This is a genomic window from Thermococcus waiotapuensis, from assembly GCF_055384795.1.
In genome coordinates this window covers 57672-168337 of record NZ_AP042429.1, presented here as the reverse complement: position 1 = coordinate 168337, position 110666 = coordinate 57672, and the positions used below count along the sequence as shown (strand labels likewise).

The 110666-nt window shown below is 53.5% G+C and carries 114 protein-coding genes, 3 tRNA genes and 1 pseudogene (2 of these 118 cut by a window edge); 52 read left to right on the top strand and 66 right to left on the bottom strand.

Going from position 1 to position 110666, the window contains the following annotated elements; all coding sequences use genetic code 11:
- The 6 genes in view from ACZ47M_RS00895 to ACZ47M_RS00870 are tightly spaced (at most 4 nt apart) and all read left to right on the top strand, a layout consistent with a single transcriptional unit that may run on beyond the window.
- Positions 1–146: the 3' portion of an Ig-like domain-containing protein gene (locus tag ACZ47M_RS00895; protein ID WP_315343285.1), read on the top strand. The gene continues 1648 nt to the left of window position 1, outside the view; only the last 146 of its 1794 coding nucleotides appear in the window; its start codon lies off the left edge, out of view; it ends in the stop codon at positions 144–146.
- Positions 143–1132 carry a DUF4350 domain-containing protein gene (locus ACZ47M_RS00890; protein WP_315343284.1) on the top strand — a complete coding sequence of 330 codons (990 nt, stop codon included), beginning with the start codon at positions 143–145 and terminating at the stop codon, positions 1130–1132. The genes ACZ47M_RS00895 and ACZ47M_RS00890 overlap by 4 nt, the downstream gene beginning before the upstream one ends.
- A 2-nt stretch (positions 1133–1134) precedes the next feature.
- Positions 1135–2055, top strand: coding sequence for an AAA family ATPase (locus tag ACZ47M_RS00885; protein WP_315343282.1), 921 nt, complete (start codon positions 1135–1137; stop codon positions 2053–2055).
- A complete protein-coding gene (locus ACZ47M_RS00880; RefSeq protein WP_315343279.1) occupies positions 2052–3332 on the top strand; it encodes a DUF58 domain-containing protein in 1281 nt (426 codons plus the stop codon). Before ACZ47M_RS00885 ends, ACZ47M_RS00880 begins: the two co-directional genes overlap by 4 nt.
- A complete protein-coding gene (locus ACZ47M_RS00875) occupies positions 3329–3871 on the top strand; it encodes a hypothetical protein (protein ID WP_315343278.1) in 543 nt (180 codons plus the stop codon). Before ACZ47M_RS00880 ends, ACZ47M_RS00875 begins: the two co-directional genes overlap by 4 nt.
- A 4-nt stretch (positions 3872–3875) precedes the next feature.
- Positions 3876–4697, top strand: a complete 822-nt coding sequence (locus tag ACZ47M_RS00870) for an exosortase/archaeosortase family protein (RefSeq protein ID WP_315343276.1) — start codon at positions 3876–3878, stop codon at positions 4695–4697.
- Here ACZ47M_RS00870 and ACZ47M_RS00865 read toward each other — a convergent pair.
- Positions 4684–8349, bottom strand: a complete 3666-nt coding sequence (locus tag ACZ47M_RS00865; RefSeq protein WP_315343274.1) for a carbohydrate-binding protein — start codon at positions 8347–8349, stop codon at positions 4684–4686. The genes ACZ47M_RS00870 and ACZ47M_RS00865 overlap by 14 nt on opposite strands.
- Positions 8350–8439: 90 nt before the next feature.
- Positions 8440–9327 (bottom strand): DOMON domain-containing protein, encoded by an 888-nt coding sequence (locus tag ACZ47M_RS00860; protein WP_315343271.1) that lies wholly within the window; start codon positions 9325–9327, stop codon positions 8440–8442.
- Between the two features lie 164 nt (positions 9328–9491).
- Here ACZ47M_RS00860 and ACZ47M_RS00855 point away from each other — a divergent pair, with 164 nt between their 5' ends.
- The 4 genes from ACZ47M_RS00855 (at position 9492) to ACZ47M_RS00840 (ending at position 12972) form a co-directional block, all read left to right on the top strand.
- The gene (locus ACZ47M_RS00855) at positions 9492–10493 is read left to right on the top strand and encodes a DUF1616 domain-containing protein (RefSeq protein WP_315343268.1); all 1002 of its coding nucleotides are present in this window, start codon (positions 9492–9494) and stop codon (positions 10491–10493) included.
- Positions 10494–10565: 72 nt separating this feature from the next.
- Complete coding sequence (locus ACZ47M_RS00850; protein ID WP_315343327.1) at positions 10566–11729, top strand: site-2 protease family protein; 1164 nt, start codon at positions 10566–10568, stop codon at positions 11727–11729.
- 49 nt (positions 11730–11778) lie between these two features.
- Positions 11779–12756 carry a TIGR00269 family protein gene (locus ACZ47M_RS00845; protein WP_315343266.1) on the top strand — a complete coding sequence of 326 codons (978 nt, stop codon included), beginning with the start codon at positions 11779–11781 and terminating at the stop codon, positions 12754–12756.
- 18 nt (positions 12757–12774) lie between these two features.
- On the top strand, positions 12775–12972 hold the full coding sequence (locus ACZ47M_RS00840) for a TIGR04140 family protein (RefSeq protein WP_315343264.1): 198 nt from the start codon (positions 12775–12777) through the stop codon (positions 12970–12972).
- Here ACZ47M_RS00840 and ACZ47M_RS00835 read toward each other — a convergent pair whose 3' ends face one another.
- Together ACZ47M_RS00835 and ACZ47M_RS00830 are read right to left on the bottom strand one after the other, a co-directional pair.
- Positions 12973–13389: a hypothetical protein gene (locus tag ACZ47M_RS00835; protein WP_315343261.1), complete on the bottom strand. Its 417-nt coding sequence runs from the start codon at positions 13387–13389 to the stop codon at positions 12973–12975. It abuts the gene before it with no gap.
- Entirely contained in the window at positions 13305–13715 is a 411-nt protein-coding gene (locus ACZ47M_RS00830; protein ID WP_315343259.1) for an RAD55 family ATPase, read from the bottom strand. Before ACZ47M_RS00830 ends, ACZ47M_RS00835 begins: the two co-directional genes overlap by 85 nt.
- A gap of 211 nt (positions 13716–13926) precedes the next feature.
- Between ACZ47M_RS00830 and ACZ47M_RS00825 the strand changes: the two genes are divergently transcribed.
- The 3 genes from ACZ47M_RS00825 to ACZ47M_RS00815 all read left to right on the top strand — a co-directional run bounded on the left by ACZ47M_RS00825 (position 13927) and on the right by ACZ47M_RS00815 (position 15083).
- Positions 13927–14136, top strand: coding sequence for a hypothetical protein (locus tag ACZ47M_RS00825; RefSeq protein ID WP_315343257.1), 210 nt, complete (start codon positions 13927–13929; stop codon positions 14134–14136).
- A 176-nt stretch (positions 14137–14312) separates the two neighbouring features.
- Positions 14313–14516: a hypothetical protein gene (locus ACZ47M_RS00820; protein WP_315343254.1), complete on the top strand. Its 204-nt coding sequence runs from the start codon at positions 14313–14315 to the stop codon at positions 14514–14516.
- Between the two features lie 306 nt (positions 14517–14822).
- A complete protein-coding gene (locus ACZ47M_RS00815) occupies positions 14823–15083 on the top strand; it encodes a hypothetical protein (RefSeq protein ID WP_315343251.1) in 261 nt (86 codons plus the stop codon).
- Positions 15084–15100: 17 nt separating this feature from the next.
- Here the strand turns inward: ACZ47M_RS00815 and ACZ47M_RS00810 are convergent, their stop codons facing one another.
- Positions 15101–15547: a hypothetical protein gene (locus tag ACZ47M_RS00810; protein WP_315343248.1), complete on the bottom strand. Its 447-nt coding sequence runs from the start codon at positions 15545–15547 to the stop codon at positions 15101–15103.
- Positions 15548–15560: 13 nt separating this feature from the next.
- Entirely contained in the window at positions 15561–16253 is a 693-nt protein-coding gene (locus tag ACZ47M_RS00805; protein ID WP_315343246.1) for an RAD55 family ATPase, read from the bottom strand.
- 84 nt (positions 16254–16337) lie between these two features.
- On the opposite strand from ACZ47M_RS00805, the gene ACZ47M_RS00800 reads away from it, so the two are divergent.
- Positions 16338–17192 (top strand): class I SAM-dependent methyltransferase, encoded by an 855-nt coding sequence (locus ACZ47M_RS00800; protein WP_315343244.1) that lies wholly within the window; start codon positions 16338–16340, stop codon positions 17190–17192.
- Here the strand turns inward: ACZ47M_RS00800 and ACZ47M_RS00795 are convergent.
- From ACZ47M_RS00795 to ACZ47M_RS00785, 3 genes are read right to left on the bottom strand one after another with little or no spacing between them, the layout of a single operon-like run.
- The gene (locus ACZ47M_RS00795; RefSeq protein ID WP_315343241.1) at positions 17189–18589 is read right to left on the bottom strand and encodes a metal-dependent hydrolase; all 1401 of its coding nucleotides are present in this window, start codon (positions 18587–18589) and stop codon (positions 17189–17191) included. The two genes, ACZ47M_RS00800 and ACZ47M_RS00795, sit on opposite strands and share 4 nt — an antisense overlap.
- A gap of 5 nt (positions 18590–18594) precedes the next feature.
- On the bottom strand, positions 18595–19917 hold the full coding sequence (locus ACZ47M_RS00790; RefSeq protein WP_315343325.1) for a tripartite tricarboxylate transporter permease: 1323 nt from the start codon (positions 19915–19917) through the stop codon (positions 18595–18597).
- Between the two features lie 5 nt (positions 19918–19922).
- Complete coding sequence (locus ACZ47M_RS00785) at positions 19923–20732, bottom strand: OB-fold nucleic acid binding domain-containing protein (RefSeq protein ID WP_315343238.1); 810 nt, start codon at positions 20730–20732, stop codon at positions 19923–19925.
- A 190-nt stretch (positions 20733–20922) separates the two neighbouring features.
- On the opposite strand from ACZ47M_RS00785, the gene ACZ47M_RS00780 reads away from it, so the two are divergent.
- Positions 20923–21249, top strand: a complete 327-nt coding sequence (locus ACZ47M_RS00780) for a hypothetical protein (protein ID WP_315343236.1) — start codon at positions 20923–20925, stop codon at positions 21247–21249.
- On the opposite strand, the gene ACZ47M_RS00775 is transcribed toward ACZ47M_RS00780, so the two are convergent.
- Positions 21217–21864, bottom strand: coding sequence for a serine/threonine protein kinase (locus tag ACZ47M_RS00775; protein WP_315343234.1), 648 nt, complete (start codon positions 21862–21864; stop codon positions 21217–21219). The genes ACZ47M_RS00780 and ACZ47M_RS00775 overlap by 33 nt on opposite strands.
- 53 nt (positions 21865–21917) lie before the next feature.
- Here ACZ47M_RS00775 and ACZ47M_RS00770 point away from each other — a divergent pair, with 53 nt between their 5' ends.
- Complete coding sequence (locus ACZ47M_RS00770) at positions 21918–22145, top strand: Lrp/AsnC family transcriptional regulator (protein WP_315343324.1); 228 nt, start codon at positions 21918–21920, stop codon at positions 22143–22145.
- A 54-nt stretch (positions 22146–22199) separates the two neighbouring features.
- Here the strand turns inward: ACZ47M_RS00770 and ACZ47M_RS00765 are convergent, their stop codons facing one another.
- The 4 genes from ACZ47M_RS00765 to ACZ47M_RS00750 form a co-directional block, all read right to left on the bottom strand.
- The gene (locus tag ACZ47M_RS00765) at positions 22200–22883 is read right to left on the bottom strand and encodes a TIGR00153 family protein (RefSeq protein ID WP_315343232.1); all 684 of its coding nucleotides are present in this window, start codon (positions 22881–22883) and stop codon (positions 22200–22202) included.
- 4 nt (positions 22884–22887) lie between these two features.
- Complete coding sequence (locus ACZ47M_RS00760) at positions 22888–24108, bottom strand: inorganic phosphate transporter (RefSeq protein WP_315343230.1); 1221 nt, start codon at positions 24106–24108, stop codon at positions 22888–22890.
- A 92-nt stretch (positions 24109–24200) separates the two neighbouring features.
- Entirely contained in the window at positions 24201–25148 is a 948-nt protein-coding gene (gene arcC / locus ACZ47M_RS00755) for a carbamate kinase (RefSeq protein WP_315343228.1), read from the bottom strand.
- 119 nt (positions 25149–25267) lie between these two features.
- Entirely contained in the window at positions 25268–26530 is a 1263-nt protein-coding gene (locus ACZ47M_RS00750; RefSeq protein WP_315343226.1) for a phytoene desaturase family protein, read from the bottom strand.
- A 337-nt stretch (positions 26531–26867) separates the two neighbouring features.
- On the opposite strand from ACZ47M_RS00750, the gene ACZ47M_RS00745 reads away from it, so the two are divergent.
- Positions 26868–27179, top strand: coding sequence for a hypothetical protein (locus ACZ47M_RS00745; protein ID WP_315343225.1), 312 nt, complete (start codon positions 26868–26870; stop codon positions 27177–27179).
- A 128-nt stretch (positions 27180–27307) separates the two neighbouring features.
- Complete coding sequence (locus ACZ47M_RS00740; RefSeq protein ID WP_315343224.1) at positions 27308–27778, top strand: hypothetical protein; 471 nt, start codon at positions 27308–27310, stop codon at positions 27776–27778.
- Between the two features lie 12 nt (positions 27779–27790).
- Here the strand turns inward: ACZ47M_RS00740 and gor are convergent, their stop codons facing one another.
- The 3 genes from gor to ACZ47M_RS00725 all read right to left on the bottom strand — a co-directional run bounded on the left by gor (position 27791) and on the right by ACZ47M_RS00725 (position 31363).
- The gene (gene gor / locus ACZ47M_RS00735) at positions 27791–29749 is read right to left on the bottom strand and encodes a glyceraldehyde-3-phosphate:ferredoxin oxidoreductase (protein ID WP_315343222.1); all 1959 of its coding nucleotides are present in this window, start codon (positions 29747–29749) and stop codon (positions 27791–27793) included.
- Between the two features lie 139 nt (positions 29750–29888).
- Positions 29889–31016, bottom strand: coding sequence for a fructose-1,6-bisphosphate aldolase/phosphatase (gene fbp, locus ACZ47M_RS00730; protein ID WP_315343322.1), 1128 nt, complete (start codon positions 31014–31016; stop codon positions 29889–29891).
- Positions 31017–31126: 110 nt separating this feature from the next.
- Positions 31127–31363 carry a hypothetical protein gene (locus tag ACZ47M_RS00725; protein WP_315343320.1) on the bottom strand — a complete coding sequence of 79 codons (237 nt, stop codon included), beginning with the start codon at positions 31361–31363 and terminating at the stop codon, positions 31127–31129.
- Between the two features lie 91 nt (positions 31364–31454).
- Between ACZ47M_RS00725 and ACZ47M_RS00720 the strand changes: the two genes are divergently transcribed.
- From ACZ47M_RS00720 to ACZ47M_RS00705, 4 genes are all read left to right on the top strand, one after another.
- Positions 31455–31594: transfer RNA gene (locus tag ACZ47M_RS00720), tRNA-Trp, on the top strand.
- A 62-nt stretch (positions 31595–31656) separates the two neighbouring features.
- Positions 31657–31732, top strand: a tRNA-Gln gene (locus ACZ47M_RS00715).
- 199 nt (positions 31733–31931) lie between these two features.
- The gene (locus tag ACZ47M_RS00710; RefSeq protein ID WP_315343219.1) at positions 31932–32702 is read left to right on the top strand and encodes a type IV toxin-antitoxin system AbiEi family antitoxin domain-containing protein; all 771 of its coding nucleotides are present in this window, start codon (positions 31932–31934) and stop codon (positions 32700–32702) included.
- Positions 32699–33523: a nucleotidyl transferase AbiEii/AbiGii toxin family protein gene (locus tag ACZ47M_RS00705; RefSeq protein WP_315343216.1), complete on the top strand. Its 825-nt coding sequence runs from the start codon at positions 32699–32701 to the stop codon at positions 33521–33523. Before ACZ47M_RS00710 ends, ACZ47M_RS00705 begins: the two co-directional genes overlap by 4 nt.
- Before the next feature lie 201 nt (positions 33524–33724).
- Here ACZ47M_RS00705 and ACZ47M_RS00700 read toward each other — a convergent pair whose 3' ends face one another.
- The 6 genes from ACZ47M_RS00700 to ACZ47M_RS00675 form a co-directional block, all read right to left on the bottom strand.
- Positions 33725–33889, bottom strand: coding sequence for an ADP-ribosylglycohydrolase family protein (locus ACZ47M_RS00700; RefSeq protein ID WP_315343213.1), 165 nt, complete (start codon positions 33887–33889; stop codon positions 33725–33727).
- The gene (locus ACZ47M_RS00695) at positions 33867–34028 is read right to left on the bottom strand and encodes an ADP-ribosylglycohydrolase family protein (RefSeq protein ID WP_315343210.1); all 162 of its coding nucleotides are present in this window, start codon (positions 34026–34028) and stop codon (positions 33867–33869) included. The genes ACZ47M_RS00700 and ACZ47M_RS00695 overlap by 23 nt, the downstream gene beginning before the upstream one ends.
- Complete coding sequence (locus ACZ47M_RS00690) at positions 34003–34176, bottom strand: ADP-ribosylglycohydrolase family protein (protein WP_315343208.1); 174 nt, start codon at positions 34174–34176, stop codon at positions 34003–34005. The genes ACZ47M_RS00695 and ACZ47M_RS00690 overlap by 26 nt, the downstream gene beginning before the upstream one ends.
- A 23-nt stretch (positions 34177–34199) precedes the next feature.
- Positions 34200–34406 carry an ADP-ribosylglycohydrolase family protein gene (locus ACZ47M_RS00685; RefSeq protein WP_315343318.1) on the bottom strand — a complete coding sequence of 69 codons (207 nt, stop codon included), beginning with the start codon at positions 34404–34406 and terminating at the stop codon, positions 34200–34202.
- Positions 34407–34643: 237 nt separating this feature from the next.
- Complete coding sequence (locus ACZ47M_RS00680) at positions 34644–35015, bottom strand: hypothetical protein (RefSeq protein ID WP_315343206.1); 372 nt, start codon at positions 35013–35015, stop codon at positions 34644–34646.
- Between the two features lie 86 nt (positions 35016–35101).
- Positions 35102–35392, bottom strand: a complete 291-nt coding sequence (locus ACZ47M_RS00675) for an ADP-ribosylglycohydrolase family protein (RefSeq protein WP_315343205.1) — start codon at positions 35390–35392, stop codon at positions 35102–35104.
- A gap of 274 nt (positions 35393–35666) precedes the next feature.
- Here ACZ47M_RS00675 and ACZ47M_RS00670 point away from each other — a divergent pair, with 274 nt between their 5' ends.
- Positions 35667–36416: a lipoate--protein ligase family protein gene (locus ACZ47M_RS00670; protein ID WP_315343203.1), complete on the top strand. Its 750-nt coding sequence runs from the start codon at positions 35667–35669 to the stop codon at positions 36414–36416.
- Here the strand turns inward: ACZ47M_RS00670 and taw3 (ACZ47M_RS00665) are convergent.
- The gene (gene taw3, locus ACZ47M_RS00665; RefSeq protein WP_315343201.1) at positions 36413–37048 is read right to left on the bottom strand and encodes a tRNA(Phe) 7-((3-amino-3-carboxypropyl)-4-demethylwyosine(37)-N(4))-methyltransferase Taw3; all 636 of its coding nucleotides are present in this window, start codon (positions 37046–37048) and stop codon (positions 36413–36415) included. The genes ACZ47M_RS00670 and taw3 (ACZ47M_RS00665) overlap by 4 nt on opposite strands.
- Positions 37049–37189: 141 nt before the next feature.
- On the opposite strand from taw3 (ACZ47M_RS00665), the gene ACZ47M_RS00660 reads away from it, so the two are divergent.
- Positions 37190–37267, top strand: a tRNA-His gene (locus ACZ47M_RS00660).
- Positions 37268–37340: 73 nt separating this feature from the next.
- Here the strand turns inward: ACZ47M_RS00660 and ACZ47M_RS00655 are convergent.
- From ACZ47M_RS00655 to ACZ47M_RS00610, 10 genes are all read right to left on the bottom strand, one after another.
- Positions 37341–37772 (bottom strand): EVE domain-containing protein, encoded by a 432-nt coding sequence (locus ACZ47M_RS00655; protein ID WP_315343199.1) that lies wholly within the window; start codon positions 37770–37772, stop codon positions 37341–37343.
- A gap of 75 nt (positions 37773–37847) precedes the next feature.
- Entirely contained in the window at positions 37848–40826 is a 2979-nt protein-coding gene (locus tag ACZ47M_RS00650; protein ID WP_315343197.1) for a helicase-related protein, read from the bottom strand.
- The gene (locus ACZ47M_RS00645) at positions 40823–41353 is read right to left on the bottom strand and encodes a hypothetical protein (RefSeq protein WP_315343195.1); all 531 of its coding nucleotides are present in this window, start codon (positions 41351–41353) and stop codon (positions 40823–40825) included. Before ACZ47M_RS00645 ends, ACZ47M_RS00650 begins: the two co-directional genes overlap by 4 nt.
- Position 41354: 1 nt before the next feature.
- The gene (locus tag ACZ47M_RS00640) at positions 41355–44738 is read right to left on the bottom strand and encodes an ATP-binding protein (protein WP_315343193.1); all 3384 of its coding nucleotides are present in this window, start codon (positions 44736–44738) and stop codon (positions 41355–41357) included.
- Positions 44735–47788: a DUF1156 domain-containing protein gene (locus ACZ47M_RS00635; protein WP_315343191.1), complete on the bottom strand. Its 3054-nt coding sequence runs from the start codon at positions 47786–47788 to the stop codon at positions 44735–44737. Before ACZ47M_RS00635 ends, ACZ47M_RS00640 begins: the two co-directional genes overlap by 4 nt.
- Before the next feature lie 347 nt (positions 47789–48135).
- The gene (locus ACZ47M_RS00630; RefSeq protein WP_315343190.1) at positions 48136–48822 is read right to left on the bottom strand and encodes a hypothetical protein; all 687 of its coding nucleotides are present in this window, start codon (positions 48820–48822) and stop codon (positions 48136–48138) included.
- A gap of 65 nt (positions 48823–48887) precedes the next feature.
- A complete protein-coding gene (locus ACZ47M_RS00625) occupies positions 48888–53297 on the bottom strand; it encodes a DNA-directed DNA polymerase II large subunit (RefSeq protein ID WP_315343188.1) in 4410 nt (1469 codons plus the stop codon).
- Positions 53298–53461: 164 nt separating this feature from the next.
- Positions 53462–54547: a DUF8203 domain-containing protein gene (locus ACZ47M_RS00620; protein WP_315343186.1), complete on the bottom strand. Its 1086-nt coding sequence runs from the start codon at positions 54545–54547 to the stop codon at positions 53462–53464.
- Between the two features lie 2 nt (positions 54548–54549).
- A complete protein-coding gene (locus tag ACZ47M_RS00615) occupies positions 54550–56622 on the bottom strand; it encodes a DNA-directed DNA polymerase II small subunit (protein WP_315343185.1) in 2073 nt (690 codons plus the stop codon).
- Positions 56619–57863, bottom strand: a complete 1245-nt coding sequence (locus tag ACZ47M_RS00610) for an ORC1-type DNA replication protein (RefSeq protein ID WP_315343316.1) — start codon at positions 57861–57863, stop codon at positions 56619–56621. Before ACZ47M_RS00610 ends, ACZ47M_RS00615 begins: the two co-directional genes overlap by 4 nt.
- A gap of 930 nt (positions 57864–58793) precedes the next feature.
- Here ACZ47M_RS00610 and ACZ47M_RS00605 point away from each other — a divergent pair.
- The 5 genes from ACZ47M_RS00605 (at position 58794) to nucS (ending at position 65021) form a co-directional block, all read left to right on the top strand.
- A complete protein-coding gene (locus tag ACZ47M_RS00605; RefSeq protein WP_315343183.1) occupies positions 58794–59798 on the top strand; it encodes a potassium channel family protein in 1005 nt (334 codons plus the stop codon).
- A gap of 102 nt (positions 59799–59900) precedes the next feature.
- Entirely contained in the window at positions 59901–62405 is a 2505-nt protein-coding gene (radA, locus tag ACZ47M_RS00600) for a DNA repair and recombination protein RadA (protein WP_315343314.1), read from the top strand.
- A 212-nt stretch (positions 62406–62617) separates the two neighbouring features.
- Positions 62618–63604, top strand: a complete 987-nt coding sequence (locus ACZ47M_RS00595; RefSeq protein WP_315343182.1) for a hypothetical protein — start codon at positions 62618–62620, stop codon at positions 63602–63604.
- 426 nt (positions 63605–64030) lie between these two features.
- Positions 64031–64213, top strand: a complete 183-nt coding sequence (locus ACZ47M_RS00590; protein ID WP_315343180.1) for a hypothetical protein — start codon at positions 64031–64033, stop codon at positions 64211–64213.
- Positions 64214–64271: 58 nt separating this feature from the next.
- Positions 64272–65021, top strand: coding sequence for an endonuclease NucS (nucS, locus tag ACZ47M_RS00585; RefSeq protein WP_315343177.1), 750 nt, complete (start codon positions 64272–64274; stop codon positions 65019–65021).
- Here nucS and ACZ47M_RS00580 read toward each other — a convergent pair.
- Together ACZ47M_RS00580 and ACZ47M_RS00575 are read right to left on the bottom strand one after the other, a co-directional pair.
- Positions 65018–65401, bottom strand: a complete 384-nt coding sequence (locus tag ACZ47M_RS00580; RefSeq protein ID WP_315343175.1) for a DUF473 domain-containing protein — start codon at positions 65399–65401, stop codon at positions 65018–65020. The genes nucS and ACZ47M_RS00580 overlap by 4 nt on opposite strands.
- Positions 65402–65410: 9 nt before the next feature.
- Complete coding sequence (locus ACZ47M_RS00575; RefSeq protein WP_315343174.1) at positions 65411–66139, bottom strand: proteasome assembly chaperone family protein; 729 nt, start codon at positions 66137–66139, stop codon at positions 65411–65413.
- Between the two features lie 115 nt (positions 66140–66254).
- Here ACZ47M_RS00575 and ACZ47M_RS00570 point away from each other — a divergent pair, with 115 nt between their 5' ends.
- The 5 genes from ACZ47M_RS00570 (at position 66255) to ACZ47M_RS00550 (ending at position 70427) form a co-directional block, all read left to right on the top strand.
- Entirely contained in the window at positions 66255–67028 is a 774-nt protein-coding gene (locus tag ACZ47M_RS00570; protein WP_315343312.1) for an S-methyl-5'-thioadenosine phosphorylase, read from the top strand.
- A 167-nt stretch (positions 67029–67195) separates the two neighbouring features.
- Positions 67196–67990 carry a hypothetical protein gene (locus ACZ47M_RS00565; protein ID WP_315343172.1) on the top strand — a complete coding sequence of 265 codons (795 nt, stop codon included), beginning with the start codon at positions 67196–67198 and terminating at the stop codon, positions 67988–67990.
- Positions 67991–67995: 5 nt separating this feature from the next.
- Positions 67996–68343, top strand: coding sequence for a hypothetical protein (locus ACZ47M_RS00560; protein ID WP_315343169.1), 348 nt, complete (start codon positions 67996–67998; stop codon positions 68341–68343).
- Positions 68340–68867, top strand: coding sequence for a LolA family protein (locus tag ACZ47M_RS00555; protein ID WP_315343167.1), 528 nt, complete (start codon positions 68340–68342; stop codon positions 68865–68867). The genes ACZ47M_RS00560 and ACZ47M_RS00555 overlap by 4 nt, the downstream gene beginning before the upstream one ends.
- A 285-nt stretch (positions 68868–69152) precedes the next feature.
- Positions 69153–70427: an amidohydrolase family protein gene (locus ACZ47M_RS00550; RefSeq protein ID WP_315343166.1), complete on the top strand. Its 1275-nt coding sequence runs from the start codon at positions 69153–69155 to the stop codon at positions 70425–70427.
- Here ACZ47M_RS00550 and ACZ47M_RS00545 read toward each other — a convergent pair whose 3' ends face one another.
- Positions 70428–70715, bottom strand: a complete 288-nt coding sequence (locus ACZ47M_RS00545; protein ID WP_315343165.1) for a hypothetical protein — start codon at positions 70713–70715, stop codon at positions 70428–70430. It lies immediately after the preceding gene.
- Positions 70716–70768: 53 nt separating this feature from the next.
- Positions 70769–71662 carry an ADP-dependent ribose-1-phosphate kinase gene (locus ACZ47M_RS00540; RefSeq protein WP_315343164.1) on the bottom strand — a complete coding sequence of 298 codons (894 nt, stop codon included), beginning with the start codon at positions 71660–71662 and terminating at the stop codon, positions 70769–70771.
- A gap of 130 nt (positions 71663–71792) precedes the next feature.
- On the opposite strand from ACZ47M_RS00540, the gene ACZ47M_RS00535 reads away from it, so the two are divergent.
- Genes ACZ47M_RS00535 through ACZ47M_RS00490 form a run of 10 tightly spaced genes read left to right on the top strand, consistent with a single transcriptional unit; the run spans position 71793 to position 81781 of the window.
- The gene (locus tag ACZ47M_RS00535; protein ID WP_315343163.1) at positions 71793–72104 is read left to right on the top strand and encodes a V-type ATP synthase subunit H; all 312 of its coding nucleotides are present in this window, start codon (positions 71793–71795) and stop codon (positions 72102–72104) included.
- A gap of 2 nt (positions 72105–72106) precedes the next feature.
- Positions 72107–74113 carry a V-type ATP synthase subunit I gene (locus ACZ47M_RS00530; RefSeq protein WP_315343162.1) on the top strand — a complete coding sequence of 669 codons (2007 nt, stop codon included), beginning with the start codon at positions 72107–72109 and terminating at the stop codon, positions 74111–74113.
- 20 nt (positions 74114–74133) lie between these two features.
- Positions 74134–74622 (top strand): V-type ATP synthase subunit K, encoded by a 489-nt coding sequence (locus ACZ47M_RS00525; protein WP_315343160.1) that lies wholly within the window; start codon positions 74134–74136, stop codon positions 74620–74622.
- 37 nt (positions 74623–74659) lie between these two features.
- A complete protein-coding gene (locus tag ACZ47M_RS00520; RefSeq protein WP_315343158.1) occupies positions 74660–75253 on the top strand; it encodes a V-type ATP synthase subunit E in 594 nt (197 codons plus the stop codon).
- Positions 75254–75258: 5 nt separating this feature from the next.
- Entirely contained in the window at positions 75259–76365 is a 1107-nt protein-coding gene (locus ACZ47M_RS00515; RefSeq protein WP_315343155.1) for a V-type ATP synthase subunit C, read from the top strand.
- Complete coding sequence (locus ACZ47M_RS00510) at positions 76362–76670, top strand: V-type ATP synthase subunit F (protein WP_315343152.1); 309 nt, start codon at positions 76362–76364, stop codon at positions 76668–76670. The genes ACZ47M_RS00515 and ACZ47M_RS00510 overlap by 4 nt, the downstream gene beginning before the upstream one ends.
- Positions 76671–76676: 6 nt before the next feature.
- Complete coding sequence (locus ACZ47M_RS00505) at positions 76677–78434, top strand: ATP synthase subunit A (RefSeq protein WP_315343151.1); 1758 nt, start codon at positions 76677–76679, stop codon at positions 78432–78434.
- 5 nt (positions 78435–78439) lie between these two features.
- Positions 78440–79828 (top strand): ATP synthase subunit B, encoded by a 1389-nt coding sequence (locus ACZ47M_RS00500; RefSeq protein WP_315343149.1) that lies wholly within the window; start codon positions 78440–78442, stop codon positions 79826–79828.
- Between the two features lie 27 nt (positions 79829–79855).
- Positions 79856–80503, top strand: coding sequence for a V-type ATP synthase subunit D (locus tag ACZ47M_RS00495; RefSeq protein WP_315343146.1), 648 nt, complete (start codon positions 79856–79858; stop codon positions 80501–80503).
- Positions 80504–80551: 48 nt separating this feature from the next.
- The gene (locus ACZ47M_RS00490) at positions 80552–81781 is read left to right on the top strand and encodes an alanyl-tRNA editing protein (RefSeq protein ID WP_315343310.1); all 1230 of its coding nucleotides are present in this window, start codon (positions 80552–80554) and stop codon (positions 81779–81781) included.
- On the opposite strand, the gene ACZ47M_RS00485 is transcribed toward ACZ47M_RS00490, so the two are convergent.
- The gene (locus ACZ47M_RS00485) at positions 81750–82571 is read right to left on the bottom strand and encodes a 7-cyano-7-deazaguanine synthase (RefSeq protein ID WP_315343144.1); all 822 of its coding nucleotides are present in this window, start codon (positions 82569–82571) and stop codon (positions 81750–81752) included. The genes ACZ47M_RS00490 and ACZ47M_RS00485 overlap by 32 nt on opposite strands.
- 45 nt (positions 82572–82616) lie before the next feature.
- Complete coding sequence (locus ACZ47M_RS00480; RefSeq protein WP_315343141.1) at positions 82617–83534, bottom strand: radical SAM protein; 918 nt, start codon at positions 83532–83534, stop codon at positions 82617–82619.
- Positions 83535–83602: 68 nt separating this feature from the next.
- Here ACZ47M_RS00480 and taw3 (ACZ47M_RS00475) point away from each other — a divergent pair, with 68 nt between their 5' ends.
- Entirely contained in the window at positions 83603–84220 is a 618-nt protein-coding gene (gene taw3 / locus ACZ47M_RS00475; protein WP_315343139.1) for a tRNA(Phe) 7-((3-amino-3-carboxypropyl)-4-demethylwyosine(37)-N(4))-methyltransferase Taw3, read from the top strand.
- Here taw3 (ACZ47M_RS00475) and ACZ47M_RS00470 read toward each other — a convergent pair.
- The 6 genes from ACZ47M_RS00470 to ACZ47M_RS00445 form a co-directional block, all read right to left on the bottom strand.
- The gene (locus tag ACZ47M_RS00470) at positions 84198–85265 is read right to left on the bottom strand and encodes a DUF1464 family protein (RefSeq protein ID WP_315343307.1); all 1068 of its coding nucleotides are present in this window, start codon (positions 85263–85265) and stop codon (positions 84198–84200) included. The genes taw3 (ACZ47M_RS00475) and ACZ47M_RS00470 overlap by 23 nt on opposite strands.
- A gap of 92 nt (positions 85266–85357) precedes the next feature.
- The gene (locus ACZ47M_RS00465; protein WP_315343135.1) at positions 85358–85645 is read right to left on the bottom strand and encodes a PIN domain-containing protein; all 288 of its coding nucleotides are present in this window, start codon (positions 85643–85645) and stop codon (positions 85358–85360) included.
- A gap of 138 nt (positions 85646–85783) precedes the next feature.
- Positions 85784–85987 carry an antitoxin family protein gene (locus tag ACZ47M_RS00460; protein WP_315343133.1) on the bottom strand — a complete coding sequence of 68 codons (204 nt, stop codon included), beginning with the start codon at positions 85985–85987 and terminating at the stop codon, positions 85784–85786.
- Between the two features lie 118 nt (positions 85988–86105).
- Complete coding sequence (gene thsB, locus ACZ47M_RS00455) at positions 86106–87752, bottom strand: thermosome subunit beta (protein ID WP_464883402.1); 1647 nt, start codon at positions 87750–87752, stop codon at positions 86106–86108.
- Between the two features lie 130 nt (positions 87753–87882).
- On the bottom strand, positions 87883–88626 hold the full coding sequence (locus tag ACZ47M_RS00450; protein WP_315341127.1) for an anaerobic ribonucleoside-triphosphate reductase activating protein: 744 nt from the start codon (positions 88624–88626) through the stop codon (positions 87883–87885).
- A 19-nt stretch (positions 88627–88645) separates the two neighbouring features.
- Positions 88646–90484: an anaerobic ribonucleoside triphosphate reductase gene (locus ACZ47M_RS00445; RefSeq protein WP_315341130.1), complete on the bottom strand. Its 1839-nt coding sequence runs from the start codon at positions 90482–90484 to the stop codon at positions 88646–88648.
- Positions 90485–90803: 319 nt separating this feature from the next.
- Between ACZ47M_RS00445 and ACZ47M_RS00440 the strand changes: the two genes are divergently transcribed.
- Positions 90804–91820, top strand: a complete 1017-nt coding sequence (locus ACZ47M_RS00440) for a tetratricopeptide repeat protein (RefSeq protein WP_315341133.1) — start codon at positions 90804–90806, stop codon at positions 91818–91820.
- Here ACZ47M_RS00440 and ACZ47M_RS00435 read toward each other — a convergent pair.
- The 8 genes and pseudogenes from ACZ47M_RS00435 to ACZ47M_RS00400 all read right to left on the bottom strand — a co-directional run bounded on the left by ACZ47M_RS00435 (position 91817) and on the right by ACZ47M_RS00400 (position 96676).
- Positions 91817–92638, bottom strand: a complete 822-nt coding sequence (locus ACZ47M_RS00435; protein WP_315341135.1) for an ABC transporter permease — start codon at positions 92636–92638, stop codon at positions 91817–91819. The genes ACZ47M_RS00440 and ACZ47M_RS00435 overlap by 4 nt on opposite strands.
- A pseudogene (locus tag ACZ47M_RS00430) lies at positions 92625–93428 on the bottom strand (ABC transporter permease). Before ACZ47M_RS00430 ends, ACZ47M_RS00435 begins: the two are co-directional and overlap by 14 nt.
- Before the next feature lies 1 nt (position 93429).
- A complete protein-coding gene (locus tag ACZ47M_RS00425; RefSeq protein ID WP_315341138.1) occupies positions 93430–94404 on the bottom strand; it encodes an ABC transporter ATP-binding protein in 975 nt (324 codons plus the stop codon).
- Between the two features lie 51 nt (positions 94405–94455).
- Positions 94456–94731: an elongation factor 1-beta gene (locus ACZ47M_RS00420; protein ID WP_315341141.1), complete on the bottom strand. Its 276-nt coding sequence runs from the start codon at positions 94729–94731 to the stop codon at positions 94456–94458.
- Positions 94732–94751: 20 nt separating this feature from the next.
- Positions 94752–94925: a zinc finger domain-containing protein gene (locus tag ACZ47M_RS00415; protein ID WP_315342108.1), complete on the bottom strand. Its 174-nt coding sequence runs from the start codon at positions 94923–94925 to the stop codon at positions 94752–94754.
- A 146-nt stretch (positions 94926–95071) separates the two neighbouring features.
- Positions 95072–95524, bottom strand: coding sequence for an Lrp/AsnC family transcriptional regulator (locus tag ACZ47M_RS00410; protein ID WP_010479479.1), 453 nt, complete (start codon positions 95522–95524; stop codon positions 95072–95074).
- 62 nt (positions 95525–95586) lie between these two features.
- Positions 95587–96141 carry an XTP/dITP diphosphatase gene (locus ACZ47M_RS00405; protein ID WP_315341145.1) on the bottom strand — a complete coding sequence of 185 codons (555 nt, stop codon included), beginning with the start codon at positions 96139–96141 and terminating at the stop codon, positions 95587–95589.
- Between the two features lie 46 nt (positions 96142–96187).
- Complete coding sequence (locus tag ACZ47M_RS00400) at positions 96188–96676, bottom strand: adenosine-specific kinase (protein ID WP_315342110.1); 489 nt, start codon at positions 96674–96676, stop codon at positions 96188–96190.
- A gap of 55 nt (positions 96677–96731) precedes the next feature.
- On the opposite strand from ACZ47M_RS00400, the gene ACZ47M_RS00395 reads away from it, so the two are divergent.
- Positions 96732–97658 carry an Lrp/AsnC family transcriptional regulator gene (locus ACZ47M_RS00395; protein ID WP_315341148.1) on the top strand — a complete coding sequence of 309 codons (927 nt, stop codon included), beginning with the start codon at positions 96732–96734 and terminating at the stop codon, positions 97656–97658.
- On the opposite strand, the gene ACZ47M_RS00390 is transcribed toward ACZ47M_RS00395, so the two are convergent.
- From ACZ47M_RS00390 to ACZ47M_RS00380, 3 genes are all read right to left on the bottom strand, one after another.
- Positions 97659–98603, bottom strand: coding sequence for an SPASM domain-containing protein (locus ACZ47M_RS00390; RefSeq protein ID WP_315342115.1), 945 nt, complete (start codon positions 98601–98603; stop codon positions 97659–97661). It lies immediately after the preceding gene.
- Between the two features lie 94 nt (positions 98604–98697).
- Positions 98698–99150, bottom strand: a complete 453-nt coding sequence (locus ACZ47M_RS00385; RefSeq protein WP_315342117.1) for a molybdenum cofactor biosynthesis protein MoaE — start codon at positions 99148–99150, stop codon at positions 98698–98700.
- Positions 99151–99183: 33 nt separating this feature from the next.
- On the bottom strand, positions 99184–99903 hold the full coding sequence (locus ACZ47M_RS00380; RefSeq protein ID WP_315341151.1) for a ThiF family adenylyltransferase: 720 nt from the start codon (positions 99901–99903) through the stop codon (positions 99184–99186).
- An 81-nt stretch (positions 99904–99984) separates the two neighbouring features.
- On the opposite strand from ACZ47M_RS00380, the gene ACZ47M_RS00375 reads away from it, so the two are divergent.
- From ACZ47M_RS00375 to ACZ47M_RS00365, 3 genes are read left to right on the top strand one after another with little or no spacing between them, the layout of a single operon-like run.
- Positions 99985–100314, top strand: a complete 330-nt coding sequence (locus ACZ47M_RS00375; protein WP_315341154.1) for a hypothetical protein — start codon at positions 99985–99987, stop codon at positions 100312–100314.
- 48 nt (positions 100315–100362) lie between these two features.
- Entirely contained in the window at positions 100363–101031 is a 669-nt protein-coding gene (deoC, locus tag ACZ47M_RS00370) for a deoxyribose-phosphate aldolase (RefSeq protein WP_315341157.1), read from the top strand.
- On the top strand, positions 101021–101308 hold the full coding sequence (locus ACZ47M_RS00365; protein ID WP_010479498.1) for a family 4B encapsulin nanocompartment shell protein: 288 nt from the start codon (positions 101021–101023) through the stop codon (positions 101306–101308). Before deoC ends, ACZ47M_RS00365 begins: the two co-directional genes overlap by 11 nt.
- Here the strand turns inward: ACZ47M_RS00365 and ACZ47M_RS00360 are convergent, their stop codons facing one another.
- The 5 genes from ACZ47M_RS00360 to ACZ47M_RS00340 all read right to left on the bottom strand — a co-directional run bounded on the left by ACZ47M_RS00360 (position 101309) and on the right by ACZ47M_RS00340 (position 106305).
- Positions 101309–101914: a hypothetical protein gene (locus ACZ47M_RS00360; RefSeq protein WP_315341160.1), complete on the bottom strand. Its 606-nt coding sequence runs from the start codon at positions 101912–101914 to the stop codon at positions 101309–101311.
- A gap of 66 nt (positions 101915–101980) precedes the next feature.
- Complete coding sequence (locus tag ACZ47M_RS00355) at positions 101981–103342, bottom strand: acetyl ornithine aminotransferase family protein (RefSeq protein WP_394356302.1); 1362 nt, start codon at positions 103340–103342, stop codon at positions 101981–101983.
- Positions 103343–103492: 150 nt separating this feature from the next.
- The gene (gene trxB, locus ACZ47M_RS00350) at positions 103493–104485 is read right to left on the bottom strand and encodes a thioredoxin-disulfide reductase (protein WP_315341163.1); all 993 of its coding nucleotides are present in this window, start codon (positions 104483–104485) and stop codon (positions 103493–103495) included.
- A 75-nt stretch (positions 104486–104560) separates the two neighbouring features.
- Positions 104561–105094 (bottom strand): metal-dependent hydrolase, encoded by a 534-nt coding sequence (locus ACZ47M_RS00345; protein ID WP_315341166.1) that lies wholly within the window; start codon positions 105092–105094, stop codon positions 104561–104563.
- Between the two features lie 5 nt (positions 105095–105099).
- A complete protein-coding gene (locus ACZ47M_RS00340) occupies positions 105100–106305 on the bottom strand; it encodes an AAA family ATPase (protein WP_315341168.1) in 1206 nt (401 codons plus the stop codon).
- A gap of 61 nt (positions 106306–106366) precedes the next feature.
- Here ACZ47M_RS00340 and ACZ47M_RS00335 point away from each other — a divergent pair, with 61 nt between their 5' ends.
- The gene (locus tag ACZ47M_RS00335) at positions 106367–106852 is read left to right on the top strand and encodes a THUMP domain-containing protein (protein ID WP_315341171.1); all 486 of its coding nucleotides are present in this window, start codon (positions 106367–106369) and stop codon (positions 106850–106852) included.
- On the opposite strand, the gene ACZ47M_RS00330 is transcribed toward ACZ47M_RS00335, so the two are convergent.
- Both ACZ47M_RS00330 and ACZ47M_RS00325 read right to left on the bottom strand, forming a co-directional pair.
- Positions 106849–107130, bottom strand: a complete 282-nt coding sequence (locus ACZ47M_RS00330) for a type II toxin-antitoxin system VapC family toxin (protein ID WP_464883401.1) — start codon at positions 107128–107130, stop codon at positions 106849–106851. The two genes, ACZ47M_RS00335 and ACZ47M_RS00330, sit on opposite strands and share 4 nt — an antisense overlap.
- Before the next feature lie 163 nt (positions 107131–107293).
- Positions 107294–108790: a carboxypeptidase M32 gene (locus tag ACZ47M_RS00325; protein WP_315342121.1), complete on the bottom strand. Its 1497-nt coding sequence runs from the start codon at positions 108788–108790 to the stop codon at positions 107294–107296.
- 140 nt (positions 108791–108930) lie between these two features.
- Between ACZ47M_RS00325 and ACZ47M_RS00320 the strand changes: the two genes are divergently transcribed.
- Entirely contained in the window at positions 108931–109764 is an 834-nt protein-coding gene (locus ACZ47M_RS00320; protein ID WP_315342124.1) for a carbohydrate kinase family protein, read from the top strand.
- Here the strand turns inward: ACZ47M_RS00320 and ACZ47M_RS00315 are convergent.
- Complete coding sequence (locus ACZ47M_RS00315) at positions 109761–110177, bottom strand: hypothetical protein (protein WP_315341176.1); 417 nt, start codon at positions 110175–110177, stop codon at positions 109761–109763. The genes ACZ47M_RS00320 and ACZ47M_RS00315 overlap by 4 nt on opposite strands.
- A protein-coding gene (locus ACZ47M_RS00310; protein WP_315341178.1) for a DUF58 domain-containing protein crosses the window boundary here: on the bottom strand, positions 110174–110666 show its 3' end. 740 nt of this gene lie beyond the right edge of the window; 493 of the gene's 1233 nt are visible here — the last part of the coding sequence; its start codon lies beyond the right edge, outside the window; the stop codon is at positions 110174–110176. The genes ACZ47M_RS00315 and ACZ47M_RS00310 overlap by 4 nt, the downstream gene beginning before the upstream one ends.

Here is a 110666-nt window from a genome sequence, read left to right as displayed (position 1 = left end):
GATGGGAAGGGTACGAAAGCCTGAAAACCCTGACTTCCATACACGAAAAAGCCGTCTACAAAAAAGAAAACCTCACCGAAGCCGAGCTTCAGGCCTTTAAGAAGGCTGCCGAGGCAGTGATAACTGCCCTAGGTGAGGCGGGATGAGGAAGACAGTAAAGTACGCCCTGCTTGTGACGGGAGTTTTCATACTCTTCACCATGCCGCTGACGGTTCCCTACTTCAAGAGCTCCGCCCAGTACAGCATGTTCAACCCGAACTGGAACGGGATATCAAAGTTTGCGGGACTCCTTTACGGGGAAGGAAAGGAGCCAGTGCCCCTGCTGGGCCCCCTGGACTCCTACGATCTCTCCGGAGGAACACTCATGATAGTCGGGCCCGACTTAGACTACACCGCCGGGGAGATAGAGGCAATAAAGAGGTTTGTAGGGGATGGAAACACGCTCTTCATCGCGGACGACTTTGGGACGGCCAATGAAGTACTCAGGGGCCTCAACGTGCCAATGGGCATTTCCGAGTACCCCTTGAGGGACTTTTTCTACGAGATAGACGACCGCTTTCTGATAACGGTAAGGATAACCGATCCGGTGCTCGGTCTGGGCGTTGATAAAGTTATAACCAACGACCCCTCCGCGATAATAGTAACCAGAGAGGGCGAAGTCTACACGAGCGGAACGGCGATGATAAACTTCCATAAGAGGGCTTATCCGATTCTGGCCATGATGCGTTACGGAAAGGGCAGGATAATAGTCTTAGCGGACCCGGATATACTGAGCAACAACCTCTTCGACCAGAACTACCCCTTCCTGAGAAACCTGGTAGACTACATCCCTGGCCCGGTTTACATAGACGAAGGGCACCACAGCGACTTCAACCTCTACACCCAGGGGACGATAACGATACAGAGGGTTCTGCCAAAGGAGGGCGCCCAGAAAATCCTCTTCCTGCTGGGGTCGCTGGTTATAATTTATGAATTCGGCGTGCTTAGGTATCTAAGGAAGCCATTCGGAGTCATAGTTAAAAAAATAATCAGGGGAGAAAACTCCCTGGAGGAAATCGCGCTCAAACTTGCGGAGGAAAAGGGATGGGATAAAGAAGAAGTGCTCGAAATGCTGAAGAGCTTGGGTGATTGAAAATGATAATCGAAAAGATAAAGGCGGAAGTAAAAAAGGCCGTAGTTGGAATGGACGACGTTGTCGAGCTCATGACCATAGCACTGCTCTCAAAGGGACACGTTCTCCTCGAAGGCGTCCCGGGACTGGCAAAGACAACGCTGAGCAAAAACTTCGCGAGGAGTTTAAACCTGAGCTTTACCAGAATACAGATGACGCCAGACCTCCTTCCGGCTGACATAATAGGGCACAGCTTTTACGACATGAGAACAGGGGAGTTCAGGATAAGGAAGGGGCCAATATTCACGAACATCCTCCTCGTGGACGAGATAAACAGGGCATCGCCGAAGACACAGAGTGCCCTGCTCGAGGCCATGGAGGAGAAACAGGTCACCATAGAGGGCCAGACCTTCAAGCTTCCCGATCCCTTCCTGGTAATAGCCACGAGAAACCCGGTTGAGGTTGAGGGCGTCTACGAGATACCAGCGGCCCAGGCGGACAGGTTTATGATGGAGATAAAGGTCTCGTACCTCAGCGAGGATCACGAAAAGGAAATGCTGAGGAGGAAAACCCTCGGCCTCTTCGACGAGGCAAAACCTCTCATCGCCAAGGAAGAGCTCGAAAAAGCGGCAAAGGAAGTCAGGGGGGTAAAGGTCAGCGAGCCGGTAATAGATTACATCTACTCAATCCTCAAGGAAACCAGAGAAGACGAGAGGGTCCTTCTCGGAGCCTCACCGAGGGCCGGGGAACACCTTCTCCTTACTGCCAAGGCAAAGGCTTACCTGGAAAACAGGGACTACGTCATTCCGGACGACGTTAAAAGTTTAGCTGTTCCAGTTTTGTCCTACAGAATCCTGATAAAGCCTGAATACGAGATGGAAGGTCTAACGGGGGAGGAGATTGTTAGAGAAGCCCTCAACAGGATAGAGGTGCCGACTGGATGAAAACCGCCGACTTCCTGCTCGGTCTCTCAGGGGTGCTCCTTGCCGGGGCGATATTCCTCCAGAGCCCCGCACTGGCCGGGATCTCCTCAATGGTGATGGCCTACTACTCGGCGGTCAGACTGGCCTTTAGGGGAGAGGGAAAGGTAGTGCTTAAGCTTCCCGAGAGAGCCACCGAACTGGAATGGGCGGAGATCCCGGTGGAGGTTGAGTCGAAATTTGGCGTTCCGGGAAAGGCCATCGTCAGGATTAGAAATCCCGATCTGGAAGCTGAAGATGCCTCGATAGACCTGGAGCCAGAGGAAAGGGCAAAAACCCATCTCAGGATAAAGCCCTTGAAGAAGGGAACACTTGATCCAAGCGTGGAGGCGTTCCTCACAGATAAATCCGGCCTTTTTATGAGAGAACTCATGATCGAGGGGGTTAAGCCGCTGACCGTTCTCCCCTCGCCGAAAAAGGTTGCCGAAGCGAGGAGGCTCAGAAAAGAACCAAACGCCTTCGCAGAGCTCCTCCATGCCCTCGGAATAGGCAGTGAAAGCATAGACTTTGAGGAGCTGAGGGAGTTCATGCCAGGGGATGACATCAAAAAGATAGACTGGAAGGCGACTTCAAGGATCCTGAAGCCGGTAGTGAAGGTTTTTAAAAGGGAAACGCTGGCGGATGTTTACGTCCTCGTTAACGTGGATGAATCCTTCAGAAGGGAGATAAGGAACGTGAAGACAGACTACTTAGCCCTCATTCTGGCCCAGCTAATAGCTTACTTCGCCCGCCACGGCCACAGGGTTGGAATAGTTGCCTACAACGATGGCGAAGTTTACAGAGTCATAAGGAGCGTCCATGAGCCGAAGATGGCCCTCTCGGAGCTTAAGCTTGAGCCCAAACCTGGAAGACCCCAGCTAAGACCCTCCCCTCTGAGGGAGGACATTCTCATCAGGAGGATCCTGCGGATAAAGGCGAGAACTCCGCTTTCGGGCATCGAAAAGGCTGTAAATACCGTTCCTGAAAGCTCGTACGTGGTTATACTCGATGACATCGGCCTCCATCCCTGGGCCATACTCAGCGCTGCCAGCATGCTCGAGGAGAAAGGCTCTAAGATAGCCATCCTGTATCCCAATCCGGTGAGATTTATCCCGCGGGAGAGCGTCAGACCAGAAAACCTCGAATCCCTTTATCTGGCTTATAAGGAGAGGAAAGAGCTGCTGAGGAAGATCAGGGGCAGAATAACAGTTGTGGAGGTGTCGCCGAAGGATCTCCTACCAAGGGTGGTGAATGCCCTATGATAGGCCTCGTTGCTTCAATTGTGAGTTCAGCGGTGCTGAAATCCTGGATTCCACTGGTGGCGGTCATAGCTTACGCCCTCACCCCAAGGGGGAGAAAAGCCGCCCTCTTCGGAGTTTCCCTATACTTTCTGGCCCTCATATACAGCCCCGGCTTCGATTCGGTTTACACAGCGAGGGGTCTGAGGGAGCTCGTAGTCCTGGGAATGACGACGGTTTTAATCCTCAACGACGTCCTCCAGGGGAAGATAAAGGTGAAGGATAAAAGAGAGCTCGCCCTTCTGGGCGTTCTGGCAGTCTCTGCAATAAACGACTACACCCTTTTCGCGGCACTAATAGTTGTAACTGCATACGAGCTCCGCGAAAGCTTTGGAAAAGCCGCCCTTTACTTCCTCTCCTGGCTGGCCGTTACGGGGGTGACCCTGCTCATCCTGAGGGGAAAGCTCCCGGGGACCGCTGCTGAGGCCTTCGTGATAAGCGCCTTGGGACTTGCGGCGGTTGCAGCAGGAATGATCAGGGACACGGATCACGCTGAGGTGTAAAGTTATGGCGGTAAAAATCAGAACGTTCGAAGTGCTTGTTGTGCTCTTAACAACGGCCGTTTTTCTGATTTACAGGACTCCCTTCACGCTTTACGCTGGCCTGATTTACGCCCTAACACTCCGCATCTCGGAAAAGAGGGCCCTCCCGAAGAGGCCCGGATTAGATCTCCAGGCAATCATCGGGGCCTCGTTCATCATGATCTCACCGGCCTTTCTTGTGATCAGGCTGGGAGAATACACGAGCCCCTCGGCCTTTCTCACCTTTCTCCTTCTCGGCCTCCAGCTCATACTCTACGAATTACGGGGCCTTGAGGTGCCTTCAATAGTTGTAGCCGGGGGAGCGACGATAGCCCTGCTGGCCAAAACCGATCTGATCAGCGAGGCAATAGATGCGACAAGTGCCCTCTTTGTGGACGTCACCTCGATACTTGTTAAAGGGCTAGTGACCCTCTCTGGAGTCCCCATAAAGATCAACGGAAACGTGGCGGTGGTAAGGAAAAGTATAGTGATAATCGGCTCCGGCTGTTCTGGCTTCGATGCCTTCGTTATTTACATCCTCGCGACCCTGCTGCTCATTTACCTGAGGAAATCCAGTAGAAAGGAGGCCGCCCTGTTGCTCCTCGGCGCCATCGGGATAATTCCCCTGAACGCGGTTAGGATATTCACCCTTCTGGTCATTGGCTACTACAGCGGGATGTCCTTCTTAGAGCTGTTCCACTCCCACCTTGGGGACCTGATGTTCGTTGCCTATGTCTTCATCTACTGGTGGGCCGTGCTCAGGTGGAAGAAACAGGTAAAAGGGGAAGAAAAGCTCACCGCCTCCTGAAAAGCAGTAGAGTACCCAGGGCAACGGCCAGGCCAACGGCGAGGTTGCTGAAGAAGGGAATATTTGAGAGGTCAACCATATGGGCTGTATCTATTGAACCGTCGCCCAGCTCACCGTCCGTGTTCAGGGCGCTCATAAGCTCAACTACCCCGGGCGAACCGGGATTTACCGTGCCGCCCCCGCCGTCCCCTATGAAGACAAGGACGTTAAAGCCTATCGAAGAGGGGTTTCCGAGGAGAGACCTCGGGATTGCCACCTGAACAACGCCGCTGGCCTTTGATGCTATAGCATAGTAGTCCCCGGTGAGCCCGTTAAAGCTTGAATCATAGATCTTAACTCCAGGCTCAGTGAATAACACCGAGTCTGGCACTCCCGCCTTTGAGAGGTCGACGGTTACCCAGTAGTCCCAGCCAGGGGAGTACCTAAGCGAGCCGTCATAGGGGACTGCATGGTTAGCCCCTGAGCCCGTGTTTATCGGAATGGCTATGATCGGTGCCCCGAAGCTTCCCAGAGAGGACAGGTTCCCCAGCTTTATCGAGAAGTATATGTAATCGCCGTCCGCCCTTAGGCGAACGCTCAGGAGGTCGTAGTTCTCAGGGTCCCACGGGTAGTTCTTTGTTGAATGCTCGTCTCCAGGGGCGTCGTTCCAGACGTATTCGCCGTCGTGGATCTCCCCTGTGTTGGGGGCGGGCAGGTAGCTTCCCCATGAGCTTTCGTCACCGGTGAGGGAGGTGTAAACACTTCCCGGGACGTTTGAAGGTGCCAAATAGAGGTGGTAGTCCATCCAGCCGTTGTTGTCCCACTCACTTCCGTTCGTGAAGACGAAGTCCACGGAACCCCAGTTGGTAGAGGTTTTGATGGTAACCTTCCAGAGGCCGTTCTCATGGGTCATCGGCGTGTCCGTCACGTCTTTCCAGCCGTCGTGTCCCCAGTGGAGCGTTAATGAAGTAGAGCCTTCCAGGGGGCCACCGCTCGCGTTGTAGTATATTGTAACCGATTCACCTGCGCGGGGATTTGACGGAGAAGCCAGCACGGTTCCCCTTATCGGCTCGCTGAGGAGCTTTCCAAAGATTGAGGCGTTCCACGGCCCGGCATACAGGTAAAAGGTGGCATCGCCGCTGAACTTTATCTCATCGACTATGGTACGGGTTCTCCAGTCCTCTCCCCTGTTGAAGGAAGCTGGGCCCGGGATTACGTAGGCCCCGAGCGTGTCCGTTTCAGTGTTGTAGTAGCCCGCAACTTTGCCGTCGTAGAGCCAGACCCTGCTCATGTGGGCCTTCCCGTTGTGGAGCATGTCGCCTAACCCCGGCGAGAAGCCCGTCTTGACGTAAATCGTCTCGGCTACGTTCCGGTAGGTTACCTTGAGATAGGGCCATCCCCTGCGGAGCTCTATGTATTTGGTGAAGCCTCCAGGGCTTTTTGCGGCTATGAGAACCTTTCCACCGGTTCCGTTGTCGAGGATGGAGAGCTGGTAGTAGTCGTTCTCATAGGTTCCGCCATTGTGAGCATCGCTCAGACCCCAGATGTGGTTGCCGTCGTTGTAGTCACCTTCAGTCCCACCCCAGAGGGCCATCGAGTTCCCGATGATTACCTGCCCGTTGGAGTCGAAGAGCCAGCCAATCCTTCCGCCTATCGGGTCTATCACAGCGTAAAGCCTGTCGTTTTGGATTACGATCTCGTTGTCTTTGTCGCCGTCAACGTTCTTCCAGTAGGCTAAGAGCGGTTTGTCGTTATCACTGAGCCACCACGCGGCATAGGCGTAGGCCAGCGAGTGCCTCATGTGGGAGGTTATTTCTTTTTCCCAGCCGCTTATCGGCCCCGTGAGGCCGTCGTGCCAGCCGGTCTCGTAGAGGTTTGCTATGAGGGTTATCCAGGCCATCTCCACGAGGTTGTTGTTTATTCCTTTGTTCTCCAGGGTCTTAAGCTCCTGGTAGGCATCCCACCAGAGCGCACCGGCGCTCTTGGGGCAGTTGTAGGGGTAGTAGTTTATGGCCCAGTCTTTGTACCAGGCATTTCTCTCAGCTACCCCATCGCCGTTTACGTCTCCAGTGCCCCCATAGCCGCTCATCCCGCCTATTTCGGAGTAAGTGCCTGGGACCGGCCAGTAGTCGCCCCCATCACCCCAGAAGCGGTCGCCCTGCCACGAGTTCCATGAGAGAACGTCGTCAAGTTTAACCGCCTGGATCCACGGGTGGGAGGCGAGGTACCTCACCGCGTAGAGGTAATCCTGGGGATCCGTTGGCCAGTTTGCCACGCCAGCGGCCTTCTCCCAGTCGTCGGCGTAAACGTCTATCTGCTCCTGGTCACTGCTCAAGGCGAGGTCGAGCCAGTGGGCCTTTACGCTCGTCCAGATATCTGACTCCCAGTCGCTTGAGCTGTAGATTACGTCCTTCAGCCAGTCGTCGATGAAGAAAATCCTGAGCATTCCGTTGGGGAGCCTGTAAACCTTTCGCGGGTTTATTGGATTTCCGTTGGTGTCCTTACCGCTTCCGTGGGTGTTCTCGTCGAGGATGACTGCCTCAGCGTAGGGCTGGCCGTCCGCCGGGTCTATTGCCGCAAAGTACTCCCACGGGTCGCTCTTTACCCCGTTGAGAGGATCGCCGTCGCTGAGCCCGGTCTCCCACACCCTCTCTGGAACCCAGGCGACCTTTGGGTTGTAGCGGAAAAGCTCCCAGATGAGGGTATTTTCAAGGGCGATGCTCTTCACGTTCAGGTCCTGGGGGAAGAAGGGCATTATGTGCTGACCGTAGGAGGAGGTGAGTACGCTTATCCACCCCTCGGAGATGCCCTTGTTTATCTCGTCCCTGAAGCCGAAGTCCCCGCAGTGGGGGTCGTTCCACAGCATCGACTCGAGGAGGACACCGCTCATGTGGAGGTTCACCGGGACTTTGTACTGGTCGTGAACCCGGAGTATCTCGTCGAAGCCAGTCCCTATGCCCCCGCAGAAGACGTCCGTGCAGCCTATGTGCTGGTTGCCGTGGTGGACGAAGGCGACCTTGGCGGTGCCAGCGTGAGCATTGCTTGAAACGGAGTAGTGGAGGTCGTCTGGGAGAGAGTCAGTTATGACAGGGTTAAAGTCCTTGGAGGACAGAACCTGGAAGTTAACGGTGCTGGTGTAGGAATAACCCGGGAGCCTGCCCGCGTTGAGCTGAACCACTATGAAGTCGTACTCAGCGTTGAAGGTAACCCCAAGTACGGCCCCGTCCAGCGTGGAGCCGTTGGGCAGGTAAACCCTGTAATTACCCGGCGAGTAGATGGCGACCGCAGCGTCCCACTCCATCGAAGTGCTCCCCTGCAGACCGTCGGGGAGCCACGTTGCGCCGCCGCTGCTGTAGTCCATCAGGATGTACCAGTTGGCGTTGTTCTCGTCGTTAACTTTGAGGTTCATGAGGTCTATCCTCATGGACACGACCGAGGGATAGGCCGCGTAGTAGAATGCTATAATGTCCCTCGCCCCGTCGCTGCCGTCGCTGTAGAGATAGATATCGCCATGGCCGTCGAGGGCCTTCACATTATCGTAGTTCCACGAGAATGGGTCTCCACCCGCTATCTGGCCTGAGTCAGCTGAAATAAGGTTATTATTGCCGCCGAAGCCCGCGAAGAGGCTTCCCAGCAGTGTGAGGATCAGAAAAAGGGCAGGTTTCCTCGGCATCTTCAACACCACCGGTGGTACATCCATTGGAAATGAAAAAGACGTCCTAAAAAGCATTACGTCCGCAAAAATGGGAAAATTAAAGGGGGCTCAGAGGCGCCTGAAGACCAGCAGAGTACCCAGGGCAACGGCCAGACCAACGGCGAGGTTGCTGAAGAAGGGCACCTGGGAGATGTCAATATCCGCGTAGTAGTCAACGTAACCGTCCTGAACTTCGTCCCAGGTGTTTGGCCCGGTGGTCGTCATCGCATCGAGCACGTCTGAAGCACCATTTATATCCCAAGCATCACTCGAGGGGTTCATCCTAACCACTGCAAGCTCAACCCTTATCCTGCTCGGGTTTCCGAGTTCTGACTTTTTAATCCTGACCTCAAGGGCGTCGTTGGCCGTTGAAGCAACGAACATGTCGTCCGACGATGAGACATCACTCCAGCTGTTATCCACCAAGTCCAGCGGGGAGCCACCCGCCCAGACTGCTTTTCCGTCTCCATAAACTGGGGTACCATCACTCACTTGCCCGTGTGCCAGGTTGATGAGGAGCTGGTACTCCCAGTTGGCGTTTCCGTCCCGTGCTACCTGGGTATCAGAGTTGAAACCAAACCATGTTTGCCCTGAACCCTGCACCTGGTCAGTGTCTATGGTTATCATTATGCCCGGCGCCCCGTCTTGGCCAACGACGTCGAGATCTTTGAACTTTATGAGGAAGTAAATGTACGTATCGTCGGCGGTGATGCGGAACTCGGTTATGTCAACTCTGGGGTCCGGATTGCTAAAATCCGTCCTCTCGTCCCCCGTTGCATCCTTCCAGATCCACTCCCCATTGCTTATGGTATAGCTGTTGTCTGAGAGAAGGCTTGAGTCCCCAGTCCAGTCGCTTGGGTCTCCATCCACTGTTATTTTGTAGTTGCCGGCATTAACAAAGCCAGCAAGGGCCATAAACACCATCAACGCGGCCACCAGGGCACCAAACTTTCTCATGGCTCAACACCTCCCAGTAGTTGCACTGGCCCAACTTGTCCAACATCCCCGGAGGGCATATCCCTCCAGGTGATACTACATTCTTTTCGCGCCCGGAGGTTAAATAGGTTTTGCTCCCTGACAAAAACATTTTAAGAGCCAGGGATACTCTCACCGGTGGTCGAATGGAGGAGCTCACCGGCGTAAGGAAGCACTGGGATTTAGTAACCGTGGTAATGCTTTCACTTCTCCTCGACTTTCTCATAGCCTACGCTCCGGAGAGCATTCTGAGAAAAGCCCTAGGCCTGGCCTTCGTCCTATTTTTCCCGGGCTACGTTTTCATAACGGCCCTCTTCCCGGAGAAAAGGGAGCTGGACAACCTTGAGAGGCTTGCCCTGAGCTTCGGGCTGAGCATAGCGATAGTCCCCCTGATAGGCCTCGGCCTCAACTTCACCCCCTGGGGAATAAGGCTGACGCCAATCCTCGTCAGCCTGACAGTCTTCAACGTTGCGTTTGCCGCTATAGCCATCTACAGGAGGGGGAAAGCGGTAGAGCCCTGGGTGCCCTGGATAACCCTTGAGAGGATAAAGAAAGAGCTCGAGTGGGAGGAATCGAGCAGGCTCGACAGGGCCCTCACCGTCATTCTGATAGTCTCGATAATAACCTCCATCGGGGCCCTCGCGTACGTGATAAGCCACCCGAAGCAGGGGGAGAAGTTCACGGAGTTCTACATCCTCGGACCGGAAGGGAAGGCGGCCGATTACCCAACAAAATTGAGGGCCGGCCAGGAAGGCGGGGTCATAATAGGAATAGTCAACCACGAGGGCAGAAATGTCACTTACTACGTCCAGATCTGGCTGGTTAACCTGACATGGGACAATGGCACGAACACCACCGTAATCCACGAGATGTACCCGATGCCCGGCTGGTTCAACGTAACACTATCCCATGTTCCAGTAAACATAGAGGGCAACTGGACGCCGCAGTTCGAAACGAACTACACCTTCAGGATAGACAGGCCGGGGAAGTGGCAGGTCTGGTTCCTCCTCTTCAAGGACGAGCAGCCAGAGCTTCCTCCTGCTCCCCCAGATGGGAACTACGCCGAAACAGAGGCGAAAAACCTGATACTCGGGGCAATAGACGGGACAATACAGAGCCTCAAGCTGAACGTGGAGGTCGTGGGGTGATCGGGGAGTCGGCAGGTTTATAAGTCGGGGCGGCTCATAGAGGGGAGGAACAAGGGAAACGGGGAGATGCTCATGGTTTCATCGGGCCTCATAATAGGGGCGGGGGCCGTCTTGGCACTCTGGGCGGTTCTCTACGGGCTCTCCGGGAAGAGAGAAGTCGACCCCCTAACGGGAGAGCCGATTCAAAAGGAGGAAGGGTTAGAGGTGGATCTCTTCGTCGCCATGTGGCGCACCAAGCGGTTGCTTGGTTTCATCGATAGAACCGCGTCGCGGGCAAGGAAGTTCTGGAAGGTCTACGGGGACGTTGGGATAGTGGTGGGTTTCATGGGGATGGCCTATGTCTTCTACGCCCTCCTTAAAACGGCCCTGGCCGCGCTCCAGACCCAAGGAAAGCAGGCAGGAGTCCAGCTGGTCATCCCCGGGCTAACAATACCTCTCTGGTATGGCCTCATAGGTCTGGCCGTCGTTATGGTGGTTCACGAGCTGAGCCACGGTGTAGTTGCCCGGGCCGATAAGCTTCCCCTCAAGTCCGTTGGACTTGTGCTCTTCTTAGTCATTCCCGGCGCCTTTGTTGAGCCTGACGAAGAAGAACTGAAAAAGGCACCACTCAGGACGAGGCTCAGGGTTTACGGTGCCGGATCACTCGCCAACATAGTGACCGCGTTGATAGCGGTCATGGTGATAAACTTTGCCCTAACGCCCCTCTTTCAGCCAGCCGGGATAGAAGTCGCGGGCGTAATAGAAAACTCCCCCGCCTTCGGGGTGCTGGAGGCAGGGGACGTCATAACCGGGATAAACGGGGAAACCATAAGGACGCTCGAAGACTTTGAAAGGGTCATAAACGGCACGAGGCCTGGAGAAGTGATAGCCCTGACCATCCTGAGGAACGGAGAAGAAAAGAGCCTAAGCCTGAAGCTTGGCGCAAGGGAAAACGACCCCGAAAAACCTTACATTGGCATATACCTTGGCCAGCACTACACCTCAAAGGTCGGCCACGAGGCTCTCGTATTCCCGCTCTTCTTCGCCTTCTACTGGATTTACATCCTAAACCTGGGCATAGGACTCATGAACCTCTTCCCGCTCGTCCCCCTGGACGGCGGCAGGATGCTCGATGACGTGCTGAAGGAGTACCTCCCCGAGAAGCTGGCAAGACCGGTGCGGTACGCGACGATAGGGGTGGGGCTCCTCCTGCTGGCCCTCAACATCTGGCCGGCCCTCCTGAACCTTGCGAGGTGAGCGAGCCCAACCCTTTTTAAACTCACCCCCAACCTCATCTGGGAGAGCCATGGTACATAAGTGCTCAAAGTGCGGAAGGGAAGCCGTCTATCATGCACGCTACACGGGCAGGTACTACTGCCACAGGCACTTCAACGAGATGGTTGAGAAGAAGTTCAAGGAGACGGTGAAGAAATACCGCCTCATAGAGAAGGGCGAGAGGGTAGCCGTCGGCGTTTCTGGCGGAAAGGACAGCGTTGTCCTCATGCACTTATTGGCCAAGCTCCGCGAGAAGTTCCCCTTCGAGCTGGTGGCGATAACCATCGATGAGGGCATAGCCGGCTACAGGCCGGCGAGCGTTGAAGTTGCAAAGAGAAACGCGAAAAAACTCGGGATAGAGCACAGGGTTTATTCCTTCAAGGAATACATTGGCTTTACCCTTGACGAAACTGTTGAGGTAATGGGGAGCTTCGAAAGGGGAGAGCGTGTTGGGGCGTGCTCCTACTGCGGCGTCTGGAGGCGCTGGCTGCTCAATTATGCCGCCAAAGACGTTGGAGCCGATAAGCTGGCGCTCGGCCACAACCTCGACGATGAAGTCCAGATGGTCCTCATGAACATTCTCCGCGGGGACATAGCGAGACTCGGGAGGACTGGCCCCTACTATGAAGAAATCCACCCAGAGCTGGTTCCGAGGATAAAGCCCCTCCGCGAGATTCCCGAGAAGGAAACCCTCCTGTATGCCCTCCTGAACAACATTGAAGTCGATTTAAGCGAGTGCCCCTACGCTGTTGAGGCATTCCGCGCCGAAATCCGCGACTGGCTCAACGAGATGGAGGAGAAACACCCCGGAACGAAGTACCAGATCCTGAGGAGCTACGACAGGCTGTTCCCACTGATAGCAAAGACCTACACTAAGAAGACGAGCGAGCTCAACCGCTGTAAAATATGCGGCCAGCCCACGACTGAGGAGATATGCAAGGCCTGCCAGTTCCGCCTCCAGGTGGAGAGGAAGGCGAAGGAGAAGGGGCTGACCTTTAGGGTGGAGTGAAGGGTGGAGGGTTTTCCGTTGAGAATCATCGAAACTCCAATTCCGCTAAAAGAACTCGACGAAATCCGCGAGAGGAGCGGGGCAAAGGTTAGCCTGACGCCCCTGGGGAGAACCCGAAGGAACGGCATTACCCTCAACCGGGTTCTGATACAGGGAAATCAGGAGGAAATAGAGCGTTTCATGGAGTTCCTCATGCGTTCAAGGGCGGGGGGATAGCTATTCTATGATGACCCGCCCGCGCTCTATCCAAAAGCGGTAGCCACCTTCCCTTGGTTTGAAGTCCGGGAGAGGGGATTTCCTTATGACCATCTTCTCTTTGGTGGAATCCACGGAGGAGCAGAACTCGATGACGTACTGGCTGTAGAGAGCTATCCACGATACCAGCCTATCGGAGGCCCTGCCCCTATTAAGCAGAAAGATGTTGATCGGCCGCTTCCTCTTCTCCTCCATTCTTGCCCTTTCTTTCAGCGCCATCAGGCTTTGGAAGAGCTTGATGGTATTCTCTTCTCCAAGAAGGAAAGCGAGGCCATCTACCGTTACGTCTATCCCTATGGGCCTCCTGTCATGGATTCTTTCCTCCAGGATCCTGCGGTAGAGGTGGAGGTACTTGGGGAGAAAAGTCGCGGAATCCATGTGGAGCCGGTGTAAACGTAATCCTCACCATAGTCCAGCTTGTGGAAGGAGGAAAATATATCCACTATCGCCAGGTTCCCAGCTTTCCCCTCCTTTTCAACGTCGAAGTTCAGCATTCCGAGCTCCATCCTCAAAGGCGTGAGGGGAAGGACATAGTCCAAGATGACCCCAAAGTCTCCCTCCCTGATCCTGTTTCTCAGGATTTCAACGGCAAGCCCCCAGCCGTTGGAGTAGGTGTCGTAGGTTATGAGCAGGTTACTGTCTTCGAGTAAGCCCCCACCGAGAGCCTCATCGAGAAGAGGAATACCCGTACTGAGGACCTCCACATTACACCACCTTAGGGGATATAAGCGTCAAGAGTATTTAACCCTAACTCTACAAAGTCATTCCGGAGGAAGTCCATGCCCGCCTTTGCAGGGGGGCTCTCCCCGCTGTGCTGCTCCCCCAGCTCCCTGACTCCTCGGAGAACCTGGTGGACTTTCACTGAAATTCAGACAAACTCCACGCTATAAATAGGGGAACCCCAAATCCCAATCGGTGGTGGAGATGGAAGAAGTTAAGGAACTCAAGGAAGTGCTTGAGAGAGTTGACGGAAAACTGATAACGGCCGGGAAGATGTACGGGGCTATGAACTACGCGGTCTGGCTCGTAGTGATGGTTGGCTACTACATCCTCGCGGAAGCAGTAAGGTATGAACCTGTGAAGTCGGCGCTCTACTGGGCGCTTGGAGCGGAGACTGGGGCATAATTAAAGATAAAAATGGAGAAAGTACCACCTCACTCAGCAGGGACTTTGGCTCGGAGATAAAGGCGAGCAGAACCGTCAGTCTGGCGTTACTAACTGTCTGGATTATAGGAATCGTCATCGGACTCGTCCTGATACCCTCAAGCTCGGCTGAAGCAAACGCAGACACGGGGTTCGCGGTGGGTCTGCTTGCCTTCATCGCTTTCTCTCTGCTTGGCCAGTGGCTGGTGATAACAGGCGGAAACGGAGAGTTCGAGATGGTTCTCACCGGATTGTTCTCCGTGCTCGGGGCACCCATAGCCTTGAGCCTCCGGGAAGGCACGGCCGTTTGGGCCGGTTTGCAATGGAGATCAAAGACCTTCACGAGAGAAGTGATGCCATAAAGAAAGCGGGTGATCTTTGACGCATACTCCGGCCCTCCCATCATGGTCTATGGCAAGAGGCTGAGGGATGAGAGGGCTTTTGAGAGGATCAACGGGGGCTGACCAACTTCGGTATCGAGGTCGCTGGAAAGGAAGAAGACCTGGATACTTATCCACCTCAGCCACACAAACGGGACAGGCCTCTGGGATGTCATTGACGTCACCCGCTCCCGGTTCTAACCCTCTAACTGTAAACGGCGGGGCTTTCGAAAAAGTAACCTTTCATCAACGCGAAAAAGCTCTGCGACACCCCTCGCAACGAACGGGGTGAGGCCGCCCCTTGGCAGGCACGTTGGTCACATTGAGTATCTGGTTGACCTGGCGGGCTACAAGCACCCCAGCCCGGGTTTTGACTTCGTCTACCACCTTCTCAAATGGAGCGACAGAAGCATGGGGAGCTTCGAGAACGAATCGAGGATAGCCGCTCTAATCGAGAGGCTACAAGAGAACCCCCGCCCCAAAGGGGTGGCCGCCATAACCTTCGAAAACTTCAGAGGATTTTCGGAGGGGTTGTGGGATGGGGGCTGAAAAAGCAGTTGGGAAGTTTAGCCTCTCCTCACGAATCTGGGCATCAGAAGGAGTCTCCCCCTCCTGATAGCGTCGGTCGGTCTGAGCATCTGGACCTTCTCTATGCTGCGGATTCCCCTCCCAGAGGGCGACGCGGGCTCTGGAAAACCTACTGCAAGCGCTTTTTTGCTGTGACGCACTGTATCGGGGGTTTCCTCGGAGGAAAGTTTTGAGGAGATCCTCTCCAGTATCTCCCTCTCCCGGGTTCTTAATCCGTGTAATTTCCCCTCTCTGTATGCCTTAAGCACCTCCCTGAGGAGACCCGCTTCCTCTGCTGCCTTGAGTACCCCCCTCTTAAGTCTGTTACCGGCCCCTACCCACTCAGAGTTCCCGGTGTAGCCCACCCAGTAGCCAGCCAGGTACGCTCTTTTAACGATGTCCTGCTCTTCTTCCACTTCCCTGAGGGTTAAACTATTTCTCCTCACTTAGATCCCCCTCTCATTGAGTCACGACCAAGCCCCTGTCTGTGAACTTCAGGGGGAATATGCGCGTCTCATGCCTCGTCCTGCGCATCTTCAGAACCTGCACCCCGCGCACCATGTCTCCCACTGTGTCGTCCATGAAGTAGTGCAGCATTATCACGCCCTCGGCCAGGTAGTACTCCTCGGTGTATTTATCCAGATCCGTTAGCTCCGCCACGAGGATAGCTGTTACCCCCATCTCCTCGATCGTCCTTATGAAGTTGGCCAGCTGTGCCCTCTTCTCGGCTGGATTAGTGTTGCTGAAGTCTATCGCAGTAATAGGATCCACCACGAGCCTGGATACTCTCTGGGACGCGGCTATCTCCCTGATGCTCATCAAAACGCTCCCCCATGTCGGGGGTTTGCCGGCTACCTTCCAGAGGGTCTTACCGTAGTCTTGGAGAAATATCTTGCCCGACTTCACATAGCTCCACACGGAGGGATCGAAGCGAGCCATGTCCTTAACTGCCTCGAGTGGATCGTGGATGAGGGAGAAGTAAGCCGTGTTCTCGCCTTTTCTGGCCCCCTCAAGAAGGAAGTGCATCGAAAAAGTCGTTTTGCCGCTCCCAGGAGGGCCAGTGAGGAGATAAGTTTTACCCGGTAAAAGACCACCCTCTATGATTTCGTCAAACCCTTTAACCCCCGTGGGGATCCTGACCGGTACGTCCATTTAGTACCCTCCCTTCTACCCTCTTAGTAAGTTTGGCCATCATATATAAAAGGTTTTCCAGAGTGTATTACGCAGGTGAGAACGGTGGACGAAGTGTACTTTCTCACACACAGGGAAGCCGCGAGGCTACTCCTCTCGGGCGGCAAGGTAAGGGTGAACCTTGACCTCCGAAAGACGAACAAGACGTTCGAGATCACTCGCGAAGGCGAGGAGTTCGTCTTTCCCGACGGGACGAAGGTTGAAAAAAGTGTTATCGAGAGAATAGCCAAGGACGACTCCTCGGTCTATTTCGTCAAAAGTGGCGGAGTCTACAAGGCTGCCATAGCGGGGGAAGGTTACTACAAGCTCGTCCCGACGATCCCTCCTACCATAGAGATAAACGGGATTAGAATGCACCGCACGAAGGAAGTGAACCCCCTCCAGGACACGAGGAACAAGGTGAACGCGGTAAACCCGAGGGAGGGGGAGACTGTCTTTGATACTTGCATGGGGCTCGGTTACACCGCCATCGAGGCCTCAAAGAGGGGGGCCTACGTGATAACCGTTGAGAAGGACCCGAACGTCCTTGAGCTTGCTAAGATAAACCCCTGGAGCAGGGAGCTTTTCACTGGAGGGAAGGTTCAGGTCATCCAGGGGGATTCCTTCGAGGTCGTTAAGAGGTTCAAAGACGGAAGCTTTGATGTGGTAATCCATGACCCGCCGCGCTTTTCCCTGGCTGGGGAGCTTTATTCAGAGGAGTTCTACCGCGAGCTTTTTAGGGTTTTAAAGCCCGGGGGAAGGCTCTTCCACTACGTCGGCAACCCTGGAAAGAAGTACAGGGGGAAAGACCTCCAGAAAGGCGTCATGGAGCGCCTGAGAAAGGCTGGCTTCGTTGGTGTTAAGCGCGTCGAGGAAGCGCTCGGCGTTGTTGCGAGAAAACCGGAAAGGGATGGAGGTTAAATCCCCCCGACTTCCTCCAGCTCTTCGAAAGCATCCAGATTCGTGTAGTAGTCCATGAGCTGGGCTATCTCTCTTCTGAGCTTGAAGCTCCTGGCTATCGCTATTCCAAAGCCTATTATCGACGGCCATATCAGATAGAGGAGCAGCTTCATGTCGCTGATCGGAATCGGCCTCGGGTCCGTGAAGCGGTTGAAGTTCCATATCATCAGCGCTATCATCAGCCAGGCCGTGGAGAAGTTGGTCAATCCACTGCCGCTCTCGCCGAGCTTGAAGCCCGGAACCACGTCCTTTGTAATCGGCGGAAGCAGGTTGCTTCCCATGAAGCCCAGCTGGTCTTCAAAGACGTGGAGCCACTGGCCGAGCATCGAGGCCAAGGCGAGCTCGGTTGCGTGGCTGTACCCTATCAGCTTGAAGAAGGCGAAGACGATGAGGCCTATTATGATGCCCATCGTGAGCGAGTGGCTGAAGCCGTGGTGCCAGGGCAGGAAGCGGTCCTTAACTACAGTTTTCCCGTTGAACTCGGTCTTCCTGAAAGCGATCTCCGGCCCCGAGAAGGAGTCAACGCTGGTAGGCTTGGGATAGGTCTTGACGAAGGGAACGTCCACCTTCGCTATACCGTACTTCCTGTATTCAGGGACTTCACCGCCTATGGAAACGCCGCCCGGAGTCACTATCGGCCCCATCTCCACCCTTACTTCTTTCTTCGGCGGGTCGAGGTAAATCCAGAAGCGCCTGTAGACGTCACCCGGAAGGCGGATGTTGTGAATTTTAACTATTCTTTCTCCTTCGTGATAAGCTTCCTCTATGGCCTTCGCTATCGTCTCCGCTATTCCCTGCGGGTGGGGGGCGTCGCTGATGACGAGCCTGAGCGAACCGTCTTCCCCAACGTCAACGTAGCCAAAGACCAGCATTTCCTTTCCTTCCCTGATTTCACCGAACTCCTCCTCAAAGAATCTGTAGTCGTCTCCAAAGGCCTCGACCGTTATTTTTCCTGTTCCATCGGTTAGGGTGAAGACTATGCTGTTGTACTCTTCGCTGACCGTCTTCACGGTTCCATCTTTATCAACGATCTCGTAGGATATCGTTCCCGAACCTCTGGCCAGTATCTCCTCCACCCTTCCCCTGACGGCAAAAAACTGGTAGCGGTTTTTCTCGCTGAGATCACGTATCTTGACGAGCTTTGGAGCGTAGTGCTTTTTCTCATCCCAGGGCGCTGGGTCTATCTCGTAGTCTCTCCTCGCAAAGAACTTTCCGAACTTGAAGTCAACGAAGTCCGGAAAGTAGGCTGCGGCAGCGGCTATTACCGGGATCAGGATGCCCATCCTGAGGTCACTAACCAGCGCGGGGAAGAAGGTAACCGCGGCAAGGCCCGATATGTAATGGGTAAATCCCCTCATTCACATCACCCCAGCCCGAGCAGGTGCATAAAGGCTCCAGTGTTCCCGGTCATGCTGATAAGAACCGGCAGGATCAACCCGCCGAGGCAGTAGCTCCTTCTCGTGTTGAAGGCCGCCGCCATCATGCCTATGGCCGTTGAGATGAAGAGCACCACTACTCCCATCCAGCCTGTCAGGAGGTAGGAGATGACCACAAGCGTCACTGCAACAACGTAGGAGAGCTTCCTTATGTGGGCCACTTTGAAACTTCTGACTATCACCCTGGAGAGATAGTAGGTGAAGAGAAAGCTTATGCCGGCACTGAGGAGGATTACGCCCACCGCGGCCAGGTACTCAGCGTAGCTCTTGGGGGTGTAGACAGAGCTGACGAGCCACGCAGCGGCGCCCCTCGTGAGTCTTAGGTTTGGCAGGAAGAGCAGCGTGAAGGCTCCGACGTAGTAGATGACCCTGTTGACACCCTGACTTATGATAAAGGCGTCGTCGCCGCGCTGGCTCGTCATGTGGCCGGCAACGAGGGCACCCATTCCTCCGGTGATTATCGGGTAAACCGCCGCTATCGTTCCTCCGAGCGCTCCACCGAAGCTGGCCTTGAGTATGTTGTAGACGCTGCTCTCAACGTTATCTTCAGTTTTCTGGTCGAGCATCGGCGGATTTGAAAGGATGTTCAGCAAAACCCAGGACATTCCAAAGAAGCCTATAAACATCGGTGTTAGCCTTGTGTAGGCACTTGTCACTGGCAAAAGGTTTGTGTTCATAACCACGAAGCCCAGAAGACCGGAAAGGAAGAAGACGGCTATTCCTCCGAGGATCTGTCTCCATGCAAGCCAGAGCCTTTCTCCAGGTGTCTTGCCCCTATCGCCCTCCTTGGGCCACTCGCTCATGAACATGAAGACAACTATCGCCACCAGGAAGTAGGTGATGTAGGGACTCGTTGCCTGGTAGATCGGAGGAAGAACCCGGGGAAAGATGAAGAGCGCGCTCAGCACAAGTATCAACGTTCCTGCAACGGCTCCGATGAGGTAGAGCAGCACGGCTTCATGCCCCCTTCCAAGGAGCAGATAGCGCTGTGTCGGGAAGAGAAGGAAGACCGCACTCTCGTCGGCAACGCTGAAATAGACGCTGGATATAGCGCTGACGTAGGCGTAGGCCACAATGGCACCCACTGTGAAGAAGGGAAACGCTTCAACTGGCATGAACTCGCCAACGCCGAAGACTGCAACCAGGAGGGCAATGATGTTGAATATGTGGAAACCCGGGATCCAGGATATCAGCGAACCGAAGAGTACTCCTGCGAGCGACCAGGGCAAAATTGTGGAAAGGGCGAGCACGGCCATCACCTCACCTCAATGACGTTCCGCGTGTATGGAATGACCTCAACGGTTCCCTTGTATTCATCCACGTATCCGCCGACCCTTACCGTCTGACCCTTCTCGAACGTCATGTCGCCAGCGACGCTCTTAGGTATGAAAACAACGAGTTTACCGCTTCCGTCGTCTACAGTCAGCTTTACATACGTTGATCCGGTGTATACATCCACTACAGTACCCTCAACTATCACGGTTACCCCCTTCATGTCCAGGGTAACGCTTCCGGTACTGACTTTCCTGGCCGGGACTGCATTCACCACGGATATTGAAACAATCCTCTTGTTGGTAGCGTCGTAAGTTATGCGCAGCAAGCTACCCGTCCCTGCCTCAAAGGGGTTTGGTATTATTTTGTTGGAAACGGTCAGGTTAGCCTCCCCGCTGGAATCCTTTACGAGCATCACATAGGTAGAGTTGACGTAGTAGAGCTTGACCCAGGTGACCTCGAGCGTAACGTTTCCGCTGGCGGAAGCAAGGTCAGCAAGGGTTACCCGTCTAACCGTTGTTGTGGTTGTAGTGGTAGTCGTGGTTCTGGATGTCGTGGTAGTCATTGTTGTCGTGGTTCTATATGACGGAGTGGATGTTGTTGTAGTCGTTGTGGTCTGTATAGGAAGCGGCTCCCCGTGGGCAAGGATGGCCTTTCCGGTGTAGGGGACGACCTCAAGCGTCCCCTGGTACTCCTCCACGTAACCGCCCATCCTGACTCCAAGGCCTTTCTTCAGGCTGTCCCTGGTAGTATTGTCGAGCTCTGAGATGGCGGATGAGGGTATGAACACCACTATCCTACCAGTCCCGTCATCGACAGTGAGCTTGAGATTGGATCCTACCTGAGCAACGTCAACTATGTTGCCCTCGATGACAACTATTCTGCCATATGCCCGTTATGCCAACACGCCCCCTATCCGATTGCGGCTCAAGCTTGAAGGAGATGCTTAAAAGTATCTAACGCTAACCCCGATGGGTGGTGGAATGAAAGAAACGGCCATTGTCGGGATAATATTCACGGCCGGGATATTAATCTCCGTGCTCTCCAAAACTTACTATGGGGTTGTTTTCGCGGCCCTCGGCGTTCCGGCTTATCTGGCCTACGTTGCCAGGCACCAGAACATACTGGCAAAGTCGAGGCTTTACGACAGGGATCTTTTCCTTATGATACTTATAGCCCTCGGTGTGATGCTCCTTTTCAACTACCTCTGGGATCCAAGACTCGGCCTGATAGCCCTTGCAGTTGCAGTTCCGGTGCTGGCCCTTATACAGGACAGGCTAAAGTCTGGAAAGAAGCCTCAAAATTCCTGAGAGCTTTGCAGTTTTTTTGTATTCTACCAGCTCATTCCTGAGCTCGTCAAGAAAATCGCAGCCAAGGGAAAACTTTTCTCTAATTCTTTTGGCTATTGAATTGTCTCCCAAAAACATCATCGCCATCGCCGAAGTGAGGTTTCTCGGCCTCCTCCAGTTGGCTTTCTCGAAATCGATAAAATAAACGGGCTCCCCGATTATTATGTGCTTCCCTCCCTGAATCTGGCCATGGTCTAACCCGAGCCTATCTAAAAGGGCCGCCTTGAGCGCTATTTCGATTATGTGGGACTTCTCAAGGTCGGCGTACAGAATGGGCTCGCCGGAGGCGAACTCCCGGACCATGTAATTTAGGCCTTTGAACACCCCCGTGAAAAGCAAAGGCGGCGTTATTCCGAACCTGGACACTAGCTGTGTCAGTTTGGCTTCCGTCTCGAAGTTGTTTCTGGGGGAATCCGGCCTTTGAAGCTTAACGATTACTTTTTTCTCCCCGAGGTTTCCGGTAAAGACCAGACTGGTGGTTCCCTTTGAGTAAGCTTGCAGGCCGCTTATCCCGCCTTTCTCCAGTTCTGCAGAAAACTCCTCAACGAAGTTTTGGGGGAGCAGGCTCTCGAACATAATCCTCGATAACCTTAAATACTTCGGCGATTAAAATTATTTTGGTGATGCCCATGGTGACGGCGTTTATCCTGATGGTTACTGCCGCCGGAAAGGAAAGGGAAGTCATGGAGAAGCTTCTGGCAATGCCCGAGGTTAAGGAGGCTTACGTGGTCTACGGGGAGTACGACCTCATCGTTAAGGTCGAGACCGAGACCCTCAAAGACCTTGACCAGTTCATCACGGGAACGATAAGGCGCATGCCCGAGGTTCAGATGACCTCGACGATGATAGCCATCTGACCCTCTTGTTCTTTCTTTCTGGAAAGTGGAAAAAGAAGCTCACCGTTAATAGCCTTACTCTTTTGGCGGCTTCATCATGAGCCTCAGTCTCTCGGCCGCATCCTTTGCTTTATCAGAGATGTTGCTAACGGTTCTCGCTATGTTGAGGATGTAGAAACCGTCGGCCCAACTCAGATTGTCAGCAATTTCAAAGACCTTCCGCATAAGTTCCGTGTCAAGGTCGTCTATCTTGCTCTCAACGTCCTCTATCTCCTGGATTATCCTGTATTCAGCCTTTATCTGGTTCTCCGAGAAGCCGCTCTCTATAACCCTATCCATCTGGACTATCGCCTCGTGGAGGAGTTTTGCCGCCTTTATGCTCTCTGCTCCCATCTGGATTATTATTTCCTCGATCTCCGCGGGAATCTTGCCTGATTTCTTCACGAGGAGCCACTTGGCGGTGTCTTCGGCTGCATCGGCCACCTTGTCCTGCATGTGGAGATATATGAGGATGTCTTCCCTGGAGACAGCCATCATAAGATTCGAGCTGAGCGAGTCGCGGATTTCCTCCTTTATCTCGTCAGCTACGTCCTCAATGCGGTCTATCTCGACCGCTAACCTGTTCATCTCCTCGTAGTCTTCCCTCTTCCATGCTTCGAGGGCCTTCTCGAGGGTCTCGACTGCCTCTATTACTACCTCGGAGTGCTTTATTAGCGGCTTGAATGGGCTCTTCGCGAAGAGCTTTGTCCAGACCTGCATGCCATCACCCCACGAGCAGGAGGATCTTGAATATGGCCGCGCTGATCAAAGCGGCTACCGGAACTGTGACGAACCAGGAGATTATTATATCAATAACGATGTCCTTGTTTATTGCCTTTACTCCCCTGGCGAGGCCAACACCTACAACCGCTCCCACAACGGTGTGGGTTGTTGAAATCGGCAGTCCGAGCCAGCTCGCTATTAAAACCACGGTCGCGGCTGAAAAGTCTATGGTGAAGCCCCTGGTGTTCGTCAGCTCTGTTATTCTCTTTCCAACTGTCTCTATGACGCGGTAGCCGTAGGTTGCAACACCGACTGCTATTCCCAGGCCGCCCAAAGCAAGTATCCACCTGGGCACGGGAACCTTCATTCCCGCCATCCCCATGCTTGCCACTGCGTAGACTGCCGCCACAGGCCCGATCGCGTTGGCAACATCGTTGGCGCCATGCGCTAGGGCCACGTATCCAGAGGTTATGACCTGGACGCGCTTGAATATGCTCTCGACACCTACCAACGGGTCGTCGCTCGGGAAGTGGAGCTTTATCAGGGGGTATGCCACGAGGAAGGTAACAACGCCCGCGGGGAGGCCGTAAAGCATCACGCCAGTCCTTAGGTCGCTCCCGTGGAGGACTTTGTTGTAGAACATCGTAGCTATCACAATGGCAGCCAAGCTTATCCAGAAGGGCGACCAGAGGTGGGCGCTTCTAACCGGGTCCCCTGTTTCAAAAATGCTCCTCGTCATGGCCCTGAACACCAGGAAAGCCATTATGGCCCCGATGATGGGGGATATAATCCAGCTGAGGACGACCTGTGTCATCTTGCCCCAGTTGACTATCGCCGTTCCGGCGTAGACGATTCCGTAGCCGACTATTCCTCCTATTATCGAGTGTGTCGTCGAGACTGGCAGACCGAACTTGGTCGCTATGACCAGCCAGAGGGTAGCCGCGAGAAGGGCCGCTATGGAGCCGTAGATGAGCACATTGGGATCTGTTATCCTCGCCGGGTCAATGATTCCACTCCTTATCGTCTCGGTAACGCTCTTGCCGAAGAAGTAGGCGCCTATGAATTCGAGGACTCCCGCTATGATAACGGCCTGTTTCGGCGTTATAGCATTTGCCCCCACGGCGGTGCTCATTGAGTTGGCCGCGTCGTTTGCCCCTATAGCCCAGGCCATGGCAAAACCGAGGATTATAGTTATCAGCAACCACGGATCCACCTCGCTCACCAGAATTAAATAGCGGGCGCTCTATAAATATCTTGCCGCAATAAAATATAAGTGTGAATATAGGAAATATATAGATACATAGAAAATATAGTTCAGCCCCTGACAACCTGCGTCCCGGTTTTTCCTTCAAGCGCTTCAACAGCCCTGTCCAGGGAGGCTATAACGGCCCTCTCGCCGCCCCACTCCACGAACCTTATCGCGGCGAGAACCTTCGGGGCCATGCTGCCCTTCTTGAAGTGGCCCTCCTCATAATAGCGCTTCAGCTCATCCACAGTAACCTTTCCAAGCCACTTCTCATTCGGCTTTCCGTAGTTTATCGCTGCACCGTTGACGTCAGTAAGGATCATGAAGATGTCGGCCTTTACTTCTTCAGCGAGCCTCTCTCCGGCCAAGTCCTTGTCTATTACTGCCTCAACGCCCTTCAGCTGACCGTTCTCTTCAATTACCGGAACACCGCCCCCGCCGCTGGCTATGACTATGAAGCCCTTCTCTACAAGGTCAACTATAACAGGAGCTTCCACATGGCCCTTCGGGTCAGGACTGGCAACGACTCTCCTCCATCCCCTTCCGGCGTCTTCTATAACCGTCCAGCCCTTTTCCCTCGCGAGTTTCTTTGCCGTCTCCTCATCGTAGAACGGACCCACTGGCTTGCTCGGATTCTTGAAAGCCGGGTCATCCTTGTCGACGAGGGTTTGGGTGACTATCGTGGCAACGGGCCTCTCAACTCCCCTCTTTCTAAGCTCGTTTATGAGGGCCTGGCCGATCATATAACCTATCTGTCCCTGCGTCATAGCGCCCGCAACGTCCATCGGCTGGGCCGGAATACCGTGAACGTGCTGGCCGGCATCCATCTGGAGGAGCAAAGCCCCAACCTGCGGCCCGTTGCCATGGGTGATAACAACTTCGTAGTCTCCGCTGAGGATTATCTCAGCTATCTGCTCTGCAGTTTTTCTCACGTTCTCCATCTGCTCTTCGTAAGTTCCCTTCTGACCTCTCTGGAGGATTGCGTTCCCGCCAAGGGCTATAACCACCCTCTTCATTCTCCCACCTCCGGGGATGAACAATTCCGATTAAGGGCATAAAAACGTTCGTTAGGTGCCTAGGCTGTCCATCAGAAAAAGGTTCGATTTATCCGTGTCTATGTTTACAAAATAAAGGCTCAGAGATACCATTCAGAAAAGCTCCAGAGGTTTAGCCTCTCGAGGGTTCTCATCACTCCGAGGGCAATACCGTCAACCTCTATTCCCCCGGGGGGCTTGTAGGCGTCGCCGACGATGTAAACATCCCCAATCGGAAAGTCCTCCACAGTTTGCCCGCTGGCAACCCGGTTTACGGGGTTTCCATCCAGGTAGGTCTGGATTAGCAGGATTTCACCCTTTTCATCGAGGCTGGAAAATATCCTGTAGATGTCCTCGATGCCCTTCCTCTGCTCTGCCTTGACGTTTCTGCTCTGGAGTGCGTGGTGGAGCATTATCAGCGTATAGCCTTCCGGCGCAAGCTCCGGGGAAACGCTGGATGGCTCGTTGTAGCCGTTTATCCTCTCGGTGTCGAGGGTGAAGACGACTGTGTTTCCCACCCTCGGTTCGCCCTTCAGGGCGACGTTGTACTTTATGCCCTCGCTCGGCCTGAGGGAGTCAACGCGCTTTAGGTACTCGCGGTCGAAGTTGTCCCTGCCTATTAGCTCGACGGTTTCTCTTACGCCGATGTTGGAGATGAGAACGTCGTAGTGGAGCTCATCCCCGTCGGCTGTGATGACCCTCTTCCCGTCCGGGTCTATCTGCTCAGCCCTCTTCCTCGTGAGAACTTTTCCGCCGTTAGCTTCGGTTATCCTAGCAAGCTCGTCCGTCACAGCTTTACAGCCGCCCTTAACGAGACCAGGCCCTCCCCACTTCAGGGCCGCTTTTATCTCTCTCGCCAGTTCTCCAGCGGGAACGTCAAGAACGCTGTCGGCCCAGCCGAGGAAGCTCTTGATGAAGAGGTCAACGAACTCGCTATCACCAATTTTCTCCCTTATCCACTCCCGTCCGCTCATCTCGGCCTCTTCGCCTGTGGGAAGCTTGTTCCTCTTTATATCAGCGAGAAGTTTCATGGCCCTCGCCCTCTCGCGCCAGCTTAGATACTTCCAGCCGTCGCGGTAGTGGAAGGTTTTTCCCTCGTAGAGTATCTTGCCCTTTGGATCGGAATTCACTATAGTAACGTTTGCACCGAGGAGCCTGAGGAGGTGAGCCAAGGGCCCGTCTTCGCCGTGGGGAAGCATGTGGAAGGCACCTGTGGAGAGGCCGAAGCCTCTGTAGTTCAGATTCGTAAAGCGGCCGCCGATGTAAGGTGCCTTCTCGAGGACCGTAACTTCGTAGCCGTTCTTGGCGAGGAAGGAGGAAGTCAAAAGCCCGCCAATTCCAGAGCCTATCACCACCGCCCTCATCTTATCACCTGAAAGACTGAAAAGGCGAGAAATATAAGGGTTTGGCCGTTGCATGGGTGTGCAACCCCTTTACTCCAGTTTCTTTTGGCTCATCCTAAGATTGGAACACTGCTTGGAATGAATTTATAACATAATAAACAGCGAAGAGTTTTTATTCAACGCGAAAGAAAGGTTTATAAAAGGAAAACTCAAGGTTTAGCCAAAATCCAGGAGGGGTGAAGCACGAATGCTCCCCTATTTAATTTTCGCTTTTTTAAGCGGCATAACAAAGGGAAGCACCCTGTTGATCCTCGGCATAACAGGCGTGCTTATTTCAATCCTGATTCCGCAAACGCCCATGAAAAAGGTAGAATCCCTGACTTTCATTGTTACCCTGATTTGTCTCAGGGTCATCTACACACTCGACGATATAACTCTACTCTGGCTGTTCCTGGCACTGGCGCTCCAACTTGGCTACGTCATGATTGCCCTGAAAAACGTAAAGACCACAAAAGCATTTTTGGCCGGGCTTTTTGTATTCGCGGCATTTTCCACGATTACCTCGGGTTCATACCTCCCCACGGTGACCATAACGGCCCCCGCAATTCTCTTGGTTCTCTACGGCTTTGAGGCGATAAGGGGTGATAAAAGGTGCTTAGAAAAAGCTTAATCGGATTAGCTACGCTAATGATTTTAATGTTCTCCGGTTACGGCCTTTGCGAAAATAGCGCCAAAATAACCGTAGATGCCACAATACAAGAGAAATGGGTTGAGTTCAACTTAACTTCAGGGGATGCGATGGTAATAAGGATCTTGAACATCAGCGCGGCCAACGTGACCTTCGTCAAGGGGCCCGGGATCATAGTGTCACCGGTGGGAGGGGAATACCCTGCCCTGGCTCCAATAGTGACACTTTACTTCGACCTCAACGGCAGTGCCTACGCGTTCTTTCCATCGGAAACCCTCAGTCTGGGGCATTGGGAGAAAGGGGAAAACATTACATTAATGATGGCGGATAGAACGATCATAATAGAAAACGGTAACATCGTGAGATCCTTCAAAGCTCCGACCGAGATTAAACCGGCTCACTACATCACCGTCGGAACGACATCAAAGATGATGAACGCTACACTGGAGATCGAGAAATTTAGCCTCTTTGATGAAAAGCCACGGAGAAGCGAGGAGGCAGTACCTTCGATGAGCTTTGTCTACTTTCTCGTGGCACTGGATGTAGGAGCCGGGGCCCTCGTCTGGTATAAAAAGAAGTAAAAAGCTTTATTTTTACAGCCTCCACTCCACCCCAAGCTCCCTGCTGTAGGCGTCAAGAACCTTTTCAAGGTACTCCTTGGCGGTGCCGACCTTGTCTATCCTGAACTTTTCGGCCCAGCGCTCGTTCCCGAACTCCTTGCTTCCGGCGGCGACGAGGTCTATGACACGCATGCTGTCCCAGAAGACTGGAGTGTAGCCTGCCTTCCTCGCAAACTCAATGAGCCTCTTTATCTGCTTCCTCGCGTGCTCCTCCATGTCTATGTTCTCCCCATAGGCCTCCATGAAGAGGGCCTTGAGGACGGGCGTCAGCCAGCCGCGGTGGAAGCGGCACCAGCCGAGGTTGTCGTACCAGAACTCCCAGAGGGCGCTGGCTATTATCTTCTGGGCGAGCTCCTCGGGCTCGAGGAAGACGCCGAACTGGTATAACGTCCAGTATCTTCCCTGCACTGGGAGCGGGATGTAGTTGCCTATGGCCCAGTACATCGTTGGCGTCATCTCGCCGTCCTCGCCGAGCGGTGTAAATACTGCATAGTCCTTGAAGCTCTCACCATAGCTGAGCCTGTCCTTGAACTTTTCATCCAGAATTACGCTGGCTTTCCTCTTTCCGAGGCCAATTATCTTCGCTATCTCGTTTTCCCCAAAGGCGACGCGGTGAGCCAACTCTGCAACAAGCTTCGCGTTCTTCTCGCTCGCCTCGACGGGCCTCTCAAGTAGAGCATCCTTAGTAAAGTCGGGCTTATCGCTTAGGCCGACTTCCTCTGGCCTGAGCAGTCCGCGGTGAACGAGCTCGAGGACCCAAGCGGCCGTGCCACCGAACTCTATGGCGTCGAAGCCCATCGCATCCACCGCTGGAACGCTTATGTCGCTCGCCCTCAACGTTATCACGCCGCTGAGCGGGCCGTTGGCTTCCCTCGGCTCGTACTCTATGTGGTGTCCGTTGGCGTACTTCTTGCAGACGACCGGGCAGGGTTCGCCGCAGTTCGTCCAGTTCTGTGGCTCTATGGCCTCCCTGTTGAAGGGCTCCCAGTAGTGCTTCATTATAGCCTCGTGTATCTTTATGCGCTCCTCCTTCTCAATGTAGGGCATCTGCCAGTTGAGAATCGGAACGAAGTCGCCCTCGGCCGGATAGTTCCCTCCAAAGGTTCCGCCGCTCTTCAGCTTGGGGTCGTACTTGTATTTAACTGTTTTCTCGGCTATGACGTCGTTGTAGGGCTTCTTGTGCACGCCCTCGACTATGCTCTTAACCGTTCTGAAGGATGAGATGTCCTCACCGGGGAAGGCCCTCTTCCTGGGCTTTCCACCGAAGATTATCCCGACGACGTTGTGGGCCCTTAGGAGAACTGAACCGGAGCCACCCCTCGCCGCCCAGTCCTCACTTCCCTCAACGCGCTTGCCGTTCCTGAGTGTCTGGGAGAATATGGCACCATAATTGCTGTTGAGTGCGGCAGGCCCGACGACCGCTATGCGGTACTCAAAGTCAAAGCGCCCGCCGAAGGTGTCTATGAGGTACTGGGTAAGGGCATAGACGCCCTCTTCGCCCCTGTAGCCCTTCCATATTTCCATGACTCTCTCCAGCTCGATCTCGTGGAGCTCAGCCTTGACGTTCTCCCCGTCGTTGTAGAGGATGACAACTACAGGCTTCTCGGCTTTCCCCTCAAAGGTAACGAAGTCAACGCCAACGTTCTTGAAGGCGTAAGCGGCTCCACCCATCGCCGAGGGGAAAAGCGTCCCGTAGAGCGGTGAGCGGAAGAAGAACATGAGCCTGTGGGCTCCGGGTAAGATTGAGCCTGAGAAGGGCCCCATGCCCATCACAACAATGTTCTTGGGGTCGTATGGGTCTACGCTGTGAGTTCCGAGCTTCTCGTGGAGCTCGAGGCCGTAGTCTATGACCCCGTAAACCCCATCCTTCTCAAAATTCTCGCTCTCTATCTCTTTCTCGTCCAGCTTCAAGTGAAGCACGGTGAACCTCATGCTCCCACCCCTTTGTATCACTCCGGGTGTTATCTCTCTTTTGAAGAATATTTAAGGTTTCCGCCAGGACTCGGAAATACGGCGGGGGGATATAAAAACGTTGGTGATTAAAAGGGTGCAGGGTAGGGATAAGCAAAGATCACTCGATGTCCTCGAACCTTTCTTCAAGCCTCTCGAGGACGCCCGGAAGGGTCGTGTACTCCATCTCCTCCATCGGGAGCCTGTGCGGCTCGAAGGGCCCGTGTCTGCGCATATATTCAGCTATCTCCACAGCTTTCCGCCTTGCGTGGTCGAAGGCAGGGTCGTCGAACAGGTCAACCGGGCCGACGAGCTCTCCCCTCGGGCTTATCTGCCAGCCGAGTGCCACTACCCTCGGCGGACCATCGAACCTCGTCGGGTTGGCCTGGTGCATTGGAACCGGCATTACCGGGCCGTTGTGGGAGCCCCTCATCCAGCCGCTGACGAGGTGGGGGAAGGCGAAGGGCTCGAGGACCTCACCGAGGGCCGGGAGGCCGCCCTGGGCCCTTACTATTGCCACCGGGTCATCCTTGCCGACGTATTCTCCAGCCACCTCGTAGAGCTTCTCAGTGCTTACAACGGCGACTGGCTCGTCCTTGCTTATTGAGTGCCCCTCCTTCGGGTAAACGCGCTTTATAACGTAGCGGCTCTTGGCACCGATGAGCGCCAACAAATCATAGAGCTCCTCCGGCGTGTTGAGGATGACGCGCCTGTGCTTGAGGATGTCCCAGACCTCAAAGCGGAAGCCCATGTGCATCTTAGGGTCAATCACCAGTCCGGCAGTGTTGAAGGGGTCTGCAAACATCCTGAATATCGGGAGGTTAAAGGCTCCGGGCTCGGTCTTGTCCATGTGGAAGGTAACAACGGGCTCGCTCTTTCTGAGGGTTATCTCCATCTCGGCAACGCCCGGCCCCATACCGCGGACGTTACCGCTGAAAGCGTCCCTGAGGAGATCCTGACCGGCCCCGTAGAGGCCCAGCTCTTTGGCAACTTCAGTGGCCGCTTTAAAGGCATCCCAGGCGAGACCGTGAACCTCGGGGCTGTCAACGCCCTTTTTGTGGGTCATTATAAGCTGAAGGTCGTCGCCGCAGGTAGCGACGTAGAAGTCTATTATCGTCCCCTCCCCTCTGGCCCTGCCCAGGATTTCTTCGGCAGTCTCGACGAGCTGGGGGTGAACCCTTGAGTGTCCCGGCCAGCCGCCGATGTCCGCTTTTATAACGCTGAGTGTGACCTTCTCCCCAACCAGCATGCAAACCACCGTAACCATAACCACTTTTATGCTTATAAAACGTTAATATCACCGCCGATGATACACAAAAAAGCGTCAAATTCGGGCGTTCTAAAAAGGGAAGAAGAGGATCACTCACAGATGTCAGTCCAGCCGAACTGCTCCTTTGCTACCTTAATTAGGTTTTTAAGTTCCTCCTTCTTGATATTGACGCTCGAGCTCGCACCAACGAGTGCTATGATGCCGTGAACCTCCTCCTGAACCTGAATGACCTCGTCGTGGACCTTGACAACCCTGAGCTCCCTCTTTGCAGTCTCCTCCTCGCTTACCCTGAACTTGTCCTTTCCGATAACTATAGGCTCCTCCACGGCAACCACCCCATTATATTTGCACCTCAAGTTAATAAAACTTCCGCCATCACAAAACTTATAAACCCCGGGAGATTAGCTAAAACCGGACGGGGGCGTGGTGTAGCCTGGTCCATCATCGCGGGCTCCAGAGGTATGAGGACTTGCGGGTTTGCTGAGAGGGGATGAGCCTTTGGAGCTCTGACCCGGAGAAACCCGCGGACCGGGGTTCAAATCCCCGCGCCCCCACCATCGATTCTGCCGAAGGCTCAATCCTAAATTTTATAAGGTAAAGGCCGCTCCTTCTACCGGGCAGCCCCGTGGTGTAGCGGCCAAGCATGCGGGACTTTGGATCCCGCGACCCGGGTTCGAATCCCGGCGGGGCTACCATAGAAGCTTTTGCCCGGCAAAAGTTTCACCAAAGCCTGTACGTGCTCTTCGAGTGCTTTACTCGGGAGCTTTTCACTAACCAGGTTGGGTATTCCGAGCGTAAAGTTCGGCCTGTTCCTTCGCTCGGACTCGTAACCAAAAACTTAAATTTAAAAATTCTTAAATAATCCCAAAGATATTTAGCATAAGGTGAGAAAAAATGAACAAGATGACAGTGCTCAGGAAGCTTATGGAAATGGGCGATGCATTCACAGTCATGGAGGCAAGGAACAAGCTGGGGATAGATGGCAAGCTCCTGAACTACTATCTACGAGAACTTACCAAGGAGGGGTTTCTGAGGAGGCTCACAAGGGGCATCTATGCAGTAACCCCTAATCCAAGCCAGCCACCTGCCACAGACGAGTTTCTTCTGGCATCGTTAATCGTAAAGCCCTCCGCTATCGCCTACTGGAGCGCCCTCAACTATTACGGACTCACCGAGCAGATTCCCGGAATAGCGTTTGTCCAGACTCCCCGAAAGAGGGGGTACCCAAGAGAAATGAGCATCGGAGGGCAAAGGTTTAAGGTCATAACCGTCAGACCCCACAAGTTTTTTGGACTGGACACTATCAAGGTAGGCAGGAGAAACATCAGCATAACCGACCCTGAAAAGACGTTAATTGACTGCCTCGATAAGCCCCAGTATTGCGGAGGCATCATAGAAGTCATGAAAGCGCTAAGAAACGGTTCTTTTGATAGAGAAACCATTTTGGAGTACGCGGAGGAAATGAGGAACACGGCAGTTCTGAAGAGACTCGGTTTTCTCAGCGAAAGGCTTGGACTTGGCCTTGAGAGAGAAATAAAAATACATGAGAAGAGCCTCAGGAGTTTCCCCCTGCTGGACCCGACAATGCCCTCGAAGGGCCGTTTTGACCGCAAATGGGGCCTTAGAGTGAATGTTCCCGAAGATTACTGGGGTGAGCTTGAATGATAGAGGATGAGATAAAGCAGAAGGCCAAGAGACTAGGAGTTCCTATTTCCACTGTCGAAAAGGATTACGCAATAAGCTGGATGCTTTACGGGGTCTGGAAAAGCGGACTCTGGAGGCAACTGGCATTCAAGGGGGGAACCTGCATCAGGAAGGCTTACATTGAGGGCTACCGCTTTTCGGAGGATCTTGATTACACCCTAATAGGAGCGAGAGACGCTGAAATGTTTAGAGAAATTCTCGGAAGGGCTGTTGACTTCGCAAATGAGGGACCCGTTAAGTTCATGGAACCTCTAATTGAGGAAAGGTTTGGCGTGGAACATTACATCGGACAGCTCCTGGGATTTCAGATCAAGATCCCGTTTAGACTGCTGAGCCGAACCGGAGTTCCCGCGAGGATTAAGATGGACATAACCCTCGAACGGTACGAGAAGATCCTCCTACCCCTTCAGGATAAACGGGTTCTCCACAGTTACTCGGATTTTTCCAGATTTCGTATGGTTCGGGTTAAGGCCTATCCTCTTGAGGAGATATTTGCGGAGAAGGTTAGGGCGCTTTTTCAGCGGACTCGGCCGAGGGATCTTTACGACGTCTGGGCGCTGAAGGAGTTTATTGATCTGAAAACCGTGTTAAAGATACTGCCCGAGAAATTCGAGAATAAGGGCGTTAGACCGGATTTAGAGTGGCTAAAAGACAACAAAGAGTATTATTGGAGAGCATGGGAGAAAAGTCTTGGGCACCAGCTGAAGGAACTCCCAGAGTTTGAAAGGGTTTGGATGGAGATCATGAGATTCGTGGAAGGGATAACAAAAGAATGGGGCTGATTGGGAGCGACCCGGGTTCGAATCCCGGCGGGGCTACCATAGAAGCTTTTGCCCGGCAAAAGTTTCACCAAAGCCTGTACGTGCTCTTCGAGTGCTTTACTCAGGGGCTTTCCACTAACCCGGAGTTAGTATTCCGAGCGTAAAGTTCAGCTTGTCCCACCAACTATGAACGCAGTAACCCCCTACTGCCCACCTCCTCGCTCAAATAAGAGAAAACACGAAATCATTGACTATCCTGTCAATTAGTTCTTTGGCCTCTATCTTCTCAAGCCACTCCCCAGGAACGGCTTCAAAGCCATAGTACGTTCCCGCCGGCCCTCCAACCACCGCGCCTGTCGTATCACTATCCTCCCCCCAGTGAGACAACCTCTCTAACCGCATCCTCAAAACTGTTGTTTCTCAAAAAGGCCCAGAGAGCCGCCTCCAGGGTGTGAACAACGTAACCACTCCCTTGAATTTCCGATTCAGCAAACTCGTGCTCAAGCTCCCGCGAAAAGGGTTCCATTGGATCTCCCAGCAAGTTCAACTGCCTCTGAATATGCATCAAACTTGTCAAGCCCGCCTAGAATGTTCCAGACCACCATCGAATAAACGCCGCAACCTACGAGGGAGCGCGGATGAGCGTGAGCCAGCATTGAAACTTCATGAATCATCCGGAGTCGCTCTTCGAGGTTCTTTATGGTGAGACCCCTTCAGCCAAGCGTTCTATCGCACGTGACGTCGTGAGGTCTTCATCAAAAGCGTACCCCCTTGGAGTGAACTCCCCGTCATAGTACCAGCTGATGAAATTCCGAGCAATTCTTTCTAGACTGTAACCGTCTTTTAGCGCGTGGGCGGTCGCCAGAGTTAGGGATGAGTCATCGCTCCAAAGCCCGTCGAGCATTGGAATATCCTTAGGGAGGGGAGCGTCTCCCACAACGACCCCCAGAGTCCGCCCTTAAGGCTAGACACCAGATCAGGCCTGTTGTCCATTGACTTTCACCTCCAGATATGCCCATTCAAAAGGTTTCCCTTTGCCGGCTTCATGAGGAAAGTCTCTACTTTAACGACCAAGTCTACAAAGATGCGTGGCATGAGGTTCCCATTAAGTACCGGGGTAAGTAAATGTTCAGGGAACGCTTTAACCCCGTGAAGGGTTCCAACCAAATAGCCAACTATCGCTCCGACAGTATCGGCTGTCTTTACTGCTGAAAACGGCCAGGGTAATTGCTTTCGTCGGGTCATCAGCATAGAGCATCATTGTGTAGGGGGCCATCGGCACGATCTCGAGGAGATACGCACCCGAGCCAACGGCGGTGTTCAAGTCAAGAAGACTCCACCCACTGGAGAGAGCCTTTTCCAAGGTTTTCTCAACGAACTCCCAGGCTGGCCCGGAATAGGATTTGAATTTTCCGAACCTCGGACTGTATCGGGAGAAATCGCCCTCAGCATCGCTCCACAGTTCTCCGGTAGGGTTTAGTAAATGGGGTATCACAACAGGGGAAAGCCTCATTAAAGCACCGTTCCCCGCACTCTCAACCCCCGAAAGATACCACGGCTTTCCGATTCCAATTATCCATTCAGAGCTGAACCTGTCCGCTAGGGCTTTCGGGTCGAACCATTCCTCTCCAAGAACACCTCAATGGTCCAAAAAGTCAGCTGGATGTCATCCGTGATGTGCGCTTCCGGCAGGTAGTCGTTTATCATCCTGAAATTTTCTTCACTGGGTGGCTTCCCCTCAAACGGCGAACCGAGGGCATCTCCGATGGGAACTCCGAGTAGCATTCCCCTGACTTTGCTCAATTGAACGCGGTCAATTAGTTTTGGTTTGCCGTAAAGGAGTTTGGATTTCTCGGCGTTGAGGAGGTTCTCTTCAAAGAGGACGTCCATTATGCAGGCAGTACTTTTGCACTCTGAGAGTTTTCTTTCAGGTTTGGTTGAACTATGAGGCATTTTTATCCCTCAATTTGGCGTTCTCCCCCCACAGGATAAGGGAGTTAATCCTTTTAACCCTATCGAATGTCTTGCTGTGTGTTCTCTGGATGACAGAGGTTCATTAAACGCTCAGTGGTGACCACTCTCCTCATCGTCCCCTCGGAAGGGCTTGGCGTCATCATCGCTGGGCTTAAAAACTCCCAAGGCCTTTTAACCCTGGTGGTTCCAGATGAGGTTCATCCCGCTCATTGTAGCCAGGCCCGAGGTTCAGATGGCGATAGACGAAGCAATAATGCAAGCCAGAATCGAGGGAAGGGTTCCGGACACGGTGAGGCTCTACGCCTTCAGCCCAAGCTCAGTAACCATGGGCCGCTTCCAGAGCATCGTCCACGATGTCAACCTCGAAGAGGCGAAAAAGCTTGGCATTCCGGTGGTAAGGAGGATTACGGGCGGAGGAAGCGTCTTCCACGACGAGTTCGGGGAGATAACTTATTCTGTTGTCATTGGTGAGGACTTCCACCCTGCCCTGAAGAACGTCGAGAGCAGCTACCGCTATTTGGCCGGCCCCCTCGTTGATGCGCTTAAGGAGCTCGGCCTCGAAGCGGGCTTTTCTGGCCTGAACGACATTATAGCGAACGGAAAGAAAATAAGCGGCTCGGCACAGACGAGAAGGAAAGGAGTGATTCTACAGCACGGCACATTCATGTACTCCACGCGCGTCGATATTCTCGGAAGAGTTCTGAGGGTTTCGGGGGAGAAGCTCAGAGATAAGGGCGTTTCAGGCATATGGGAGCGCGTTACAACCCTTGAGCGCGAAGGAATAAAGCTCAGCCGCTGGGAGGCCTACGAGTTGCTCAAGCAGAGCTTCTCCAATGCTTTTCCGCTGGAAGAGAGCGAACTCACCGACTACGAGCTCGAGCTGGCGGAGAAGCTTGTGGAAGAGAGATACGGAAATCCCGGATGGAACGAGATGCGCTAGGGGATTCTCCAGTTCCCCATTTCAAACTTCTCAGCAAGCTCGTAGAACAGCTCATCCTCACCAAGCTCTTCCCTAAGCTTTCTGAAGTTTTCCTCCAGCCGCGGGAGTCTCCCCTTCGAGCGTTTCAGCATGGAGTTGCCGACCTCAACGGCAAAGCGGAGGTAACCCTCGTCTACTAAGACCTTCCCGTCCTTCCCGAGGGGGGCGGTGAGGTATTCCGTGGCGTTTATCTCGACGAGGTAGCGGCTGGAGATGACCTTAAATGTGGTGTATTTAAAGCCGCTGGCCAGTCCAATCTCGTGGAGCTTTTTGGCCCTTTTCCTGTCCTCTGCGACGATGTGGAAAATCGGTGGCTGGCTCTTGAGGAAGATAAGGCCTTCCCTCGCGTCCCCCAGAGCTTCCCGCGCTTCCTCAAATTTTATAGGCCTGTGAACTTTCACCAGCCACCGGGAGAGTGGCTTCGCTCCCAGGGCAGGTTCCTCGATTATGCCTATCCTGCCGGAGCAGGAGGAAGTCGTGTATATCCCCCTGATCGAGTTGATGAGGAGGAGAAGGTCAATTATGTCCCCGTCCACCTTTCCTTCCTTCATTGCCGTGAAGAGACCCGCGAGAGCCTCGCGCTTGGCTTTCATCTCAAAACACCTCACCAGCTGGTTTTGGGCTAAATTTCAGTTTTAGCACCTTCTCTTGCCACACAACCACTTATCGGGGCGTTTTTCAGGGATTCTGGCGAAAACTTTATAAAGCTAACCCAAAAGGTTTAGCTGGAAGTGGCCGGGGTGGTGTAGCCTGGTCTAGCACAGGGGACTGTGGATCCCCTAGCCCGGGTTCAAATCCCGGCCCCGGCCCCATAACGGCCCTTACAGAGCAAGCGCTGGCGGAAAGTTGCTGACTGTTCTGGATAACAACTAAAAAGATGAAAAGTCAAAGGAGCCCTTCAATCAGCTTGTAATCCTCTTCTGGGATTTCCCTCATGGCTTTGCCCATTAAATGCCCGCTCCACTTCTTTTTGTTAGTGATGAACTTCAGCTTCGGGATCAGCGGCTTGAAGTCGAGCTCGCCGAGCTTCAGGGGCTTAACCTCTATCCTCAGCGGGTAGGTCTCATTTGAGTGTGGCGGGCTTTTGAAGATCCTCGTTGAATCCTCATAAGGCTCGCTAACGACCTCAAAGATGCCCACGACCATGGGTTCGAGGACTTCCCTGTCCTTCCGCTCCTGCTTCAGGTAAATCACAAGCCTGTCGCCGGGTTTAACTTTGGCGATAGTGTTCTTGTGCCTCTTCGCGACTTCCCAGACGTTCCTGTTCTTAACAACCTCCCAGTTGTCGCGATTTGTGATGCAGAGCCAGTACCTCATTTCAAACCACCCCTCTTACTTTTGTCTTTGGTATACATATCTTTTGTGGAGTCCCCACAAAGCAATACCAAAGAATCACCCCACCGAGAGCACCTTCCGGACCCTGTCCCTCACACCAACACTGACCTTTCCGGTGATCTCAACTTCCTCCCCATCTTCCAGGACAGCATAAACCTTAGCATCCCTCTCAAAGGGATGGAACACCTTCAAAATGACCGGCCTGTTCTTTCCAAGGTTCGCGACGATATAAATCCAATACCTGTCCCTATGACTTTTTGCGAATTCATACTCTGCAGACGTGACCTCCGCGGTAAGCAGAAGCGACTTGTGCCCCTTGACCTCAATGAACTTCTCCCCCTCGGGCTCAACGACCCTAACGTCATAATGCTCTTTCAAAGAGACATCCTCGACTTTCCAGTCTCCACCGGAGCCATACTTCCTTTCCAGCCTCTTTCTCTCGAGCTCCAGGACAACTTCCATCGCCCTCCGCTCGCTTTCCAGGATGTCCTCCAGGGGAACAAAGTTCCTTTCAGTGATGTGCCTGTACTCATCCGTTGGCGCTTCTACGTCTTCCTCCGAGAACCCATAAACGTCGAGAATAACACCTGGAATGTACTTTAATATGTTGAACCTCTCCTCGCTGATGCCCTCGATTCTCAGCACCTCAGTCACCTGAACCACCGTGCTCCTGAAGAGGCCCTCCCCCTTCAGTCTGCCCCGCGAATTTTCGTAGTCTCTGTACTTTGTCCTGAGGCTGTAAAGCCTATCCCTGGCAAACGTCTCGACCTTGGAAGATGCCACACGCTCCTCCATAGTGGGTTCCGGCCGGCCAATAACAACAAAACCCCGCGAAAACACTTCAGTAAGGTGCTCCAGCAGCTCGACGCCATAGAAGAGCTCAAAATTTTCACCTTTTATGAGGACAGGATAACGGTGAACCTCCTTCCCAGATTCCTTATCGACCAGCCGCACAAGGTAAAGGTACTCAATACCACTCATACCCCGCACACCAATCCTCACCGGCTCCAACTCCGAGGGCCCTCCCCCGACGATATCATGGAGAACCGGCAAAATCTCGGGGACGTTCTTCCTCCCTAAAACCTCGGTGATGTAAACCCTCAGCACTCTGGAGACCTCCTCCCCGTCAAAGTCCCTCCGGGCGAGTATACGCTCGAGCTCCTCCCGAACCTGCCTCGCCGTGTCGGAAGGAACCATCTTCTCAATGTTCTGGCGGAGGTTCCTCAGAGTACGCACTATGGCTCCCACATAACCGGTCATTTCCCTCTTTATTGATGCAAGCACAAGGTCGTACTCGGAAGGCTCCTCTCCCGGAGTGCCCTCTTCCGCCGCATCTTCCTTCCATATGGCCTCAAAATCCCCGGAGAACATCTTTTTTCCAAAAACGGGTTTGCCAATGTGCTGGGCGCTTCCGATGGCTTCGGTTATGTTCATGATTTTCCGGTAAAGGTTCTCCAGGACATACAGGTCTGCCTCCGTCGCCAGGAACAGAGTGTAAGCGGTTGTCTCCCTCGGCTGGCTGAGTCTCCATATCCTCCCAACCCTCTGTTCCAGCTTTATCGGGCTCCAGGGAGCCTCGTAGTTTATAACAACGCTGGCCACCTGAAGGTTCAACCCCTCCGAGGCGACATCAGTCGAGACCAAAAGCTTTCCATGCCTCTCAAACTTTTTCATCTGCTCCTCTACTTCTCCACTCGACATTCCCCCGTAAAGGACCGAAATATCCTCATTTCCAAGCGCGACGTTGTACTTCTCTGCAAGGATCCTGGGGAGCTTTCTCCTCACGTATTCCAGCGTGTCCTTAAACTCCGTGAAGATTATCACCTTCTCCCCCCGCCCGAGGTGGTGTGAAACAATCCTGGCAACCATTTCGAGTTTGCTGTCATTCTCTCCGATCTGCTTTGCCAGCTCGAGAAGTTCTTTGAACGACTCGACCTGTTTTCTGTCGAGAAGAGGGGAGTAGCTTTCAATTATTTTTTCGACAACGTCATCGAGATCGTTGAAGTCCTCCAGCTCAATCTCGTCATAGCCGAGGCCAAAAAGACTTTTGATGTACTCGTCAATCTTTTCAGCATTCCCTCCCCCGCCGGAGCCCACACTATCGACAATTTTGCGGATCGTCTTCATCGCCGCTTCATAACTCGATGACGCCCTCTTTTTGACAAGAACTGCAAGAAGAGCCCTCGGAGAGTTTTTCCCGGCGTTCTTCGTCATTTCGAAAAGCACTTCATCGAGCCTGCCAAGAAACTCCCTTTCGGCCCCGGACACCTCAACAACAACCGCACCAAAATGACATTTTTTGAAAACCTCCCTGCCCTCAAGCTCATTGACGACCTTTTTTGTCCTCCTCAAAACGAGCGTATCCCGGGTTTTTTTGTAAAAATCGGGCCTGTCAAGGTTCCGGAACTGGTCCATAATGGTCGGGTCGAGTAGAGCTATCCTCGCGAGATAATCAACCGGATTGCCCCTGTGGGGCGTCGCCGAAAGAAAAACTACATTGAAATCCTTTTTCTTCCCGACAAGGGCCCTGAGGAACTCATACCTCTGAGTGCCGAGGGTACTATTATGGACTTCGTCAACGATCACCAAATCCCACGGGACATTAAGAAATTTCTCATTGTGGGGATACCTCTTGGCGAGGTCAATCGAGACAACCACGTATCCATCCGCATTCCTCAGCTTGCTCTCAACCTCGTGGCCGTTCTCGATTACTGTGGGAAAATCCCCGACCCTTCTTATCTCCTGCTCCCACTGCTCGCGGAGAATCTTCGGCACGAGGACAAGGATTTTCTTAGCCTCTCCCCTCAGCTGAAGATACCTCGCAATGGCCAGCGCCTGGACAGTCTTCCCCAGCCCAATTTCATCGGCGATGAGCATCCTCACCGGCCGGGTGATCATGGCATGGTAAAGGGGCTGGAACTGGTGCCTGAACGGAGTTATTGGCTTCCTCCCGGGGGCCGTCAAAGTGGTGTAAAAGAGTGCGGGACTGTGGAGGAGAACGTCCCGCAAAATTCCTTCTGGAACCTTCTCGCTCAAACCCACTCCACCTCCAGGAAGCGTTTTGCGAGGTAATCAAGCTTCCTCCGGTTCTTGTACTTCCAGTAGGCGTTCTTGAACTTAGAGGCCCAGAAGTGGAGCTGTATCGGTTCCATCGAGAGCACGTAGTCCTCGAGCTGACCCCACTCCGCGGGCGTCTTTAGGGCCGACATGACAACGCCGTAAATCATCAGACGGAGGTAAGCGTAATCATCGCTGGTTCTCAGGATTATCCGCTTGTCCCCGCTGTACTCAAGCCTTTCCTTCTCTGAGGGGGACAGGTTCAGCCACTCGAGGAGGCTCTCCTTTGCTTCGATCCTGTAGCCCAGCTTCTTGGCAAAATTGAGAAATTCGGGGAGGTAAACCCTTGCCCTCGCCTCCACTTTTCCCAGGACTTTTTTCTGCTCCCCTGCGCCCATAACGCTGAACACCGGCATGAACTCGACCAGCTTCTGCTCCCGCGTTACGGGGAGGAAGGCCTTCTTTATGTATCTGAGGTTCACCTGGTACTCAACGCTGCCCTCCACTTCAACCCTCCTCCTTCCTGAGCCTGAACAAAACCTTCCCGTTCAAAGGCCTGAGCTTTTCGAAGAGGAGGTCATCGACCACCACTTCCTCCGAGAGGCTGAGATCAGCCTCAAGATTTGCTTTTCCACCGAGTAATTCCTCCGTCTCCCTCACGAGATACGCAAGCACCTCCTTCTCCACACCCTCAAAGCGGCCCTCCCAAAGCGGCCTGTCAATCCTCAGGCTTCCGCTTACGGTGCCCTTAACGTTCTCGGGGACAAGGCTCAGCGTCTCAACGTCCTCAATGCCAAGGATTGAAGTCAGGAACATGCCCTTGTGCTCCTCCTTGAGGGTATCAGTTTCAACGATTTTCTTGCCAAGGTCGGGGATTAAACCCACGTCCAGGTAACGCGTCCTCTTGGGGCTCCGTCCTTCAATCGTTGCGGTTGTCTTCGTCTCGGGCATGATTATTGTCCAGGTAACCTTTGCCGGTTTTCCGCCTTCAAGCTTAACTTCATCGGAGTCGAGCTCCCCACGGGTCACCGAGAGCTCCACCGTGAAAGAGTCCCTTCCGAGGGGCACGACCGTTACCTCAAGCTGAACCGGCTTCCCCGGCTTCTCCTTCACCTGGGGCACTCCAATCTCAAGCTCGAATTCACCCTCTGTTACCGGCGTTTCCTCCCTCCTCTCAACAATGTGGCCCCAGAGGACCATGTCGAAGTATTCATCCTTTACCCTGCAGTCGTTTCCGCCCGTTACAATGCTCTTCAATGGAATTCCAATCTCCGAGGATAACGAATAAACCTCGTACCACGTCTTCACCCTGAAGTCCTTATCCTCCCTCGGCACGATTAAGTCCTTCTCATTTTTCAGTAGACTGCAGACCTGCCTGTGGAGGGCGGTTTCCCTCGGCAGGATTATGTCACTCGGCTCAACGGCATTGGGCGGGTTGCCCTCCTCCTCGGATGTGGGGACCTCGTTGTCAACCTTCTTGAAGAACACTTCCCCATCGCGCTCAAGGCCAATCTTCAGGTCACGAATTGCGTTCTTTATGGCCCCGCTGATGTGGCTGTCCTCAATCATCGGCAGGCGCGTGTTGGTTCTTATTATTGCAATGAGCTCCGAGACCCTGTAGCCTTCGGGCCTCAGAACTTCAACGCCGACGTCCCTGAGGGTATCAACGAGCCATTCAAAGTCGAACTCGTTAACAATCTTGCCCTTGCTGAGCAGGGTGGAGTAAACGTTCTCAACGACCGACTTTGAGCTGGACTGGGCCCTGGTGATGCGGACATCGTCGTTCTCCGGATAAGCCACCTGCCTGAAGGAGTTCACAATCTGTGCCTCAAGGTCTTCGCGGGCCTTGCCCTCGATGTCCTTCACCATGTTCGTCTGTATCTTGACAACTTCCTCACCGAACTGGCCGTACTTGACGTTGATGTCCCTGATGACCTCGTTGCAGGCCATTATCCTCGCCGTCGTCTCGAGGAGATGCCTAAAGCTTCCCTCAACCGGATAACAGACGACAACGGTATTCCTGTAAGTCCTCGTACCGGTCCCATAAGCGTAAATCAGTTTTCTCAGAGTTCTCTCATCAACGTCGTCCCTCACAAGCACATGGAGCTTGTAATCTGGGGTGTCGTTGAACTCCTCCGGCTCCTTCGCCACGACGATGTACTGCTCCCTGAAGAACGTCACGTGATCCTCGATTTTCGCGCCCCTACCCCTCGTTGTAGTAATGCTCTTTCTCTCCCTGACTATCTTGTTCACGTGCTCGACGAGCTCGTTCCACACTTCTCCAAAGCGCATTTCGAGAAGCTCCCTTGCCCTGCTCTCCACCATCTGGGCCACGTTGGCAATGCGCCAGAACCAGAGAACCCTGTCCTTTTTGTTGAGGTAAACAAAGCGGACACTCGACATTATCTCGTCGACAGTGTCCTTGATGTCGGTCGGGAGCCATCCGTTGGCGTCAAACTCGTTTAGTTCATAAACGCCCCTCGCGATTGAATCCGGCGTGGGGAAGCCGGGCAGGGGGACTGGCGAGTCGAATGAGTATGTTTTCAAGAAGACGTACTTGAGGACTATCTCAGCGAGCCCGGGCTTGGAGAAGTCTTTGAACTTGCTCCCCTCAATGTCGGTGTCAACGATGGTGGCGTAATCCATGAAGGTCTCGCTCTTGCCGAACAGCAGGCCCCTGAGCTTCTCATTCCTGAGGTCGATGTGGTGGGGCATTACCATCGAGGGGACGAAGCCCGTTTTCTTATACCTGTCAACAATTTCCCTCATGACAATCCTCGTGATCCTGAGCATGTCCCTCGTCCTCTGAAGGCCGGCCCTCTCGATTATCGTCCTGAGTATATCCACGTACTCCGGGTGGAACGGGTAACTCCTCCTCAGCTCGTCCTCGAGGTTGTGCGCGTCGCCAAAGATTTCTTTATTGCTGAGCTCGGAGTGCATTCTGGTCAGGGTCTTTATCCTTTCCCCGTCGTCAATCCCCCTGAAAATCCTCTTTTTGAGGACTTCAACGAGCTCGTTGCCCGCCCCGGAAGTCCTCATCGGGGAGTAAAGCTCCGAGCCCCCGACCCTGCTGACGGCCGACCAGATGGCCATGACGACTTCCCTGTTGTACTCCTTCTCGACTTCAAAGACCCCCTCCTTCTTTTCCATCGGCAACGTCATGACCATCGCACTGCTTGAGCCGAGCAGGGCCGTGGCAAGCCTGTCAAAGAAGTTGTCAACATTATTTGCATAACGCCTGTCGTCCTCGTTCCCGGAGTTGTAAAGGTTGTCGAAGTAGTCCACGACCTCGTCAACGAGGAGAACAACCTTCCTATCAAAAAGTTTTCTCAAAGTATCAACATCGGGCACGGTGGCGTTTTCATCGTTCTTTTCAACGATAGAGTACTTCCCGAGGGAGTGGGCAATGTAACCCCAGACCGTCTTCACACTGTACGGCCCGACCTCGAGGGGCTTGCTCGGCTGGCCGAGCCTGCCCTTACCGTAAACGGTAACGATTTTGACGCCGCCGAGCGCCTTTATCCTCTCCGCCAGGTTTTTTATTTTCTCCCTCTTCTCGGGGTCGTGGCCGGCAAGGACTTCAGGGTCGAGCATAGCTTCGGGGTCCCTGAAGGCGTGGTAGACAGTGAGGAGCGTGTGGGTCTTACCGCCGCCGAAGAGGGAGTAAATGAGGAAGATGTTGTGCCTCTCGCGGCCCTCGAGGGTCCTTATGATCTTGTCAAGAACATCAAGCATAGCATCCGTAAAGTAAGTCCTTCTGAAAAACTCCTTTGAGTCGGTGTAGACCCTGTGGGCGTTACCGCTCACGACGTCCCCGAGTTCCGGGGCGACCTGCATGTCGAGGGTTTCATCAAGAACATCGTCCCAGACTTCAAAGGGGCCAAACCTCATAGTCCCTCACCCCTCACGTACCTGGTGAGCCTCCTCATGAGGAGAACCTCAAAGTGGCCGTCCTCTTCGAGTTCCTTCTCAATGGCCCTTTCATCGGCCTTTATTACCTCCCCCAGCGGGCTCAGTAACCGGCCATAAACGGCGGTGTAATACTCACCCACGAGCTTTGCGACCGCGAGGGCTTCTTCAACTTCGGCGCCCCACTTCCTCCTGAGCTTCTCGATGACCTCCTCAAGGCGGGACTTTCCGAGCAGGGCATAATATTCGAGGAGCTGGAGGACGTCAACCGCGTTCCCGGGTTCGGGCTCGAGGGGGTTGAGGCCCTTCTCGTAAAGGAACTTCTGGAACTCCCTGGCATCGAGGGCCTTCTTCCCGAGCAGGTCGGGCGTATAAAGTGTGAACTCCTTTTTGCTTGCCGAGCCCTTCTCCTTCAGTACACCCGCCTTTATGAGGCCACTGGCGTCCGTGAAGGTCGCGAGGTTGAGGAGGACTATGTCGTTGGGGCTGAGGGCACTGTTGCCGAAGAGCACCTTGTAGGCTGTATAAAAGACCGCCTCGTTCGAGGTTACCGCCTGGCCCCCCTCAACCTCGGCGATGGCCCCGATGATGCCCCTTATCGTCGCAGGGTAAACGTAGCCTTTGAGGAGCTCCCCCGTCGAAAGCGGGCCCTTTGGAGAGAGCACTTCTGAATACTTCGTCACCTCTTCAAGCACGGCCGCCATGACGCCGTAGAGCAGGTCGAGGCCCCTGTAACCATACCGGAGGAACTCCTTCGCCGACTCCCTTGCCTTTGCGTCCATCTCGTTGCCGAGCGCCGAAACCTGCACAGGCTTTCTCTCCCCGGCGGGCTTCCGCCAGACGGCAACAATCGACGTGTCCAAGCTGAGCTTGCCCCGGCTCACGATGCTTGTTTCCGACTCAGTGTTCAGCGGGATGGCCCGCGTTATCTGGAGCTTCGCCCTCTTCCAGCCGGCCTCAACCAGGTTCGCCCAGCTCTCCGGGTCAGTGTGCGCGTAATAAGTGACGATTATTCCATCGTCCCTGAGGTGCTCACGCATCGCCACAAACGCCTGAGCAAAGAGGTTCTCGAAGTGCTCGGCGGCCCTCTCCTTCCTGTTTTCCTCCCCCTCAAAGCGGCCCGCATTGATAGAGACTTCCTTCTTTGCAAACTCCTGCCACTGCGTCTTTATTTCCACCCATTTTGGCCCAACCTGCTTGAAGAAGGCCGTGGAGTGGAACCTCGGGAGCAACCTCTTTCCATCCGAGTCGCTGAGGGCCCTCTTCAGCCAAACATAGTAGAAGTCGGTGAGCTCTGCGTAGGGGACATCGTCAGCGTAAGGCGGGTCGGTGACGATAACATCGAACTTTTCATTGCCCAACTTACCAAGCATGGTGGCGTCGTCGAGGAGGACTCTGACTTCGCCAGAGCTGTTGGAGACGGCGGAAGTGAGGTAGGAGAGGGCTTCGACGTTGGTCTCGATTCCACGTGCATAGCTTCCAGCAAAGTTTATATTTGGAATTGTTTCGCACCAATTCCATATCATAGAAATTCCACGGTATGACATGATATTCGCGGGCTTCAAGGCCAAAACCGAACCAAATCCTGTAGAAGATGTCCACGGGGTCGCCAGTGAAGTGTGTTCACTATACCTCACCAGCGCCATCGCCAAATACGTCGCCACCGCCTCAGCGTACTCGAAGGCCTCCTCCTTACCCCAGCCCTCCCGCAGCTTCTCCTCCTCAACCCTCTTGCCCGCCTCGTGGATAAATTTCGTGAGCTTCACGAGCGTGAGGAGCTGGCGCGGGTTGAAGAGCTTGTAGAACTTGTCAAAGCCGTAGGAGATTGTCCATATGCTTCTCGATTCATACTCCGGTATCGGCTCCACCGGTATGTCCGGGTCACCGCTTTCGAGCATTTGTCTGACCTTCTCCTTTGCCTTCAGAAGTTTTTCCTCGTCGTCTTTTCCTGCTGGCTCGAAAGTCAAGTCCTTCCCATTGACCTTCACCTTCACGAGGGGCCTCGGGCGCGCAAAACCCTCGTCCCCCTCGTTGTACCTCTTCAGTGCAAACTTCACGTAGAACTCCCTGTTTTTCCCGCCCTCCGTGTAATGCCTCCCGCTTTCGTCCGCATACCTGATGACGTTGCCGCAGGCGAGGCAGGTGAGCTGGCTCTTTCTACTTTCGATGTTCGCCTTCGGTACTTTGAAGACCACCTTCTTCCCCTCGACCCTGAAGTCGCCCTCCTTCAGCTTCCCATTCTTCACGGCATCCAGGACTTTCCTCACGTAAAGCTCGCCCTCGAAGACAATCTCCCCTGTGTCCGTGTCCACCACAGCACCAGAAACATCCCCAAAGACTCTGTTGAGGTCGATTACCCTGATTACAACCTCCCCACCGTTCCCCTCGGGCACCATGTAGGCGAGCCTCGTGTAGCTCTTCCCGTCCTTTACGCGGGCGAGCCAGTAGTTGCCAATCGCCGGGGTGAACCGGCCACAGTGGGGGCACTTCACCTCCCAGGTGCCGATGTAGACAGCGGTGTCACCGTCGTAGAGTTCCTTTATATCAGGGTCGTTCCTGAGCTGCTCGGTAACCCAGTTGCCCCACTTCTCGACGTCCTTCACGAGCGTTTTTCCAAACTTCTTCGGGTATTCAAGCACAGCTTTCAAAAACACGTACGTCGTCGGGAGCAAATCCACAGCAGTAACGTCCAGCCCAAGGCGGAGCCCCTCGAGGGGGATGGAACCAAAGCCGGCGAAGGGGTCGAGGAGCTTCTTGCCCCTGAAGTACTCCTGCAGGTCGGGAGGTATCCTGGGGTTGGTGCGGTGGGGCGTTTTCTCGTGCAGGCCGATGAGTGTCTTGAAGCGTTTTTCATCGATGCTCTCGGGCAGGAGGGCGCCCGCTATAACGGCCCTTGCGCCGATGAGGGGTTTCCTCGTCCAGTAGAAGACCATTTCCCAGTAGGGTGGCCTCCCGGGCCCCTTCTCTTTGAGGCTCTTCTCATTGACCTCCCAGATTGGAAAGCGGGGGCTCTCGATAAATCGCCTTTCCATTTTACACACCCGTGCAATTTAACACGCCCCGCAATAAATACCTTTTGATGGCGGGCGATACACGGTGTAACGCCCCGAGCACAGCCACAGACGAAATCTTTATTAAGGGGTTCATCTCAAATAGAACCAGGGACAGTAGCGTTAATAAGGACCTCTCGCCTGTTCCCCGTAACGACCCCGGAATGGGGTATGAGGGGGCGGTGGAGCAGGCGGTCTCTGCCGCTTTTGATGTTTTCCTGTCGTTCTGTCCACGGCGTGGCCGGTGTTACCCTCCATTACCGGTCGTTCTGCCCCCACTAGATAAAACCCCTCGATATCCCAAAAATCCCGGGACCGCAAAAAGCCCGCTAAAACGCGAAATCCTCCAGGGAAAACTCCTCAATGACCCTTTCAAACTCGTTCTCCGGGGCATAGGTGAAACCGCACTTTGAGCACTTCAAAACGCCGTTCTCCTCGCTCAACGGCGAGAAGCAGACCGGACAGCGGTACTCCTCGCGGTGGAGCCTCTCGTAGACTTCATCGCGCATGACCACAAGGTTGAGCTCGTTCTCCCAGTCCTCGTGCAAAAGCCCCCAGTAGGGGGTCTCGGTCGGGTAGAAGTCCTCAAGGATGAGCGCGTTTATCCCTATACCCCTGACCCCAGGGGGCAGCTTTACCGCTGGCTCTATCACAACCACGTACTGGTCGTAGAACTCTATGTTCTCCGCCCTCACCGTCAGACCGCGGGAGAGCCTGGAACGGAGGGGGAAAAGCTGGAGGAAGAGGCTTTCCTTCTCAACGTCCCAGCTGGCGCTCAGGGAAACCGGCCCCTTCGTGAAGAACTGGGTTATGGAGTGGTCGTCCTTATCCTCCCCGGCAAAAGAGAAGCCCAGCTTTTTCACGGCCCTCCAGAGGAAGTTCGGCCTCGGAAGCTTTTGGTAGTTCACCAGATACTCCCCTATCCAGCCAGCCAGGGGCATGGAGTAACCTACGAAGGCCTGCCTCTGGACGCGTAGATAAGCAACGCTGGGGAGGAGCTTGAAGCCGGCTTCCATCAAAAAGTGTGCGGTTTTGTGGTATATATGCCTATCGCAGATAGACCAAAAGGAACAAAGAAGCCTCACGAACCGAAGAACTCATCGAGGCTAATCCCCTTCCTCTTTTTCTTTGTGCTTTTACTCACGTCCTTCTTTTCGGGAGCACGGGCCTTAGAGGAAGTTTTTCCTGAGCCGGCGGAGAGTGCTGTTTTTATTCCGGAGCTTTTTTGGGGCTCTGAACTCCCTTCACCCTTGTCCGCGGGTTTCTCCCCTTTTAAGGCGTTCCCGTTCTTTCCGTTGAACCCGTCGAGGTAGCCGCTGGCTCCGTTCGAACTGCCAGTCCTCTCCTGTATCATCCTCTCGCAGATGTCCGCGGAAAAGCCCATGAGAGTTCTCTGCTTCTCCGGAAAGACGGTCTCGAAGAGCGTCCTTATGTCCTTCTCGGTCATGCATATCCTCTGCTTCGTATAGCTGGGGACGTTGTATTTAGTAACCAGCATCTTGGCCGTTGAGAGGTACTTCTCAATGGCGCCCTTGCTGACGGTGAGGACTATCTTTCCGCCGCACTTTGGACACGTCCCGCTCATGGGCGGCCTCCGGTACTTCGTGTTGCACTTCACACAGCGGAACTCCTGCCTCGTGAAACTCCTGAGGTTGCCCCTTAAATCGGGGATTATGTGGGAGTTGAGTATCGTCTCTGCAACGTGGTGCTCATCAACGGCGCGGATCCGTTCTGCCAGGGCCAGCTGTTTCTCAACCTTCTCCTCCATGTCGCCGAGCTGTTTGTAAAGGCTCATTTTTGGCCCCAGGCCGATGTCATCGGTGTCGTGGGTGAACTTTATGCCCTCGTACATCTCTGGCTTTCCAAGCCTGTCCTCCACGCGCTCGATGACCTTTACCTCCTTGGGCGATTTCAGCTCGTAGGTGGCCTTATAGAACTCAAGGGGATAATAGCGGACGACGTCCATGTTGTGAACCTCGCTGTCAACCTCCCTGGGGTCAAGGCGTGTGGTAACGACGAGGGGGGCGTCCATCTTGCCGCCGCGCTTCTCGGGCAGATAGTAACGTGAAAAGTTCAAAAGTACATCCAGAAGTAACATTACACTGTCCTCGTCCCCGTCGCACTGATGCGTTATAATATTTTCGTTTATTATCACATTGTGATACATTTTTGCATTCAAAGAGAACACAAAGTTATCTCTAGGCTTAACATAACGAACTTGTTCAACACGCAGGAGATTAAGCTCACCCCCAATGATAATACCCATAACCTCGCCTTCTTTAACCTCAAAAGCCCTCTTCTCCACGAACTTTCCGTCTTCATAGACGAGCACGGGGTGATCAACGGTTGTCTCAAAGCTCCTTCCCAGCTCAAGCTCGAACCTTATCAGATGGTCCGTTGACGGCGCCTTTATGACCTCCTCGATGTCAGTTAGGACAACTTTGCCGCTTTCTGGGTCAAAGGAGTAAACCTTAACGTCCACCTTGGGCTTTCTCCGGACGTAGGCCATGTTCTCGTAGCTCTCATCATCGAAGAGGTCGTAAAGCTCACGGAGCGTAATTCTAACAGGTCTGCCATTAATCTGGACGAGAATTCTCGTATCGCCCGGGAAACAGTTCCTCCTCTTCGCCGCGTGATAGTACGGGTGGGCATAGCCCACTAAAACGTCGGAGAAGCCGATTATCCTCCCGATGATCCCAGCTGAAGTGTGGGGGGCAAGGCCTATGACGAGATGCCCTATCAGGTCTTCCATCTTTTCCGCGTTGTAGAACCTCGGAAGGCCGTAGAACTTCTCAAGGAGGTCATCAACAAAGCGCGCCACCTTGAGGAGGTATTTTCCTGCCTCATACGAGAGTATCACATCCTGAACCTTCAGCTCGACTATCTGGTCGTCCCTCTCGAGGGGCTTTCCCTCGAAGTCGTGGGTGTAGCCAAGCTCGCGGAGCTTTTCGACGCTTACTCCAATCTCCTTGGGCTTGAAGTGTGTTATGGGGGCATCGGTGGCGTCAAAACGGATTGTGCCATCTTTAAAGACGTAGATGTCGTTCTTCACCCTCAAGATGCCCTTCTCCAGGGGCTCGGCCATCTTGTAGCCGGAGGTCATGCCCTGGACGCCTTTAAGCCTGTCTATGCCGTAGACTTTCACGTTGTCCATGGCCTGTCTGAGCAGCTCCGACGGCTTTATCGTCCTCTTCGCGTAGGGTTTGAGCTCGACTTCACACTTTGGACAGCGGAAGTCAAATTCCTCTGCCTCGCCCTCAGGGTAATCCACGTTGCACCTGGGGCAGTGCCAGAGGAGCTCCTTCCTCGTCCCGCAGACCGGGCAGAGGTGCTCGGGCCCAACGTGGCCGCATTTGGGGCATTTGAAGAAGGCTATCTCGACGCTCGCTACCTTACCCCCCTCGGCGGCCTTCTTGATGTCCCTGCTCGAACCCCCGGCGAGGCCTATCGGGAAGAGCACCTGAACCGGCGGTTTCATCCTCCTCTCCTTGGCCTTCTCCGGCCTGCCCATTCTTGCACCGAGCCAGCTTATTCCTCTATCCCGGAGCTTTATCCCGTTGTTCTCATTGATTATGTCAATGACTGTGAAGAAGGGCTTTGCCCTGAACTCCCACCCGAGGTTTCCGAGGGGGGTCAGCAGGGCCGCGGCCCACGGGTAGTCAACTACGATGACCTTTTTGCGGTCTTCGGTGCGCTCAAGCCTGTGCGGGAGGCCCAAAAGCTCGAGATAGCGCTTGATTTTGGCGTCGTTATCAACTATTACCTTCCTCGCGAACTTTATCTTTCTGAACTCGTCCCACTCGATCTGGGCTTTCAAAAGGGCTTTTTGAAGCTCCTCAACCTCCTCAGGTTTGAGGGTGTTCCAGTAGAGGGTGTAGTAGGGGTGGAGGGGGATATCGAGAACCTTGGAGAGGTGTATCGCCTCCTCCACGCTCGGCCTGACGCGGAGCGGATCGCGGAGGAGGTTCCACAGGAAGTCGGGATCAATCTCAATGTACTCCGCCGCCTCTTCAACAGCTTCCCTTGAATTTTCCTCGAAGGGTTTGAGCTCGACCTCGTAGGTTTCCGCCATGGCCCTGACCAGTTCCTGAACCCACCATTCCTCAACGTAGTTTGCAGGGAGGAGCGTCTGGTTGTTCTCAAAGAAGTCGCCGAAGTTAACTAAGGCATCGCCAACGTAGAGGATCTCCTCAACCTCGTTCCTCACCTTAAGGGCCGTCTCGTAGTCGTCAACCTTAACCACGGAGCCGTTCTTGAGCTTAACAACCGGCCCTTCGATTGTTGTTGCCGGGGTTACGACACAGCCCTTGCCGGGTCTTTCAGTTTTCATCTGCGTTCCAATCGCTATGAACTCGTCGAGGAGGAGCATGGTTGCGGGGTTGACGCTCCAGGTGGCGAAACCACTGACGCGGCTCCTCCCATAGCGAAGACGGAAGCCGCCGTTTGTAGAAGGCTCGGCAAAGAGGGGCCTACCACCGATTATCTCCTTCGTGTACTTCTTGTTGGGCGCAATGTTGGCCTTAAAGCGCTCGTAGAGCTCGTAATAAAAGCCCTTCTCGACCTTCTCCTTAATTACCTCACCACCAGCTTCCTCGGCCGTGGAACCAGCTGAGTGCTTTTCTTCAGCCTCGCCACTTTCCTTGGCTTCCACAAACTCCTTTATCCACTCCCAGCCGTCGATGCCCATCTTGTCTATGTATTTAACCAGCTTCTTCGCCTTCTGGAGAACGCCCTCGGCCAAAACGAGGATTGCACCGCCGCGCAGGTGGTTTGTCTCAACGCCGGGGACGTTCCTGTGGGAGACCTCGACCTTGTCCGTTTCTTCGCCAGTTATCTCGATTGGGATGTTCTTCATGGCGAGCCTTACCTCATCGGCCTCCGGGTGGTACTGCAACCTTGAAACGGTGCGGTGGTAGAGGTCTACCTCTTCAACCATACGCTCCACGTGCTTCTCGCTCGGCTTGAAACGATCAAGACCGAGCTTCCTCCTCACATAGTCACCAACGAGGACGCTGAGGGCTTGAGCTGTTCCGCCGGAACTCCTTATCGGGCCAGCATAATAGAGGGCAAGGTATTCGCTGTTGTCGGCCCACTCGTTGCGTTTTATTTTAACGTCGGCTATTCCCTCAAGCGGGGCAGAAACTATGCCCTCCGTGAGGATCGCGAGGGCTGTTCTTACCGCCTGCTCCGCATACTTCTCCTTGCTCCCAAAATCACCGAACTTGCCATCGATTATCTCGTCCACAATCTTCAGGGCGGCTATCTCTTTCCCGTATTCTTTCACAAGCGCCCTTATGCGCTCGGCAACGCCTGGCGGCCCAACAAGGCTCTCGACACGACCGGCCATGTCAGTAGCCTGAGGAACCTCAACGTCCAGGCTGGGGTCTTTGCCCTGGGAGCGGGCCCTTCTCGCTATCTCGTAGGCCCTGTCAATCTCGCGCTGGAGGGACTCGAAGTAGGCCTTCATTTCGGGTGAGTAGAGTTCAGTCATGTTTACCACCTCGGATTTAAGAAGAGAGCAGGAGTACGTTCTGAAGAACTGGGATAAAATAAATAACAAGGTATAGCTCAATACCAAAGGATACCACCTAGTCTGGCGGTATCCCCATGTTATTATTGACAGCAGGGCTATATAAAGATTTCGTGCCATCAAGCTCAACCCCCGTATTTAGAGACAAGCTCTGATATCTGCAGGTGAGTCACAGGGAAACCGAGACGAACAAGATATTCCCCCATCCCTGAGCCATGTGGTCCTAAAGAAACAACAATTCCCCCATTTTTACGGAGATCATCGATGTCTCCACCACTTCCTCCCTGAAGTGCAAGGAACTTAATCGAACCACCAACTTTAGAGGCGTGCCTCAGAAGGTATTCAAACACAGGAGATTGTTCAATCAAACGCTGTTCCTCATCCTTCTGGAACAAGTCCTCTTTTATGACATAAATTAGGGGACGAGGATACCAGTTCTGGGGAAGAATATCGTTTTCAGTAGAGGTGGGCACTATTTTGGACAGAGCCTTTTTACCAACATGATAGACTTTCAGCAGCTCCACAGGGAATCCTAGAGAAGGCAGATTTCTAATAAGAGTGTCCACATCAAGTCTCCATTTTGAAAGCAGGATACTTTCTTTGATATACCTTAAGAGAAGATCTGCAGTAGAAACCAAGGGATTAACTTTATCCCCATTCGGGATTATTTTAAGTTCAGCCACATGTTTCAAAAGTTCATCCCACGCCTTCGTCTTAGGAGAAGGATTGAAGTTGTCGATGTAAACCTTAGCTTTAGCTTTTGGATTATTGAGTCTAGATACAACCACCCAGGCTGGAATATATGCAAAATACGATTTAAGAACATTTTTCAAAAAGGCCATGACACTTTTTTGAACACCATTTGGCATGGAAACCTCCTTAACTCCAAAGGAGGCAAAAACAAAGTTTGTCGTAACCTTGTTGGGGACAACGACTTCGTCGACAAAATTCTTCATAAAAAGCAGGTACTTAGTTGGATCTCCCTCCCTTCCAATGAGATATCCTCTAAGATCTGATGATGAAAAAATCCATCGAGGGGTTTTTATTCCTCTATCATCTTTTAACCCCTCAAAAAATTTCCTGTATGCTTGAAGATATGTATCAAAATACTTGTTGCTAACGCTAACAGCGACTCCAATCCTCGCAATAAATGTCCCTTTCTTTCCAACAAATGTTATGTCTCCCTCATCGGAACCAATCATCAAGCCCATAATCAAACCCCCTCACAAAACTGGTCAAACCGGATTACAGCCCTCAAACGGGCGGTTTCTACATCTATTATCGGAACCCTGGCCGGGGTTGGGACTATGTTCACCATCTTCTGGAACTCGGTCTGGGCCTGCCAGGTTCCGGTGTTTATGACGAAAACACCGTTGTAGATACGGTATTCCAAAACATGGACGTGGCCAGCCTGGAAGAGATCAGGAACACTCTCAATGACCAGCAGATCATCCGGATCAGGAGCAATGGGGACTTTCCCGCCAAAGGTCGGCGCCAGATGGCGGAGTTTTAGGAGGTTCACCATTGCCTCGGCAGGCCTGTGGTGGCTCCTATTGGGGATCTCACTGACTACATCCTCTATTCCCCTACCATGGGCCACGAGGAAGTCCCTCCCGTGAAGCCTTATCACAGCAGGATTGCTTATTATAGTGGCGTTTTTAAGCCTGAAAATTGGCCTCGCGTACTCCTCATAAAAACCGGGCTGAGGAACGGCGGTTCTGGCCGCATCGTGGTTACCGGGCCCGATGAACATACGGATATGCTTTGGAACGTTCCGGAGGAGGTTAGCCAAAGCCTCGTACTGGTCAAAGATATCCGGTATTGCCAGCTCATCGTACTGTCCGGGATAAATACCAATGCCGTCCACAACGTCTCCGGCAATGATCATGTACTTTATCCTGCTGACGAGCTCGGCATGGGCTTCGTTCTCGACGTCACCGTTTAACCAGTCGAGGAACTTAATGAAGGCCTCCTCACAGAACTTTTTGGAACCAACGTGGATATCACTCAAAAGAACGGCGTAGACCTTCTCTTTTAGAGGTTCGTGCTTTCCGCGGAACTTGGGGACGTCGGGAAGGTAAATTTTCTCGGCAAATATCATCCCCCTCCCAGAGTACCTGCCGGTAACGGCTATAACCGAGTCGTGCATGATCTCCATTACCTTCTTGGAATCCTCATGATCCCTGTTTACGAAAACCTTAACCATGCCCGTGGCATCTTCTATCTCCAAAACGTAGCCCTTTGAGGTTTCCTTTTTAGAGTTCACAAGCCCAACAACTGTTACCTCATCGTCGGGCTTGATATAGCTCAGCTTTCCAATGTCTATGATGCCCCCTATTTCGGGATTCTCCCGGAAGATGCGCCTCATCTTCCTAAGGCGGGATCCGAACATTGAACGATAAGCCTCGACCAGGGGTTCTCCCTCTTTCCCAGAGGTGTTCTTAACCCTTGGCGGGTTCAGCTTAACGTTTCTCACGTCAAAAACAATGGCATAATCCCCTTCGATCTCGGCGGCAAGGTAGTGGAAGTTCTCCTTGGGAGTTATTTGGACATCAGAGTAAACTGAGTATGACCTGGTCTCCTCCTCGGGAACCTCCTCCTCGACGTAGGCAATGGGAATTCCGTAGTCACCGTAGACGATCCTTGGACTAATATCGCCATTCCCGTTTTCACCGTTCGAATAATCCAGGTACTCGTCTTCCGGCTCAGGCTCCAGAAGAACTTCATCTTCTTCATCCGCTGACTCCGGGATTTCCACTGGAACGTCCTCGGTGATTCCACCATCTACCCCATCTTCAGGCAGGTTTTCGATGTCCTCACTTCCAGTGGAAACAAAACTCTCCCCGGCATAATTTAGGTCTTCGTAAGCCTCCAGAACTTCGGAGGATGCACCAGAAGCCCCAGATTGCGGGGGTTCTCCAGTGGAAACATAACCCCCTACCTCGCCAGGGGAGTCCTCGTTGGAAAAGGACTCTGAAGCCTGTAAAACGCCGTCTGAAGAAGATGAAGGAATACCTACAGATGATGTGGGTGTAAATTCCTCAGTTTCTTTCTCCACGTGAGATTCTCCGTTTTCTATCTCCCCAGCAACTCCACCGGAAACCAAGCCTTTCTCCCTGAGAAATTCCTCTGCAAGGGTTAGGTCGATTAGGAAGGTCCCGGCAGATTTGACGAACTTTATGAGCTCCGCCAGGGTGAAGTCTTTCTTATAGTGCGGCTCGAGAAGGTAGTAAGCCGGGGGAGTTATCAGATAGCCATTCTTGATTAAATCCTCAACGAGCATCATATCAGCCTCCTCTGCCGGGAGAGGTCAACCGCCAAAAGAGGCCTGAGCTGGTCTTCCCCGCTAAAGAGCTTCTTCACCTTTTGGGGAACGACGTTTAGGCGGATCTCTTTCGTTCTGCCGTAGCGTCCCTTACTAACGACCTTAGCGTTAATGATCCCGAGCATATCGAGTTCGTTTATCAGATCGCTGACGCGCCTCTGGGTGAGGGGATCCAGGTCAATGTAATCGCAGATCATCTTGTAGACCGAGTAAACGTCTCCCGTGTTCGCTGGCAAATCGCCGTTCTCATCGAGGAGAACCACGGCATAGAGGAGAACCTTGGAGTGGAGCGGGAGGGTCTTGATAACCTCTTCCATGGTATCCTGTTCTATCTTCTCCTGGGCGAGCCACACGTGCCGCTCGGTGACCTTATCAGCCCCCTCCCGCTCGGCTATCTCCCCCGCAACCCTGAGAAGATCGAGGGCACGCCTGGCATCACCGTGCTCCCTCGCCGCCAAAGCTGCACAGAGCGGAACCACGGCATCATCCAAGACACCCTCGTTAAAAGCGTCCCCGGCACGTTGCATTAGGATATCACGAAGCTGGTTGGCGTCATAGGGTGGAAAGACAATCTCCTCCTCACTGAGGCTGGAAAGAACCCTGGCATCTAAATACTCTTTAAACTTCAGGTCGTTGGAGATTCCTATTATGCTAACCTTGGCCCGAGAAAGCTCGGTGTTAATCCTCGTGAGGGAATACAAAATATCATCGCCGCTCTTCTTGACGAGTTTGTCTATCTCATCCAGAACGATAATAACGAAGCGCTCACGGGCGTCTATGACCTCTTTGAGCTTCGCATAGACCTCATCGGTGGGCCAGCCGACGAGGGGAATCTCAACGCCGCTCTCAGCCTTGAAGTGGTTGACTATGTTCGCGAGAACCCTGTACTGGGTGTCCACAATCTCGCAGTTGATGTAGATAACTTCAACTGGAACGTTGTACTTTTGAGAAATTTTCTTGAGCTCCTCGGTAACGAACTTGATGGTGACGGTTTTTCCAGTTCCGGTTTTTCCATAGACAAAGACGTTAGAGGGTGTTTCACCACGGAGAACAGGGACAAGTATGTGGGCGAGATCCTCCACCTGCTTTTTCCTGTGCGGGAGCTCCTTGGGAGTGTAGCTATGCCGGAGAACCTCTTTGTTCTTGAATATTTTTTTCGCGTGAATGTACTTCTCAAAGATCGATCCAAGGTAGTCGTTCATGGCCCTCACCGATTCGAGCTCCCGTGGAAGTGAGACCCGATAGTTATATCTCAAATTCCGGACCACAGCGAAGGCAAATTCCTGACTGCCATAGGATATCATGATTGTCTCCACCGGAAACATTTGGCCCAGTGGAAAGCAAGGCGATATCCATTAGAAGGGTTTATATTCTTTGCTTGTCACGGAGCTGTCCAAAAGATGTACATGGAAGATTAAAATCCGAAGGCTATTCCGCAGACGACGAGGGTAGTTTAACAAGTTCATGCCAATACCCTCTGGGTTCTCCAGGAGAAAAATCCGGTTGTTTCACAGGAAACCGGGAGTACCAAAGCACATGGATGTTCATGATATTTTACATTTGAAAAATCTCGGAAGCACGGGGAGAGGATTTCCAATGAAAGAAGAATGGACGGATATGTACACGAAAACAAGTTCATTAGGGTACATATATGTGAAGTTTAGGAAAACAACTACGCTTAAACAAATCTCATTGTTAAACGGACCTGTAGCCCCCCAGAGTTTTGTTTCCACTGGAAGCGGGTTTTGGCTACACCCAAAGAGATCGTTAATTTTGGTGAAAACACTCCCGTCTTCTATGCAACTTTTCCCTTTTATTTTTTTCTATGAACATTGTCTAATGTTTGACCGAAAATATTCTCAACAAATGAACATCTCTAAAAATTATTTAAGCTTCGATTGAACTTTGCTGTGGTTTCTATACATAAAATCAGAGCTAAAGTTCCTGTATCTTTGTAAATCCCCTCTGACCCGTCCTTTTTCCGAATCCTGGTTCCAGTGGAAATGAAACTCTGGGGGGTCTTTCAGATGTTCATCGAAAAAGACCTACGTTTCCACTGGAAAACTCGATCTTCAGTGTACTCTAAAGTTCTTCAGTGAAATTTTTAAATCTGAAGGTCTGTATTATCAAGCATGATCCCGGTGATTCTGGTTAAGCGACTCCTCAGGCTTCACGTTAAATTGAGCAAAAACCGAGTTATTATCATAGCGGGTGCAGTTGTTGTCTTTGCCCTCCTGTTCCCTGCCCTGTTCGTGGTTTTTGAGGGCGTCGATTTTTTCACGGCTCTCTACTGGGCGGTCATAACGATGGCCACCATCGGTTATGGTGACGTGACTCCCAAAACAGTCTCCGGCCGTGTCGTTGCGATGGCCGCTGCAGTTGTTGGGATCTCAACTTTCACCGCCCTTGTATCGGTGCTGGCTGAGCTCTTTGTTTCATCGTCCTTGAGGAGGATGATGGGGATGCATAGGGTGAAGTATTCAGAGCATTATGTTGTCATCGGAGAGGGGAGTACTGTTCCGAGCTGTGTCCAGGAGCTGCTCCTGGCCATAGCCAGGGGTGAAGCCAAGCCCGGGGACATAGTGGTGGTTTTTCCAAAGGAAGAAGAAAAGAAAAAGGTGAAACTTCCTGAGGAGGTAGAAGTCCTGGTCGGGGATCCCACCAGCGAGGACACCCTTAGAAGAGCCGGGGTTGAAAGGGCTTCCAACGTTATATTAGCCCTCGAGGATGATTCAAAGGCCGTCTTCACGACCTTGATGATAAAGAGGATGTCCAGGGCGAGGGTTTTAGTCGAGGTCCTCAAGGAGGAGAGCATAACTCTCCTAAAACAAGCCGGTGCAGAGCAGGTAATCCCGAGTAGAAACTTCGCAGGAAGGCTCCTGGCGAGTTCAGTGTTTGAGCCGGAGGTGGTGGATGTTATAGCCGACATAACAACTGCCACCGGAGGTTACGATATTTCTGTTATCATCGATGAGAGGGCATGGGGCAGGCCGTATCTGGATGTTTTGAGGGACCTCAGAGGAAGGGGGTATACACTCCTGGGCTATTACCTTGAACGGCCAGTTCTTGATCCTGATCTAGACAAACCGATTCCTCAGGGGGCCAAACTAATCGTTGTGAGGCCTGCTGGGAAGTAATTGGGCTTTATCAGGATTTTTCTTCCTTTTCCCTTCCCCTGAGAAAAGTATATAACTCTCCAAATTTACCCCCTTCCAGGGTACGAGTTAGCGGTGATGGTCATGGCCCGAAAGAAGAGCGATGAAATTAAAGAGCTTGAGGAGTTTGAAGAATTTGAGGTAGATGAGGAAGAGGAACCTAAGGAAGAGACTTCAAAGTCTCCCGGCAAGATTACCACGCTGGAAGACCTTCCTGGAGTCGGCCCTGCAACGGCTGAGAAGCTCAGGGAGGCAGGTTACGATACCATCGAGGCCATAGCAGTTGCCTCTCCCCTTGAGCTTAAGGAGATAGCGGGAATAAGCGAGGGCGCCGCCCTGAAGATTATCCAGGCCGCGAGGGAAGCGGCCAACATAGGGACCTTCATGCGAGCCGACGAGTACCTGCAGAAGAGGGCAACAATCGGCAGGATTTTCACTGGAAGCAAAGCCCTTGACAAGCTCCTCGGCGGTGGAATCGAAACACAGGCGGTAACGGAAGTATTCGGTGAGTTCGGTAGCGGTAAGTGCTTTGCCAGGGACACCGGGATTTACTACGAGAACGACACCCTTGTGCACTTTGAGACGATAGAGGACATGTACCTGAAGTACGCTTCCGTGTCAGGGGAGCTCCCCTTTGACAACGGTTACGCAGTTCCACTGGAAACTGTCTCAGTCTACACCCTTGATCCTGACTCTGGAGAAATCAGGCGGACAAAGGCGGCTTACATCTACCGTGAAAGGGTTGAAAAGCTGGCAGAGATAAAGCTCTCAACGGGCCAGACCCTTAGGGTGACCCTTCCTCACCCCGTTCTGGTGTTCAGGGATGGGCTCCAGTGGGTCCCAGCGAGGGAAATAAAGCCGGGGGACATTGTTGTTGGCGTGAGGAGCGTTCCAGCGAACTCCAGTGGGATTGATCCAGAGAGGACCTACTTCCTCGGGCTCTTCGTAGCTGAGGGAACTTCCAACCCGCTCTCGATAACTATTGCCTCCGAGGAGCTGAAGGACTTGGTAGTTAGCTTCATCGAAAAGAACGACGGCTATACTCCAACCGTTGAGGTAAGGCGGGATCTCTACAGGATACTCCTCAGGAAAAAGACTGCCGAATGGCTCGGCGAACTGGGGGTTTCAAATGCTTTCACAAAGGCCGTCCCTGATGAGATACTGAACGCGGACGAAGATTCAATTGCGGCTTTCCTGGCAGGCTACATAGACGGCGATGGCTACGCCACCGGCTCGATAGTGGAAATGACCACGAAGAGCCGGAAACTCGCCGACGGCTTGGTGTTCCTCTTCAAGAGGCTTGGAACGGCCGTAAAGCTCTCCGAAAAGAAGATCGGTGACGAGGTTTACTACAGGCTTTACATAACCGGCGAGGACAGAAAGGTCATTGAAAGGGTTTTAGAGAGGGCGCGCCTCAAGTCACGGGAAATGAAAGAAGGCGGTATCGGCAGGTATCCTCCGGCCCTCGGCAGGTTCCTTGGAAGGCTCTACTCCGAGTTCCGCCTCCCGAAGAGGGACGATGAGACGGCCTACCACATCCTAACCCGGAAGAAGGACGTCTGGTTCACAGAGAAGACTCTCTTCCGCATTGAGGAGTATTTCAAAGATGCCCTTGAGCGGCTCGATGGAGCGGAAAAGGCAATCCTGGCTGGAGAAAAGCCCGATCTTCCCTTCGCCTGGACAGCTCTCCTCAAGTACGGGTTCACCGAGAGACAGGTCTCCAATTACCGCACGAGGGGCCTTCCAAAGAGGCCTGAGCTGAGGGGAAAGGTGGCCTCTGCGCTCATTCAGGAAATCGAGAGGCTGAGAAAGGTCGCCAATCTTGCACTTGAAACCATAGCTCTCGTTAGAAAGCTTGAGTTCCACGAGGTCTCCTCAGTTGAGGTAATCAACTACAATGACTGGGTCTATGACCTCGTCATCCCGGAGACCCACAACTTCATAGCTCCCAACGGCCTCGTTCTCCACAACACCCAGCTCGCCCACACCTTAGCTGTCATAGTCCAAAAGCCACTGGAGGAGGGTGGCCTGAACGGCTCCGTGGTCTGGATTGACACGGAGAACACCTTCAGGCCCGAGAGGATAAGGCAGATCGCCGAGAACCGCGGCCTCAACCCGGACGAAGTCCTCAAGAACATTTACGTGGCAAGGGCCTTCAACAGCAACCACCAGATGCTCCTGGTTGAAAAAGCCGAGGAGATTATCAAGGAGAAAGCCGAGACGGACAGGCCAGTAAAGCTCCTGGTGGTTGACTCGCTCACGTCCCACTTCAGGAGCGAGTACGTCGGCAGGGGAACGCTCGCAGAGAGGCAGCAGAAGCTGGCCAAGCACCTCGCTGACCTCCACCGCCTCGCTAACCTCTACGACATAGCGGTTTTCGTCACCAACCAGGTTCAGGCAAAGCCCGATGCCTTCTTCGGCGACCCGACGAAGCCCGTAGGTGGCCACATCCTGGCCCACAGCGCCACGCTCAGGATCTATCTGAGGAAGGGTAAAGCTGGGAAGAGGGTTGCTAGGCTCATAGACAGCCCGCACCTGCCAGAGGGCGAGGCGGTATTCACGGTAACCGAGAAGGGCGTTGAGGACTGATTTTTTTCTTTCTTCTGTTTGGGTGTTCCGCTTTATCCCTTGTTAGAGTATGCTTTTGTGCTCTCTCAGTTTTAAATAACCTCTTTTGTCGTTTTAATATGCCTGGAAAATTAAAACCCTATGGAAAAACGTTGGTCACTCCAACTAATGAGAGAAAAGTTTATATGGTTTTGTGCCACTATTATTGATGACCACATGCCGGGGTGTTGGTCGTGAACTGGGGGAAGTTTGCTCTTAGCTTTTTCCTCGTTGCTCTTCTGTTGAGTCTGGAGTTGATTGCGGCTCCCCAGGCCATGGCGATTGGTGTGAATAACTCCAGCGTGACCTTCCGCAGGGCGGTAGTTGCGTGGTACGATGAGAAGGGTAAGCTTGACATGAACGTGACTTGGGTAAATGCAACGTTGAACCTCACTGGTTTGGCAAATTTCCTCTGCGCCTGTCGGAATGCCAGTTCTTGTGGGGCTCTTAACGAGAGTAACCACTATAATGTCTCAATAGTCACGCTGTACAACATGACGAAGAAGCATGAGCAGTTGCTGTTTATCAGGGTTACTGCTTATAATGCCACTTTTAACTACACCATGTACAACCTTGTTTATAGGGCCGAGAAGAGCCGGTATAATTTCACCCTCGTTACGAGGATATTCACTGACCCAGAGACTGGTGGGTACAGGGTTTTCGTAACTGGGATGAACATTGCTCCGAATGATGAGGATAGGGTTGTTCCCGTTGGTGACGTGATAATTACTGCTGACGATTTGACTCTTTCGGAGTATTATTGGACTCTCGGCAGGGTTCTCATGGGGCTTGGAAGGCACGATGTGACGAAGTGGGTCTGGGATAAGAGCGCCCAAGAGCTGAGAGACCTATCGCGCTTGGTGAAGCTTAAACTACCAGAGTATGAGCAAGAGAAAGCAGTAGGCATTAGTGGGATCATGGATAGTGATTACCTTCTTTATGCTCCTAGTTTGGGTCTATTTACTGTGAAGATTTACTGTGGAAATCCTGTAGTGTCAATATACTACGTCTATATATATGCATATGCTTCACTAGTTGCTATCGTTGCAGAATGCGGAACTGGTATTGGGTGTATTGCAGGGTTACTGGCAGCAACAACAAGTACAAGAGCATTATGTGAGTACTGGAAAGTATGTCTGGCGATAGGAGGTATATACACCTTGTCCTGTACTTACGCATAAAGCTTTTTAATTTAAAGTTGTATACCCAAGCAGGAGGTGGGCTATATGAGTGTCTGGGGGTGGATTACTTTAATAGGTTTGGCGGTCTGGGCATTTGATTTTTTCCGTAACGAGAGGATAAAACGTGCCGAAACAAAAACACTCAGGGTGGCTTATGGGGTGGGATATATTGCCCTGGGTACTGCGTTTCTACTTGCTACACTGTTGGACTTTGGGCTCATCTCCGCTAATTCCCAAGTAACTTGGCTCATGGTAATGTTGCCTGTGATAGCACTGGCTATGATTGTGCTGGGCGTTTGGCATAGGAGTCACAATGACGACAGTAATTTATCTCGAGGAGCACATTGAAAGCAAAGGTTTCAAATGACATCGGCAATACAACCGGATAATCCGAGTCTGTCCCTTCAAAACACTCAAGGTGGTTTCATGTTCAAAAGGGGATACCTGATGATGTGGATATCTACGGGAGCAATCGGGGGTGCAATTGGATTATTTGCAGTATCAATGATTACGGGGAGGGAGTTCCCGACAGTTACCTATCTTGGATTCATCGTCGGATGGAGCATCGGGGTAATCGGATTATTCAGAGCGGGAAAGAGATTCGGTTGATTTACGTCCCCCTTTGAAAAAACGTTTAGTTTTTATAGCCCCCTTCCAACTCCTCCCCATGCCTAAGGTTGAGTTCAGGGCCAATCCTTCTCCAGAGGAAATAAAGCTCCTGGTTGATTCGGCGATTTCATCAGAGGCGTTACTCACGATTTTCGCTCATTGCAGGGTTTACTACGACGGCAGGGCCAAGAGCGAGCTCGGTTCGGGGGACAGGGTCATAATAGTTAAACCCGACGGCTCCTTTCTGATTCACCAGAGCAAAAAGAGGGAACCCGTGAACTGGCAACCTCCCGGAAGCGTGGTCCACGTTGAACTCCGGGAAAAGCCTGTTCTTGTTTCCGTTCGGCGGAAACCCCCGGAGACCCTCGAGGTTGAACTGGAGGAGGTTTACCTCATAACGGTTTTTCATGCTGAAGACTACGAGGAGCTCGCCCTCACCGGAAGCGAGGCCGAGATGGCCGAGCTGATCTTTGAACAGCCCGAGGTCATAGAGCCCGGATTTAAACCCCTCTACCGGGAGAAGCCAGTAAAGCACGGCATAGTTGACGTTCTTGGGGTGGATAGCCAGGGGAACATCGTCGTTTTAGAGCTAAAACGCAGGAGGGCCGATTTGCACGCGGTAAGTCAGCTCAAGCGCTACGTCGAGACCCTCAAAGAGGAGCACGGGAACGTCCGGGGAATCCTCGTCGCGCCTTCTCTAACTTCCGGGGCCAGAAAACTCCTGGAGAAGGAGGGGCTGGAATTCAGAAAGCTCCAGCCGCCGAAAGGGGGGAAGAAGTCCCGGGGGAAACAGCTCAGGCTCTTTTAACCAATGCTCATTTCGTGGGGGAACAGTTCCCTCACCTTTGCCACGAGGATTCCATCTTTTCTCTCGACTTCAACGACCCTGCCGAGGCCCACCAGCTTCACCCTTGCCCTGCAGACGGTTACTTCCCTTTCGTCACTTTCCTCCCAGGGGATCCTTGTGTTGATTTCCCTCGCCTCAATGAGTTCTGCCAGCAGGCCTTCTGTTCCGGTGGAAACGTCCTCAAAGGGGTCGTAGGTCAGAAAAAGCCGGAGGGCCTCGTCGAGGGCCTCCTCAACTGCCAAAATGTTCCTCGCGCTTCTGAGCTCTACCGTCCTGAAGGGGTTCCTCAGCAGGTCGTCGAGGACCCGTCTCGCGATTCCGGCTATGACCACTGCCTCCATGCTCCCACCTCACAGGTAAATGTCCTCGTACTGTTTCTCGGCCCTCTGCCTTGCCAGCTCCATCTGCTCGTGCATCTTCCTGAGCTGCTCCTCTATCATCCTGGCCTCCTGGAGGAGCGGTTCCGTGCTGAAGTCCAGGTTTGTGAGTTTTTTCACGACCTCTAGAACGTTGGCTGCCGCCCTCGGGTCGGGCCTGTCTCCAAAGGTTTCGCCCATGAGCGCGTAGGCGTTCAGTCCCTTCCTGCTTGCTTCCCAGAGGAGCTTTCCGCTCATCCCCATTATTGAGCCGTACTGGAGTATCTTTACACCGTTGTCCCCCAGTTCCCTGTTGAGGTCCTCGCTGCTCCCAACTCCCCACACTTCCAGCGGCTCCTTGAAAAAGCCTATTCCAATTCCCCCCATGCAGATGACTTTCTTGGCTTTCATATCGCTGAGGTAGTTCACAAGTTCCGAGGCTATCTCATTGACTAACGTGGGGGGAACGTATACGTCAGCGACGGCGACAATTATGTTGTCTTTTCCGTAGAAGCGCAGCGGAGGATTTGGCTTTCCCTCAAGGATGAGTGCCATTGGCGGGATGAACGGACTCTCAACGTAGCCTATCATCTCCATCCCGAGTTCTTTGGCTAAGAAGTTGGCCGCTATGTGTCCCACCAGCCCTATCCCCGGGTAGCCCTCTATCAGGGTTGGGTTCTTCACCTCGGGAAGAACGAGCTTTACCGGTTTTTCGTTCTCCATCCTCTCACCCGTACCAAAGTTTAGTTCCAAAAGGTTATTAAATTTTCGGAGTCCCATTTCCACTGGAAAGGCAACCCTTAAATAACTCTGGCCATATTTTTACAGGGTGATGTCTATGGTGAAGATCGGCATCATAGGCGGTTCCGGCGTCTACGGGGTCTTTGAACCAAGGAAAACGGTGAAGGTCCACACCCCATACGGCAGGCCGTCGGCTCCAGTTGAAATAGGCGAAATCGGGGGCGTTGAGGTTGCCTTCATCCCGAGGCATGGGAAGAACCACGAGTTCCCGCCCCACGAGGTTCCTTACAGGGCGAACATCTGGGCGCTTAAGGAACTGGGCGTTGAGCGGGTTATAGGGATAACCGCCGTCGGCTCTCTCCGCGAGGAGTATAAACCTGGCGACATCGTCATAACCGACCAGTTCATCGACTTCACGAAAAAGAGGGATTACACCTTTTACAACGGGCCAAGGGTTGCCCACGTTTCCATGGCCGACCCCTTCTGTCCAGAGATGAGGAAAATCTTCTACGAGACCGCAAAAGAGCTCGGCTTCCCCGTCCACGAAAAGGGCACCTACGTCTGCATTGAAGGGCCGAGGTTTTCGACGAGGGCCGAGAGCTTCATGTTCAGGCAGTTCGCCCACATCATAGGAATGACCCTTGTTCCGGAGGTTAACCTTGCCCGCGAGCTGGGCATGTGCTACGCAAACATCGCAACCGTTACCGACTACGACGTCTGGGCCGAGAAGCCGGTCGATGCGCAGGAGGTTCTCAAGGTCATGGCCGAGAACAACTACAAGGTCCAGGAGCTGCTCAAGAGGGCCGTTCCAAGGATCCCAGAGGAAAGGCACTGCGGCTGTGCGGATGTCCTGAAGAGCATGTTCGTGTGAGCTTCCGAAATTACTTTTTTGAATTGTTTTTCTTTTCTACGTCTTCAGTCCTGCATGTGGTTGGTTGAATACTTTTTGAGTAATTTCTTTTGTGACTTATCCAGAAAAAGTTATAATGCTACTATAAAGCGTAAGACTTAAATATGAGTTTATCTTCATCAATATTGGTGATGCACGTGAAGAGGCTCGCGGCCGTGCTGGTTGTGTTCCTTATCCTGGGTCTGACTATTAGCTCTGTCGTGGCAAGTGCAGAACTTGCCTCTGTAGGGATACTTCAAAGTGAAAGCAAACGTACCTGTTCTGCTGGCGATGCACAATCTTTTGGAGATCTCGAAGCTAACCTAACTGCTAAGGGGGTGCTAAAAGTATACGAAGGTCACAGTTCATCTGCGGTTCTAATGGCTACAGCGCTTCTGCAGAGCATGAGCAGGAGCGATATAGCGGCCGTTCTTGAGGACAAACATTTCGATCTTGGGCAGACACGTGTTCGTTATGTGTCCATCAACGGCACGGAAACCTATGAAGTTCTAAAAGTTCCAATTGTGAACAAGGAAGGAGAAATCGTTGGTCTCGTTGGACACGTAAGAAGCAGTCACTACGAAGGCACTTTTATAGGGATATACAACATGGACAACGGTTCAGTTAGCATTGTTAAATTACAGGATGGGAATATCGTGGAAGTCAATAGCTATTCACTTAAGGATTCACAGGTCTCTATTAGTGGCTCCTGCCTTGAGTCAATACTGGGTTGTCTCTTCTCTCTAGCTTCTCTCGAAACCTCCATTGCTCAATGTCCATTATGTGTGCAAGTTGTAACATGCATCCCAGCATGTGCGTCTATCTTTGGCACTCTTTGGTGTTTGCTGTGTATTGGAACAGGAGCTTTGGGATGCTTTAACTGTGCCGCTGTTGTGTGGGGAATTTACTCCTGTGCAAAAGCTGCTCAATGCGTAGGGAGGTGAACCCCATGGAGTTAAAACAGCTCTTTGCTCCATTATTTTCTATTTTGGGGATAATGACAGCGTTGGCCTATGGAGTTCTTCAGGAACGGTATTTTCCTGTGTTTGTTGGAGTTCTCAACTTGATATTGTGGGCTGTTGAGCTAAAGTGCCAGTTTAATTGTAGGTGCATGGGGGATAATATTCAAAATGAATTACTTCTTATTGGTACGTTTTCTGTGTTCAGTATATCTTTGAGTTCCATTGCAAAGGCGATTGCGTTGGGCGGTAGCTTAACACTAGCTCTCTTAACCATGCTAACTTTTGTCCTGTACCGGCGAAACTCGTCTGATGACTCTGGAGGGAATCGGAGATGATGAAAAGCATACTAGTTGTTTTGATTGGTGTTGCACTGATTGTAGGTTTTTCTGCGGGCTGTATTTCTGCTGGAACCTCTATAGACGGTATTCTGTCCTACTGGCGCTCCATTAACTCTTTCACGGCTCGTGAAACAATCAAACTCGGCAATCAAATCTTCGAAAGCTACGTGAACTTCACAAGGCCTGACAAAATCACTCGGGCGGATTACGTAAACGGGTCACTGATTCAAGAGATTAGGGTTGAAAACGGCGTCCAGAAGGTCGTAACGGTCAACGGGACATTCATTTTGAACGCTACCCTTGACGACGTCAACATCCTCGACCCCTTTGCTCTAATACTGAATAACCTCGGCTCATTCAATGTCACAAAGAGGAACAGCACGCTCCTTCTGACGTCCAAGACCGGTGGGCTTCTCTCGTATGAGGTGGAGCTCAATGGAAAACTGCCCAAGAAGATTACGGTAAGGCAGGCCGGACTCGTGCTCGTTGTTGAGTACAAAATGATTACTGCAAAAACTTGAGGCCATGAAACGATGTTCGTATGATTTTCACATTTCCTATTTGTGGATTCCTCTGCTTTTTGACTTTGAAGCAGATCACTACGGAGGGTAGTGGCCGTCGTTTACCTACCGTTCTGGGGGATACGGCCATGCCTTGAACGTCAACAAATATCTGTAGGGACGGCTATTTCTCTATGGAACCACTACTGCTTCAACCTCTACTCGTGGAAGCTCTGTGTTCCCCCGGACTTCTCCCCAACCTTTTTAACTTTCACCGGAAACACACCTCTTCAAGAGGTGATCCTTGTGAGCATTCTCCTCAAGAACGGCCACGTTATCTACGGCGAGGACTTTGAAATAGTTAAGGCCGATGTTCTCATAGAGGAGAACAGGATAACGAAGGTGGCCAGGAACATAAATGGGGGCGCCGACACGGTTATAGACGCCACCGGAAGGGTGGTCTCTCCCGGTTTCGTTAACCTCCACACCCACTCCCCCATGGGCCTCTTCAGAGGCTTAGCGGACGATCTCCCGCTGATGGAGTGGCTTGAGAAGCACATCTGGCCGAGGGAGGCGAAGCTAACGCCCGAGTACGTCAAAGTCGGAGCCTACCTCGGGGCCCTCGAGATGATCAAAACTGGCACGACTACATTCCTCGACATGTACTTCCACATGGACAGGGTGGCTGAAGCGATTCTCGAGGCAGGTCTCAGGGGCTACCTCTCCTACGGCATGATAGACCTCGGCGACCCGGAGAAGACGGAGAAGGAGATAAATGAAGCGCTTCGTGAGATGGGGGAGATAGAAAAACTGAACTCCGAGAGGGTTCAGTTCGTCTTTGGCCCCCACGCCCCCTACACCTGCTCAATAGCCCTGCTAAAAGAGGTCAGAAGGCTCGCGAGTGAGAACAGAAAGTTGATAACCATCCACGTGAGTGAGACGATGGCCGAGGTAGGCCAGATAGCTGAGAGGTATGGCAAAAGCCCCGTAGTTCTCCTCGATGACATCGGTTTCCTCGGAAGCGACGTTATAGTGGCCCACGGCGTCTGGCTTGGGGGTAGGGACATCCAGATTCTCGCGAGACACGGCGTTACAGTCGCCCACAATCCTGGTTCAAACATGAAGCTCGCCAGCGGCGTCATGCCCCTTCAAAAGCTTCTCAAGGCGGGCGTAAACGTCGGTCTTGGAACGGATGGGGCAGCCAGCAACAACAACCTCGACATGCTGGAGGAGATGAAGTTAGCGGCGCTCCTCCACAAGGTTCACAACCTCGATCCAACGGTGGCGGATGCCAAAACGGTCTTCAGGATGGCGACGCTCAACGGGGCAAGGGCCCTTGGAATAAAGGCTGGTATGATAAAGGAGGGTTATTTGGCAGATATTGCTGTAATCAACTTTTCTCAGCCCCATCTCAGGCCGATAAACAACGTGATAAGCCACCTCGTCTACTCCGCCAACGGGAACGACGTGGAGACGACTATAGTGGATGGTAGAATCCTTATGCTCGACAGGGAAGTTCTGACCCTGGACGAGGAGAGGATACTTGACGAGGCTGAGAGGATCGTGGAGAAAATAAGGTGATCAGCCCCCGAGGTAGTCCTCAACGAGGTCCTTTGCCGGGGGCTTGTGGAGTTCGAGGACTTCTATTTTTTCTATCACGTTTCCTTCCCTGAGTTTCAGCTTTACCTTGCCTCCGTAGACCTGGAGGTCATCCAGCATGCCGTATACAGCGTCCTCCGCCTCCAGGGGAGTCTTGAACTTCATTATGTATTCTTCCCCTTCGGGGAGGAGGAGCTTTATCCAGTATTCGTTTTTCCTCTTGAAAGGCCTCGTGACCTTTGGCTTAAAGTTGTCGATGACAATTTCCACGGGATCACCTCCACACTTGTTAAGCCTCTCTAAACCTTTTAGGCTCTGAATTTTTAAGGGTTCCGACTGAAGGGGAGGTCAAGGTTGAGCCTCCGGCTTGTCTCAACGATATCCCTCAACGGAATCACTGCACTTCTGGCTCCTACCTTTTGCACCGTCAGGTATGCAAGCAACATACCCAGCTTCGCCGAGTCCCTCAGCGACCAGCCCCTCAGGCTCCCGTAAACTACCCCTGCATCGAAAGCATCCCCTGCTCCCGTGGAATCCACTACCTTGGCGCTCAGTCCCCTTATCTCCTCTACCTCTCCGTCGGCAGTTCGAATAAGCGCCCCGCCCCCGTTAAGGGTTATAATGAGGTTCTTCGCTTTGCAGAGGCGTGGATCAAGGGAGCCGAACTTCCGCCTGTATTCGTCCTCGTTCATCAGTAGGTAGTCGATCTTCTCCTCCACGCCGGCTGGTATTCTGGCTTCCCCGATGTCGAGTGAGACCGTTATTCCGTTCTCGCTCGCGAAGTTGACGGCCTCGACTATTATTCGCTCGGGGTTGGACGAGAGGTGAATGTGTCTGGCCTTCCTCAGGTAGTCAAAGTTGATCTCCCTCTTCTCGTTAGCCCCAGGGTATTTAACGATTCTCTTGTCCTCCCCGTGGATTATGACAACTGCAATTCCAGATGGGGCGTCCACGATCTTTATTCCCCCGGTATCGACCCCTATGCTCTTGAAATATCTCAGATGGGCCTCTCCCATCTCATCGTTCCCAACGGCGCCGATGAAGCCCGTCCTCAGACCCATGTGGGCTAGCCAGGTTATTGTGTTCCCGGCCGCTCCTCCAAGGCCAAAGAAGGCCTTCTCAGCGTTGACCTTCTCGTGAAATTCAGGAAAGTGGTCTACTAGCATTATTATGTCGTAGTTTAAATTGCCAATTCCGATCACGTCAAGGTCTTTCATCTTTTACCACCGCCTCTGTTTTTGAAGCCGTTTTTGTTTCACTTCCCTTAGACCACAAACTATTTAAAGATAATTAGCTTAGCCAAAGCGGAAGCTGAGAACCGGTTTTCAACCTCATGGGGGGCCGATCATGGAGGAGATCATCAAGCGCATTGTCGACGCGGAAAAGGAAGCAGAGGCGAGGATTGAGGCCGCGAAGGGTGAGGCCAAGAAGATCGTTGAAGACGCAAAGGCAGAAGCCAGGGCCATTGAGGAAAAAATCCTTGAGTCTGCCCGTAAGGAAGGGGAGGAACTGATTGAAAACGCCAGGAGGGAAGGGGAGGAGGAGGCCAAGAGGATCCTCGCCGAAGGGGATAGAGAGATCGAGGACATGAAGATCAAAGCAACCCAGAATTTTGAGAGGGCTGTCTCCGCCGTCATAGAACTCGTGAGAGGGAGTTGAGCATGTTCCGGCCGGCTTCAATGCTAAAGGTCGAGCTCATAACACTTGAGCGGTACAGGGATAGGTTGCTTACCTACCTTCACGAGGCCGGTGTTCTCGAAATCAGCGAAATAGACGTCGGGATAGTTCAAAGGGATGCTCCCAACGAGTTCTACCGGCAGGCGGCTTCCTACGCGATAACTATATCCAGGATGGCCGAATTCCTCGGGGCACACCTCCCGAAGAGGGGAGGTAGCCTGAAGGAGTTCATCTTTCCGCCTGAGCCGAAGAAGAGAAAATACTCCTACAGAGGCATTGAGGCGCTCATAAAGGACACCGAGGCGTTCCTTAATGTGGTTGAACCTATCGTTAAGGCCGCCGAAGCCAGGATAAACTCCATAAACTCGGAGATCGAGAGGATAAAGTCCAGCATCGAGACCCTTGAGCTTCTGGCCTCTTTTGATCTGGACTCCTCTTATCTTAGACACTCCGGAATCGTTACCGTCCTCGTGGGAACAGTTGAGAGGGCAAAATTCCCGGCCCTTGAGGAAGAGCTCAAGAGGTCCACTGATGGCAGGGTGGTGATAGTTTCCAAGAGCCTCAAGGACAGCGTTGTCGCGGCAGTTGTCTTCCTTTCAAGGGACTACGACAAGGTCAACCCGGTTCTGGCTAAGCACTCCTTCGAGAGGATTGAGGTCCCTGAGGAAAGGGGAACTCCCAGGGAGCTCTTGTCCAGCTACGCCCAGCAACTGGCTAAAAAGGAGGAGGAGCTTAAGAGGGCCCGTAAAGAGATCGAGGAGATAGCGGAGAAGTACTACGAAGACGTGAAGTTCTACCTTGAGCTCATGGAGAACGAGCGCAACAAGGCCAACGTCCTGGGCATGCTTGCCAGGACCGACATGACCCTTGCCCTGACCGGGTGGGTTCCGGAGGAGGAAGCAAGCAAGTTGGAGGAGGGTGTAAAGCGGATAACCGAGGGCAAGGTTTACATATCCTTCAAGAAGCCGGGCGAGGAAGAACTCGACAAGATCCCGATAAAGCTCAAGAATCCTGGCTGGGCCAGACCCTTTGAGATGCTCACCCAGATGTACGGTCTTCCGAAGTACAACGAGATAGATCCGACGCCGATACTAGCGTTTACCTACTCCTTCTTCTTCGGCTTCATGCTCACGGACTTCCTCTACGGCCTCATCGTTGGAATAATCGCCGCACTACTGGTCAAAGGGCACAGGAAATTCAACGACGGAACATACAAGTTCTCCTACACGCTCCTCTGGAGCTCGTTCTTCACTGTAGTCCTTGGTGCCCTCTTCGGCAGCTTCTTCGGGAACGCGCTGGACATAGTGGGTGCGGCCCTCACAGGGAATCCAAACTTCCAGATGTGGCGCATCACCGACCCCCTCACAGATCCGATGTTCGTCCTCATAATTGCCTTGGCCGTTGGTCTCGCCCACCTGTTCCTGGGCTATACTATAGGCTTTGTTGTCAAGTGGAAGAACGGCGACAGGAAGGGGGCCCTTCTCGACCAGCTTTCATGGATACTCATAATACTGGCAATAGCTCTGTTTGCAACAGGGAAGAACGTCCCGGCCTTCGTTAGCTCCGCCAAGGTTCTCTTCGGAGCTGGCTTAACGCTCTTCGCCATTGGTACAATAATTAACAACGGTGGCTTAGCCGCTCTGCTGATAATCTCAAACTTCTTTGGTTTCGTGGGATCCTGGCTCAGTTATGCTCGTCTAATGGCCCTTGCCCTTGCAACCGGTGGAATAGCGATGGTCATCAACGTCCTGGTTCAGATGATCTGGGGAGTCAAGTTCCTCTACATAGGTCCGATAATCGGCGTGATTTTGTTCTTTGGGGGGCATATATTCTCCGCGGCAATCAACGTCCTTGGAGCCTTTGTTCACTCTCTCCGCCTTCACTACGTGGAGTTCTTTGGCACCTTCTACTCCGGGGATGGGAAGCCTTTCGAGCCCTTTAAGTCCAGGAGGGAGGTGTCTGAGGTAACGCTTAAAGTTGAAAACGCATGAAAAGATGGAGGTGCTGAAGGATGGATCCGATAGTTTACGTATCCCTTGGAGCGGCCCTTGCGGCGGGTCTTGCCGGAGCCGCTTCAGCCTTCGGTGTTGGAATTGCCGGCGCAGCAGCAGCCGGAGCGGTTGCGGAGGACGAAAAGAACTTCAGGAACGCGCTGATACTGGAAGGCCTGCCAATGACCCAGAGTATATATGGCCTCATCACCCTCTTCCTGATACTCATGAGCGCCGGGATCATTGGCGGTGGCTTTAGGTTCGCTGACCCGAACAACATAGACAACCTCGTCAAGAGCGCCATACTCTTCGGTGCAGGTCTTACCGTCGGCCTTACTGGCTTTTCGGCAATTCCTCAGGGTATAATCGCTGGAGCCGGTATTGGCGCCGTCGCCAAGAACCCGAAGACCTTCACCCAGGGCATCATCTTCGCCGCTATGGCCGAGACAATGGCCATCTTCGGTCTCGTCGGTGCAATCATCATGATAGCCACCGGCGTCGGCCTCTGAACCCTGTCTTTTTCCATTAATCCGACGGGGGATTGCCATGGAGGGTGCAGAACTCATAATCCAGGAGATCCAGAGGGCGGCGGAGCAGAAAGTTCAGTACATACTCAACGAAGCCAGAGGGGAGGCCGAGAAGATCAAAGAGGAAGCCAGAAAAAGGGCAGAGGTTCAGGCCGAGTGGATACTCAGGAAGGCCCGAACCCAAGCGGAGATAGAGAAGCAGAGGATAATAGCGAACGCCAAGCTTGAAGTTAGAAAGAAGAAGCTGGCTGTTCAAGAAGAGCTCATAAGGGAGGTTTTGTCTGCCCTCAGGGAGAGGCTCTCATCCCTCCCGGATGAGGAATACTTCGAGACGCTGGTGAAGCTTGCCCGGGAGGGCGTGGAGGAACTGGGCCTTCAAGAGGTGATGGTTTCCTCAAACGGGAGGACTCTGGAGCTTATCTCCGGCAGGCTCAACGAGTTCAGCAGCAAAATAGGCGCCCGGGTTATCCTCGGGGAGCCATTGAATACCATTGGGGGTATAGTGGTTAGCGATCCAGTGGGTAAGATTAGGGTTGACAACACCTTTGAGAGCAGGATAGAGAGAATGGAGAGCGAGCTCAGGGCAGAGATAGCTAAAGCCCTCTTCGGGTGATCGAAATGCCACTGGATTCAACCGTAACAGCGATACTTGACACAACTCTGGGGGTTGTGTTCACGTGGCTGATCTGGAAGACAGGGAAAATACTTTACAGGTATACCCCCTACGCCTATCCAAATGCCCGAATAAACGCCATGGAGGCCAAACTCCTCACCGATCAGAGGATCAACGAACTGGCTGAAAGCAGAACACTTCAGAATTTCGTCGCCAATCTTGAAGACACTGACTACGTGTCCCATTTAGCTGCAGTATCCCTTGACGATCCTGCGGAGATAGAGAAGGCCCTTGAAAGAGCCCTGGCATCGGCTTACCTCCTGATGGAGGAAATACTTCCGAAGAGGGTTTCGGGCTTTTTCAGAGTCCTGCTTGAGGAGTGGGACGTTAGGAACATATCCAACGTCATCAAGGCCAAGTACATGGGTGAAGTGGTCTCGGACTACGTAATCGAGATTGGCCTCATGGTTCCAAAGATTAAAGCAATGGCTGAGGCCAAGACGATGGAGGAAATCCTGGTGATTCTCGAGGGTACTCCGTACGGTGAATACTACCAGAAGCTTCTCCTTGGTGAACTTGACCTGAGGGGGTTTGAAACTCTCGTTTACAAGACGTACTACAGGAAGCTCCTCGACTACGCACTGTCGAGAAAGGATGAAGAAAAGATAATCCTCGAGGAGTTCGTAAGGACGAAGATTGACATAAGGAATATAGTTACGGTTCTCAGGGCCAAGAAAGCAGGTCTTCCAGCGGAGGCAGTCAGGGAGCACCTCATACCCGGTGGAAAGGTCAAGCTGGAAAGCGTGCTCAACGTTGATAATCTTGAAATGGCCCTGGCTGAGCTCGACTCCACCAGGTACGGCCGCGTTCTCAGGGACGTGAGAGAGAAAATCAGTAAGAATATCGGAATTGCTGAAAACGCCCTCAACGATTACCTGATCTCAAGAATGCGTGAACTTGTGAGGTTCTATCCACTAAGCGTTGCCACGCCGATAGTCTATATTCTTGAGAAGGAAAAGGAAGTTCGGAAGCTCAGGACACTCGCGAAGCTGATAGGCGATGGGATACCCCCCGAGAAAATCAAGGCCAGGATAGGAGGGGAGGAGGCATGAAAATAGCCGTCCTTGGTGACCCAGACACTGCAATAGGCTTCAAGCTCGCAGGGGTTCACGAGGTCTATTCTTTTCGCTCAACCTCCATGGATTATGAAAGGGCAAGGAACAAGCTTAGAGAGCTCCTTCAAAGGGAGGATATTGGGCTCGTGCTCATTACCGAAACACTCGCCCGTGCCGTGGGCATTCCAGAAGTAAAGTTTCCGATCATCCTTCAGATACCGGACAAGTCCGGTTCGAGGTTTGGTGAGGCCCAGATTAAGGAAATCGTTAGGAAGGCAATCGGTGTTGAGCTGAAGAGGTGAAGGGAAATGGGGAGGATAACTCGCGTAACCGGACCACTCGTCGTTGCTGATGAGATGAAAGGGGCCAAGATGTACGAGGTCGTTCGCGTCGGTGAGATGGGTCTCATAGGGGAAATCATCCGCCTTGAGGGGGACAAAGCGGTAATCCAGGTCTACGAGGAGACCGCAGGCGTAAAGCCTGGCGAATCCGTCGAGGGAACCGGTTCCTCGCTCAGCGTTGAACTTGGTCCAGGATTGCTCACCTCGATGTACGACGGTATTCAGAGGCCGCTTGAGGTTCTCAGGGAGCTCAGCGGTGACTTCATAGCGAGGGGTCTCACGGCCCCGGCCTTGCCGAGGGACAAGAAGTGGCACTTCACGCCTAAGGTCAAGGTCGGCGATAAAGTTGTCGGCGGCGACATCCTCGGTGTTGTTCCGGAGACAAGCATCATCGAGCACAGGATCCTCGTTCCCCCGTGGGTTGAGGGGGAAATAGTCGAGATAGCAGAGGAAGGCGACTACACAATTGAAGAAGTCATAGCAAAGGTCAAGAAGCCCGACGGAAGTATAGAGGAGCTCAGGATGTACCACCGCTGGCCTGTCCGTGTCAAAAGGCCCTACAAGAACAAGCTCCCGCCTGAGGTTCCTCTCATCACGGGGCAAAGAACCATCGACACCTTCTTCGGCCAGGCAAAGGGTGGAACCGCGGCCATTCCGGGCCCCTTCGGCTCAGGAAAGACCGTTACCCAGCACCAGTTGGCTAAGTGGAGCGACGCCCAGGTGGTCGTCTACATCGGCTGTGGTGAAAGAGGAAACGAGATGACCGACGTCCTTGAGGAGTTCCCGAAGCTCAAAGACCCCAAGACAGGAAAGCCGCTCATGGAGAGAACAGTGTTGATAGCCAACACTTCGAACATGCCTGTAGCCGCGCGTGAGGCTTCGATCTACACTGGAATCACAATAGCTGAATACTTCAGGGACATGGGTTACGACGTCGCCCTGATGGCAGACTCCACGAGCAGGTGGGCGGAAGCTCTCCGTGAGATTTCCGGAAGGCTTGAGGAGATGCCCGGTGAGGAGGGTTATCCGGCATACCTCGCGAGCAGGATAGCGGAGTTCTACGAGAGGGCAGGCAGGGTTGTCACCCTCGGAAGCGACGAGAGAACAGGCAGTGTTTCAGTCATAGGTGCCGTTTCACCGCCCGGTGGTGACTTCAGCGAGCCGGTTGTGCAGAACACCCTGCGCGTTGTGAAGGTCTTCTGGGCGCTCGACGCTGACTTGGCCAGAAGGAGGCACTTCCCGGCAATCAACTGGCTGAGGAGCTACTCTCTCTACGTTGACTCGATACAGGACTGGTGGCACAGGAACGTTGATCCAGAGTGGAGGAAGATGCGCGATACAGCGATGGCCCTCCTGCAGAAGGAGGCCGAACTTCAGGAAATCGTTAGGATCGTCGGTCCGGATGCCCTGCCCGACAGGGAGAAGGCTACACTCCTCGTAACCAGGATGCTCCGTGAGGACTATCTCCAGCAGGATGCCTTTGATGAGGTCGACACCTACTGCTCGCCGAAGAAGCAGGTCACCATGATGCGCGTCATCCTCAACTTTTACGAGAAGACCATGGAAGCCGTCGACAGGGGCGTTCCCGTTGACGAGATAGCCAAGCTCCCGGTCAGGGAGAAGATAGGCCGCATGAAGTACGAGCCCGATGTTGAGAAGGTCAGGGCCCTCATTGAAGAAACCAACCAGCAGTTTGGGGAGCTTTTTAAGAAGTACGGGGCGTGATGCCGATGCCGGGGATGGAGTACTCAACCGTTAGCAAGATTTACGGGCCGCTCATGATCGCTAAAGGCGTCAGAGGCGTGGCTTACGGTGAGGTCGTCGAGGTAGAGACCGAGAGCGGGGATAAGAGGAAGGGACAGGTCCTTGAGGCAAGGGAGGACATGGCCATCGTCCAGGTCTTCGAGGGGACGCGCGATTTGGACGTCAGGAGCACGCGCGTCCGCTTCACAGGCGAGACCCTCAAGGTTCCCGTTTCAATGGACATGCTCGGAAGGGTCTTCAGCGGTATAGGCAAGCCAATTGACGGCGGGCCTGAAATAATCCCCGAGGACAGGCGCGACGTTCACGGCGCTCCACTCAACCCCGTCGCCCGTGCCTACCCAAGGGACTTCATCCAGACGGGTGTTTCGGCCATAGACGGGATGAACACCCTCATCCGTGGCCAGAAGCTGCCCATCTTCAGCGGCTCGGGATTGCCCCACAACATGCTGGCCGCACAGATAGCCAGACAGGCAAAGGTTCTCAGTGATGAAGAGAGCTTCGCCGTCGTCTTCGCGGCAATGGGTATCACCTACGAAGAGGCCAACTTCTTCAAGAAGAGCCTGGAGGAGACCGGAGCGATAGAGAGGGCCGTCCTGTTCCTCAACTTGGCGGACGACCCGGCCATCGAGAGGATCATCACACCCCGTATGGCTCTGACCGTTGCGGAGTACCTCGCCTTTGACTACGACATGCAGGTTCTGGTTATCCTCACGGACATGACCAACTACGCTGAGGCTTTACGTGAGATTTCAGCGGCCAGGGAGGAAGTCCCGGGAAGGCGCGGTTACCCTGGCTACATGTACACTGACCTGGCCACAATATACGAGAGGGCCGGCCGCGTCAGGGGTAGGAAAGGTTCGATCACGCAGGTGCCCATCCTGACGATGCCCGACGATGACATCACCCACCCGATTCCAGACCTCACCGGTTACATTACGGAGGGCCAGATAGTCCTCAGCAGGGACCTCCACAGGAAGGGTATCTACCCGCCAATAGACGTTCTGCCCTCGCTGAGCCGTCTGATGAAGGACGGTATCGGTAAGGGAATGACCAGGGAGGATCACCCGCAGCTCAGCCAGCAGCTCTACGCGGCTTACGCAGAAGGAAGGTCACTGAGGGACCTCGTGGCAGTCGTCGGCGAGGAGGCCCTGAGCGAGACCGACAGGAAGTACCTCAAGTTCGCCGACAGGTTTGAGCGCGAGTTCGTTGCCCAGCGCTACGACGAGGACAGGAGCATCTTCGAGACCCTCGACCTCGGCTGGGAGCTCCTTGCCGAGCTTCCTGAGAGCGAGCTCAAGCGCATCAGGAGTGAGTACATCCTCAAGTACCACCCGAAGTACAGGAAGGGGGCTTAGCCCCTTCAAAATTTTTAGGTGGTCGAAATGCCAGAACTGCTCAACGTGAAGCCAACGAGGATGGAGCTCCTTAACCTGAAAAGGCGCATTACTTTAGCCACGAAAGGCCACGAGCTCCTCAAGGACAAGCAGGACGCCCTCGTAATGGAGTTCTTCACGGTCTACGACGAGGCACTGAGACTCCGTGAAGAGCTCAGCAAGGAGATGGAAGCCGCTTTCGAGGCCCTTCTGAATGCCCAGCTGGAGGTCGGAACCCTCAGGCTGAAGGAGGCGGCGCTCTCGGTTAAGCCAAACCGTGAAATAGAGATAAAGCAGAGGAACGTTATGGGCGTTTCGGTTCCACTGATCGAGGCCGAGTCCTTCAGGAGGAACGTCCAGGAGAGGGGCTACTCCTTCGTTTCAACTGGCCCCTCTGTTGATTTAGTCGCTGAAAAGTTCGAGGAAGTTCTTGACCTCGCGGTAAGGCTCGCTGAGGTTGAGGAGACCCTCAAGAGGCTTGCTAAGGAAATTGAAACCACCAAAAGGCGCGTTAACGCGCTTGAGTACATCATAATCCCGCGCATGGAGGCGACCGTTAAGTTCATCAAGCAGAGGCTTGACGAGATTGAGCGCGAGAACTTCTTCAGGCTGAAGAGGGTTAAAGCCCTCATCGAGGCGAGGAGTCAGGGTTCTTGAGGACAAATTTTTTTATTTTCAGCTTCCCGTTTCCAGTGGGTGATGCAGTTGGTTGAAAAACTGTTCTATTCCGACCCATACCTCAAGGAGACCACCGCCAGGGTGGTTGAGGTTAAAGACTTAGGAAACGGTCGCGTGGCGCTCAGGCTTGAGGGGACGATATTCTATCCCGAAGGCGGCGGCCAGCCGTCCGACAGGGGGTTTATAGAGGGAGATGGCTTCAAAATAAGGGTTGAGCACGTTAGGGAAGCCGGGGACGTGTGGCACGAGGGAACTCTCGAGGGAAAACTCCCGGAGCCGGGTGACAGCATTAGAATGCTCCTCGACTGGGAGTGGAGATACGAGAACATGAGGAACCACACCGGCCAGCACATTCTGTCGGCGGTTCTCAAGAGGCTCTACGGCCTTGAAACGACGGGCTTTCAGATATTCGAGGGCTACAACAAGATAGAGGTGGACGGCGAGATCGACTGGGGGATGGTTGAGAGAGCCGAAGTCGAGGCCAATGAAATAGTCTCCAGGGGCCTCCCCGTTGAGGTGGAGGAGTACAGGTACCTCCCGGAGGACATCGCGGCAATACTGCGGAAGCACGTTACAAAGGTGACGGACAGGGTAAGGATAGTGAAAATAGGGGACGTTGACGTCACGCCCTGCGGGGGAACCCACGTTAGGAGCACCTCTGAAGTTGGCCTCATCAAGGTTCTCCGTTTCTACCAGAAGTCCAGGAACCTCTGGAGGATAGAGTTTGCCTGCGGTAACAGGGCCCTTAAGTATCTCAACGGGGTGCTTCAGGATTACTGGGCCAGCTTAGAGGAGATGCCCAACAAGAACCGCCCGCTCGTTGAGAGGGTCAGGGAACTGAAGGGAGAAATTGAGAGGCTTGAAGCCGAGAAGGGCTCCCTCCGGAAGGAGCTCTGGGAGTGGAAAGGGAGGGCACTTCTCAAGGCCGCGGAAGACGTCGGCGGTGTTAAGGTCGTTGCTCACCTGGAGGGCTCCCCTCTGAAGGACGCAGAGGCCTTTGCGGTCTATCTCGTCGACAAGAACCCGAACACTATAGCCTTAATCATCGGGGAGAACTACGCCATCTTCGCGAAGAACAGGGAAGTCAGGGGGATATCCATGAATGAGCTCCTCAAACAGGTTCTGAGAGAAACCGGCGGAGGCGGAGGTGGCAGTGAAGTTCTTGCCAGGGGAGGGGGCTTTAAAGAAACCCCCGAGAAGGTTTTGGAGGCCGCTTTAAGGGCGGTCAGGGAGAGTCTAAGCCGAGCTTCCTTCTGACCAGCTCCCACTGCCACTCCGGCACCTCGGGTTTTTCAAGCTCTTTCTCGCCCCTTTCCCTGCTCATGAGCCCGTATCTCACTAAAGCCGCTATCCTCCTCTGCTCGAAGCTGTGGCCGTGCCTCTCCCAGTAGAGCTGCAGCGCCGGTCCGAGAACCAGGCAGTTTGTTGTGTAACCGGGAAGCTCCGGGAAGTCAAAGGGGAGCTTTTTGAGTATCTCGAAGCGCTCTTCCTCGGTCATCATTGAGAGGAGCCTTATCTGGACTATTCCCCCGGCCATTTTCCTGTAGGGGTGGTGGCCGAAGGGGAGCTCATGGCCCGTTATGATGTAGCGGTAGCCGTTTCTCAGCGCGTACTTCCTGAGCTTTTCCATGGTTCGACTTGAGCAATCCCTGCAGGGGCTCTGGCCCTTGAGGAGCGCCTTCCGGAAGATGTCGGAGTAGTCGTAGCGGAGGAGCGTAAATGGAACTTTAAGGGCCTCAGAAACCCTGCGGGCGTTCTCTATAGCTTTTTCCGCCATGAGGCCGTGATCCACTATCACAGCTTCAAGCTCCGGAACTTTGTAGACCTCCTTTGCAAGGTAGAGTGCCACCGTGCTGTCCTTTCCCCCGGAGTAGGCGACGATTGCCCTCTCAACGTTCTCCATAACCTCTTCCAGTTCCCGCCTGACGGCTTCCCTGTCCATGGGGTGCTTTAGGTAAATCAGGCATTCCTTGCATACTGGCCTTCCGTCGATTACCTCTATCTTCGCCGTCCTCTCGTCGTGAACGCAGAGCGAGCACTTGAGCATGTCGGAGGAAAGGGGAACCGCCTTTAAAATATTACTGCCAGGTTTTTACGGCTCGAGGAGTTTTCTCTCCCTCTTCACGATGGGAACAACGTCCCTGGCTACTCTTCTCGCACTGAAGAGCGTGATGGGGTCGAGTGTCCTGTAGATTGCCAGCTGGCAACCGCTTATTCTCACATCGATGTGCTTTTTGGCCTCCATAGCTGTCTTTAGAAACTCCCTCACACTCTCGGCCCTCTCAAAGTCGAGGCCGGCTTTCTTGAGCCTTTCAACGTTGAGCTCGTGGATCGTTAGGGGCTGGAGCATCATCTCGTCTATTCCAAGGGAGGCGGCAAGCTCTGCTATCCTCGGTATGTCCTCGTCGTTTATGCCCGGCATGAAGATGGTTCTAACAACTGAGCGGACACTTTTGTCGCTTCCGACTATTTTCAGGGCGTTTATCACTGCGTCAAACGTGTCAGCGTTCGTAATCCTTAGATGCTTCTCCCTGCTGGCCGCGTCGAGGCTTATCATCACGAGATCAAAATCGAGCTTTTCCCAGAGCTCTTCCGTTAGGAGGGAGCCGTTGGTCTGCAAATCGAGCCTCGCGTTCGGAAAGCGCTCGCGGAGCATCTTGTTGACCTCAACTATGCGCGGGCTCATCAAAGGCTCGCCGTACTGGGAGACGGTTATGGCCTTCGGGTTGTCCCAGCCGTAGTAGCCGGGCCTTGGGGCCTTCCCGAGCTTTACGGCAACGTTGGAATAGCAGAAGATGCAGTCGTGGTTGCACGCCGGAGTAAGCTCATAGCTCGGGTGATGAACCGGGTTGGGATTGCTCAAATCAAGCCCCTGGCAACCCGGGCAGTGGGTCGGGAACTCCAGATCCATCACAAACTCCTTCAGCAGTCTCGCCTCCCTGTTCTCGAGCCTCTGCGGCTCAACGCCCATGCTTCTCGCGAACTCCTCCCAGCTCATTTTAATGCCCATGTCACCACCTGCTCATCAATCGAAAAGCTCTTTAAAAGGTTGGCTGGACTGATGTGGGAAGTGGTAACATGGACTTCCTCTACACGAAAAACTTCGAAGAGCAGAAGGAAAAGGCGATGGAAGGCCTCAGGAAAGCTCTGGCCGAGGATAAGGTGGACCACGATATAATCCCCCTCCTTGATAAGATCAACGCCCTCGATAACTACTTCACCACGAGCTCATGCTCCGGAAGGATCTCCCTCATGGAGATGCCTCACTTCGGCGACAAGGTTAACTCGGTCTGGCTCGGCAAGTGGCACAGGGAAGTAACGGTTGAGGAAGTCCTTGAAGCAATCGAAAAGCACCGCTCCGGCCAGCTGTGGTTCCTTGTGAGGAGCCCGATCCTCCACGTCGCGGCTAAGACCATGGAAGACGCGGTAAAGCTTCTCAACCTCGCGGTGGGCCTCGGCTTCAAGTACAGCAACATCAAGAGCGTGAGCCATAAGAAGCTGGTCGTTGAGATACGCTCCACCGAGAGGATGGACGTCCCGCTCGGTGAGAACGGTGAACTGTGGGTGAGCGGGGAATACATAGGAAAGGTCGTGAACCTCGCCAACGCCCAGGTCAGGCGCTTCAAGAGGAGGCTGAAGAGGCTGGAGGAGGAAATAGAAAAGCTCTGGGGGATTAAACCTCCAGAGGGAACTTAACGTAGTCGAGAACGCTACCGCGGCTCTTCTTGATCTCAACGTGCTCGACTAGCCCCTTAAACTCCCCGCCGGCGAGGCCGTCCGCTATTATCGCGCTCCCCTGGGCGGCCTCCTTTGCCATGCCCTCGAGGCCCCTCAGCTTCACCACCGGAAGACCAAAGTGCTCCTCAAAGAGTTCCTCAACGTCCTTTCTGAGCCCGTCTATGCGCATGAGCCTTCCGGAGAGGATTATCTCCTTTGCATCCTTCACGACCGCCAGCTCGCTCGCAACCGCTTTTAGAAAGCCGTCCTTCATGGCCTCCCATGCCCTGGCGAAGGGCTCCTCATCCAGCCTCCTGGCGAACTCCTCAGGCTGGAGGATTTTATTGGCCGCTATAACAGTTGCACCGCCCCAGAACAGGTGCCACTTCCTGACCCTCCCGAGGAGGTAGGCGAGCTCCCCGTCGAGGGCGCCGCTGTTGACATAAGCCGGGCCGGGAAAAACAGTCCCGCCTATTCCATCCACTATCTTCCCGCCCTTGACCGCTCCGGCGTAGTTGTATCCAAAGCCGACCTCGAGGAGGACGAAGGAGACGTCTCCATAGCCTATTCCGAGCCTCCCCGCCTGGTCGTGGATCCCGAGGACGGTTATGGCCATCTTGTCCGCTGTCCCCATGTCTATCTTGTTGTACTTCCTCCACTCTGGGACGGTTGGGAGGTGAATGACGCCTGGTATGAACCAGACGTTCATGCCTTTTTCTGCCATCTCCGATACCATCTTCTGGAGGCCGATGAGGACGGGTATCTCCCTCAGCTCATCCTCCCTGACGAGGGTCATCTCGAAGCGGTCTCTTTCAGTCAGCTCGCTTATGTGCTTTAGGGGAACTCCATAGCCCGAGGGGCCGATTATGAGGTCAGCGCTGAACTTCTCTATCTCTTTCACGATTTTCCCCGGCTCTTCCGCCACAACTTCGCTCGGGAAACTCAAGTCAAGCTTTACCCTTCCGTCTTCAAGCCCTATGACGTCGAAGCTCTTCGTGCCAGGGTCAACGCCTATAACCCTCATCTCGTTCACCGGGGGAAGTAGGGGAGGGGATATAAAAGTTGTCGGGTGAGAGATGTCACAGGTAAACCGCCGTTTTCGGGATTTGGGTCTTTTCAGGTGCCGTTTAGGGTTTCTCTTAACTTATCAAACTCTTCGAGGAGATAATACGCCTCAATACCGGCATCTCTGCTGTTTTTAATCATTATCCTGTCGTTTGAAACGAGGATGCTCCTGGTAAGTATGGCAGTTGCTATATAGTATGCATCCACCGCACGAGGGTGGACGTTCTCTGAGACGTAAACAGCAAGGTTAAAAAGTTCGTTCTCACTTTTTATGTTGAAGTCTTCGATTAATCCCACCAACGTTCGGTAATCTATTCTCACGCCGAGTCTCCTTGCCACGGACAGCACTTCGATTATAAAGATCCGAGGAACATACACGGGCTTGCCCTCTGCTAACTTGAAAAAAATCCAGTGCCAACTTCCTTCTTTTGGGATTCCCTTCGAAGAGGGCATCTATGAGTATGTTGGCATCTAGGACTATAATCTTCTGTCCTCCTCGATTAATCTGGAGGGGTTTTCAAACTTGGGAAGGGCCTCGCTGAGGTTTTCAAGCTTCTGGAGGAACTTTTTAGTTATAACCCCCTCCTTGACCACTATGACAACCCTCTCATGGTTGTGGAGCTGCGGTTTTTTGAGGGGTTTGAAGACCCCATCCTCATAAACGGCCTCAATCTCCTCCATAACGTCACCACATTAAGGTTGGCTTAAAACTTTAAAAGGCCATCTGCTTCCAAGAAAGGACTTGACCTTAGATAGGGGCAAACAGCAGAAGAATAGGAAAGGTTAAAAAGTCAGGGCTTCAGTCGAGGTCGCTGCTGAAGTCCTCGCTTTCGCCCTTGCCGCCTTCCTTGTCCTTGTTCTTGTCGAGCTTGCTGGCGGCGATGACGTCGTCTATGCGGAGGATCATTATTGCTGCCTCGCTGGCGCTCTTGATGGCCTGTTTCGGAACGCGGAGCGGAGCGATGACGCCGCGCTCCAGCATGTCAGCAGGCTCTCCCTCGAAGACGTCGACACCGATGGTCGGGCCCTTCTCCTTGTGGGCGGCGATGACCTTAACGAGGGTCTCGATCGGGTCGAGACCGGCGTTCTCAGCGAGGGTCCTCGGGATTATCTTGAGGGCTTCGGCGAAGGCCTCAATGGCGAGCTGCTCCTTGCCGCCAACGGCCTTGGCGTACTCGTCGAGCCTGATGGCCAGCTCAATCTCCGGGGCACCGCCGGCAGCGACGATCTTGCCGTCCTCGACGATGTCCTTGACGACCTTGACGGCATCCTCGAGGGCCCTCTCGACTTCATCAACTACGTGTTCTGTGCCACCGCGGATGAGGATTGTTACAGCCTTCGGGTTCTTGCAGCCTTCGACGAAGACCATGTTCTCTCCAGCAACTTTCCTCTGCTCGACGAGGTCAGCGTGGCCGAGGTCCTCCGGAGTTAGATCGCGAACGTTGGTGACGATTTTAGCTCCAGTAGCCTTGGCCAGCTTCTCCATGTCGCTCTTCTTGACCCTCCTGACTGCCATTATGCCGTATTTGGCAAGGTAGTGCTGGGCTAAGTCGTCAATACCCTTCTGGACGAAGACGACGTTGGCTCCAACCTCCCTGATCTTCTCGACCATTTCTCTGAGCATCCTCTCCTCCTGCTCGAGGAAGGCCTGGAGCTGCTCGGGGCTGGTGATCCTGATCTCGGCGTCTGTTTCGGTCTCCTTGACTTCAAGGGCCTCGTTGATGAGTGCTATCTTAGCGTTCTCGACCCTCTTGGGCATGCCCGGGTGGACGACCTCCTTGTCGACGACAACACCCTTGATGAGCTGGGTGTCTTTGACTGATCCACCCTCCTTCTTCTCGAACTTGATGTTGTCGAGGTCGACGACGTACCTTCCGTCGATCTTCTCGGCGACCTGTCTAACGGCCTCGACGGCGATTTGGGCAAGGTAGTCCCTCTCCTCCTCGGCGGCCTTACCGGTGATTGAAGTGATCGCTGCCTTCTTGAGGGTCTCGACGTCGTCAACGTTAACGTCCCTGGCTATGTTTTCGAGTATTTCTTGGGCTTTCTCTGCTGCGAGGACGTAACCTTTGACGATGATGCTTGGGTGAATGTTCTGGTCGAGTAACTCCTCAGCCTTCCTGAGGAGTTCACCGGCGATGACGACAGCAGTGGTAGTTCCATCGCCCGCCTCCTTGTCCTGGGTCTTGGCAACCTCAACCATCATCTTCGCGGCAGGGTGCTGGATGTCCATCTCGTCGAGTATGGTTGCACCGTCGTTGGTGACAACAACATCCCCAAGGCTGTCGACGAGCATTTTGTCCATTCCCTTGGGGCCGAGGGTGGTTCTGACGGTTTCGGCTATTATTCTCGCAGCCAGGATGTTCAGTCTCTGGGCGTCCCTACCAACGTACCTCTGAGTCCCCTCAGGCAGAATAACAACCGGCTGACCTGCGAGCTGGGCCATACCCCTCCACCTCCTTTCTTTTTCTCCTTTGTTGGAGGGTGAGTTTTAGCTACAATTTGTGTCTCCACGCTATCCTTCTTTTGGACTATTTATAAACTTTTCGGTCAGTCCCGGTGAACCCCATGAATGTTCAGGGGACCCCAGTTTGCCGGGCAGGGCCTTCGGCAAGGTGATTTGTATAGACTTCAACGCCAAGTCCCTCGAGCTTCTCCCTCAAAGCTTCCACTTCCTCCGAGGGCCAGCAGTGGTTTGAGCACCAGATCTCGTCCCTCGGATTCGTCAGCGGTTTTCCGACGAGGGGGTTCAGGACGATGTAAAAGTCAGTGTCAATGCCTCTGAGCGCCTCCTCTACCCACGGCCAGGCATCGAAACCCTTCGCAACCGGAATCCTGAGTTCAAGCTGGAGGCCGTACTCTGAGACCGTCTTGAGCCCTTTAAGGAACAGCCTCCAGAGCCCTTCGCTTGCTTTCTCTGGAAGGCCGTAGAGAGCGACCGGGGGTGCCTTGATGTCAGTCGCTATGTGATCAACGAGATCTGCCTTCAAAAGTCTCTCCAGCGGGTTAACAATGGTCAGGTTTGTGTTCAGGCTCACCGGCACGCCAAGGATCTTTACTTCCGCTAAAAGAGCTCCCAGCTCCCTCCACTGCATCAGTGGTTCCCCGCCCGTTATGTGGAAGTAATCAATCAGGGACTTGCTGGACTCTAGTTCATCCAAGAGCTTCTCCCCATCGAGGGGGAAGCAGTCCAGGCCCTCAGCTATGCGCCAGTTGTGGCAGAAGGGGCACCTTAAGTTACACCCGCAGAGCCAGAGGGTGAAGGTTACCTTTCCGTGCACGTCAACCATGCTGACGCTCTTCCATCCGCTCGTGAGCATTTGACCACCCCAAAATGAATCAGGGGGAGTAGTGCCTTCTCGTCCAGAACTCCCTCTTCCTGAATGGGTTCCAGTTCTTGAGGGGTCTGTAGTAGCCGATTATCCTGCTCCATATCTCGACGTTCTCGCTCCCGCAGCGCGGACAGTGGGTGTATAATCCAGTGGTGGAGTAGTTGCAGGAGTTGCAGACTGTAATGGCTGGGGTGTAGCTCCAGTAAACCAGCTCCGTCTTCATAAGCCTCTTCGTGAGCCTCGCCAGCGCCTCGAGATCGGGTTCCTCGCCGAGGAATATGTGCATCATGACCCCACCGGTGAAGCTCCTCTGGACCTTCTCTTCAACCCTTATCCTGTCGGCAAGATCTATGCTGCCATAATAGGGCGCTATGCTTGTCGAGTAAATCGGGTTCTCGGGGTCGCCGAGGTAGTCCCTGAGCTCCGGGAACTCGCGCAAGTCCTTTACGGCAAGCTTTGCCGCGGCGCTCTCCCCGGGCACTTCCTCGACGTTCCAGGGCGTCCCGGTTTCGCGCATCCACTCCCTGGCCTTGGCCGTTGCGAACTCGACCATCTCCTTCATGAGCTCTGCCGCTTTAATCCAGTCCTTTTTCGTGCCCTCCTCCCAGAGCTTCGGTTCGTTGAGGTAAACCGCGGCCGCCTCTGGCAGGCCAAGGATTCCGATGGTGTTGAAGTGACTCCTCGGGAACTCCTCGAGGTAGAGGCGGATCATCTGGTACATCTGCCCGTAGTTGGTTATGAGCCCCACATAGCGCCCCCTGAACCAGTCCGTTGTTTTCCTCGCGATTTCGAGGGTTTTCTCGTACTCCTCCCAGAACCTGTCGTCGTCTCCCTTCGCTTTGAGGGCGAGCCTCGGTAGATTGACGGTCGTAACGTTTACCGAGCCCGTAACGTCTGGCATGGCCCAGAGGCCACCGAAGCGCTGTCTTTCCACTTCTTTAAGCCACTGTTCTTTTACATCCTCGGCACTGAAGCTAAATTTCATTTCGTTTTTGTCAATCACAAGCCGGCAGCACATTGAAAAGCTGGCATCGGGATCAACCACGTTCGTGTTCAGCCAGTAGAAGCTTCCGCGTTTTGCCGCCGTCGTGAAGAGGGCCTCAAACACCTCCGGGTCGTCCCATAGCATCTTCGCCGTGACCATTATCGTGGGAATCGGGAATGTGAAGGGCTGGCCCAAGGCATCCCCTTCCCTCAGGACTTCCGTGAGGGCGATAAAGAACTCCCTGGCTTCCTTCTCGTACTCCCCGAGTGGTTCGGCCTTTTTCCCGGCGTAGACGGCGTAATCTCCTTCGAGCATCTTCTTTGGAGCGTCGAGTGTTACTGTGAAGTTTGTAAAGGGGGTCTGCATCCCTACCCTGCTCGGATAGTTGAGGTTGTAAACGAGCCTCTGGATCTGCTGTTTGATTTTACTTCTGTCGAGGCTTTCACGCCTTATGAAGGGCCCGGCATACCACTCGACTGAGCTGAGCGCCTGGGCGCCGCTGAAGTAGTGTTGCATCGTTATGAGGTAGTTCGCTATGTGGTCAACGTAGGTGTCGAAGTGTTTGGCTGGCCTCGATACTATCGTGGGCGTCCTGAGGCCCTTTTCGAGGAGTCTGGCGGTGCTGTGGCCCGTGCAGTATGGGACATAGAGGCTGTAGGGGAGCTTGTGTATGTAGATGTCGCCGGAAAAGTGGGCTTCCTTTCCTTCCTTTGGGACGAGCGAGACGCTCTCCTTCAGGGCCTCCTCCATGACGTAGGCGAAGAAGCCCGTCGGCCCCGGGTAGCGGTTGGCGTTTTCAAGGACGTCAAGGCTGTTCCAGCCAGCGTACTCCTGGATGATGTCCTTCTTCACTTCCTCCATTTTGATCACCTGGATAAATTGTCCATGTGTAGGGATTGAGGAGGGGAATATAACCCTTTGCCTTGAACCATTGGACAAAATGTCCAATTGGTCGGGAAGTTTATTTGAAAATATCAGACACTCTCCTCAATCATGGGATATTTGACGGACAAGATGACAAAAGGAAGAGAAAAGTCTTATAAATTGCGACAATTGATGGTCATAATGTTAAAATTACGCCGAAAATTCTGGCGATACTCCAATTCTGCTCTTAATCTTAAAGTCCCCGCGGGCCATAGCTTTTTAACCCTCCTGGAGAACCGGGGAACGGTGATTTGAAATGAACATCAAAAAAGAGTGGGAAAATGCCCTGAAAAACAGGGACTGCGAGAAGCTCCTCGAGCTCTTTGACGATTACGTTGATTCCATCGAGGACGAAGAAACACTCAGAAAAGAGCTGGAAAGGCTCAAAGAGGTCGCCCTTGAGTGCGAAGACCCCTACGAGCTGGCGCACGAGATTGGCCACGTCTACGCGCACCTCGACGATGTTGAGGGTGGAATAGAGCTCTATAGAAGACTTGTCGAGAAGAACAAAGACGACCCGGAGGAGTACGCGACGGCGCTTTACTACTTAGCGGATGCGTACGAGCACTTTGGAAAGCCGGAGAAGGCGGTAGAAGTTTATGAGAAGCTTTTAAAGCACGAGGAAGAGGTGCTGAAGAACGAGAGGGAGATTGCCTTAACTTTAGCGAACCTCGCTGTGAGCTACGATGAGCTCGGGGAAACAGAGAAGGCGATAGAGCTGATGGAGCGCGCAAGGGAGATGTTCGAGAAGCTCAACGATGAGAAGAACCTCATGATAAGCCTCCTCGATTTGGCCCACTTCCACTACGAGCTCGGTAACTACGAGGCTGCTGAGGCCATCATAAAGGAGATCCTCAGGAGCCCCAGGGACGATGAGATAGAGATAAACGCGAAGCTCATCGAGGCGGAAATCCGGGCGGGCAAAGGGGACTACGGCAAAGCCTTCAAAGCCCTGCGCGATGCCCTCGTTAAGGCCATTGACGTCGGCGATGAGGTGTTTGAGGTTGTCTTTGAGACGCTCGTTGACTTCATCGAGGGGCTCTTCAACGAGGGCGCCTACGAGGCGGTGGCAAAGAACATGGACGCCTTTGCCGAGCTCTTCGAGGATGACACTGCTTACTTCTTCAGGGCCATAGCCGAGCTTGCCCGCTGGAAGGCCAATGAAGAGGGGGCAAAGGAGCGTTTCGACGAGCTTCACTCAAAGGTTGAGAACGAGGAGCTGAGGGCCATACTCGATGAGTGGAAGAGGCCCAGGCTGGGCTTTGAGCTTTAGTAGCCCTTCAGCCCTATTTTTCTCGCCTGTTTTTCGCTCCATTTGTATGCCAGATAGCCGAAAAGGGTGTAAGCCGCGGAAACCAGCAGGAGGTGGGCTATCTCTCCCCTGGCCCCCCAAATCCCGTGAACAACGGCTTCTCTGAGGGCTTCGGTGGTCGGAGCGTAGGGGAGGGCCTTTGCCATCAACTGGAGAGGTTTGGGGAGGATTGAGATTGGATACATCGCCCCGCTGAGGGCAAAGACGAGCATTTCAAGGATGCTTATGAAGGGCCCGGGATCGCGGAAGTAGAGGACGATTCCAGCGGCTGCTAAGCCCAGGCCCACCATTCCGGGCGTTCCGAGGAGGAGAACGGCCAGCCCCCTGAGGAACGGGATGACATCTATTTTCAGGTTGAAAAGTACGGCAAAGAGGGGTATGTAAACCAGAAGGAACACCCCGTTGAGGACGAGCCTGACGAGGACGTTGCCGAGGAAGAAGGTTATCCTCCTCATCGGTGAGGCGAAGGAGTACTCAAGGGTTCCAACGTAGAGCTCGTCAACCACGCTCCAGACGAACCCGCTGAGGAAAGTCAATCCAAAGCCGAGAACCATGAAGCCGAGGACGGCAAAGAGGAGGTAGTCCGAGTAGCCGGTGAGTTCCGCCAGGGATTCCGAGTACCTTTTGCCTGTCAGCCCTATTCCGATGAGGAGGGCGTTGCCAGCGAAGAAAAACCCCATGAGGATGTCGCTGATGAACCAGAGCCTGTAGCTCAGGAAGACCTTCCAGTTCTTCCTTGCCACCCCTGCGAGGGCTCCCAGCTCTTCAGTAGCCGCCATAGCCCATCACCCTGGCTGTTTTCTCCGCCCACCTGAACACCGCGTAGCTCACGAGCCAGTAGAGGGGCGTTAATATGACGAGCCACAGGGTCTCATCAGTTACGGCTGAATAAGGCATCCCAACGAGTAGCTTTCTGACGGCGCTGGCGGCATGAGTTAGCGGGATTAGCTTAGAGGCCGAAGCGACCCAGTCCGGGAGCGTTGAGAGGGGGAAGAAGACGCCCGAGAGAAAGAGGACCAGGAACTCGAATATCTGAGCAAAGGGCCCTATGTTCTTGAGGGCCATCACGAGGCCAGCGAAGATTAAGCCCGAGCCGAGGAAAGCCAGGAAGGCCAGCCCTACAACGGGAAGGGCCCTGAGAAGGGCTGTTCAGGAGAGGCTCACTCCAAAGGTCACCACTCCAGCTAAGAAGACGATGGACATGACCACGGAATCCATGAGCATCCAGCCTACGGCTAAGCTGATAACCATCTCCAGGAGGCCAGTGGGAGAGGCCACGTTGCTCTCCAGCGTCCCCCTCTGGAGCTCCTGTCTGACCCCCCACACGGACGCCTCCAGCGGTGAGGACGAGACCCACCAGAGGACGTAGCCTATTAAGGCATAGGTCGGGTAGTCGCCGACCCCCGTGGAGGCCTGGAGGAGGGACGAATACCTCCCGCCGAGGATTGCTTCCCCGAAGTAGACGAACTGCACGAGGAACACTATCCCGACTAAGATCGAGCTCAGAACCCTGAGCGGATAGCGGAAGAGCATCCTGAACTCCTTTTCAATGACCGCTAGAAAGGCCATCTCAATCCCTCAGCGCCCTTCCGGTTAGCTTTATGAACACATCTTCTAGCGTCGGCTCGACCCTTTCTACCGATAAAACCTTTGCCCCGGCCTTTATGAGGCTCTCAACGACCTTTGGCAGGTCTTCCTCGTCGAGGTTTCCCCTGAGGACGAGGGTTCCGCGCGTTGGATCCTCCCCAGAAACTGTTAACCTCTCGTCAACGGCCTTCACCTTTTCCGACCTAAGGTTTTTAACCCGTATCTCCACCGTTTCGCCCTCGCTGACGAGCTTCTTGAGGTTTTCCGGCGTGTCGAGGGCTATTATCCTACCGTGGTCGATTATGGCAATCCTGTCGCAGAGTTTTTCTGCCTCGGCCATGTAGTGGGTCGTCAGGAGAACCGTCTTGCCCTCCTCCCGCACGAGCCTCTCCACGAACTCCCTGACGAATACGGCACTCTGGACGTCGAGGCCGAGGGTGGGCTCGTCCAGGAAGAGAACCTCGGGGTCGTTTATCAGAGCCTTGGCTATGGCCAATCTCTGCTTCATTCCGCGCGAGAAGCCCATAACCAGGTCGTTCCTCCTCTCCCAGAGGCCGACGAGCTGGAGGAGCTCCCTTATCCTCTTCTCAGCTTCGTCTTTTGGAACGTAGTAGATGCTGGCGAAATAGCGGAGGTTTTCATAGGCGCTCAGCCGCCAGTAGAGTGTTCTCTCGCCCTCGGCAACGAGGTTTATTCTTCTCCTGACTTCCCTTGCCTGGGTGACGACATCGTAGCCGAGAACCTTTGCGCTTCCCCCGCTCGGTTCAAGAAGGGTCGTGAGTATCTTTATCGTCGTGGTTTTTCCAGCACCGTTTGGGCCAAGGAGGCCGAATAGCTCTCCTTTTTCGACTTTGAAGGAGACGCCTTTGAGTGCTTCTACCCACTCAACCGGCCTAAAGGGTAGAGGTATTCTCTTCGGGTAGCTCTTCCTCAGGTCATTGACCTCAATCGCCGGCATCGTGACAAAATCAGAATGGACTTAGAAAAAGGTTTCTGGGGCAGAGAGCCCTCAGATCCTTGAAACTGTCTCAACTTCGGCGCTCTCAACGTTCTCAACCTGTCTGAAGGCCTCGAGAACCTGGTCGAAGTCGTAGCCCTCTTCGTCCTTAGCTAAAACGTAGAACTTGAGGGCGACGAGGCCAAAGGCTATGGGCTCGCGCTCGACCTTGGCGAGGCCGAACTTCTTTGGAAGCGCCTCTTTGAGCTTTGCCTCGAGCTCGTTGAGGTCGACCTCCGGATCGGTCGGCATGACCTTGACGACACCGACGAGGTTGAAGTCGCCCATCCTTTTCACCTCCTCCTAATTCACGGCCCCTCCCAGCCGCACTTGGGGCACTTGTAGGGGACGTTCAGGACCCTGCAACTTTCGCAGCGCCAGATGATTGCCTCACCACAGTTCGGGCAGATGAAGTGGGTGGCGTGCTCCCTTGGGGTTATCTCTTTTCCACATGATGTGCATACGGGTATCTCGAACTTCATCTCCACTGCGAACACCTCCAAGAAAGGTGGTTTTTAGCCACTGGAAAGCGTTCCGGGGTTCCACTTATAAATCTTTCGAAAGAGGGCTCATTGTTCCTCGCTTCATCACCAAAATCAGAAAGGAGAACGCCAATCATTGCCCTCCCTTAGATCTCTTCTTTTACCGACACGAAGGAGACCATGGTAACAGTTTGGCTAATACCCTTTATTTCCCTGAGCCTGTCAATAACTATCTTCCCGATCTCCTCCGAGTTCCTTGCCCTCACCTTTATCAGGAGGTCCCATTCTCCGGTGATTATATGGACTTCGTACACTCCATCAAGGGCCGCGACCCTCCTGGCGACTTCTCTCTGGTTTATGCCCGAGTCCGGATCATAGCGGGCGAGTATAAATGCTGTAGTTCCCAAATCGAGTTTTTTGTAATTTGGCTTTATCGTGAACTTCTCTATGACTCCCTCGTCAACGAGCTTCTTTATCCTGTAGTGTACTGTTGTCCTGGGTATCTTCAGCTTCTTGCTGAGGGAAGCTATGTTCTCTCTGGCATTTTCCCTCAACTCTTCAAGAAGTTTAAGGTCTACCTCATCAATATGCCCACTCATCCCTATCCCCTGTCGTTGCTGCCATCTGTTCAAATTGTTGCCCGAGGGATTGAGGTTTCTTCTTATTTAAGGTTTTCTTTTAGCCAGGTGGCAAAGGCCTTAAGGGCCCTTCCCCTGTGGGATATCCTGTTCTTTTCTTCAGTTGTCATTTCGGCAAAGGTCTTCTCAAAGCCCTCCGGCCTGAAGATCGGATCGAAGCCAAAACCCCCCGATCCCAGGGGCTCGGTGGTTATTTCACCGTCTACCCTCCCCTCGAAAGTGTGAAGTTCCCCGTCCCAGTAGGCTATCACGCTCTTGAAGTATGCTTCCCTGTTTTCTACCCCCCTCATGAGCTTGAGGATTCCCCTAATCCCGAGGGTTCTGTAAACGTACGCTGAATAGACCCCTGGGAAGCCATTGAGGGCCTCAATGAAGAGGCCGGAATCATCGAGGAAGAAGGGCTCCTTAAATCTCTCCGCAATCCACCTGGCCCCGTACTCGGCGACTTCTTCCAGGGTATCCGCCTGGATTTCGGGATAGCCAATCTTCACCTGGTATACCTCGATTCCAAGAGGTTCCAGGTATTCCCTTGCTTCCATTACCTTGCCCGAGTTGGAGGTAATAAAGGCCAGCCTCATGAAATCACCTGAATGGAGAAAAGGAAGAAACATAAAAAGCTTTACATCAGTCTATTTTGTAGCCGATTTTCTCAACGAGTTCCCTTCTCTCCTTCTTCTGTTCCTCTGTCTCTATTCTGTTGGCGGCTTTTCCATCGACCACTCCAAGAATGCTTCTTCCCAGTTCTGTCTCGGCCACTATGACCTGGAACGGATTCTCGCTGGCCCCGTAAACCATCGCAACGGCCGGATGATTTTTGACGGTGTTCAGAACGTTAATCGGGAAGGCGTTTCTCATCAGAATTACAAAGACATGGCCTGCACCGATTTTGAGGGCGTTCTTTGCCGCGAGTTGCTCCAGCTCCGGGTCGTTACCCGTGAACCTGGTGAGCTGGGGTTTGGCCTCGTTCATGGCTATTCCAAACTTTATTCCGGGTACGGCCGTGAGAAGTGCCCTGGCTAAATCATCGACTGTGAATATTGAGAAGTTGCCCTGTCCGATTATTACCTCAACGCCCTCAGGTTTTTCAATGTCTAGTACTTCTATCTTCACCACCGCAACCACCGATAAAGATATAACCGTCTCAGATTTAACCTTTTCGTGGAGCATCATGCCGGGGGAGGAGTTTTCCCAGTCTGAGATGGAGTTTCTGATAGGCATACTGGAGAAATACCCAACGGAGAGCCTCAAGAAAATAGCCGAGCTCGAGGGCATCGACTACTACCGGCTAAAACGTCTCTACGATAAATACTACGGAACAAAATTCACGGTTAATCCGGTGTATGACATTAAAAAGCTCGGCCTCAGGAGCTTTGTTGCCTTTCTCTCCGTTCCCCGGGAGGATCTCTTTGAAGTTGCCGATAGAATGAGGGCGAATCCTTTTATCGTTTATGTAAACGCGATGTTCGGTTTTAAGAACGGTATCTCGGCGATACTGTACATCCCCAAGGATCAGGTTGACCTCGTTGATGATCTGCTGGCCAAGTACTCCGAGGACTATGAGTACTACGAGATGAGAAGTTATCTACACTACTCGGGCGACGATAACTTTGGCGACTGGTACTTAAGCTATCCCTATGCCCAGCTCATGGATCTTCACTTCTGGGATGCTCGAAGACCCATTTCGGAGATAGCTAAAACCCTCGGAAAGAGCCGATCCACTGTAAACTACATGCTGGACAGGCTTAAAAAGGAGAAAATAATACTTGAGTACATAGCTGTGGTTGATGCTCCAGCCTATGACAGGGGAGTTCTTGGCCTGACCAGGGTATTTAACGATGAGGTCCTCGAAAAGTTTGAAGAGTACGAAATACAGGTGGGGTTCTCCCCGAGGGATGGCTGGTATCTTATTGAGTGGTATTTCTCCTCAAAAGAGGATCTGGCGTCGAAAATTATGGAGTTCAGCAAGTACGTTGAAAAGCTCGGTATTGAGTATTTTGATGTTCTGAACCCCATAATGGAGAAATACAGAGAATGGCGCTTTTCGGGGATGGTAAGAAAGGATGGAAGGGGGTACCGCTGCATACTCGATTTTTGATTAGAGCAGGATTGAGCAGTACTCAAGGCCGTCTATCTCTCCCGTGGCCTGGTATTCAAGGGCGCGACAGTCGTGGCACAGGTACCTGAGCGGACAGGCTGAGCATCCCTCTATTTTGTCCTTTGTCATTTTCCAGAATTCCTTGAGTTTCTTCTTCTTTCTTATCCCCCTCAAGTCCCCTTTTCTCACATCCCCCACAACGAAATTCCTGAGAAGCGGGCAGGGTGTTATATATCCGTCGGCGCTTACTGCAATTGTCCCTGCCAGACAGTCGTGGTACATCTGTGCCGTTGGGTTTTCGCCCATCCTTTTCTCGATAACATTGAACTTCAAAAACCGGGCCGATTTTGGATACAGCAGGTCCGCGTATATTTCGAAGTCACCCGTTTCGTCGAGCCTGTTCAGGAATGTTATCGCTTCGTCGAGCTTCTCTTGGGGAATCATCACCAGAAGCCCGTTCACGTTGGGGTTTAGAGAGACCTTCAGTATCCTGTCGGGGTCATATTCGAGCTCTACTATGGTTCTGGTTCCTTCAACAACTTCGTATTCATCTAAATCCTCCTCGAGAACAACGACGTTCACCTCCGGGATCCCAACTTCAGCTGCTATCTTTGCTACCTTCGAGAGGTCCCTTGGGCTGTCGTAGTTCGTTATCCAGACTTCTTCCCCGTTGAGGGCTCTAAAATCCCGAAGAACGTTTCTGATTTCCTCTTCACTGAGCCTTTCCCTCCGGAGGAAGAACCTGTTGTTTCCTATGCAGCCCATTGACCTTGGTATCCCGTGCGCCTCGTCGAACCTGCCCTTACCTTCTCCAAGCTGGAGTATCAACCGCTCTACATCCCCGCTGTGGGCTTTTTTGCTCCATGGTGGCTTCCCAACGGTGACGTTCTGGGGGGTTCCACCAACTGAGGGGATAGCCGGCCAAGTTTTTACCGCCTCAACCATCAACTTCACCAGAAGAGGTTGGGGGATCACATATAAATACTTTTTCTATGCGAATTTTGCATTTAACCGAAGATAGTAACAAAAAAATGGCGAACTACTTGCCATGGTAATCCTTTGCGGGGACTGCTTTATCCCCTTCAATCCAGAAGGCCCCTTCTTCGGTGATCTCTTTTTTCCATACCGGGACTCTTTTCTTTACCTCGTCAACCGCCCACATGCAGGCTTCGAAGGCCTCTTTTCTGTGGGGGGCCGATGCCACCACCAGTATGGTATCTTCTTCAACTTTCAGTTCCCCCCTCCTGTGCCATATCAGCATGTCAGTTATTCCGAATTTTTTCAGCGCCTCTTCCCGTATTTTCTTCATTTCTTCCACGGCCATTTCGTCGTAGACCTCGTATATTAGCTTTAGAACCTTCCTTCCCCGGCTCTGGTTCCTTACCTTTCCCAGGAAAATGACGTATCCTCCGGCTTCGGGGTTTGCTATTGTTTCGGTTGCCCTGCTAATGTCGAACTTCCCCTCCAGCACGGCAACTTTCTCGTTCACCATTTTCGACACCTTCGTGGGTTTTTGTCCGGATATTTATGGGTTCTCTTTCGTGGAATCTTTCAGGTTTATGATCTCGAAGGTGTTGTAGGCAAGATCCACTATCAGTAGCTTGTTGAGAAGGGGTTCTCCGAGTCCTGTTATGAGTTTTAGCACTTCCATAACCTGGATGGAACCTACGAAGGCCGCCGTTGCCCCGATTATCGGGAACTTGCCCTCCTTCTCCCTAACGTTTCCAAAGATTTCTCTCAGGCTCATGGTTTTTCCCGGAACTATCGTTGTCACTTGGCCATAGGTTCTCTCAACGGCCCCGTGAACGAGGGGTTTTCCTGTTCTCTGAGAGTAATCGTCGAGTATGAACCTGGTCTTAAAACTGTCCAGGCAGTCAACTATGATGTCCGCGTCCTTTAGGACCTTATCGACGTTTTCCTCGGTTATCCTGGCCACTAATGGGGCGATCTCGATTGATGAGTTGAATCTCCCGAGTTTCCATGCTGCTGAGACGGGTTTTGGGTTCTTACCCAGGTCCTCTTCCCAGTGGAGTATCTGTCTGTTGAGGTTGCTTAGCTCCGGCTTCTCCGAGTCCACTAAGAGTATTCTGCCCACTCCCGCCGCGGCCAGATAATACGCCACCGGGGATCCAAGGCCCCCGACGCCGACGACAGCAACGGTGGCGTTCTTCAGCTTTTCCTGTCCTTCGGTTCCCCACACCATTATCTGCCTATCATACCTCTGGAGGTCTTTCTCGCTGAGCATCCCATCACCAAAAACTCATTCCCTCCGGAGTTTATCACCTTTTGGACAAACGTTTTTAGGGCCTAACGGGATCCCTCTGCGGTGTCGGTCGTGGGGGATGTTGCCTGGAATGCTGCTAAGGCACAGCTTTTGAGGGAGGGTTACCTTGAGGTCGGTGACTTCAGGGTAGAGCTTACCCTTGACAACACTTTCCTGGACTTCGAGTACGTTCCCAGGGTGGCGGTTTACCACGGGAAAAGGGGGTGGTACGTGGTGAGAAACCCAATCCCCAAGGGGGAGCGGCTTGATGAGTGCTGGGAAAACGCAGTCTCTTTTCTTGAGAAGGTCGTCAGAGGTGAGGTGATTCCTGACCTCGGGGAGGAGGAAGTCTCCAGAGAGTTCGCCGAAGCCCTCAGGAGCACCCTGCTGTAGCAAAATTGCTATATACCCCAAGCTCTAAACATGCCTTTGGTGGGGGGAATGGACATAGCTAAGTATATCGATCACACTAATCTCAAGCCCTATGCCACCTCTGAGGATATAAAGAGGCTCTGTGACGAGGCAATTCAGTACGGCTTCTACGCGGTCTGCGTCAATCCTTACCGAGTTAAGCTTGCCAGGGAGTACCTGAACGAAAAGAAAGCGGACGTTAAAGTTGCCAGCGTGATAGGTTTCCCGCTTGGGGCAACTCCAACCGAGGTCAAGGTCTTCGAGGCGAAGAAAGCTTTGGAGGACGGTGCCGATGAGCTCGACATGGTCATCAACATCGGCGCGCTTAAGGACAGAGACTACGACTACGTAAAGAAGGACATCGAGGAGGTCGTTAAGGTCACCCACGAAAAGGGTGCCAAGGTCAAGGTCATCATTGAGACCTGCTATTTAACTGAGGAGGAGAAGGTCAGGGCCTGCGAGCTGGCAAAAGAAGCTGGAGCGGATTTTGTTAAGACTTCCACGGGTTTTGGCACCGGGGGAGCGACGGTTGATGACGTTAAGTTAATGAGAAGGGTAGTCGGAGAAGGGATGGGTGTCAAAGCCTCCGGGGGCATAAGAACTTACGAGCAGGCGCTGGCCATGATAAGGGCAGGGGCCAACAGGATAGGCACCTCGAGTGGAGTTGAGATCGTGGGGGGAGCTGGGAATGCCGACTAAAGAGGAAGTCCTTGAGATAATAGAAAGAGCGGCCCAAGAACTGAGGGAGGAGGGCCTCACACCGGACATTCTGTTGGCTGGGCAAGAGTTCATGAAGCACGCGAGCGGGGCAGTTGATGGTCTCGGGCTCTCCGTTTATGTGGTCAAGGAGCTCGAGTTCGATGCAGTCATAGCGGACTCCAGGTACCTCGGACAGATGAGAAAGGCCTCAAAGAGGATCTCCATAGAACCCCTCCTCGTCGAGGAGGACGTCTGGGAGGAGATAGAAAAGCTTTGATCAGCCCCTTTTCTCTATAGGGCCTGGCCACTTCTCTAACTTTCTTGCAGCCACCACCAGAGCAGTCCCGAGGAGAAGACCAGTTGTGATTGAAACCACCATTGGTGCCAGGGCCTCCGTGGCGTCCTGGAGCGGTATCCCCTTGAGGGCCCAGAGGTAGACCTCTTTGCCCCCGACTAATATTGTCCCCCCGACTATAGAGCCCGGCAGCAGGGTTGAGAACTCGCTTCCCGCCCTTCCCGTCTTTCCCACAATCCACCCTGCGAGAATGGAAAGGAGGAGCAGGATCAGGGTGCCTTCCGGGTTTGGCGATAGAACGTACTCGCCGGCAGCAAGCCCCATGGCCGCCGCTATCCCGGCCAGCTCACCGAAGGCGAGGGAGAAGAAGAAAAACCCCACGTAACCGAGGGTCAGGAACGACCCGTCTGGAAGGCTTTTCTTACCAAAAACGTGAAGAGCAAGGGTTATGGCGGTGGAGAGGGCCGTTATCGGGATTATCAGGTTCATGCCAAGGTTGAACTTCCTCCTGTTTTTGAAGATAAACGCCACGTAAGCGGTGACTGTTAAAAGTGAGATCGCCTTGAGGGTTTCCACACCAATCTCCATTCCGATCCCAGAAGGGGGTATCCTGCGGGGCTTAAATCTTTTTCTTAAAGAGAGAAAAAGGGGGAATCAGTGAACCCTGTAGCCGTGCCTCTCGCTGACCCTGTGTATGGCCTTTTCCACTATGTCCAGGCCTATCTTGGCCTCCTCTTCATCGATGGTCAGCGGTGGGATGAGCCTTAGGGAGCTCCTTCCGCAACCGAGGGTGGCCAGGCCCATCTTGAGGGCCTCCACGACTATCTCGTTCCTCTCCTTTGCCGCGTACTCTTTGGTCTTCCTGTCCTTTACGAACTCAAGGCCCCAGGCAAGACCAATGCCGCGGACGTCCCCAACGAGCTCGTACTTCTCCTTAATCTCCTCAAGCCTCTCCCTGAAGAGCGGCTCGAGCTTCCTGGCGTTCTCCATGAGGCCGTTCTGGAGCTCGTCTATGACGGCCAGAGCCGCCGCGCAGGCGAGGGCGTTTCCGCCGAAGGTGTTGCCGTGGACTCCTTCCTTGCCAAAGTCGAGGTCAGCCCTGAATATGGTGGCCCCTATCGGGACACCGCCCCCAAGGGCTTTGGCGACAGTTATTATGTCCGGGGCGATGCCGAAGTTTTCTATTGCCCACATCTTCCCTGTCCTTCCCATTCCCATCTGGACCTCGTCGTCAATGAGGAGTATACCGTACTTGTCGGCCACCTTCTTGAGCTCCTTGAAGAAGTTCTTCGGCGGAACTACGTAGCCGCCTTCGCCCTGTATTGGCTCGAAGATTATTCCCGCAACCTCCTCCGGCGGAACGTAGTGGTGGAAGAGGTAATCCTCAAGGTACTCGAGGACCCTGTTTATGAGCTCGTCCGGGTTCTCGTAGCCGTCGATGTGCCAGGGGTTCCTGTAGGGGTTCGGGTAGGGGATGTGTTCAACGCCGGGCATCGTCGGGAACATCCTGCTCCTGTGGACGGGCTTGCTGGCGGTGAGGCTCATCGTTCCGTGGGTCCTCCCGTGGAATGCCCCAATGAAGGCTATGAAGAGCTTCCTGTTGGTCGACCACTTGGCTATCTTGAGGGCCGCCTCGTTTGCCTCGGTTCCGCTGTTGCTCAGGAAGACCTTCTTCTCAAAGTCGCCCGGGGCGATCCCTGCAAGCCTCTCCGCGAGCTGAACCTGGTAGGGGTTGTAGTAGTCAGTTCCGGCGGCGTGGATAACCAGATCAAGTTGCCTCTTCACGGCCTCGATTACCCTCGGGTTCCTGAGGCCGGCGTTCAGAACGCCTATTCCGGATGAGAAGTCGAGAACCCTGTTGCCATCGACGTCGATCCAGTAGTTGCCCTCGGCCCTCTCTATAACGAGGAAGTACTCGTTGGGGTCGTTCGTCGTGGTGGCCATGTACTTGTGGTGCTTCTCTATTATTTCCCTCCCCTTCGGCCCGGGGATCTCTTTAACCTGGGGTCCCTTCATCCACATCACCGGAGGGGCTTGAAAAAACTCCTATATAAGCCTGTGTTCATCGATGAACATTTTTGTTCGAAGATTTTTCGAGAGAACCCAGAAAATTCCCAATGGGGAGAGATAGGAGAAGGCAAAAACACCGAGGGGAGGGCCGGGAATTCACTCGGCAACCTTCGAGTTCCACTCGTCGAGTAGCTCCTTGGCGGAGTTGGCCGCTATCGCCCCCTGGCCTATGGCGACCGCTATCTGCTTGAAGACGTTGGTTATGTCCCCGGCGGCGAAGATTCCCGGAATCTTTGTGCGCATGTGCATGTCCACCGGAATGTAGCCGTAATCATCTGTTATTCCGAGGTGCTTGACGAAGTCCGTCTTCGGCTCGTAGCCGACGAAGATGAAGACACCGTCGACCTTCATCTCCCACTCCTCTCCGGTGACGAGGTTCTTGAGCTTAACAGCCTCGACCTTGCTGGTTCCCTTGATCTCCGTCACGACGGTGTTGAATATAGCTGGGATGCCGCTCTCCTTAAAGCGGTCCTGGAGTACCTTGTCGGCCCTGAACGTGTCGCGCCTGTGGATTAGCGTGACGTCAACGCCTATGCTCTTCAGATATAACGCCTCCTGAAGGGCGGTGTTTCCGCCGCCGACCACTACAACCTTCTTGCCCTTGAAGAGCGGGCCGTCGCAGGTGGCGCAGTAGGAGACGCCCCTTCCCGTGAACTCCTCTTCCCCTGGAACGTTGAGCTTCCTCGGTGCGGCTCCAACGGCTATGATTATCGTCCTGCCTTTGTACTCCCTGCCGTTCTTTGTCTTCACAGTGAACTTGCACGGCCCCTCGTAGTAGGCGCACTCCGCCGGGTCAATCCTCTCCACCTCGTCGAAGACCACATCAACTCCCAGCTTCTTGACTTGCTCGTGCATCCTCCTTGCCAGCTCTGAACCGCTTATCCCTTCGGGAAATCCGGGGTAGTTCTCTATGAGGTCCGTCAGCGCCATGTTTCCGCCGAGGTCTTTGCTGATGATGAGGGTCTCCAGGCCGTAGCGGGCCGCGTATATCGCCGCCGTGAAGCCTGCCGGCCCCGCTCCAATTATGAGCACGTCCCATGTTTTATTCTCGTACTCACCACCGCGTGAAAATCCCCCAAGGCTGAACATTTTCTCACCCCAGGTTTCCTAACGTGGCTTATTTAAAAGCATTATTGCCCGGAACTGTGTAACGAGCTCTCATGATCAGAGGAGCTTGAGGGAACCGTCGAGCAAAAGGTGCAGGGTGTAGCCCAGGAACGCCGCGATGCTTAAGTAGAGGCTCTCTCCCCCTGTCATCCTTAACCCAAAAGTACCCAGCAGGTAAGCTAAGAGGCCGTATACAGCGGCGAAGAGGAGGGAGTGAACCACTCCCCTGTGCCTTGGCATCAGCCAGGTGAAGCCAAACCAGCCGCTCAATGCTCCAACAACTCCCACACCCCAGGCGGCCGTCTGGTTGAGCCATTCCTCGCTAAAGCTGAACCAGTGAAGGGCCTGGAGGTAAACGGCGCTCCCTACTGCAACAGCCACTATGGGCTTCGTCCCCCTGTGGAGCAGTGCGTCCGGGTGATCCATGTCCGGCAGATCGCTTCCGAGAACGTAGAGTGCGTAACCGAGGATGAGGGCAATCGAACTGAACTCAAAGGGGATTCCGGAGTACTCCTTGAGTATTCCCGCCAGGGCCACGGCGAGCGGGTAGGTGAGTATTCCGGAGAGCAAATGGGCATCGTAGTTGGGCATCGAGGTCACCCCGTTTTCTCCCCGACCTCTCCCGCCTCCAGGAATTTTCTAACGTAGTAAGGAACCTTGTAGTTCCCTCCCGGGTCGCCAACGAGGAAGCCTATAGTCACGAGCCTGTTGAGGGCCTCATAAACCTGGTTGGCAGGCTTTTTCAGTTCTTTGGCCAGGGTGATGTAGCTAACAGGCCCGCCGTTGAACTTGTAAACTATAGCCTCGACCAGGTCGCGGTAGTCCTTTGGAATCCTTCTGAGGTACTCCTGGAGGTTCTTGGGTTCCTCGAGGATGGTGGTCACCACCAGTTCGTCTATTGGATCGAACGCCCTCTTTGCCGCTTCGCTGAGCACGTAGTGGAGGAGCCTCAGGATCTGCCTCGGGTTGCCCTTTGCAAGGTCATGGATTAGTCTTATCGCCTCGTCTGTAAACGGGTAAAGAGGCTTATCCGTGTCCCTTATCCTGACCCTGTTGAGCCTCTTCTTCACGAGCTCGAAGGTTTCTTCCACGCTCATAGGCCTCAGCTTGAACTCGTAGTGGAGGCGCATGAAGAAGGCCGGGAAAATCTTGGAATACTCTTCGTAAGCCTCAGGAACCGAGGCGAAGGCAACTACACAGCCCGGGGGCATGGTGCTTATAACGTGCCTCAGCATCTCGAAGAACTGTATCTTCTCCTGCTCCCTGGCTCCCTGCATGTTCTCGAGCTCATCCAGGAGAAGGGCCGAGTAGGGGTACTTCTTCAGTTGCTCAACGAGGAGCTCGGCTATGTCCCTGCTCTTGTACTCCTTCGTGTCGCTCAACATTTTCTCCAGCCTGTCGATGAAGCCAAGCCTCCTGCTCAGGTTTTCGAGGAATATGTTCGTCCTGCTCTTCGGCGGGTTTAAGGCGTAGAAGATGTCGCGCGTGAGCTTTAAAATGTCGCTGGTGTCAACTTTGACGTATATTGCCTTTCCACCCTCCTTCTCTATTGCCTTGGCGATGCTCTTCAACCTCTGGGTCTTCCCCATCCCAAGGGGCCCCACTATGCTGAGGGCTATGGAGCTTTTGTTGCCGATTACCTCAGAGAGAATCATCGAGAGCCTCATGTCGACCTCCTGGTAAACGTGAATGGCCTCGACTTCCTCTATGCCCTCGCTCGCCAGCTGTTCGAAGGGGTTCTTTGAGAGGCCGTATATCTCGTACGTTTGAACGGGATAAACTTTAAGTTCCTGGCTCTCCATTTAACCCACCCGGGTTAGTTTGTCGGTTGGAATATAAAAATTTGTCCATTGGTGAGCCAAGATGGTGGTTCTTATCGTGACCTGTCCCCCCGGAAGGGAGGGAGACGCGATACTCGAACTGGAATGGGCCCTCGAGAAGGTTCATGTCAGGGGAACGGACTGGGGAGGGGTCCTCATAGCTGAAACGCCGCTGAGTAAGGACGAGGTAATAAAAAGGCTTCTTTCCTTCGAAACGCAGGCACTCCAGAGGGTTACCCCGCTTGACTATCTCCTGCCCGCTGGAATTGAGGAGATGGAGGAGAAAGCCGTTGAACTCATGAAGGGGAAAACCGGAACCTTCGCGGTTAGGGCAAAGGTGAGGGGGAACAAAAAGCTCGGTGAGAAGGAGATCGAGAGGGCCCTGGGTTCCAGGATCGTGAAGGAGCTTGACTTGAGAGTTGACCTCTCCAGACCCGACTGGGTGGTGGCGGTTGAGGTCATTGGAAAGAAAGCCGGGTTAGGCGTCCTCAGGGGGGATGAGGTTCTGAAGTTTGAAGTTAAGGATTAAAGGTTACCCGACAATCTTGACTGAGAGACGAACTCCTTCAATGCCTTGAAGTCGCCCTCGAGTGCTACCAGCGGAAGGTCGTTGACAAGGCAAATGGCACCGATGAAGGGGTCTCTCAACCCCATTGGGGTTCCCTTTTCCCTCAGCTTTCTGTGGAGGTAAGCGGCCATTTCAGCGGATTTTCCCTCAAAGGGAAGCTCAATGAGGGAGTTCAGCCATATCAGTTCCTCTTTTTTAGGAAGACCGACCAGGAGTTCAAAGCGCGTTATGGAAGTCACGTAGAAGGTTTTGTCCAATTCTAAGACGGCGTTGAAGGCCCCAGAGAGAGGGAAACATAACGAGAGAAATCACAGGTTCAGAGGTGGCCATTTACAAAACCCTTAAGGCAGTGGAAAGATTGAAGTCCCCACGAGACAGAAAAAGGGTAGGAAAGCTGTGAAATCACAGATACCTCTCCTTCACCCACCTTATGAAGTACTCCGGGTTCAGCTCCTCGCCGATGGCCTTCCTGAGGAGCTCCTTGGGCGGATAAATGGAGCCGTACCTGTGGATCCTCTCCCTCAGCCAGGCCTTTATCGGCTCGAACTCGGCTTTGGCCACCTTCTCCTCGAAGTCCGGGATGTCGCGCTTTACGTGGTAGTAGAGCTGAGCCGCGAGGAGGGTTCCGATGCTGTAGGTCGGGAAGTAGCCTATTGTCCCGTGCGCCCAGTGGATGTCCTGGAGGATTCCCTCAGCGTAGGTCTTCGGCTTTATACCCAAAAGACGCTCCATCTCCTCGTTCCAGAGCTCGGGTAGGTCCCTGGCCTTAACGCCCTCGTTGAGCATCATCCTCTCGAGCTTGAAGCGGAGGAGTATGTGGAAGTTGTAGGTTACCACGTCCGCCTCGGTTCTTATGAAGTCCGGCCTGACCATGTTGAAGTAGAGGTAAACATCCTCCGGTGTGTAGTTGCCCATGAACGGGAGGTTCTCCTTAAGCGCCGAGTATATTAGGCCAGCGAACTCCCTCGACCTGCCGATTATGTTCTCCCAGAACCTGCTCTGGCTCTCGTGGATTCCGAGGCTTACTCCCCCGGCTATCGGCGTAAACATGAGCCTCTCGTCCTGCTGGAGCTCGTAGAGGGCATGGCCGAACTCGTGGACTGTGCTTAATACCGTCCTCCTGAAGTCGTGGCCCTCGTACCTGGTGGTGATTCTGACGTCCCTTATGCCGAACTCGATTGTGAACGGGTGGGCGGAAACGTCGAGCCTTGAGCGAACGCCGAGCGGGAAGCCGAACTTCCTGAGGATCCAGAGGTTTACCTTCTCCATGGCTTCCCTCTCGTACTTCTCCTTCTCGAGCGGGTGGTTCTGCGGGACTTTGCCTTCCTCCATGATTTTCTCGAGGAGTGGTTCGAGCTCCCTCTCAAGCTTGCCGAACATTTTCTCGACTTCTCTGGTGGTTAAGCCCTCCTCGAAGAGGTCGAGCAGGGCATCGTAGGGCTCGTTATCATAGCCAAGGTAGTCAGCGGCGCGCTTTGCCAGGTCGATGATTTTATCAAGCCAGGGCTCGAACTTGGAGTAGTCGTTGCTCTTCTTTGCCTCTTCCCAGGCTTTGGTGGCCTGGCTTGTAACCTCGCTCCTCTCCCTTAGGAACTCGGGCGGGAAGGACTTGCTTATCCTTATCGAGCGGTCGAGGACTCTAACTACACCGCGCTCGTACTCGTTGAGCTCCAGCCCCTTGGCCTTCTCCACGAGCTCCACGAACTCTGGCCTGAGGAGGAACTCCTGGCTGAGGACGCTTAATTCGCCCTGGGCAACGCTCCTCTCGAGGATGCCCTCTCCGGGCATGTTGACCTCCATGTCCCAGCTGAGGACGCTCTGGGCGTGGCCGATGGCCCAGATGCGCCTGTACTTCTCAAGGATCTGCCTCACGGTCTCGTTCTGGAAGACGCTCTCCATGCTATCCCACCACTGGAAAATTTCCATTGAACTGCTTTTAACCTTTTCGATGAAGATCTGAACGGTGAGAGTGGGAACCAAATTACTACCACCGGAAACGGCTTAAAGGCCTGGTCTTTTATCCGGGGGAGGTGATGGTAATGGGGTTTGACCTTGTGGTGCTCGGTCACGTCTCAATCGACCACATACGCATGCCCGGAAAACCTGAGGTGATACTTCCTGGGGGTGCCGCGGCGGCCGTCGCCACTTCTGCAGCTCTTGCAGGTGCAAAGGTGGGGCTTGTTACGAAGGTTGGGGAGGACTTTCCGAGGGAGTGGCTTGAAAAGCTGGCCTCACTCCTGGATGTTAGGGGCGTTCACGTTCTCCCGGGCAAAACGATACACATCTACATGATTTACCACGAGGACGGGAGCGTTGATGCCCCTGTCGAGATGGGGGTGGCGGAGAAAATGGGAGAAACCCCGATTCCCGGGGAGTACATGGGGGCAAAATTCTTCCACATAGCCCCGATTCCTCCCGAGGAACAGCTGAAGGCCCTGAGGAGGCTTGAGGGGAAGAGGATAAGCATCGACTTCAACCCAACTTACATGGAGGACTACCGGAGAAGGACCGAGCTCATGAGGGAGATAGTTTCCCGCGTTGACGTTCTCTTCCCAAACGAGAGGGAGGCTTTGACCATAGCGAGGGCTAAAACGGTTGAAGAGGCCGCGAGGAGGCTCCACGAGTGGGGGGCAAAGCTGGTTGTGATAAAACGCGGTGAGAGGGGAGTTCTGCTCTACGACGGCGAGTTTAGAGAGTTTGCGGCGCTTCCCATAGGGGAGAAGGAGATAGTAGACCCAACCGGGGCTGGAGATGCCTTTGCGGGCGGCTTCCTCGCTCGCTACTCGCGCGGAAAACCGCTTGATGAGTGCGTAAGACTCGGCCTCGAGAGGGCCAGGGAAGTCCTGAAAAAGGAGGGGAGTTGGAGCGTTTAGCTCTCCCCTGCCAGCTTCGTAAAGGCGTAGAGAGCCAGCACTATGCCAACGGCTATCCCAGTTATCTCGAGCCTCGGGAAGAGGGGAGCTATGGCCCTCATCATCACGTACGCGGGGATGCTCAGTGATGCAGAGAGAACCATGACGGCGTAGTGTTCCAGCGGGGCCTTCTCCCTGTCCATCTGTCCGAGTTCAACCGCAAGGAGGGCTAAGATGATGACGCTAAGCCCGTAAACACCCCCGACGTTTTTGTAAATCAGAACTGCCCCCACCCCGATGAGGTACAGCATTCCGAAGAAGTGCCAGTGGATTCCCGTGAGCGCCAGGGGAAGGAGGAGAAGGCTCCAACTGCTGACCGTGTAAAGCATGTAAACGGCCGGAATCAGGGGGATGATAGAATAAAGGCGCCTCATCTCCCGATCACCTCCCCTATCGCTGCTTTGAGGGGCTTTTTGACGTCCCAGTCGATTATTATCCCGTGGGCCGCCAGCTTCCTCAGGTGGGCCTTCCTCTTGAGGTCGAGGAGCTTCAGGGCGAGCTCCTCTTCCCTGCTCCCGGGCGTGAAAACGCTGTAGGGATTGGGGGACACCACGACGACGCGGTAGCCGTAGGCGGCCATAGTCCTCAGGGCTTCCCTGCTCTCTTCCGTTGAGAGCGTCGAGAAGTACACGAGCTGTGCCCTCGGCGGGAAGCGGGAGCGTATGAGGTGCTCCACCTGGTAGGCTATCATGTTGTTCCTGTCTGGCCTCGCCGTGCTGAGGAAGTCAACGCATTTGAAGAAGTGCCTCTTGCCGTAGTCGATTCTGACCCACAGGGGGACCGCTTCCGCCAGGAGGAGGCCGAAGCTGGTGCCGTCGTTGAGGGCGTTGAGCATGAGGGATGCCGCACCCCTGATGAGGTGG

Excerpts from the sequence above, each read along its gene's own strand:
- ACZ47M_RS00890 (WP_315343284.1), top strand. The coding sequence starts at position 143 with ATGAGGAAGACAGTAAAGTACGCCCTGCTTGTGACGGGAGTTTTCATA.
- ACZ47M_RS00885 (WP_315343282.1), top strand. The coding sequence starts at position 1,135 with ATGATAATCGAAAAGATAAAGGCGGAAGTAAAAAAGGCCGTAGTTGGA.
- ACZ47M_RS00880 (WP_315343279.1), top strand. The coding sequence starts at position 2,052 with ATGAAAACCGCCGACTTCCTGCTCGGTCTCTCAGGGGTGCTCCTTGCC.
- ACZ47M_RS00875 (WP_315343278.1), top strand. The coding sequence starts at position 3,329 with ATGATAGGCCTCGTTGCTTCAATTGTGAGTTCAGCGGTGCTGAAATCC.
- ACZ47M_RS00870 (WP_315343276.1), top strand. The coding sequence starts at position 3,876 with ATGGCGGTAAAAATCAGAACGTTCGAAGTGCTTGTTGTGCTCTTAACA.
- ACZ47M_RS00865 (WP_315343274.1), bottom strand. The coding sequence starts at position 8,349 with ATGCCGAGGAAACCTGCCCTTTTTCTGATCCTCACACTGCTGGGAAGC.
- ACZ47M_RS00860 (WP_315343271.1), bottom strand. The coding sequence starts at position 9,327 with ATGAGAAAGTTTGGTGCCCTGGTGGCCGCGTTGATGGTGTTTATGGCC.
- ACZ47M_RS00855 (WP_315343268.1), top strand. The coding sequence starts at position 9,492 with ATGGAGGAGCTCACCGGCGTAAGGAAGCACTGGGATTTAGTAACCGTG.
- ACZ47M_RS00850 (WP_315343327.1), top strand. The coding sequence starts at position 10,566 with ATGGTTTCATCGGGCCTCATAATAGGGGCGGGGGCCGTCTTGGCACTC.
- ACZ47M_RS00845 (WP_315343266.1), top strand. The coding sequence starts at position 11,779 with ATGGTACATAAGTGCTCAAAGTGCGGAAGGGAAGCCGTCTATCATGCA.
- ACZ47M_RS00835 (WP_315343261.1), bottom strand. The coding sequence starts at position 13,389 with ATGGATTCCGCGACTTTTCTCCCCAAGTACCTCCACCTCTACCGCAGG.
- ACZ47M_RS00805 (WP_315343246.1), bottom strand. The coding sequence starts at position 16,253 with ATGGACGTACCGGTCAGGATCCCCACGGGGGTTAAAGGGTTTGACGAA.
- ACZ47M_RS00795 (WP_315343241.1), bottom strand. The coding sequence starts at position 18,589 with ATGAGGGGATTTACCCATTACATATCGGGCCTTGCCGCGGTTACCTTC.
- ACZ47M_RS00780 (WP_315343236.1), top strand. The coding sequence starts at position 20,923 with ATGAAAGAAACGGCCATTGTCGGGATAATATTCACGGCCGGGATATTA.
- ACZ47M_RS00775 (WP_315343234.1), bottom strand. The coding sequence starts at position 21,864 with ATGTTCGAGAGCCTGCTCCCCCAAAACTTCGTTGAGGAGTTTTCTGCA.
- ACZ47M_RS00770 (WP_315343324.1), top strand. The coding sequence starts at position 21,918 with ATGGTGACGGCGTTTATCCTGATGGTTACTGCCGCCGGAAAGGAAAGG.
- ACZ47M_RS00765 (WP_315343232.1), bottom strand. The coding sequence starts at position 22,883 with ATGCAGGTCTGGACAAAGCTCTTCGCGAAGAGCCCATTCAAGCCGCTA.
- arcC (WP_315343228.1), bottom strand. The coding sequence starts at position 25,148 with ATGAAGAGGGTGGTTATAGCCCTTGGCGGGAACGCAATCCTCCAGAGA.
- ACZ47M_RS00750 (WP_315343226.1), bottom strand. The coding sequence starts at position 26,530 with ATGAGGGCGGTGGTGATAGGCTCTGGAATTGGCGGGCTTTTGACTTCC.
- ACZ47M_RS00745 (WP_315343225.1), top strand. The coding sequence starts at position 26,868 with ATGAAAAAGGTAGAATCCCTGACTTTCATTGTTACCCTGATTTGTCTC.
- ACZ47M_RS00740 (WP_315343224.1), top strand. The coding sequence starts at position 27,308 with ATGGTAATAAGGATCTTGAACATCAGCGCGGCCAACGTGACCTTCGTC.
- gor (WP_315343222.1), bottom strand. The coding sequence starts at position 29,749 with ATGAGGTTCACCGTGCTTCACTTGAAGCTGGACGAGAAAGAGATAGAG.
- fbp (WP_315343322.1), bottom strand. The coding sequence starts at position 31,016 with ATGCTGGTTGGGGAGAAGGTCACACTCAGCGTTATAAAAGCGGACATC.
- ACZ47M_RS00710 (WP_315343219.1), top strand. The coding sequence starts at position 31,932 with ATGAACAAGATGACAGTGCTCAGGAAGCTTATGGAAATGGGCGATGCA.
- ACZ47M_RS00705 (WP_315343216.1), top strand. The coding sequence starts at position 32,699 with ATGATAGAGGATGAGATAAAGCAGAAGGCCAAGAGACTAGGAGTTCCT.
- ACZ47M_RS00695 (WP_315343210.1), bottom strand. The coding sequence starts at position 34,028 with ATGGAACCCTTTTCGCGGGAGCTTGAGCACGAGTTTGCTGAATCGGAA.
- ACZ47M_RS00690 (WP_315343208.1), bottom strand. The coding sequence starts at position 34,176 with ATGATTCATGAAGTTTCAATGCTGGCTCACGCTCATCCGCGCTCCCTC.
- ACZ47M_RS00685 (WP_315343318.1), bottom strand. The coding sequence starts at position 34,406 with ATGCTCGACGGGCTTTGGAGCGATGACTCATCCCTAACTCTGGCGACC.
- ACZ47M_RS00680 (WP_315343206.1), bottom strand. The coding sequence starts at position 35,015 with ATGAGGCTTTCCCCTGTTGTGATACCCCATTTACTAAACCCTACCGGA.
- ACZ47M_RS00675 (WP_315343205.1), bottom strand. The coding sequence starts at position 35,392 with ATGGACGTCCTCTTTGAAGAGAACCTCCTCAACGCCGAGAAATCCAAA.
- ACZ47M_RS00670 (WP_315343203.1), top strand. The coding sequence starts at position 35,667 with ATGAGGTTCATCCCGCTCATTGTAGCCAGGCCCGAGGTTCAGATGGCG.
- taw3 (WP_315343201.1), bottom strand. The coding sequence starts at position 37,048 with ATGAAAGCCAAGCGCGAGGCTCTCGCGGGTCTCTTCACGGCAATGAAG.
- ACZ47M_RS00655 (WP_315343199.1), bottom strand. The coding sequence starts at position 37,772 with ATGAGGTACTGGCTCTGCATCACAAATCGCGACAACTGGGAGGTTGTT.
- ACZ47M_RS00640 (WP_315343193.1), bottom strand. The coding sequence starts at position 44,738 with ATGAGGTTTGGCCCCTTTGAAGTCTGGGACGATGTTCTTGATGAAACC.
- ACZ47M_RS00635 (WP_315343191.1), bottom strand. The coding sequence starts at position 47,788 with ATGGAAAGGCGATTTATCGAGAGCCCCCGCTTTCCAATCTGGGAGGTC.
- ACZ47M_RS00630 (WP_315343190.1), bottom strand. The coding sequence starts at position 48,822 with ATGGAAGCCGGCTTCAAGCTCCTCCCCAGCGTTGCTTATCTACGCGTC.
- ACZ47M_RS00625 (WP_315343188.1), bottom strand. The coding sequence starts at position 53,297 with ATGACTGAACTCTACTCACCCGAAATGAAGGCCTACTTCGAGTCCCTC.
- ACZ47M_RS00620 (WP_315343186.1), bottom strand. The coding sequence starts at position 54,547 with ATGGGCTTGATGATTGGTTCCGATGAGGGAGACATAACATTTGTTGGA.
- ACZ47M_RS00615 (WP_315343185.1), bottom strand. The coding sequence starts at position 56,622 with ATGATGCTCGTTGAGGATTTAATCAAGAATGGCTATCTGATAACTCCC.
- ACZ47M_RS00610 (WP_315343316.1), bottom strand. The coding sequence starts at position 57,863 with ATGAACGACTACCTTGGATCGATCTTTGAGAAGTACATTCACGCGAAA.
- ACZ47M_RS00605 (WP_315343183.1), top strand. The coding sequence starts at position 58,794 with ATGATCCCGGTGATTCTGGTTAAGCGACTCCTCAGGCTTCACGTTAAA.
- radA (WP_315343314.1), top strand. The coding sequence starts at position 59,901 with ATGGCCCGAAAGAAGAGCGATGAAATTAAAGAGCTTGAGGAGTTTGAA.
- ACZ47M_RS00590 (WP_315343180.1), top strand. The coding sequence starts at position 64,031 with ATGTTCAAAAGGGGATACCTGATGATGTGGATATCTACGGGAGCAATC.
- nucS (WP_315343177.1), top strand. The coding sequence starts at position 64,272 with ATGCCTAAGGTTGAGTTCAGGGCCAATCCTTCTCCAGAGGAAATAAAG.
- ACZ47M_RS00580 (WP_315343175.1), bottom strand. The coding sequence starts at position 65,401 with ATGGAGGCAGTGGTCATAGCCGGAATCGCGAGACGGGTCCTCGACGAC.
- ACZ47M_RS00575 (WP_315343174.1), bottom strand. The coding sequence starts at position 66,139 with ATGGAGAACGAAAAACCGGTAAAGCTCGTTCTTCCCGAGGTGAAGAAC.
- ACZ47M_RS00570 (WP_315343312.1), top strand. The coding sequence starts at position 66,255 with ATGGTGAAGATCGGCATCATAGGCGGTTCCGGCGTCTACGGGGTCTTT.
- ACZ47M_RS00560 (WP_315343169.1), top strand. The coding sequence starts at position 67,996 with ATGGAGTTAAAACAGCTCTTTGCTCCATTATTTTCTATTTTGGGGATA.
- ACZ47M_RS00555 (WP_315343167.1), top strand. The coding sequence starts at position 68,340 with ATGATGAAAAGCATACTAGTTGTTTTGATTGGTGTTGCACTGATTGTA.
- ACZ47M_RS00540 (WP_315343164.1), bottom strand. The coding sequence starts at position 71,662 with ATGAAAGACCTTGACGTGATCGGAATTGGCAATTTAAACTACGACATA.
- ACZ47M_RS00535 (WP_315343163.1), top strand. The coding sequence starts at position 71,793 with ATGGAGGAGATCATCAAGCGCATTGTCGACGCGGAAAAGGAAGCAGAG.
- ACZ47M_RS00530 (WP_315343162.1), top strand. The coding sequence starts at position 72,107 with ATGTTCCGGCCGGCTTCAATGCTAAAGGTCGAGCTCATAACACTTGAG.
- ACZ47M_RS00525 (WP_315343160.1), top strand. The coding sequence starts at position 74,134 with ATGGATCCGATAGTTTACGTATCCCTTGGAGCGGCCCTTGCGGCGGGT.
- ACZ47M_RS00520 (WP_315343158.1), top strand. The coding sequence starts at position 74,660 with ATGGAGGGTGCAGAACTCATAATCCAGGAGATCCAGAGGGCGGCGGAG.
- ACZ47M_RS00515 (WP_315343155.1), top strand. The coding sequence starts at position 75,259 with ATGCCACTGGATTCAACCGTAACAGCGATACTTGACACAACTCTGGGG.
- ACZ47M_RS00510 (WP_315343152.1), top strand. The coding sequence starts at position 76,362 with ATGAAAATAGCCGTCCTTGGTGACCCAGACACTGCAATAGGCTTCAAG.
- ACZ47M_RS00505 (WP_315343151.1), top strand. The coding sequence starts at position 76,677 with ATGGGGAGGATAACTCGCGTAACCGGACCACTCGTCGTTGCTGATGAG.
- ACZ47M_RS00500 (WP_315343149.1), top strand. The coding sequence starts at position 78,440 with ATGCCGGGGATGGAGTACTCAACCGTTAGCAAGATTTACGGGCCGCTC.
- ACZ47M_RS00495 (WP_315343146.1), top strand. The coding sequence starts at position 79,856 with ATGCCAGAACTGCTCAACGTGAAGCCAACGAGGATGGAGCTCCTTAAC.
- ACZ47M_RS00485 (WP_315343144.1), bottom strand. The coding sequence starts at position 82,571 with ATGCTCAAGTGCTCGCTCTGCGTTCACGACGAGAGGACGGCGAAGATA.
- ACZ47M_RS00480 (WP_315343141.1), bottom strand. The coding sequence starts at position 83,534 with ATGGGCATTAAAATGAGCTGGGAGGAGTTCGCGAGAAGCATGGGCGTT.
- taw3 (WP_315343139.1), top strand. The coding sequence starts at position 83,603 with ATGGACTTCCTCTACACGAAAAACTTCGAAGAGCAGAAGGAAAAGGCG.
- ACZ47M_RS00470 (WP_315343307.1), bottom strand. The coding sequence starts at position 85,265 with ATGAGGGTTATAGGCGTTGACCCTGGCACGAAGAGCTTCGACGTCATA.
- ACZ47M_RS00460 (WP_315343133.1), bottom strand. The coding sequence starts at position 85,987 with ATGGAGGAGATTGAGGCCGTTTATGAGGATGGGGTCTTCAAACCCCTC.
- thsB (WP_464883402.1), bottom strand. The coding sequence starts at position 87,752 with ATGGCCCAGCTCGCAGGTCAGCCGGTTGTTATTCTGCCTGAGGGGACT.
- ACZ47M_RS00450 (WP_315341127.1), bottom strand. The coding sequence starts at position 88,626 with ATGCTCACGAGCGGATGGAAGAGCGTCAGCATGGTTGACGTGCACGGA.
- ACZ47M_RS00445 (WP_315341130.1), bottom strand. The coding sequence starts at position 90,484 with ATGGAGGAAGTGAAGAAGGACATCATCCAGGAGTACGCTGGCTGGAAC.
- ACZ47M_RS00440 (WP_315341133.1), top strand. The coding sequence starts at position 90,804 with ATGAACATCAAAAAAGAGTGGGAAAATGCCCTGAAAAACAGGGACTGC.
- ACZ47M_RS00435 (WP_315341135.1), bottom strand. The coding sequence starts at position 92,638 with ATGGCGGCTACTGAAGAGCTGGGAGCCCTCGCAGGGGTGGCAAGGAAG.
- ACZ47M_RS00425 (WP_315341138.1), bottom strand. The coding sequence starts at position 94,404 with ATGCCGGCGATTGAGGTCAATGACCTGAGGAAGAGCTACCCGAAGAGA.
- ACZ47M_RS00420 (WP_315341141.1), bottom strand. The coding sequence starts at position 94,731 with ATGGGCGACTTCAACCTCGTCGGTGTCGTCAAGGTCATGCCGACCGAT.
- ACZ47M_RS00415 (WP_315342108.1), bottom strand. The coding sequence starts at position 94,925 with ATGAAGTTCGAGATACCCGTATGCACATCATGTGGAAAAGAGATAACC.
- ACZ47M_RS00410 (WP_010479479.1), bottom strand. The coding sequence starts at position 95,524 with ATGAGTGGGCATATTGATGAGGTAGACCTTAAACTTCTTGAAGAGTTG.
- ACZ47M_RS00405 (WP_315341145.1), bottom strand. The coding sequence starts at position 96,141 with ATGAGGCTGGCCTTTATTACCTCCAACTCGGGCAAGGTAATGGAAGCA.
- ACZ47M_RS00395 (WP_315341148.1), top strand. The coding sequence starts at position 96,732 with ATGCCGGGGGAGGAGTTTTCCCAGTCTGAGATGGAGTTTCTGATAGGC.
- ACZ47M_RS00390 (WP_315342115.1), bottom strand. The coding sequence starts at position 98,603 with ATGGTTGAGGCGGTAAAAACTTGGCCGGCTATCCCCTCAGTTGGTGGA.
- ACZ47M_RS00385 (WP_315342117.1), bottom strand. The coding sequence starts at position 99,150 with ATGGTGAACGAGAAAGTTGCCGTGCTGGAGGGGAAGTTCGACATTAGC.
- ACZ47M_RS00380 (WP_315341151.1), bottom strand. The coding sequence starts at position 99,903 with ATGCTCAGCGAGAAAGACCTCCAGAGGTATGATAGGCAGATAATGGTG.
- deoC (WP_315341157.1), top strand. The coding sequence starts at position 100,363 with ATGGACATAGCTAAGTATATCGATCACACTAATCTCAAGCCCTATGCC.
- ACZ47M_RS00365 (WP_010479498.1), top strand. The coding sequence starts at position 101,021 with ATGCCGACTAAAGAGGAAGTCCTTGAGATAATAGAAAGAGCGGCCCAA.
- ACZ47M_RS00360 (WP_315341160.1), bottom strand. The coding sequence starts at position 101,914 with ATGGAGATTGGTGTGGAAACCCTCAAGGCGATCTCACTTTTAACAGTC.
- ACZ47M_RS00355 (WP_394356302.1), bottom strand. The coding sequence starts at position 103,342 with ATGAAGGGACCCCAGGTTAAAGAGATCCCCGGGCCGAAGGGGAGGGAA.
- trxB (WP_315341163.1), bottom strand. The coding sequence starts at position 104,485 with ATGTTCAGCCTTGGGGGATTTTCACGCGGTGGTGAGTACGAGAATAAA.
- ACZ47M_RS00345 (WP_315341166.1), bottom strand. The coding sequence starts at position 105,094 with ATGCCCAACTACGATGCCCATTTGCTCTCCGGAATACTCACCTACCCG.
- ACZ47M_RS00340 (WP_315341168.1), bottom strand. The coding sequence starts at position 106,305 with ATGGAGAGCCAGGAACTTAAAGTTTATCCCGTTCAAACGTACGAGATA.
- ACZ47M_RS00335 (WP_315341171.1), top strand. The coding sequence starts at position 106,367 with ATGGTGGTTCTTATCGTGACCTGTCCCCCCGGAAGGGAGGGAGACGCG.
- ACZ47M_RS00325 (WP_315342121.1), bottom strand. The coding sequence starts at position 108,790 with ATGGAGAGCGTCTTCCAGAACGAGACCGTGAGGCAGATCCTTGAGAAG.
- ACZ47M_RS00320 (WP_315342124.1), top strand. The coding sequence starts at position 108,931 with ATGGGGTTTGACCTTGTGGTGCTCGGTCACGTCTCAATCGACCACATA.
- ACZ47M_RS00315 (WP_315341176.1), bottom strand. The coding sequence starts at position 110,177 with ATGAGGCGCCTTTATTCTATCATCCCCCTGATTCCGGCCGTTTACATG.